Below are 115,343 nucleotides of genomic sequence, written 5' to 3'. Positions count from 1 at the left end.
TAACCTCCGGGGGGCGGCACATGCCGCCCCTGCACCACGCAGCTCCCCACACAATAACGAGAAGAGGTTGTGACTGTGCACACACCCAAACCGACAAGACAGATGGAAAAACAGCCCAATCAGCTGCTCTGGCATGGGGTTTTCCTGCTGATGCTGCTGGTTGCCGTATTCGGCATCTACAAGGCTGTCCAGTCAGTGGATTACACCTGGCGCTGGGAACGCATTCCCCAATACATCGCCTATCAGGCGGAGCAGAAGAATGTCGCCGAATTTGACGGCACCGTGATGGCGGGCACCAGCGAGGCCGAGAAGGGCAAGCTGTTCCTGCAAGACGATCTCGACCCCAATGTGCGGCAAGCCATCGCCAGCACCGGCGTACAAGTCGCCGAAGGGGATACCGTTTTTCGTGGCGATACCCTCGACACCCAACTAAGCTGGACCGCAGGCCCCATCGCATGGGGCGTCTGGGTCACCGTCAAGCTCTCGCTGGTAGCAGGCATCTTCGCCATCCTGCTCGGCACCCTGGCCGGGCTGGCGCGTCTCTCCCCCAATCCGGCCCTGCGCAATCTGGCGGTCACCTACGTTGAGCTTATCCGCGGCACGCCGCTGCTGGTGCAGATCTTCATCGTCTACTTCTTTATCGGCACCGTGCTGAACCTCGACCGCTTCACCGCCGGGGTCGCCGCGCTGGCCGTCTTTACCGGGGCCTATGTGGCGGAGATCGTCCGCGCCGGTATCAGCTCCATCCACAAGGGGCAGATGGAGGCTGGCCGCAGCCTGGGTATGACCTCCGCCCAGACCATGCGCTATGTCATTCTGCCGCAGGCGTTCAAGCGGGTACTGCCACCGCTGGCAGGCCAATTCATCAACCTGATCAAGGACTCCTCGCTGGTCTCGGTCATCTCCATCACCGACCTGACCAAGGCGGGTCGCGAGGTGGTGAGCTCCACCTTCAGTCCCTTCGAGGTGTGGTTTACCGTCGCCCTGCTCTATCTGGTGCTGACCGGCACCCTCTCCTTCCTGGTACGCCGTCTCGAGGTGAAATATGCGAAAAGCAACTGATCCCATCATCAAAGCGACCGGCGTAGAGAAGTTCTACGGTAGCGAAGTGCACGCCCTGAAAAATGTCAGCACCGAGGTGGCCGAAGGGGAAGTGGTGGTGATCGTCGGCCCCAGCGGCTCGGGCAAATCCACCTTCCTGCGCACCCTCAACCAGCTGGAGACCATCAACGACGGCAATATCGTGGTCGACGGCATCTGCCTGACCGAGCCGGGCGATGTCAACAAGCTGCGGGAAGAGGTAGGTATGGTGTTCCAGTCCTTCAACCTCTTTCCCCACCTGACGGTGCTGGATAATATCTGCCTCGCCCCTCAGAAGGTGCGTGGCCTGTCGCGCCGTGAGGCCGAAGACAGAGCCAAGGCGCTGCTGCTGAAAGTGGGGCTGTCGGTGAAAGCGGCCAGCTATCCCTCCCAACTCTCCGGCGGTCAGCAACAGCGGGTGGCCATCGCCCGGGCGCTCGCCATGCAGCCACGCATCATGCTGTTTGACGAGCCCACCAGTGCGCTCGACCCCGAGATGGTGGGGGAAGTGCTGGATGTGATGAAGGGGCTGGCTCGTGAGGGGATGACCATGGTGGTGGTGACCCACGAGATGGGCTTTGCCCGTGAGGTAGCGGATCGGGTGCTTTTTATGGAGAGTGGCGAACTGCTGGTGGATGAAAAACCGGCCGATTTCTTCGACAATCCCCCCTCCCCACGCCTGCGCCAGTTCCTGAGTCAGGTACTGTAGCCAACACGCTCTGCTGGATAAACGAAGAGGGACCGCAAGGTCCCTCTTCTTGTGCGTCACGCTGAGCAGGCTTAACCCAGCTGAACCCGAGTGCCCCTCTCATCGGCTCAGCGCGGGGACTTTCCCAGATAGCGCTCCACGATCACTTTCACTCCGTCACGTTTTTTGAGCTGATAGAGCTCCTTGTCAAACTGGTCGATAAAGGCCTGTTTGTAGGGGTACTCCCCCTTGCGGCTATAGCCGAGAAACCCCTGCTCCTTGCTGAGTACCGGCCCCTGTTTGAGCAGGGACATATCGGCCACTGCCAGCTGATCGGCCTTTATCATGTTGAGTAACTCATAGAGCAGGGAGAGGCGATCATTGATGGTGCAATCGACCCGGCCGCGGACAATCTTGAGCAGGTTCTCCCGATTGCTTTTCACCTCCTCCACGTCGATCTGCTTCTCTTTTACTGCCTGCCAAAAGGCATCGCCGCCGACGGCAAAACCGGCGTTCATGCCAAAGCGTAAACCATGATAGTCGAGCGGAAACCTGGCCTGCGGGGTATTGGCCGCCACACTGGCGCCGCACATCACCACCAGCTCTTCATCCAGCATCGGCTGGGAGTAGGGCCACATATAAGGGCGGGTGTCGGGCATGTAGTAGGGTGGAAAAATGGCGAAGGCAGTCCCCTGCTCCACCATGCTCAGACCGCGCCGCCACGGCATGGGCTTGAGCACCACCTCATAGTCAGGCATGGCAGAGGTCACCTCGCGGATAATGTCGGCATAGATCCCCCTGACCTCCTCCCCCTCCTGCCAGGAGTAGGGGGGATAGGCGGCATCCGCCAGGATCTCGACCCGGGTCTTGGCGTGCGCCATCATGCACAACCCCAGCAACAAGCAACACCAGACGCGCATAAGCCAGCACCTCCTGAAAAAGCCTGCATCAAGCATAGCCATCCGCTGCGCCTTCCTCTGCTGCCGCGCCATATTTCATGCCATCTCTTCGTCGGCAGAAAATGTTAATGAAATATTAAAACCATCCTTTATGCTGGAGAGCAATTGCTCTGAATGGATGGCCGCATATGAATGTGCAACTGCTTCTGCTCTACCTCTCCCCGGTTTTTCTGGCCTTTATCGGCTGGGAGATGCTCTACCTGCGCAAACATGGCGCTGCCTTTCCCACCGCCACCTACCAGTGGCGGGATCTGTTCGCCAACGCCGCACTGGCCCTGATGCACCAAGGGGGCGATGCGCTGGCGGCCATCGCCATTGCTTATCTGTATGACACCCTCTGGGGCTGGCGACTGTTCGATATCGAGCTGAATCTCTGGAGTGTGCTACTGCTGTTCCTGTTGCAGGACCTCTGTTACTGGCTGTTCCACTTCACCAGCCACCATGTTCGCTGGCTGTGGGCCTCCCACGTGGTGCACCACAGCTCGGAGCGGCTCAACCTCTCCACCGCCTTTCGCCAGAGCCTGATGTATCCCATCTCCGGCATGTGGTTGTTCTGGATCCCGATGATTGTCATCGGCTTCCCGCCCGAGGCGGTGGTCGCCACCGTGCTGCTGAGCCTCGGTTTCCAGTTCTTCGTCCACACCCAGGTGGTGGGCAAACTCGGCTGGCTGGAGTGGATCTTCAACACCCCCTCCCACCACAGGGTGCACCACGCCAGCAACGCCAAGTACATAGACCGCAACTTTGCCGGGGTGCTGATCATCTGGGATCGGCTGTTTGGCACCTTTGTCGAGGAAGACCCGGCCGAGCCATGCCGCTTCGGCATCACCAAGCCGATCCACAGCTTCAACCCCCTCACCCTCACCTTCCATGAGTGGCGCGACATGCTGCGTGACGCCCGTGGCCTGCCCTGGCGACAAAAACTCGCCGTGCTATTTGGCAAACCGGCCGGCCCCGCCAGTCGCTGAACCTTCGCCCCGAATAGCAACTCCCGGATAGCAAGCCCCTGATAACCAGTCCCTGATAACAAGAGAGCGCCACTGTGGCGCTTTCTTTTATGGTCAGTCATATCTTCGATATCAGAGATGGGCGAACGACCAGACGGCGGGGATCAGGCTCAGCAAGGTCACTCCGGCCAACAGCCGTTCGCGACCGCTCAGGCAAAGATCTGTGCCCAGCTGACGGCGGCTGTAGAGAAACAGCAGCAGACCCGGCCCGTAGAGCAGCAAGGAGAGCAGCAGATACTCCACCCCGGCAGCATAGAGCAGCCAGAAGCCGTAACCGCTCGACACCAGCGCCACCGCCCGCATCAGACCGCGGCCCTGCCCGCTCTCCCCCTTCTTGCTGAACGAAAGCTTGAGCAAGAACAGGCCGATCAGCAGGTAAGGCACCAGGATCATCGAGGTGGAGATAAGCAGCAGGCTGGTGTAGCCCTTGCCGAGCAGCCACACCAGCAGCAGGCAAGTCTGCACCGTCAGGCTGGTGAGCCAGAGCGATGCGATAGGCGTCCCGTTGCGGTTCTGGCGCCGGAAGATGGCGGGAAACGCACCGTGGCGGGCTGCGCTGAACGGTACCTCGGCCGAGAAGAGGGTCCAGCTCACGTAGGAGGCAAGCACCGAGACGATAAGGCCGACGCTGATGAGCAGCTTGCCCCATGAGCCGGTCATCTGGGCCATCAGCCCTGCCATGGAGGGGTTGGGCAGCGCCGCCAGCTCGGGTCGGCTCAATATTCCGAGCGCCAGCACCGAGATAAGCACATAGAGCAGCAGTGCCAACACGACCCCCAGTACGGTGGCCGTGCCCACATCCCGCCGTTTTCTGGCGCGGGCCGACAGCACTGCAGCCCCCTCGATGCCGGTGAAGACCCAGAGGGTGATCAGCATGGTGTTGCGCACCTGCTCGGAAACCGGCACCGCCAGGCTACTGCCCTGCTGATCCGCCGCGAAGGTGACCGGATCGAACCAGTAGCAGGCAAACAGAATAAACAGCAGCAGCGGCAGGCTCTTGGCCAGGGTCGCCACCAGATTGAATAGCGCCGCCTGCTGCACGCCGCGGGCCACCAGCAGGTGCACAGCCCAGAGGATGCAAGACTCGCCGACAAACGCCGCCAGGGTGTTGCCCTCACCAAACCAGATCTGCTCGGGGGTGTCGACAAAGCTGCCCAGCGCGGCAAAGGCGATCACCAGATAGCCCACCACGCCGATGGTGGCACAGAGCCAATAACCCCAGGCGGAGAAGAAGCCCACCAGATCGCCAAAACCGGCGCGGGCGTAGCTGTAGATACCGCCATCGAGATCCGGCCTGAGTCGCGACAGATAGAGAAAACTCATGGCGAGCGCCAGGATGCCCACACCCGTCACGCCCCAGCCGATCAGCACGGCGCGGGCGCCAGCCACCTCGGCCATATTCTGGGGCAGGCTGAAGATCCCCGCCCCCACCATGGAGCTGAACACCAGCGCGGTGAGAGACCAGAGCCCAATCTTGTTCTCTTTCATGGAAGCTCCTTAGCGCAACCGGCGGCTCAGCGCCTGAATATGCTCGGGGCCGATGCCGCAGCAGCCGCCAATGAGGCTCGCGCCGGCCGCGCGCCAGCGCTCGGCCCAGCCGAGATAATCCAGCGGCCCCAGATCGGCACGGATCTCGTCCAGCCCGTCGTTGGCGGTGGCCTCCTTGGGTTGCGGCGGGAAGGCGTTGGCATAGGCACCGAGCCGAATGTCGCTGCGACCCAGCGCCTGCAATCGGGCGCGAGCAACCTCGAGGGCCCCCTCGATCACCTCGGGCTGACAGCAGTTGAACAGGATGGCATCGATTCCAGCCGCCACCAGCGAGGTTACCGCATCGGCCACCCGCTCGCCGGAGCGCAGTCGCGGCTCGTTGCCCGGCGCCTCATCTTCCAGCGTGAAGGAGACCCATAACGGCTTGCCATCGTCAGGCAACAGCGCTTTCAGGGCCAGTGGCTCGGCAATCAGGCTCATGGTCTCGGCCAACCAGATATCCACATAAGGGGATAACGCCCGGATAAGCGGTGTCGCCAGCTCGCTCACCCGGTCCGCCTTGAACAGGTCGGCACGGTAGGAGCCAAAGAGCGGCGGCAGAGAGCCCGCCACCTGCACGGCGCCCTTCTGCGCGTCAGCCACCTCACGGGCCAGCTGACCAGCCAGCGCTGCCAGCCCCTCCCCTTCGGCAAAGAAACGCTCATCGCCGATATGAAACGGCACCAGCGCATAGCTGTTGGTGGTGATGACCCTGGCTCCGCTCGCCACATAGGCCTGATGCACGTCGCGCACCGTCTCTGGCGCCTCCATCAAGGCCAGCGCCGACCACTCCGGCTGACGAAACGGAGCTCCCCGCCGTGCCAGCTCGCGCCCCATACCCCCATCCAGCACCCACAATTCCCTGGTTTCCATCTGTCGTGTCTCTTTGTTTTATGCGTTGTTTATTTGCGTATTTATCTGTTTGTTTTGCTGATCTGTGGTTTCGCATGAATCGCTGCAGATCGTCCTGCTTCATCCTGGGAAGCCCTTTTATTATGTAGCCATAAAAACATATAGATACCTAGACGGCCAAAGCAAGATAAAACAAAGTGCCACGGGCGGCAATCAGTATCAGCAGAAATCAGCGTGCAAACGGCGAGGCAAACGCAGAAATGCAAGAGGCCACCCGAAGGTGGCCTCATCACTATCTTGATCCGCTGGCGACTTAACGCCCGGCCAGCACTCGCTTGATCTGCTTGACCCAGTCGGAGACCCGACCCTGCTGCGGCAGACCGCGCCAGATCTGCTCCCACTGGGCAGGGCTGAGCGGACGACCGAGGCGACGCTGCACGCCGGCATAGAGGTAATCATGGGCCGTGGTGGCAGCATGCTCGGAGGTGAGGAATTTGGAGACCGGATCGGTCAACCGCACATCCCGCATGCCGAGCAGCGGATAGTCATTGTGCACCGCCGCCAGCATGGTCTCGCGCATGGCGGACTCGATATAACCACGGGCAAACAGGGCGGTCACCGACTCCAGCGACCCCTGATCCGGGCCATGGTACTGCTCGTCAAAGACCGGGCTCGGCTCTGCCATGCCGCTTTGTACCACCGCATCGGGATCCGGTTGCGGCACGACCACGGCAGGCTTGGGGGCAACCGGCTTGGCTGCCACTGTGGCTTTGCGCGGCGCACTCTGACTACAGGCACCCAGTGCCAGGGCGAGCGCGACACAGGCCAGCGCACGGGAATGAGAATGCATCTTCATGACTCTTATGTCGCTCCTTTTACGATTCCTGAGCTGGCTTCTCGGCCACAGCCGGTTCGACCCGGGTAACCAGCAGCTGATCAATCTTGTAACTGTCGATATCGACCACTTCGAACTTGTAACCGGCGTATTTGACCGAGTCAGTGCGCTTGGGGATCTTGCGCAGCATATACATGATAAAGCCGGCGATGGTCTCGTAGTTCTGGTTCTCGGGGAACTCTTCGATATCGAAGGCGCGCATCACGTCGGAGATGGGGGTCACCCCGTCCACCAGCCAGGAGTTCTCGTCGCGCTGGACGATCTGCTCTTCCACCACGTGGGTGGCCCACTCGCCCATGACGGTACTCATCAGGTCATTCATGGTGACAATCCCCACCACCAGCGCGTACTCGTTCATCACCACTGCAAAGTCGCCACGATGATTCTTGAAGTACTCCATCGCCTCATAGAGGTTCAGGGTATCGGGGATGATGATGACGTTCTGCACCAGGTTGCCACCGATCAGGTCGATGCTCTGCCCGCCGATAACGCGGATCAGCAGCTCTTTGGCATCGACAAAGCCCTTGATGCTGTCGAGGTTGTGGTCACAGACCAGAAACTTGTTGTGGGGATGTTCGGCGATCTTCGCCTTGATGCTCTCTTCACTCTCTTGCAGGGTGAAGTAGATGAGGCTCTCGCGGGCCGTCATGGCAGAGGTGACACCAAGGGACTGCAACTCGAACACGTTCTCGATGAGCTGATGCTCCTCGCGCTGGATAACCCCCGCCTCGGCACCGGCATCCATCACCGCATAGATATCGTCGGAGGTGATCTCGTCGTTACGCACCGTGGAGACGCGCATCAGACGGAACAGGGAGTTGGCCAATCCGTTGAAGATCCACACCAGCGGCATCAGCACGGTGACGAAGAAGAGCATGGGGCGCACCACCACCACTGCAATCTGCTCGGGCATGGTCATAGCCAGACGCTTGGGCATCAGATCGGCGATCAGGATAAACATGCCGGTGACGAACACGAAGGAGGCACCGGAGCTGATCTCGCCAAGCCAGGGCCCTTGGTAGAACTGGGAGACAATCCCCTTGATGGCGGGGTTGAGGGCAGACTCACCCAGGATACCGCCCAGAATGGCGACGGTATTGAGGCCAATCTGCACCACGGTGAAAAAGTTGCCCGGTTGGGCCTGCAGGGCCAGCACCTTTTCGGCCTGGCGATTACCTTCATCCGCCATCACCTGCAATTTGATTTTGCGAGACGCGGCGAGAGAGATCTCGGAGAGGGAGAAGAACACACTGCCGCCAACCAGCAGCATTAAAAAGAACAAACTATCGGCAAAACTCATGATTAACCTATTGCTACACCCGCCTTAGCACAAGACGGCAAACTGGGCCCGGGAGACCGGACCGTGAGCCCATCCGGGACTCACACAGGGGGAGTATTCTATCAGAAAACAGCCAGTTGGGGGCTTTATCTTACTCCGACCAGTTATGCAACAAAAAAGGCGCTTCACGCGCCTTTTTATTCACTTCCGGTTAGCCCTTGCCCAGCAGGGTGCCCAGATCGTCCGCCTTGGTGTGGCGCACATCCTTGCCTTTCACGTAGTAGACGATGTACTCGCAGATGTGCTGGCAGCGATCGCCGACCCGCTCGATGGCTCGCGCCGCCCACAGGACGTTGAGCACCTGGGGGATAGTGCGGGGATCTTCCATCATGTAGGTCATCAGCTCGCGGATGATGGACTCGTACTCGCGGTCTACCTTGTCATCTTCCTTATAGACAGCCAGCGCCGCATCCAGATCCATGCGGGCGAAGGCGTCGAGCACATCGTGCAGCATCTTGATGGTACGACGGCCCATGTTCTCCAGCGACACCAGCGGCGGCTGCGGCTTGTTGGCGTTGTCGGTCAGCATGCGTGCGATCTTGTCGGCCACGTCGCCAATGCGCTCCAGATCGGTGATGGTCTTGATGATGGCCATCACCAGTCGCAGGTCGGAGGCTGTCGGCTGACGCTTGGCGATGATGCGGGTGCACTCCTCATCGATCGCCACTTCCATCGCGTTGACCTTGTGGTCGTTGGCCACGATTTTACGCGCCGCATCGAGATCCTGATCGTGGATCGCCGCAATGGCGTCGGTGAGCTGCTGCTCCACCAGACCGCCCATCACCAGCACCTGGTTGCGCACGCTCTCTAGCTCGGCATTGAACTGACCGGAGATGTGTTTATTGAGGTTCATATTGTCCATACAAATAATCCTTGATTGCTCCGATTATGCCTTAGCCGTTGAACCGACTGCCAATCTGTTTGCTGAGATTCATCCTCTCCTCTCCTTAGCCGTAACGACCGGTAATGTAATCTTCGGTCTTTTTCTTGGCTGGGGTGGTGAAAATGGTGTTGGTATCCGAGTACTCGATAAGCTCGCCCATATACATAAAGGCGGTCTGATCCGACACTCGCGCAGCCTGTTGCATGTTGTGGGTCACGATCACCACGGTGAACTGGCTCTTGAGCTCGTTGATCAGCTCCTCGATGGTGAGGGTGGAGATGGGGTCGAGCGCCGAGGTCGGTTCATCGAGCAGCAACACTTCCGGCTCGATGGCGATGGCACGGGCGATCACCAGACGCTGCTGCTGACCACCGGAGAGACCGAAGGCGTTGTCATGTAGACGATCCTTCACCTCGTCCCACAGGGCCGCACCGCGCAGGGAGCGCTCGGCCGCTTCATCCAGAGTGCGACGATCGTTGATCCCCTGCAGGCGCAGACCATAGACCACGTTCTCGTAGATGGACTTGGGAAACGGGTTCGGGCGCTGGAACACCATGCCCACCTGACGGCGCAGGGCAGAAACATCAACGCTCTTGTCATAGATGTTGTGGCCGTGCAGTTGGATTTCCCCCTCGATGCGGCAGATCTCCACCAGATCGTTCATCCGGTTGATGCAGCGCAGCAGGGTCGATTTGCCACAGCCTGACGGGCCGATAAAGGCGGTCACCTGCCCTTTGGGGATCTTCATGTTGACGTTGAACAGCGCCTGCTTGCTGCCGTAGTACAGGTTGAGATCCTTCACCTCCAGCGCGGTCTGCTCCGGGGTCAGGTTGAGCAGGTCCAGCGCGGTGTGCTGGGTAGACGTGGTCGTTACGTTGATCATCTGTTACCTCAAAATCTATCTGGAGTGGCCGGACTGCTGCCGGCGCCCCTCACGTATTGGTGCAGAGAGATGGCGGCTCGCGCTCGGCCGCCCCTCTGTTATCTCACTCTTGTATCACTCAAGCGGCGCCGGATTAATGCTCCAGCGACCGGAATTTCTCGCGCAAGTGGTTACGAATACCGATAGCGGTCAGGTTCAGACCCACGATCACCGTCACCAGCAGGAAGGAGGTGGCGTAGACCAGCGGGCGGGCCGCCTCGACGTTGGGGCTCTGGAAGCCGACGTCATAGATGTGGAAGCCCAGGTGCATGAACTTGCGCTCCACATGCAGATACGGGAAGTTGCCATCCATCGGCAGGGTCGGTGCCAGTTTCACCACCCCTACCAGCATCAGCGGCGCCACTTCACCGGCTGCACGGGCAATCGCCAGAATAAGGCCGGTCATGATGGCCGGGCTCGCCATCGGCAGCACGATGCGCCACAGGGTCTCGGCCTGGGTCGCGCCCAGTGCCAGCGAGCCCTGACGGATGGTGCTCGGGATCCGCGCCAACCCCTCTTCTGTGGAGACAATCACCACCGGCAGGGTCAGGATGGCCAGGGTCAGCGCCGACCAGATCACACCGGGTGAGCCAAAGGTCGGGCTCGGCAGCGCTTCCGGGTAGAACAGCTGGTCCAGCGAGCCACCGAGTGTGTAGACGAAGAAGCCCAGACCAAACACGCCGTAAACGATGGAGGGCACGCCCGCCAGGTTGATCACCGCAATGCGGATAAGCTTGGTCAGACTGTTCTTGCCCGCATACTCGTGCAGATAAACCGCGGCCACCACCCCCAGCGGGGTCACGATGATCGCCATCAGGATAACCATGAAGACGGTACCGAAGATGGCCGGGAACACCCCGCCCTCGGTGTTGGCTTCGCGAGGCTCACCGGAAACAAACTTGCCAATCTGATGGAACCAGTGACCCACCTTGGCCAGCAGGCTCATGTCGTTGGGCCATACCACGTCCAGTACCTTGGACATCGGCATGGTCACCAACTCGCCACGCATATCCTTGACGGTGATGGCGTCGCGATCGGCTTGGCTACGCAGGGAGAAGAGCTCTTTTTCCAGCACCTGATAACGCTCGTTGAGGGCCTGACGCTCACTGGCCAGCTCCACTTTGAGCTGATCGGTCAGCTCATTTTCGAGCTCTGCTTTACGTTCCTTGAGGCGCAGCTTCTCTAATTGGTAGTTGATGGCGCCAATGGGGCCTTTTTGCAACTCGTTGGCTTGTTCAGACAAACCGTTGCTTCGAGCCAGCATCCGCTTGAGCACTTTGTGCAAATCTTGCTCATGCACTACGCCATCTTCCTTGGCCTCTACCACATAGCCATAGAAGTTGCCGTTGGTAGTACGCTCTATCATTGCCATCTCGACAGGAAGAGCCTGAGACTTGATATCAGTCTCCAGAACCCAGCGAAAATCGAGGTCAACGAACTCGCGGTTGCCGGTCTTGACCAGATAACGGGTCAAAACCTCACGTTCTTCACCTTCCAATGGCAATCCTGCGGCTCGCAGGCGTTCAACCGGCACCAGCTCACTGTCATTGATTTCACCAACCAACACACTCTTGTTACCGCTGGCGTCTTCCAGTTGCCACTCATAGATAGGGTGGGGCCAGAAGTAGACCAGACCACGCCAGCCGATCAGCAACAACAGACCCAGTACCGCTACCAGGCTCAGGCTGACGGCACCGCCGGTCATCCAGATCCAGGGGGCCCCTGATTTAAACCACTTACCCATTGTCGATTCCTTGCCCGTTACATGGAGCTGTATTTTTCACGCAACCGCTGGCGGACAAACTCGGCCAGGGTGTTGAAGAAAAAGGTGAACACAAACAGTACGAAGGCCGCGAGGAACAGCACTCGATAGTGGGAGCTGCCCACTTCCGACTCCGGCATCTCCACCGCAATGTTGGCGGCGAGGGTACGCAACCCCTGGAACATGGAGAAGTCCATGATGGGGGTGTTACCAGTGGCCATCAGTACGATCATGGTCTCGCCCACGGCGCGGCCAAGGCCCATCATCACCGCAGAGAAGATGCCCGGGCTCGCGGTGAGGATTACCACCCGGCTCAGGGTCTGCCACGGGGTGGCCCCCAGCGCCAGCGAGCCCTGAGTCAGATGCTTGGGCACCGAGAAGACCGCATCTTCAGCAATAGAGAAGATGGTGGGGATGACCGCAAAGCCCATGGCGATACCGACCACCAGCGAGTTGCGCTGGTCAAATTTGATCCCCATTACATTGGTGAGCCAGCTACGGGTATCACCACCGAAAAACGCATTTTCGACGACAGGACTGAGAGTAAGAGCCATCCAGCCAATCAGAATAACGACAGGGATCAGCAAGACGGCTTGACTGCCCTCAGGCACACTTTGCTTGAGAGTGTCAGGCAACAGATGCCATAGCAGAGCTGCAAGCAGCATCCCCATCGGCAACATCACCAGCATCATAAAAATGCCCGGCAGGTAATCTTCCACAATGGGAGCAAGCCACAAACCAGCCAGGAAGCCGAGGATGACGGTTGGCAATGCCTCCATGATCTCGATGGTCGGTTTAACAAACTTGCGCATCCCCGGAGACATGAAGTAGGCGGTATAGATGGCACCGGCAATCCCGAGTGGTACAGCAAACAACAGCGCATAAAAAGCGGCTTTGAGAGTACCAAACGAAAGGGGTACCAGACTCAGCTTGGCTTCAAAGTCGTTGCTGGCGGAGGTGGATTGCCATACATACTGGGGCTCCGGATACCCTTCGTACCATACCTTTTGCCACAGGGCAGACCAGGTCACTTCGGGGTGATCATTCTCAACCGTAAACAACTTGAAGGTGTCGCCTTGCTGCATCAACAGTGCATTGTGGCGTGGAGAGATGGCCAGGGCAGAAAGTTCCCCCCCTTCTACTGTCTCGGTCAGCAGCTTGGTCTCGCCTGTGGCGTGGAAGAAGCTGATGATGCCGTCCTTGTCGGCACTGATGAAGCCTTTGCGAAAGTGCTCGGGAGTCAACAGATCCACAGCGCCATCACCCTTGAAATCACGGATCTGGGTGAACTGACGTTTGCCATCCTTTGCCACTTCAAACCACTGGGAGATGACGCCGTTGTCATTACCTACCAGCAACGAAGAAGCGCCTGCCAGCAGCTCGACCCGGGTCACGTTGGCGTTGGTGGCATTGATCTCCAGCACGTTGCGCAGGGAGATTTCGCTCAGGTTATGAATGTCATAGACGGAGAGACGATTTCCCTGACGTACAAAGAGGATCCGCAGATTGGGGGTCAGCAACATCTGATCCACATGACGCGGCAAAGAGGGAATCGTGTAGTTTTCACTGCTCCACTCAATCTCCCCGGAGATGAAGTTCTCCTCGCCGCTCATCACAGTCATCACGCCACGACCATCTTCGGTCACGGCAGCGGTCGCCATCTTGTCCTTGGTGGCTTCGAACACCATCCGTTGCAGCGCCTTCCCTTGCGGGTCGATCACCACAGGCTCTTCGCCGAAGGGATATTTCAAGCTGGGTTCAATCACCCGCACATCGTTGGGATAGGAGACCTTGAACGCAGGCTGGACAACCAGTGCCTTGCCATCGGCAAAGCCGTAGGCAATCAGCTTTTGGCCCGGCGCCGGCGTTGTGGCCGTGCTGATGTCGCCAGCAACCTGGGCTTGGCCCAGTGACTGGCCAACCTTGATCTTGTCATCTCCTTGTAGCGCGAAGAAGTTGACCTGACCTTTATCGCTGAAGCGATAGCCGATCTCGTTCTGCTCTTCCATGCCGAGCCAGGCTGTCTTCCCTGCGACGGGCAGGGTAAACGAGGTGGCCGGCTCCATGGAGGCGCCATTGAAGATGGGTTTCACCACATAGAGCAGATAAAAGAAGATTAGCAGCAGCGCCACCAGTACCAGGGCTCCGCCTGTGGTGACGCCATATTTGGCCAATTTATCCTTGATCCGGCGTTTTCTACTGCCCGCCATGACCAGGTTTAACGATTCCGATGACATGCAAGACCTCAATGTAAGCTAGGCTTCGCGGCATTATATGGCGGTTGCATGACAGTTTTGTTACATCGAGAGCGCTTTAACAGAGGTTGTTAGCGGAAAAATGAGAGGGGATCCTTTCGAAGGAGAGAGAGCATAATATATTGTTTATAAAGGAATATTTATGAGGGCAATCAGCAGGACAGCCTGCACTGCCCCCGAATAATTCAGAAAAGGGTATCGTTTGATTGTTGCAGCGCCAGTTTGGCCGCCTTTTTCTCGGCGCGGCGGCGCTTGAAGAAGGACGACAACTGAGCCGAGCAGGCATCGGCCAGCACGCCGCCGGTCAGCTCGACTCTATGATTGTGGCGCGGGTCCTGCAAGATCTCGAACACCGACCCCGCGGCACCGGTCTTGAGATCTCGGGCGCCGTAAACCACCCGCTTGACCCGGCTATGGATCAGCGCACCGGCACACATACAGCAGGGCTCCAGCGTCACATAAAGAGTGGTGTCGAGCAGGCGGTAGTTCGCCAGCTGCTTGCCCGCCGCCCGGATCGCCATCACCTCGGCATGGGCACAGGCATCGTGTTCGCTGATGGAGCGGTTCCACCCCTCTCCCACCACCTGACCATCCAGCACCAGTACGGCACCGACCGGGATCTCGCCAATCCCTTCGGCCCGGGCGGCCAATGCCATGGCATGGCACATCCACTGTTCGTCCTGCTCGGTCTGACTCGGTATTTCTGGGACCTCTGATGGTTTCACGCCCATCCCCTCTTTATATTGTTCAATTGTGCTGTTTACATTCCAGCTATCCATACCTGTCAGATGAATCCATAGATAGCAGGCATGATAGCTCGCGGTGACAGGGCGGCGATTATGCCAAATCTGCACGTCAGACCCAAGCCGCATCCCGACTGAGCAATAAAGAAGCAATCGGCATCTCTATGATAAAAAAGGAGTTGCACCCGTTTGGTCATGCTATTAGACTTCCTTCCCGTCAGCCGAGTCTGACTCCGTCGGTGTGTAGCGCAGCCAGGTAGCGCATCTGCATGGGGTGTAGAGGGTCGGAGGTTCGAATCCTCTCACACCGACCATTTTCCCCGAGAATAGCCCAGTCAAACGACTGGGCTATTTTTTTGCCTCCGATTTATCCTCCTGACGATGCCTACCTATCAAGCACAAAAAACACTCAGAACCACTTGAATCTTTTTGCCGAACTCATTAAGATGCGCAACTTTCCGCCGGTAGACAACACAGGGAGGTGGAAACACGAGTGAAGGGATCACTGTCCGGCTTGCGTGCAACACAGGACCAGGCATGAACCAAAACACCGATTTCGCACCCGCCATTACGCTTTATTCCGTTCCTCACGACACCCCTTGCCACACCGAAAGCGAAAATGAACAGGTCATCCAGCTGGATGTGATCGATCTTGCCGAACCGGATGATGACTATTGAGCCCGGCCAGATGGCCGCTCATCACCAGCACATCGTCTGTTCAACTCTCTCCGTTTCAGGCCCTTGGCGAGAAATCTGCAAAAAACGACAAACTGCTAATTCTATCAAGGATGGCAGTATTATTGACTGATGTATCTCCCCCTTTCCTCCCCGGCATTCCCCCCGACAACTGATACAAACCTACGTTATTGCGCTTCACTTTCCATCGTTGCAACCGCTGGTGCCAACAGAGCCTGCATCACCACGCCAAGTTTAAAACGCGCGTTCACCAATCAGGTCTAGCAATAGCAAAACATTCATTGCCACATTCAAACGCACTTTATACGGCTGTTTTGGCAAAGCCTGGAGTTAGGTCGGGATTTGTTTTTGCATTTGTAATTTTATTACGTAATAAGTTACAAAATGAGGGGCAGGGTAACGGCCCAAATTAGCCGTTGTCAGATGGGAAAAAGCAGGAGCATAACCATCTGCGTAGAGCTTTTATACCAACCCAATAAAGCAATAAAAAACATCAACTTAACCATATCCAAAAAACAGGTGTTTAAAAAAAACTGTTGACGTACTCAACAATATTTCGCACCTTATCAATCGTGTTACCCCGTTGCTGCGGGAACGTTTCAAGAACAGGGATTCGACTTTAGTCGTAGTTAGTAAGTTCAAAATGTAATTCTCAAAGGAGTGAAACTTATGTCGGCACCGGCTCAGACCCACTGCAGCGCCCGCCTTCGCATCCAGGGCGAGATGCTGCCCGAATACGCGCAAATTCTGACGCCGGACGCGGTGGCTCTGGTCTCCGAACTGGTGGAACGTTTTGCTCCCCAAAGAGGGGAATTGCTGAAACAACGTGTGGCACGCCAGGCCCGTATCGATGGCGGCGAGCTGCCGGACTTCCTGCCGGAAACCGCCCACATCCGTGAAGGTGACTGGACCATTCGCGGCATTCCCGCCGACTTGCAAGACCGCCGTGTGGAGATCACCGGCCCGGTCGAGCGCAAGATGGTGATCAACGCCCTCAACGCCAACGTCAAGGTGTTCATGGCGGATTTCGAGGATTCACTGGCTCCCGCCTGGAACAAGGTGATCGAGGGCCAAATCAACCTGCGCGATGCGGTCAACGAGACCATTTCTTACACCAGTCCGGAAGGGAAGGCTTATACCCTGAATGCCGATCCGGCCGTCCTTATCTGCCGGGTGCGTGGTCTGCATCTGCCGGAAAAACATGTCACCTTCGATGGCGAGCCCATCCCAGGCGGCCTGTTCGATTTTGCCCTCTACTTCCTGCACAACTATCAAGCGCTGCTGGCCAAAGGCTCTGGCCCCTATTTCTACGTGCCCAAGCTGCAGAGCCATCTGGAAGGGCGCTGGTGGAGCGAGGTATTCGCCTGGACCGAGGACAAGTTTGGTCTGCCCCGCGGCACCATCAAGGCCACCGTGCTGATTGAAACCCTGCCGGCCGTGTTCGAGATGGATGAGCTGCTCTATCAAATGAAGGATCACATCGTTGCGCTGAACTGCGGCCGCTGGGACTACATCTTCAGCTATATCAAAACCTTGAAGAACCATCCGGATCGGGTACTGCCTGATCGTCAGGTGGTGACCATGGACAAGCCGTTCCTCTCAGCCTACTCGCGGCTGCTGATCAAGACCTGCCACAAGCGGGGTGCGCTGGCGATGGGCGGTATGGCGGCCTTTATTCCGGCCAAGGATGCCGCCGTCAACGAGCAGGTCTTCGCCAAGGTCAAAGCGGACAAGGAGCGCGAAGCCAACAACGGCCACGATGGCACCTGGGTCGCCCACCCTGGCCTGGCCGATACCGCCATGGCGGTGTTCAATGCCACCATTGCGGCTGGTGCCAAGAACCAGATCGGCGTGCTGCGTGAGCAGGATGCCCCCATCACCGCCGCCGACCTGCTGGCACCCTGTGAGGGCGAGCGCACCGAGGCGGGGATGCGCACCAATATCCGGGTTGCCCTGCAATATCTGGAGGCCTGGATCAACGGCAACGGCTGCGTGCCCATCTACGGTCTGATGGAAGATGCCGCCACCGCCGAGATCTCCCGTACCTCCATCTGGCAGTGGATCCGCCACGGCAAGAGCCTGTCGAATGGCAAGGTGGTGACCAAAGAGCTGTTCCGCCAGATGCTGGCCGAGGAGCTGGAGGTGGTCAAAGCCGAGGTGGGCGCCGCACGCTGGCAAGCAGGACGCTTTGCCGAGGCGAGTGAACTGATGGAAGAGATCACCTGCGCCGACACCCTGATCGATTTTCTGACGCTGCCCGGTTACGAGCGGCTCTGAATCACGGGCCCCCAGCGGGGCTCGCCAATAACAAGTCAATGGAAACGTGAAATCAATGAAAGAGGGAACTGATATGGCACTGACCCGTGAGCAACAGATCCAGGCTATCGAGAAAGACTGGGCGGAAAACCCCCGCTGGAAAGGGATCAAGCGCGGCTACAGCGCCGAAGATGTGGTGAACCTGCGCGGCAGCTTGCAGCCGGTGCACACCCTGGCCCAGCGCGGTGCCGACAAGCTGTGGGGCCTGATCCACGGCGACGCCAAGAAAGGCTACGTCAACTGCCTCGGCGCCCTGACCGGTGGTCAGGCGGTGCAGCAGGCCAAGGCGGGGATCGAGGCGATCTACCTCTCCGGCTGGCAGGTGGCGGCGGATAACAACTTGTCCTCCACCATGTATCCGGATCAGTCCCTCTACCCGGCCAACTCTGTACCGTCCGTGGTGGAGCGCATCAACAACTCCTTCGCCCGTGCCGACCAGATCCAGTGGGCCAACAAGGTAGGACCGCAGGACGAGGGTTTTATCGACTACTTCCTGCCTATCGTGGCCGATGCGGAAGCCGGTTTCGGTGGCGTATTGAACGCCTTCGAACTGATGAAGGGAATGATTGAAGCGGGCGCCGCTGGCGTGCACTTCGAAGATCAGCTCGCTTCCGTCAAGAAGTGTGGCCATATGGGCGGCAAGGTGCTGGTACCGACTCAGGAAGCGGTGCAAAAGCTGGTTGCCGCCCGTCTGGCAGCCGATGTGTGCGGCACCACCACCCTGGTGATCGCCCGTACCGACGCCAACGCCGCTGACCTGCTGACCACCGACGCCGACCCGTACGATGCAGACTTCCTGACTGGCGAGCGCACTGCCGAAGGGTTCTACAAGGTGCGTGCCGGTATCGATCAGGCCATCGCTCGCGGTCTGGCTTACGCCCCCTACGCCGACATGGTGTGGTGTGAAACCGCCAAGCCGGATCTGGACGAAGCGCGTAAATTTGCCGAAGCAATCAAGGCCAAGTTCCCGGATCGCATCCTGGCCTACAACTGCTCCCCGAGCTTCAACTGGAAGAAGAATCTGGACGATGCCACCATCGCCCGCTTCCAGCAGGAGCTCTCCGATATGGGTTACAAGTACCAGTTCATCACCCTCGCGGGTATCCACAACATGTGGTTCCACATGTACGAGCTGGCCTACCAGTACGCCCGTGGCGAAGGGATGAAGCACTACGTCGAGATGGTGCAGGAGCCGGAATTTGCCGCCGCCAGCCGTGGCTACACCTTCGTGGCCCACCAGCAGGAGGTCGGTACCGGTTACTTCGACAAGGTGACCACCGTCATTCAGGGTGGCCAATCCTCGGTCACCGCGCTGACCGGCTCCACCGAAGAAGATCAGTTCCACTAATAAAAAAGCTGCCTTGAAATAGCAAAACCCCGGCCTGAAGCCGGGGTTTCTTTTTGAAAGACCCTTCTCCCGAAGGGAGAAGGAACAAAGCGATAGAACCTCTTCACGGTCTGTGACGAGAGGCCGTCAGCAAGGTGAAGAGCAGCACATGAGCCTTGCTCACGGCCTCACAGTAAGAACGTGGCCAGGTTCTCAGAGCTCGAGGATCTCTTTGACAAAGGGAATTGTCAGCTTGCGCTTGGCGCGAAATGAGGCGTTGTCGAGCTGATTGAGGGTGGTGAGCAGGGTGCGCATATCGCGGGAGAGTCGGTTGAGCAGGAAGCGGCCCACATCGATGGGCAGTTTGAAGCCCCGCAGCTCGGCACGCAGCTGCAGGGCACTGAGCTTGCCTTCGTCATCCAGCTCTTCGAGATGGAAACTCACCCCCCAGTCAAGGCGCGAGGCGAGATCCGGCAATTGCAGCCCCAGTTTGCGCGGCGCGCTGCAGCCAGTGACCACCAGCGTGCCCTCGCCCTTCTCCTGCCAGCGGTTGTAGAAATCGAACAGCGCCCGCTCCCACACGGCATTGCCGGCGATCGCCTCAAGGCTGTCGAGACAGACCAGCGGCAAGCTTTCGAGGGCGTCGAGCATGCTGGGATCGAGCTGTTCAAATTGATCGAGGGAGAGATAAGCGGCTGCGGCGTCGCGGGCATTGACCTCGGCACAGGTGGCGTGGAGCAGATGAGAGCGTCCGGATCCCTTGGCTCCCCAGAAATAGAGGAAAGGTGATCCCTGACCGATGGCCGCGTTTTTGAGGGCGGTGATCAGATGAGCATTGGTGCCGGGATAAAAACTGACGAAGGTTTCATCATCCGGTAGTTGTACGGCTAAAGACAGTTGGGCCGGTTGCTTCACTCGTTGGGCTTTGACTGTGACATTTGTGGCTAAGTGTATCATCGCAAAGGCAGATAGAGAACCGCCCGGGCAAGCCGGGCGGTCTACAAAAGCCTTATAAAATCAGGGCTGCGACCATTGGTAACGCAAACCGCTGCCATTATCGTCAACCTTGCGCAAACGACTCTCAAGCTGCAGCGCCCGTACCAGCTCGGCCTGATCTCCTTGCAGGGTGAAGTTGAAGGTAACCTGGTCCCCCTCCAGCTTGCCGATCGCCACCTTGCTGACGTTTGCCATCCCCTGCAGCATCTTCTGCACGGCAATCATGCTGTCCACTTCGGAGAGGCCATCTACCACCAGGGTCTGGCTGGTTGCCGGACCAGAAATGCGGGCACCGTAGTTTTTCACCAGCCAGGCCGCCAGGGTATCGGCAAACCCTTGCGCCACTTCGGCCTGAGAGCCGGTGCTATTGCCACGGGTCAGCTCGGCCACTTCACCGGCCGCTTTGGGGCCGTAGAGTCCCCAATCGATGCTCCACTGGTCACCTTCCGGTGTCAGCTTGCCCAACACCACCATCTCGGCGCCATAGCGCTGGCTTGCCTGCAAAATCGGGTCGGCAAAGCGTCCCCAGACGTCGGTGGCACTGACCGCCATGTTGTCATCGAGATCCATCAGCGGAATGCTGATGGGTAGCCCCAGCGTCTGGGCCTGCTCGCGCAAGGCTTGCGCCCAACCATCGCTGGATTGATCCGCCAGCAGGCGACGCTCCCCCTGATCCACCACCAGCCAGATGGCCATTTGGGGACGAGCCGGGCCAAGCAGGGCAAACTGGCTCTCGGAAACCAGGCTGTTGACCTTGTCACTCTTGAACTCGGCTTTCAGATACTTGACGGAGTCCTGATCCTGATAACCATAGCTTTTGACATAGTCGCCCGGGGCCGCCAGCGCCTTGACCACCACCGGCTGGGTGAGGATGTCACGCTTGCCGGTCACCTTGATCAGCACCTGACCCAGTGCCTGCCCCTGAGCGGCCACCATGTCACCACTGGTCGGGGCCTTGCCCTGATAGAGGTCGGTCACCTGAGCGGCCGAGGCCATGAATGACAAGCCGCAGCAGAGGGCGGTCACAACACTTTTGAACATGAACAGAGTCTCGAAATGGGAGAGTGTGCTTATGGTAGCGGCAAGGCGCATCCTGCGGCAAGGCTGGCACAAGCGGCCACAAACAGCAGAGCCGGCGATGCGCCGGCTCCGATCACCCCTTCCACATGGGAAGCGGGTCAAGGCATTAACTTATTTGGTACCGAAGATCTTGTCGCCTGCATCGCCCAGACCCGGCACGATGTAGCCTTTCTCGTTCAGCCCCTGGTCGACAGAAGCGCAATAGAGCTCTACGTCAGGGTGAGCGGCTTCCAGCGCCTTGATCCCTTCCGGCGCGGCAACCAGTACCAGCACCTTGATGGATTGGCAGCCTTTCTTCTTCAGCAGATCGATGGTGGCGATCATGGAACCACCGGTGGCCAGCATCGGATCGATGACCAGCGCCAGACGCTCTTCGATGTTGCTGACGATCTTTTCGAAATAGGGAACCGGTTGCAGGGTCTCTTCATCACGGTAGATACCGACCACGCTGACGCGGGCGCTCGGCATGTGCTCCAGCACGCCATCCATCATGCCAAGGCCGGCACGCAGGATAGGTACGACGGTTACCTTCTTGCCTTTGATCTGGTCAACTTCTACTGGCCCATTCCAGCCATCGATGATAACCTTCTCGGTTTCGAAGTCAGAGGTCGCTTCATAGGTCAACAAACTGCCCACTTCTTTGGCCAGTTCACGGAAACGCTTGGTGCTGATATCGCCTTCACGCATCAGACCGATCTTGTGTTTGACCAGGGGGTGTTTGACTTCAACGACTTTCATTATTATCTCCTCTAACCTGCCGCAAAAAAATCGCGGAATCATACAACAAAAGCCACCGCTTGTAGAGCATTTCCGCGCAAAAACGCGCAAACGATTTCCTTTCTGGTTTTTCACCGCCACTGTTAGAATACGCCCCGAATTTTACCCTCCACTTCTTTACATGACGGGGAATACTCGTGACTGACAAAACCTCACTGAGCTACAAGGATGCTGGCGTAGATATCGATGCCGGCAATGCACTGGTTGAACGTATCAAGGGCGTGTCAAAGCGCACTCGTCGTCCTGAAGTCCTTGGTGGTCTTGGCGGCTTTGGGGCCTTGTGTCAAATCCCTGCGGGCTACAAGGAGCCGGTACTGGTCTCCGGTACCGATGGTGTGGGCACCAAGCTGCGGCTGGCCATCGACCTGAAGAAGCACGACACCGTGGGCATCGATTTGGTGGCCATGTGCGTCAATGACCTGATCGTACAGGGCGCCGAGCCGCTGTTCTTCCTCGACTACTATGCAACCGGCAAGCTGGACGTGGACACCGCAGCCGCGGTAGTCACCGGGATCGGTGCCGGTTGCGAGCAATCAGGCTGTGCCCTGGTGGGCGGCGAGACCGCCGAGATGCCGGGTATGTATGAAGGGGAAGACTACGACATCGCCGGTTTCTGCGTCGGTGTGGTGGAGAAGAGCGAAATCATCGACGGCAGCAAGGTCGGTGAAGGGGATGCCCTGATCGCCCTGGCTGCCAGCGGCCCTCACTCCAACGGCTTCTCCCTGATCCGTAAAATTCTGGAAGTCTCCAAAGCCGACGTGCATCAGCCGCTGGGTGACACCACTCTGGCCAACGCCCTGCTGGAGCCGACCCGCATCTATGTGAAACCTGTGCTCAAGCTCATCAAGGAGTGCGAGATCCACGCCCTCTCCCACATCACCGGCGGTGGCTTCTGGGAGAACATCCCCCGTGTCCTGCCCGCCAACACCCAAGCGGTGATCGATGAGCAGAGCTGGCAGTGGCCGGCGGTGTTCAGCTGGCTGCAGCAGGCTGGCAACGTCACCCGTCACGAGATGTATCGCACCTTCAACTGCGGCGTCGGCATGATCATCGCCCTGCCCGCCAACCAGCTGGAGAAGGCGCTGACCCTGCTCAAGGCAGAAGGCGAGAACGCATGGCACATCGGTCATATCGCCAAGGCAGCAGACGGTGAGGAGCAGGTCGTCATTAAATGATGCGGATCCTCGTCCTAATCTCCGGCAGCGGCAGCAACCTGCAGGCGATCCTCGAGCACTGCGCCAGCGGCAAGATTGCCGGTGAAGTGGTCGGCGTCATCAGCAACAAGGCCGATGCCTATGGTCTGGTTCGCGCCAAAGAAGCGGGGGTGGCGACCTCTATTCTGGCCCAGCAGCAGTTTGCCAGCCGGGAGGAGTATGACGCCGCCCTGCTGGCGCTGATGGCAGACTATCAGCCGGATCTGGTGGTGCTGGCCGGGTTTATGCGGATATTGAGCGGCGATCTGGTGCGCTATTTCGCTGGCAGAATGCTCAATATCCACCCCTCCCTGCTGCCCAAGTATCAGGGCCTGCACACCCACCAGCGCGCCATAGATGCCGGTGACAGTGAACATGGCGCCAGCGTCCACTTCGTGACCGAAGAGCTGGACGGGGGCCCGGTGATCCTGCAGGCCCGCGTGCCCATCTTTGAAGGGGACACGGCGGAGGAGGTAGCGGCACGGGTACAGGCGCAGGAACACAGCATCTATCCGCTGGTGGTACGCTGGTTCTGCGAAGGCAGGCTGCAGATGGTGGACGGCGCCGTGCAACTGGATGGCGCCCTGCTGGGCCCCGCGGGTTACGCCTGCGAGTAAGCAGACGTCTTGTCGAAATGTGAAAAAGGAGGCCGATGGCCTCCTTTTTGTTTCCTGAATTTTCCCACCACAGGCACAGGCTTAAACCTGTTCACGACCTGCAGCGAGAAACCGTCAACAAGGTTACAAGCTGCCCAGGAACCGGAGCGTATGGACATACGTGAGCACTCTTTGCTGTATACATAAGCGAGCAGCACATGAGCCTTGATCACGGTTTCGTAGCCAGATCGTGGACAGGTTTAGACCGGATTGTCGATATCGATAAAGGTGACATCCAGCCCATGCACAGTCGCCAGCCACTCCCCCAGCGCCTTGACGCCGTAACGCTCGGTGGCGTGATGGCCCGCGGCGTAGAAGTGCATCCCCATCTCGCGAGCGGTGTGAATGGTCTGTTCAGAAGCCTCGCCAGAGATAAAGGCATCGATGCCCTGCTCCGCCGCCAGATTGATGTAGCTCTGACCGCCGCCGGTGCACCAGGCCACGGAACGAATTAGCTCTGGGCCGCTGTCGCCACAGTGGAGCGGCTCACGACCGAGACGCTCGGCAATCAGCTTGGCAAAATCGCTGCCGCTCATCGGCTCTTCCAGCTTGCCCACCATGGCGACGCTCTTGCTGTTCCACGGCTCCAGACCGCGACGCACCTTGATGTCGAGCAGCTTGGCGAGCTGGGCGTTGTTACCCACTTCGGGGTGGACATCCAGCGGCAAATGGTAGGCAAACAGGTTGATATCGTGGGTCAGCAGGGTCTTGAGCCGACGCTGCTTCATGCCGGTGATCTGGGCCGGTTCACCGCTCCAGAAGTAGCCGTGATGGACCAGAATGGCATCGGCCTCGGCAGCCACCGCCGCGTCGATAAGCGCCTGACTGGCGGTGACACCGGTCACTACCTTGCGAATACGCTCACGCCCCTCCACTTGCAAGCCGTTGGGGCAGTAATCCTTGATGGCGTGCGGTTCAAGCAGATGGTTCAGTACGGTTTCGAGTTTTCGATGAGAGATCATAGGGGTCCCTTATTAAGGCTCGGTCCCCTGCTTTACCAATAAAAACAGGGCCCAGGCTCAAAGCGCCAAGGGCCCCATGATAATCGAGCCGGGCCGTCAAGACCATGACAGCCCCCACACAGTGCGGTTTCCCACATGCCTCAGGCTGGCAGGTCGATCCCCGCCTCCCGCATCTGGGCAAGCTTGTAGCGCAGAGTGCGCGGGCTGATGCCGAGTCGGTCGGCCACCGCCTTGCGGCTGCCGTTACAATCTTGCAGGGTGTCGAGGATGATCTGGTGCTCCTGCTGCTTGAGCTCGCTGCCGAGGCGATCGCCACCATAGCTGCGCTCCACGCTGACAAACTCCATCTCCTGCTCGTCCAGCTCCTCCAGAATGAGGTGGTCACAATTAATGACCCCGTCGGGGCTGAGGATCAGGGCACGCTGTACCACGTTGTCCAGCTCCCGCACGTTGCCGGGCCAGGGGTGAGCCAGCAGCCGTTCCCGCGAGGCATCCGTCAACTGTGGTGTCGGCAGCCCCTGCTGACTGGCATGAAGTGCCAGCAGGTGCTCCGCCAGCGGCAGAATGTCGCCGGGCCGCTCACAGAGGGCAGACCAGCGCAGCGGAAAGACGTTGAGGCGATAGTAGAGATCTTCGCGGAACAGACCATCCTGCACCGCTTTTTTCAAATCCCGGTTGCTGGTAGCGATGACCCGCACATCCAGCGGGATCATCTTGCGACTGCCGAGCCGCTCCACCTCTTTCTCCTGCAACACCCGCAGCAATTTGGCTTGCAGCCCCTGATCCATCTCGGTGATCTCGTCAAGCAGCAGGGTGCCCCCCTGCGCCTGCTCGAACTTGCCCGGGCACCCCTGTACCGCACCGGTGAAAGCCCCCTTCTCGTAGCCAAACAGGGTCGCCTCCAGCATGTTTTCCGGAATGGCGGCGCAGTTGATGGCGACGAAAGGCTGCTCGGCGCGGCTGGAGTTGTCGTGAATGTAACGGGCCAGCACCTCTTTACCCGTCCCGCTCGGGCCGGTCACCATCACGGTCGCTTCGCTTCTGGCCACCCGGGTCGCCAGCTGGAACAGCTCGGCAGTTTTGGGATCCCCGTAGACCACGGCACGTTTTTCCACCTTCTGAGCAGGCACATAGCGGCTGACCTGATTGAGCAGCACCTCCGGCGAAAAGGGCTTGGCCAGATAGTCGATGGCCCCTTCGCGCATGGCGCGCACCGCGCCGTCGATATTGGCGTAGGCGGTCATCAGCAACACAGGTATCTGCGGATATTGCTGGCGGATGGTAGCCAGCAGGGTGAGGCCGTCCATTCCCCCCATCTGGATATCGGAGATCACCATGTCAAACGGCTGACGGGAGAGGGCCAGCAGAGCACGCTCGCCGCTGTCCGCTTCGCGGCACTCATAACCGCCGAGCAAAAGGGTATCCACCAGCGCTTCGCGCAGGCCATTGTCATCTTCTACAACCAGGATCCGGGCCTGAGTCATGCTACACCTCCCACGACAGCCAACCTGGCCGCATTGATATGGCTCCCTCTCGGCAGGCACAGCTCCTTAACAAGGCTCATGCTGCACCTCCAAGTTGCACCTGCTGCTGATGCAGGGGGAACGACAGAGTAAAACAGGTGCCTTCACCGGGAACCGAGGCCACACCGACCTCCCCCTGATGGGCACGCACGACGGATTGCACCACCGCCAGCCCGAGGCCAGTGCCTTGGGAGCGGGTGGTAAAGAAGGGTTCGAATACCTGACCAAGCAGGTGAGAAGGGATCCCCTTGCCATTGTCGATGACACGCATCTCCACCCGGACACCACTGCGCACCGCGCTGACCAAGAGTGACGTGGCCCCCGCCTGCTGGGCATTGGCGATCAGGTTGTTGATGGCGCCCGCCAGTGCGCTGCTGTTGGCCAGCAGGCAGAGATCGGGCTCCGGCGCCTCTATGTGCAGTTCGCAGCCCTGTTGCTGACAGAAAGCCTCGGCACCAGCCTGCACTTCAGCCAGCAAGCCCTGTACCGAGATGGGGGTGACCACCTGATTGTCGCCATTGCGGGCAAACAGCAGGATGTCGTTGATCTGCTTCTCCAGATCTTGGAGGCGGGCCATCAGCTTTTGCTGAAACTGGCTGCGGGACTCCGGCTTGAGGGTACGGTTGGCCAGGTTGGCGGCATAGAGCATGGCGGCGGAGAGCGGAGTGCGGATCTGGTGGGCGAGCGAAGCCGCCATATTGCCCAGCGCCGACAGCCGCTTCATGTGGTTGATGCGATCCTGAAGCTTGCGGGTTTCAGTGAGGTCATTGATAAAGACCAGCTGGCCGCTCTGATCCGGCAGCGGCTGGGTAGAAAGCTGGACCCGTCGTCCATCGCGCAGGGAGATCTCGTGGCCATCATCCTCACGTGGTTCAAAACAGCGGGCAATGATGCGGCGCCAGAGCTCTCCTTCCAACGGCTCCCCCAGCAGGGAGATGGCTGCCGGATTCGCGCGGGTGACCACCCCAGCCCCGTCAAGCAGCAACACCCCGGTGGGGAGCGCCTTGAAGATGGCATAGAGCTGGCTCACTTCGTGGGACTGGAGTGGCATGTCCTGCTGCTGGATCGTCATAAACCTGACCTCAAACTGGCTATTTGGTCAGGTCATTCAATTTCCATGCCACTAAAATATGTTAATTAAAACAATAGATTGCATGTTAACGTCAAGGCTTTGACCCTTAAACGTCCTTGCTCATCCCGTACTTTTTCATCTTCTCTACCAGGGTGGTACGGCGCATGCCGAGCAGATCGGCGGCGCGGGCCACCACCCCGTCCTGCGACTCCAGCGCCTGGCGGATCAGCTCCACTTCAAGGTCGGCCAGCATCTCCTTGAGATTGACCCCCTCCTCCGGCAGTTGCATGGTGCGGGCAGAGGCGAGGGGGTGATCCAGCTCCGGCGGCTCCTGGAACACCGCCGCCAGCGCATCCCGCTCATCCATCTCGGTCAGCCGCTCATCCCGCGGCTCGCTCGGCAACAGACGATAACGACTCGGCAGATCCGCCACATCGACGATCTGTTGCGGGTAGAGGATAAGCAGCCGCTCCAGCAGGTTGGAAAGCTCGCGCACATTGCCCGGCCAGGGGTACTGCATCAGCGACTCCAGCGCCCGCTGGGTCAGACGGATCACACTGTGGTGCTGCTCCGCGTGACGGTTGAGCAACTCCTGCAGCAGCAGCGGAATGTCATCGATGCGATCCCGCAGTGGCGGGGTCTCAATGGGGAAGACGTTGAGGCGGTAGTAGAGATCTTCACGAAAACCCTGACTGCGGATCAATGCCTCCAGATCCCGATGGGTCGCCGCAATGATGCGCACATCGGCCTGAATGGGCTTGCCGCCACCGACCCTGTCGAACAGCCGCTCCTGCAATACCCGCAGCAGTTTGACCTGCATCGGCATCGGCATGTCGCCAATCTCGTCGAGGAACAGAGTGCCCCCCTGCGCCAGCTCGAAACGACCGCGACGAGCTGCGATGGCGCCGGTAAAGGCTCCCTTCTCGTGACCGAACAGTTCGCTCTCAAGCAACTCGGCAGGAATGGCACCACAGTTGATAGGCACAAAGGGGCCACTACTGCGGGCCGAGAGTTCGTGAATGGCACGGGCCACCACTTCTTTGCCGGTTCCCGATTCACCAAGGATCAGCACGTTGGCATCGGTCTCGGCCACCTGGCTGATGAGGCGGCGAACCTCCTGGATCCCCTTCCCTTTGCCCACCAGCAAACGCAGCAACGTCTGCCCCTTGTCGTGGGTCTGTTGACGGGGATGGAGAGAGACAAAAGCCTGACAGAAGTGCAGGTGACGAGTCAGCGACTCATAGGTAAAGGGGGCCTGGGCAACACCGATAAAGTTGCTGTTGGGCAGTTCCGCCTCAACCAGCGAGATAAAGGGGGTACGAGGGAAAGCGGCAAGTAACTCGGGCAAGGTGCGACCTGCCAGTTCACCCACCAGCACCCCTTGCAGTGGGCCAGAAGATTCGATGGCGACATCCAGGTCCCCTTCTGCGACATCCTGCCACAGGATCCCCATAAACGTGAGCACGGTTCCCAACTGCTGGCGCCGCTGCGCATCGGCATCAACAATCAACACGCCCATCTCCACCATATCCATCCCTCGCGATATCCTGAACTAACTTATTGTTTTATTTAGTAATAAAACAGCTACTGACTGTCTTTTTGCAGGCACACAAAGTGCCAAAAAACCGACACATTGTCAAAAATTGTCGTATTCAGGCTAAGTGTATCGATAGAAACGGGAGATTAGATAAATTTTGCCGAGGAATTTTCTGCATTGGCGCCGCTAGCAAACGCCGCCAATGGCGGAAAGAAAACTGCCCTCGTCAGAGGGCAGCATGCAATACGGTCAGATGAACTCAGTGGCTGTGGTGGTGATGCGGCGCCGCATAACGACACGCGGGAAAACGACTACAGGCCAGGAAGAGTCGACCGGCGTGGGGGCCTTTTTTCGCCTCCCGCTCCACCAGCGGCGCATCGCAGCGGGGGCAATGCTGCACCTCGAGCTCCTCGTCCTCCTCTACATCGGCGAACAGTCCATCGACCAGCTCACCCTCACTCTGTGGTGTCTCCACCATCCCCTTGGCCCGGATGGCAGGTTCGTGGAGCGACGAGGGCGAGACAGCCTCGGCATGGGCAGTGCGGCCACGCATCCCGGCACCGACATCCACGCCGTCCAGCAGCAGAGGGTTGAACGTCGGCTCGCGGCGCGCCCCGTGCGGCAGATCGTCAATCAAGGGTTCGCTGGTTTTGAGCAGCAGCGGCAAGATCTGTTCGCGCAGCTCTTCCACCAGATAGCTGGCACTTGCCGGGATCTGCAGCAACGGCAGACCGGCACTGTCACAGGCGGTTTTCAGAAAGAGATCCCGCGCCTTGCGCTTCTGATGGCGGTGGGAGCTGTCATCGAGTTCGATGGCACAGATAAAGGAGAGATCAGAAGGGTGGCAAAGCAGATAGTCGAAATGCTTGGCGCTGATCTTGTTGAAGTACTGCTGCCATTTGCTTTTGCCGATCCCGGCCTGCGGCGTCAGCACATCGGCCACCCGCACCTTGGCAAAGACCCGGGCCTTGTCACCCACCGCCAGATCCAGCACCCCGAGGAAGGATCGCTCGGCGGGACTGAACAGGGTCTCCTGCACATCATAGGGCAGGCGCTTTTGCTGTCTGCCTCTGCTCCAGAAGATCGCCAGCACAAGCAGCGCCAGCAACAACAATCCCGATAGGACAAGGGTATTCATGAGAGCACGATCCAGTTCACGACACGAAAGGGGAATTACTTTACCACAGCCGCCACGGAGCAAGGCAGCAGACCCGTGTATAGAAAGTGAAAAGTCCCGTCTTTTTATCTATTTGTCAGCAGGCGGGGGTTCATATGACCAGTTCCAGCAGGCACAATAGGGATAGAGCAAGAAATCCCATTTCAAGGAGAAGAGCAGGATGCAAAAGCAATTGGTGGTCACCGTGATCGGTGCAGACAAACCCGGGATCGTCGAGAGTCTGGCAGCTGTCATCAGCCGCGAACAGGGCAACTGGCTGGGCAGCGCCATGAGCGAACTGGCGGGCCAGTTTGCCGGTATCCTCCATGTCTCTGTCCCCGATGAGCACTATCGCAGCCTGTGCGAAGCACTGGCCCTGCTACCGGGTCTGACCATCAGCTTTGCCGAAGGGACACCGACCACCGAGCCAGCCCATCAAGTCATGATGACAGTGACCGGCAACGACCGCCCCGGTATCGTCCACGAAGTTGCCAGCATCCTGCGCCAGCTCGAGATCAACGTGGCCGATCTCACCACTGGCTGTGAACCGGCGCCCCACTCCGGCGCCCCTCTCTTCTATGCCCATGCGCTGGTTGCACTGCCCGACGGGCTCGCGATGGATACGCTTATCACCGCGCTGGAATCCCTCTCCGACGATCTGGTGGTCGACATCGACGAAGCGTTCAGCGAGCAGTAACAATACTGTCATTTATTTGTCATATATTAACGCCATAACTGCCGCGCAGACGCGACCTGAAACAGAGGCACAAGATGAGCACCGACAAGCAGTATGAAGAGAAAGAGCTGAGCTGGCTCTCATTCAATGAACGGGTGTTGCAAGAGGCAATGGACAAGACGGTGCCCCTCATCGAGCGGGTTCGTTTTCTGGGGATCTTCTCCTCCAACCAGGATGAGTTCTTCAAGGTACGGGTATCGGACGTCAAGCGTCGCATCCTCATCAATGAAGTACATGGTGGCGACGATGAAGCGAAAGTGCTGCTGCGCGCCATCCAGCAAAAAGTGATGGCGCTCGGTGAGGCGTTCGACAACACCTACAAGGAGCTGTTGATTGCGCTGGCTCGCCACAACATCTTCCTGGTCAACGAGAACCAGCTCTCCGATGCCATTCAGAAGTGGCTGCGGGTCTTCTTCAAGGAGAAGGTGCTGCGTCACATCATCCCGATCCTGCTCAACAAAGAGGTCAATCCGGTCAAATTCCTCAAGGATGAGTACACCTATCTGGCCATCGAGATGAAGAAGAACGGTCAGGTGATCCAGTACGCCCTGGTGGAAGTGCCGACCGACGACCTGCCCCGCTTCTTCCAGCTGCCGCCGGAAGGGACCCGCCGCAAGAAGCAGATCATCATTCTGGATAACGTCATCCGCTTCTGCCTCGACGAGATCTTCAAGGGCTTCTTCGACTACGACGAGATTGCCGCCTATGCGGTGAAGCTGACCCGGGATGCCGAATATGATCTCTCCGACCAGCTGGACTTGAGCCTGGTGGACAAGATGAGTGACGGCTTGAAGCAGCGCCTCACCGCCATGCCGGTGCGTTTCGTCTACGAGCGGGAGATGCCCGCCGCCATGATAAGCTTCCTGAAACTCAAGCTGCAGATCAGCTCCTACGACGCCATCATGCCGGGTGGGCGTTACCACAACTTCAAGGATTTCATCGGCTTCCCCAACGTGGGCCGTGACTATCTCGAAAACCCCAAACTGCCGGCCCTCGATTGCCGCGATTTTGACGGCTTCGTCAACGCCTTCGATGCCATCACCAAGCAGGATATTCTGCTCTACTACCCGTATCACAAGTTCCACCACTTCACCGAGTTGGTGCGCCAGGCGGCGTTCGATCCGGCGGTGAGCGCCATTCGCATCAACATTTATCGGGTGGCCAAGAAGTCGCGGATCATCCACTCCCTCATCGATGCCGCCAACAACGGCAAGAAGGTGACCGTGGTGGTTGAGCTGCGTGCCCGCTTCGACGAAGCGGCCAACATCGACTGGGCCAACATCCTCACCGATGCCGGGGTCAAGGTGGTGTTCGGGGTACCGAGCCTCAAGATCCATTCCAAGCTATGCCTCATCACTCGCCACGAAAATGGCGAGCCGGTGCGCTATGCCCACATCGGTACCGGTAACTTCAACGAGAAGACCGCCAAGATCTACACCGACTTCTCGCTGCTGACCCGCAATCCGGATATCACCGCCGAAGTAGAGGGGGTGTTTGAATATATCGAGTACCCCTATCGGCGCTACAAATTCAACCACCTGCTGGTCTCCCCCATCAACAGCAGACGTCAGCTCTATCGTCTCATCGACAACGAGCTATCCAACGCCAAGGCGGGCCAGCCGAGCGGCATCATCCTCAAGATCAACAATCTGGTGGACCGGGATCTCATCAACCGGCTCTATGCCGCCGGTCAGGCGGGCGTGCCGATCCAGATGCTAATCCGTGGCATGTGCGCCCTGCGGCCGGGCGTACCGGGTTTGAGTGACAACATCAAGGTGATCAGCATCATCGACCGCTTCCTCGAGCACCCGCGGGTGATGGTGTTCCACAACAAGGGCAACCCCCAGCTCTATATCTCCAGCGCTGACTGGATGAGCCGCAATATTGACGGCCGGATCGAGGTGGGCACGCCCATCTATGACGAGCGGCTCAAGCAGCGCATCATGGATATTCTCGAGCTACAACTGAGTGATACCTGCAAGGCGCGGGTGATCGATGCCGACCAGAAAAACGAATATGTGAAGCGGGGCAATCGCCGAAAAATCCGCTCTCAGGTCGCGATTTACGACTATCTCAAACGTATCGAGTCAAACAATGGACAATAGCCTCTACGCCGCCGTGGATCTCGGCTCCAACAGTTTTCACATGGTGATCGCCCATCTGAGCGAAGGGCGTTTTCGCATCGTCGATCGCATCAAGGAGCGGGTGCGTCTGGCCGAGGGGATGGACGAGCAGAAGCGCATGAGCCCGGAGGCGATGGAACGCGGCCTCGCCTGTCTGTCACTCTTTGCCGAACGGCTCACCAATATCAAACCGGATCAAATTCGTATTGCCGGTACCTACACCCTGCGCCGCGCCAGTAACGCCCGTGAATTCGTCAGCGAAGCAGCCAAGGTACTCAACCACCCCATCGAGATCATCAGCGGCCAGGAAGAGGCGCGCCTCATCTATCAGGGGGTCGCCCATACCCAGCATATTGAAGGTCAGGTACTGGTGATCGACATTGGTGGCGGCAGCACTGAGCTCATCATAGGTGAGGGGTTTGAGCACAAGGCCCTCACCAGTCGCAAGATGGGCTGCGTCAGCTTTACCCAGAGCTTCTTTGGCAGCGGCAAGCTGAGCGACAAGCACTTCAGCAATGCGGTACTGGAAGCGCAGCACCAACTCGCCCCCATCGTCAATCAGTACCGCAAGCTGGGCTGGCAGAGCAGTCTTGGCAGCTCAGGTTCAATTCGCACCGTGCGCGACGTGCTGCAGGGTGAGGGGCTGACTGACGGCAGCATTACGCTGGAGGGGCTGGAACAGCTCAAAGCCCTGATGATCGAACGCAAGCGAGTCGATAACCTCAAACTGGTCGGGCTTACCGAGGAGCGTCAGGAGGTGTTTGCCGCTGCGGTCGCCATCCTGCTCGGGCTGTTTACCTCGCTGCCCATAGAGCGGCTCGACTACTCCGATGGTGCGCTGCGCGAAGGGTTGCTTTATGAATTCGAGGAACGCTTGCAGCACCACGATATTCGCGAGCGTACCGCGCAGGCGCTCGGCACCCACTACCGGATGGACCGCAAACAAGCAGCCCGGGTTGAGCAGAGCGTACTGACCCTGTTTGATGCCCTGCAAGAGCCCTGGCAGATGGAGATTGAGCCCTATCGCGCCATCCTCGGCTGGGCAGCGCGGCTGCACGAAATCGGCCTTGCCATCAACTACAGCGGCATTCATCGCCACTCAGCCTATATCCTGCAACACACCGACCTGCCTGGCTTCAACCAGGACGATCAGGCGCTGCTGGCTGCGCTGGTACGCTTTCAGCGCAAGGGGCTCAAGCTCTCCGAGCTGCCGCCCCTACCCAACCACGACATGCAGACGGTGCTGCGCTGCATCCGCATCCTGCGCCTCGCAGTCGCCGCTCACCACAAGCGTCAGGACAACCTGCTGCCTGAGTGGAAAGTCGCAGTGCAAGGGGATCAGCTGGTCGTGACCCTGCCGATCGACTGGTGCGAGGAGAACCGTCTCCTGATGCAGAATCTGGAGAAGGAACACCGCTACTGTCAGGAGCAGGGCTGGCCACTGTTGTTCCAGCTCGGCTAAACCGGAAAGATAAATAAAAAAGGCAGCCCACTGGCTGCCTTTTGCATCTCAATCTCCCGATTACTGCAACTCGGGCAACAACCACTTGGCCATCTCGAAGTAGATGATAAGGCCGGTGCCATCCACCAGTGTCGCGATGAATGGCGCAGAGACCACCGCCGGATCGATGCGGAAACGACGCAGCACCATGGGAATAATGGACGCGACCGTAGCACTCCAGAGCACGATAGCGATGATGGTAAAGGTCACCACCATGCCAATCTGGGGACCGACGCCGAGACTCCATGCCCGTACCCAGGCCGCCATGGCAATGGCACCCGAGATGAGCAAACCGGTGGAGAGCTCCTTTTTCAGCACGGTGCCGAGATTGCGCAGACTCACCTCCCCGACCGCCATGGCACGTACTATGGTGGTGGTGATCTGGGTGCCGCTGTTACCGCCAGTACCGATCAGGAGCGGAATAAAGAAGGCCAGCGCAATGGCCGCTTCCAACTGCTCCTCGAATGCCCGCAGCACGGTGCCAGTGTAAGCTTCCGCCACAAACAGGATGAGCAGCCAGCCCACCCGTTTGCGCCACAGCTGCCAGGGCGTCGCCTGCAAGTAAGGGGTATCGAGCGGTGATGAGCCCCCTTGCATCTCGGCATCCTCGGTAGATTCGAGCTCCAGAATATCCGCCGCATCATCGACGTGGAAAATACCGACCAGTCGCCCCTGATCCTCGACCGGCAATACCGACAGGTCGCGGTCGATCAGCAGGCGCGCAGCCAACTCCTGATCCGCACGGGCGTTGATCCGCACAGTCTCCCGATCCATCAGGGTCGCGACGTTGGCCAGCGGGTCAGCGATCAGCAAGGTCTTGAGGGAGAGGCTCCCTTGCAGACGACCATCCCCGTTGACCACATAGATATGGCGAAACAGCTGGGCATTATCCCAAGCATCGTGGATCAGCTGTTTAGCGTGACCGACCGTGTCCTCCTCCCGCACCGCCAGATATTCGTGGCGCATGTTGGCCCCCACCGACTCGGTGGGCCAATCCAGCAGGGAGTAATACATGGCCTGCGCCTGGGTCGGGAAGCGAGCCAGCAACATGGTGCGATCCTGACGACCCAGTTTGCGCAGGATGGCGACCATCTCACGGCGGGGAATAGCCTCCTGCAACACGCTGACGATGCTGCCATGGAGCCGCTGCAACAGGCGCCCGGCACTCTCGGCCGAGAGTGAACCAAGCAGTTCGGCCCCTTGCGGAATTGGCAGGGTATCAAAGATGCAGTTGAGCTCTTCCGGACGCAGGGTCAGCAGTTGATCGGCGCGCTGAACCGGATCCAGATTATGTTCCAGCCAACCCTGCAGGGCGGCCAGATCGAGCAGTTGGTGACGGTTAAGAATGGTATGTGTTTTCTTCATCACAGATATCCTCATGTGATTTCAGGCGAGCCTGAATGCCTCCGGAAATAACCGGATGCAACGACAAGAAAACAGCAATTTGATTGACGAGTAATAGGCAGGAAATGACGCCGTTCGGCGTGTCATCATCCCCACGTACCAGCTTTAGCACTGTATAACGTATCCGGCATGCCGGAAGCCACTTGGGTTTACACCTTAATCCGATGAAAACTGTCCTGATCTTGGGCGTCTCTGGACGTCGTGAGATCAGTGGCCTGTGTTTATACAGGAGCCTCGCCTAACGAGATGCTGCAAATAATTCGCACAACCCTCTGTTGTGCGGGCGGCATGATTATCCAATCCCGCAGGGAGGTCAACCCCGCAACCACCATTAAATTGGCAACGGCAACAGCTTGTTACAATTGGCAGGAGATGACACGGAACCAATTTTCATAGTCTGGACAAAAGAAAAGGCCCCAAAGGGGCCCTTCTTTAATTAGCGAATATAGTCAAATAGCGTCAGACGGCTTATTTTGCTGAAAGAGAGTTGTGAGGCACTCAATGCCGCATCCTCTTTTGACAGCGCGGAAATCACTTCATAGAGATCCGCTTCCGACACCTTGGCTCTCGCCTCGGCGTTGAGGGTACTCAATCCCTCATTGGAGCCCATAGCCTGCTCCAGACTGTTCATCCGGCCGCCCAACTCACCCAACCCATGATCAATATTCAGGCGGGCATTCTTCATATGAACGGTAGCATCGGCTATTTTCTGCTCGAAGGTCTCGGCAGAAATAGCCGGATCTCGCAGAGCCGTAATAAAGTCCGACATACCATTCAATATGTTGTCATTCTTCGGTGGATTAAGATCAAACTGCTGAGCCGCACCACCTGCAGGCAAATCAAGGGTCAACTCCAGACCATTAAAGGGGATCTTGGTGCCAGCAGTGTAGTTACCCGTTTGCAACGTATTGCCACCGGCATCCTTGATATCATAGGTATCAGGCGGACCTATGGTGGTTGATACGGTATAAGTGTTGCTGGGCAGTGCCGAGTTATAATTGGACTTATAGAAATTATCAAAGTTACCCTGATCGCCTATCCCGACCTTGATATTTGCGGTGGTTGCACTGGCGGTTCTTCTGGTCGCCACGATTTCAAACAGATCCTGCCCGGAATCATTGGCAGCGATTTGTACTGTGGGTGAGACCTGAATATTTCGCTGACCTGGATCACCCTGATAAATATATTTTCCGTTGACGTCTTTTATATATGGCTGGGTCTTGCTCTGATTGCCACCAAATATAAATTCACCCGATGAGTTTTTGCTATTCATCAGGTCGAACATCTGCTGCTGCAACCCTTCAAGCTCGCTGGCGATGGCCTTGCGATCATCCATGCTGATAGCGCCATTATTTGACTTCTGGATCAGGGTCTGGGCACTGAGCATCGCCGTATTAAGAGAATCCAATACTGTCTCTTCATGCCCCAGGCTGTTTTCCAGCAAGCTGCCATTGACACTGTACTGCTTGAACAGGTCAATCTCCTTGGTCAGTGCCATCTTCTGACTCATCCCTGCGGGATCTTCTCCAGCTGTCTGAAATTTATTGCCGGTTTGCAGTTGTTGATAGGCAGTATTCAACCGCTCGTTGGCACTGTTGAGGGAATATAAATTCCGGTCGTAGATCATGTTGGTGGTGATGCGCATGACGTTACCTCACGGAAGAGAGCAGTGTATCGAAAATGGTTTTGGCCGTGCTGACGATTTGCGCCGATGCCGCATAGGATTGCTGGAAGCGGATCAGATTGGCCGCCTCCTCCTCCAGATTGACCCCTGACACGCTTTCAAAGATGCCGGTGCTCTGGATAAGCTTGGACTCATTGGCCTTGAGCAGCGTTTTTGCCTGACTGGTATTGTTACCCACTTCCATCACCAACCCGGAATAGGCCTGATTGAAGGTCATCTTGTCGTTGGTCGTCCCGCCATTGGTGCTCTTGCGCACCAGATCCTTGTTTTGCAGCTCGGCCAGAACCAGGCCATTGCTGTTATCGGCAAAGCCATTGCTGTTGTAACTGAGCTTGAAGCTGTCACCGGCATCCACCGTGCCGGTGATGCTGAACTCGTAGCCGGGGGCCTGTTTCGGGTTGGCATAGACTGTGGCTCCGGCGGGGAAAGGGTTGACGATCGCAGACATCAGGTTTTGCCCCTTGCTGCTCGCGGGGGCCGTGCCAATCAAGGTAGTGCCATCGGCTTGAAACACCTGATAGTTACCACTGCCATCGATTTTGACCACCTGAGGCGCTGTCGGGCTCAGACTATTGGTACCAAAACCTGACCCCGCACCTGTATTGAATACGCCACCCAGTTTGATATCCGCCCCGCCGCCATTATTGGTGGTCTTTTCCGCTTTAAGCGGAGAGGCCAGGGCCAAATCTTCCGGTCGGGTGATCAGCTGACCCAGACCGGCGGCCGCACTTTTGGTGGGTTGCAGCAACAGTTTGTCACCCGCAGCCGGCGTGCCGGTGAGATCGATCGAGATCCCGTGTCCGGGCAGCTCAAAGGTCGCTGGCGGCATGGTCCCCGTGCTCACAGAGGTACGATTACCAGACTTGTCCAGCGAGAACACCTCATAACCGGTGGCGCTGCTAAAGCGCACTTCGTAATCAAACGGGGTCACTGATGTCCCCTTGCCCGGCACAAAGCTGACATTCGCCCCGACCGTCCCGGTGTTATTGCCGTAGGGTAAGCCCTTGCTGGTAGGCAGGGTGAAAATATCGCCGCCAATCTCGTTATCCAGATCCATCCCGAGGCGGTTCTGCTGGTTCATCGCATCCGCCATCGCCACGGCCAGCTGCCCCAGTTCGCGCTTGGTAGGCTCAAGGTCGGTACGCGCCTTGAACAGCCCCCCCATGGCGCCACCAAACGTATCGTGGTCGATGGTTGCCTGATTATCCCCCAGAGTCAGTTGCAGCTCCTGATCCCGGGAGTCAGGATCTCCTGCAATCACCTTGAACTGGGCGACGCCCCCATCGAGGATCAGCGAATGGCCGGTGCTCATATTGACCAGCATGCTGCCGTTGGGTTGGGCTACGGTGCGAATATCCATCTTTTCCGACAGCTGACGGATCGCCTCATCCCGCTGATCAAACAGCATCAGGTTCTCTTCGGGTGACCCCTGGGTGCGGATGATGGCCTGATTAAGATCATTGATGCTGGTGAGCAGGCTGTTGACCTGCTTGGTTTCATCTTCAATGCGGGTGTTGAGGGTATCGCTCTGCTTGTCGAGCTGCGCCGAGAGGGTATGAAAACGGTTGACCATGCCACTCAACTCCGTCATCACCACCTTGCGCCCACCGATCTCGGCAGGCGATTCATTGGCTGAGTGAAATGACTTGAAGTAGGAGGTAATGGTCGCCCCCACGCTGTTGCTGGTATCCCCAAGCAAGCTGTCAACGCCAGCCAGCTGTTCATAATGGGTCAGGGAGGCATGATAGGCAGAGGTATCACGGCGCACCTCCCCCTGCATATAGTCGTTGATCACCCGCTCGGTCTTGATGTCACCGGTCCCCAGACCGATGGTATTGGTATACACCAGCGTACGCTCACGCACATAGCCCTGGCTATTGACGTTCACTATGTTGTTACTGGTGGTCTGCAGCAAGCGTTGCTGTGCCAGCACGCCCGATGAACCAATCCCAAGCAGGTCGCTTGCCATACGTTACAGCTCCATCTCGTTATATTGGGCAATGGCATCACTGCGCAATACCTGTTTCAATTTTCTGGCGTAGTGCGGGTCGGTGGCATACCCCGCCTGTTGCAGCGCCTCGAAGTAGCGATCAGGACTATCCACCTTCGCAAGGGCTCCCTTGTAGCGAGAGCCGGAAGTGAGGAAGTCCACATAGTCGTTGAAGCTCTCTTCAAACGACTCATAAGAGCGAAATGCCGCTTTCTGGCGGGAGGCGACGCCTTGCTCATACTCGAGCGTGCTGACCACCGCCTTTGGCCCTTCCCAGCGCGGATCGGCCTTGATGCCAAACAGGTTATGGGTCACCTGCCCCTCTCCATCCTTGATCACCCGCTTGCCCCAACCGCTCTCCAGCGCCGCCTGAGCGACCAGTACCGCCGGGCTTAACCCCAGCTTGTCGGCCGCTTTCTTGGCCAGCGGCATCAGGCGATTGACGAACTCTTCCGGCGTATCGAACTCCTTGCTCCCACTACCGGTGGCACTGCCCTCTTCGCTGGTCATGCGTCCCATGGGCGGAATGCTGCGGTGCGGTCGACGGGGCATAGTGAGTGCGTGACTCTCCTTTGCCCCCTCGGTCATCTCTTTTTCAGCAAAATCTTTGCCAACTTTTGATGCCGAGATCAAATCATCTGCAGCGGCCGTGGGTGGCTGATAGGGTTTGTAGGTCCGTTCGGTGCGCTGCGGCATCTTGAGCACCCGTCCATCCTGATGGGTAAAGGTCTCGGGAGAGAGCTGCTTGGCCACCATGTCAGCCAATCCCAGCCCGCCCTTGCTGGTCATGTCGGCAACCCGCTGCTCATCCAGCATCCCTTCATAGAACTGGGTATAGCTGCTGTTCATCGGGTTGTCCTGAGTCAACACCCCGTTGGCCTGACGCATGCTCTGAAACAGCATCTGGGTAAAGATTGACTCGAACTGGCGCGACGCACTCTTGAGCGCTTCGGCCTGTCCCTCTTTGCTTTGGCTCATCTGGCGCAGACGATCCAGGTTCTTGATGTCCTGTACCATCCCGAGATTCATGCCGCTGTTGCTGTCAAACTCCGCCATTTTGCTTACCTCATTGCCACCCGTGGCAACCACTTGCCGCTTGTTACAATATGACCAGTTGCCCCTCGATGGCGCCTGCCTGCTGCAGCGCCTCAAGGATGGCCATCAAATCACCGGGGGCGACCCCGACCTGATTGACCGCTCGGACCAGATCGTCCAGGGTCGCACCGGTATCAAACTTGAACATCCGCCCCGGCTCCTGCTGGACATTGATGGTCGAGTTGTTGGTCACCGTCGTCTCTCCTCCCGCCAACGGGTTGGGCTGGGAGACCTGCTGGTTTTCGGCGATGGTCACCGTCAACCCGCCGTGGCTGATAGCCGCCGGTTTGAGCTTGACCTGACTGCCGATCACTATGGTTCCGGTGCGGGAGTTAACGATGATCTTGGCCGCCTCGTTGGCCGGTTCCACCTCCAGATTCTCGATGGTGGCGAGATAGGAGACGCGTTGACCCGGATCCCGCGGGGCATAGACCTTGACCGAAGTGGCATCGAGCGCCTGAGCGGTATTGGGCCCCACCAGATCGTTGACCACATCGGCCAGACGGCGCGCCGTAGTAAAGTCGGGGCGGTTAAGGTTGAAGGTGATAGTGTCACCCTGACTGAAGGAGTTGGGCACCTCCCGCTCCACGGTCGCACCGTTGGCAATCCGCCCGACAGTCGGGGTATTGATCACTACCTTGGAACCATCAGCCCCCTCGGCCCCCAGACCACCGACCACCAGACTGCCCTGGGCGACCGCATAAACCCGCCCATCGAGCCCTTTCAGGAAGCTTTGCAGCAGAGTGCCGCCCCGCAGGCTCTTGGCCTCGCCGATGGCAGAGACCGTCACGTCGATGGTCTGGCCCGGCTTGGAGAAGGGGGGCAGGTCGGCATGGATCGCCACCGGCGCCACATCCTTGATCTTGGGCTTGATGTTATCCGGCACCTTGATGCCAAAATTGTTGAGCATGGTACGGAAGGTCTGCTCGGTGAAGGCGTTGTTCTTCTCGCCAGTGCCGGGCAACCCCACCACCAGACCGTAACCAATCAGCTGGTTGTTACGCACCCCTTCAACCGAGCTGATGTCCTTGATCCGGGCCGCATTGGCTACACCCAAGGGCAGCAGACAGCAAAGCAGAGTGACAAGACGGAGTGACTTCATAACATCTCCTAGAGCGGCCACCAGGGACCATTGAAAAAGCTGGTAAGCCACCCTTGCTCCTGGCTATTGGCCAGATCGCCGGTACCACCGTAGTAAATGCGGGCATTGGCCACTTTCTGGGACGAAACGCTGTTATCAGATGTCACATCCTCCGGGCGAATAAGGCCGGTGATCCGGATATATTCATTGCCATTGTTGAGCATGATCCACTTCTCACCACGCACCACCAGATTGCCGTTGGGCAGCACCTTGGCCACGCTGACCGAAATATTGCCCTGCAGGCTGTTGCTCTGATCCGCCTTGGCCTGGCCCTTGAACGCGCTGTCTTGAGCAATGGAGGCTGAGAGATCATAGGGGCTGGCGGTCACGGGCACGCCACCCAACTTGACCGGGTCCAGATTGAACTTGTTATTCTTGCCACTCTGAGTATTGGCCTTTTTCGAGGCGGAGGTCGACTCCGACAACTCGATGGTAATGATGTCGCCTACCTTGTGTGCCTTGATATCCGAATAGATGCCATTGACCTGATCCGGCTGGAAAATCGCCCCTGTCGGTCGCACCGACACCGGCTCCGACTCCCCGTAGACGGGGGAAAACTCGGGATCATCAGGCTTGGGCGTATTGGGAGTGCTGCTACACCCTCCCAGCACCAGCAATCCCAGCATCCATACGGCTTTCATCATGCACCTCCTAATTAGGTACGCTGGATCAGGAAGGACATCATGCCGTCCACGGCGGAGAGCACCTTGGAGTTCATCTCGTAGACCCGCTGAGCCTGAATGAGGTTCACCAGCTCTTCGGTCACGTTGACGTTGGAAGTCTCCAGCATCCCCTGCTTGATCACCCCCAAGCCATCGGCACCGGCAGTCCCCTGCGCGGCAGCACCGCTGGACTGGGTCTCGACGAACATGTTCTCCCCCATCGGCTGCAAGCCGCTTGCGTTGACGAAGTCGGAGATATTGATCTGACCGACCACCTGAGAAGCGCCATCCCCCTTGAGCTGCACCGAGACCTGGCCATCTTCACCCACCGTAACGCTCTGGGCGTTTTCCGGGATCTGGATTTCCGGTTGCAGCGGGTAACCATTACCCGGGGTCACTATGGTCCCTTCATCGTTGAGGGTGAACTGACCGTTGCGGGTATAGGCAGCACTGCCATCCGGCAGCTGAATTTCAAAGTAGCCACGACCACTGATCATCAAATCGAGCGAGTTGTCGGTGGTTTGCACATTGCCCTGGCTGTGGTTTTTCTGGGTCGCCACCACCTTGGCACCCGCCCCCAGCATCAAGCCGGAGGGGAGCTCGGTATCGGCAGAAGAGCGGCCACCTGGCTGGTTGATGTTTTGATACAGCAGATCTTCAAAGATGGCCCGTGACTTTTTGAAGCCCACGGTGCTGGCGTTCGCCAGGTTGTTCGAGGTGACCGAAATATTGGTCTGCTGTGCATCCAACCCGGTCTTGCTGATCCAGAGTGCAGGATTCATAGTGTAACTCCTTGATTAGCTGATTCGCAGCAGTTGGGTTTGAGCTTCATCATTCTCTTCGGCCGTCTTCATGATTTTGACCTGGGTTTCGAACTGACGTTGCAGCCGGATCAGGTTGGTCATCTCATCCACCACATTGACGTTGCTCCCCTCAAGGGAGCCGGCAATCAGGCCAACGTTGGCAGAGGCGGGTTCATTCTGACCATCTTTGCGGCGAAACAGACCATCTTGGCCCTTCTCCACCGCATCGGCGGCCGGGTTGACCAGCTTGATCCGCTGAAAATCTTCCGGCAAGTTGGCGGCAGCCCCCTCAGGACGACCGCTGATGGTGCCATCCCGATTGATCTCGAGTTTTTCCATCGGCATAGGCAACACGATTGGCTGACCACCGTCATCCACCACATTCAGTCCGGTCGAGGTCTGCAAGTTGCCGGTCGCATTGACCTGCAAATTCCCCATGCGGGTATAGGCCTCACCGCCCTTGGGATCCTGCACGGCAATCCAGCCCGGACCATCCACAGCCACGTCCAGATCCCGTCCGGTGGTCATCAGCATGCCATGCTGCAAGTTCTGCCCCGGGCGCTCAGCCATGGCAAAGACCCGGCTTGGCAAGCCCTCTCCGAACGCCTGCATGCTTCTCGCCTGCTCAAAATCGGACTTGAAGCCGGTGGTATTGGCATTGGCGAGGTTGTTGCCGCGAACAGCCAGGCTGTTCATGGTCTCTTTGGCCCCGGACATGGCGATATAAAGCAGGTGATCCATGGAATTCTCCGTCAAACAGATGACTCTGACAGGAGAAATGCAATTAGAGTGCCAACAGCAGAAATATGGGGGGGGTAAGGAGGATGGGAATGCGACAGAAACAGAGAGGGGGCCAAGCCCCCTCTCATTATCGTTTATTGCGCGATTAACGGATCTGCAGGATGGTCTGCTGTAGCGAGCTGTTGACCTCCAGAGAACGGGAGTTGGCCTGGAAGTTACGTTGAGCAGTGATCAGGTCCACAAGCTCGGAGGTCAAATCCACGTTGGACTGCTCCAGGGAGGATGATTTGATGGTGCCAAATGTCCCTGAGTTTGGCGTCCCCGGCAAGGCATCGCCAGAGAGCAGAGACTGACGCCAGGAGGTATCGCCAACTTGAGTCAATCCTTGCGAGTTGGCAAACTTGGCCATTGCCACCATGGCCACCTTGATGGTGGTTGCGTTACTGTAAGTCGCGGACACGATGCCGTCAGGAGTGATCTCCACCTTGGTCAACCGTCCGACAGTGGAACCATCCTGAGTCAACTTGTTGACTTCAAACGGTGAAGCATACTGGGTCACCGTTCCGAAGTTGATATCCACCTGCTGAGTGGGATCTGCACCATTGGTGATAATGCCAGCGCCTGTCGGGGGCGCGGCTCCCAATTGCTCTGTCTTGATGGTCGCCGGTGTAGTCGGGGTAATCATCTTGCCATCAGCCCCGAAGGTAACTCTTGCGCCAGCAGGCGCCTGACTCAAACCAGTCGCCATAGTGGGTGTGACACCACCGACAATATCAATAGGCTTATCACCTTGGTAGAGGTACATACGCCAAGCAGTAGGATTGGCGGGTTTGGTCAGATCTGCCGGGTCAGCCTCTTTGACAAAATATTGCGTGATGGTATGCGGCTCACCCAGTGAGTCATAAATCACCACAGAAGTTGAAGAGGAATATGTTTTCGAATCTTTGGGGTCAAAAGTAGAGGCATCACCCACCGCATTACCTGCGGGCAGGGGCGCCGCTGTCGATGGCAGGTTGAAACTGGCGTCAATCTTGGTTGTCTTGATTGGTTCACCGGCCTTGTCAGGTATCTGAATCGGCTTGGTCGCATTGATACTTACCGCCTTAGGCGTGCCATCGGCGTTGATTTCATAACCTTGCAGGTAATGCCCCTGATTATTGACCATGTAGCTGTTTTCATTGAGCTTGAAGGCACCGGCACGGGTGTAGGTGCGATCCAGGTTGGTCAGACCGTCAGAGGTCACAAAGAAGCCGTTACCCTGAATAGCCAGATCCAGTGCGTTATTGGTAAATTGCAGCGCCCCCTGGTGGAACTGCTGAGCAACTGCACCTGTCGCTACACCGTTACCGACCTGGGTCTTGGCATTGACAAAGATGGAGTTGGCGTAGACATCCGCAAACTCGGCACGGGACTCTTTAAAGCCCATGGTGTTAACGTTGGCAATGTTGTTGGCGGTGACGTTCAAGTCTTTTTGTGCCGCGTTGACACCGCTCAAGGCATTGTTAAATGACATATCCAGCTCCTTAGATCGATGCTGTCGACGTGGTTTTTGACGGTGTAACCGTCTGGTTTGAATTAGTTCCTGAAATTTGCAAGATGCTACTCAACAGCGTGCTACCCAAGCCTTTCACGTTAAGCATTGTCGGATTGCTCGCATTGCCCAGCGCCACACTATCCACCTTGCCGTAAGCATAAGCAGCAATACTTTCGGATTTGCCATCCAGAGTACCGCTTGCCTTAATCACATATTTACCTGACTTGACCCGCTTTCCATCTTTGTCTGTGCCATCCCAGGCAACTTCAACGTTGCCTCGCTGCTCCCCTTCGAGAGAGAATTCCTTGATAACCTGGCCTTTTTCATCTTCGATGGTGACCTTGACGCTCGAATATTTATTCGTCGTTCCCACAGCCACAACACCGGGGAGAGAGCCCTCCTTATCCAGATAGCCGGTATTGCTCTGCAACAGCACATTTTGTCCCACCAATGCGGAGGCTTGCAGTGCCTGACTGGAGATCATCTGGTCATTAAGCTTACCCATCTGAGTGGACAAACTGCTGATCCCCTCAGATGTCGACATGGATGCCATCTGGGAGAGCATCTGGGCGTTATCAACAGGCTTGAAAGGATCCTGATACGACAGCTGCATGGTCAGCAGCTTTAGAAAGGAAGCCTGATCCAGCTCTTTCTTGGGCGTCGTGGTGGTGCCTGTCGTCTGGGTCGTGGTACGGCTTATACCGTTAGCACTGTTGGTTGTATCGACCATGCTGCATCCCTCCTATCAGGATTTGCCAAGCTGGAGCGTCTGCTGCAGCATTTTCTTGGCCGAATCAGCAACCTGTACGTTGGTCTGGTAGCTGCGCGAGGCGTTGATCATGTCGGCCATCTCTTCAACCATGTTGACGTTTGGCTTGAAGATAAAACCGTCTTTGTCCGCCATCGGGTGGTTGGGGTTGTGCTCCTTGAGCAGTGGCGCCTTGCTCTCGACAATCCCTTTCACCTCAACCCCGACCGAGCCCTGCTTGTCAGACATCGCCTGATCTAGCTGGGCGGCAAAGACTGGCCGTCTGGCGTGGTAAGTATTTTCCACACTGGAGCTGACGCTGTCCGCGTTGGCCATGTTGCTGGCAACCGTGTTGAGGCGCACTGACTGTGCACTCATAGCCGAGCCTGCTATGTCAAAGACCTTGAACAAACTCATCACTGCTCTCCTTTCAGGGCCTTGAGCAGGCCACTGATCTTGCTATTCATAAATTCAAGGGAGGTTTGATACTCGAGGCTATTACGCAGAAATTCGCTGCGCTCCTGCTGCACATCGACTGTATTGCCGTCACCGGTATCCGGCTGCAACGGGTTTCGATATTGCACAGTACCCGGAGCGTCCATATTCAAGGCAAAGTGCTTTTCGCTGGTCGTTGCCAAACCAAAACCCTGATGCGACTGAGCCTCCTGCAATGCCTGAGCAAAATTGATATCCCTGGCTTTGAAGCCTGGGGTATCTGCGTTGGCAATATTGCTGGAAAGCACCTCAGCACGCTTGGCGCGAACGCTTATGGTGTGTTGATGCACACCGAATGCCTTGTCAAATGAAAGAGCCATAGCACACCTCCTGCTTGGTATATTTTGTTTGCAAGAGGTGTGCCATAAGCAAATCTCTCAGTTCGATGGTTTGGGTATGAGCACATTTCAGACCGAAAACGGCAGGAGCATCTCACGCATTGAGTCACACGGCATCATTTGGCCACCTTAAGGCTTCAACCACTTTTGCAGTGGCGAGATATGGTAGGTAAATAGAAAGACTGAGCTGTAGATAAAGAAAGAGGGAAGCTCGCTGCTTCCCTCTTTGTATGAACTGGCTATATCCGGTAAAACCCCGAATATCAAGGCGATCAGGCCTATTTGACCTTGTAGACAATCCCCGGATTGCAGCGGATCATCTCAAACCGATCGGTCAACCCAGCCAGTGACTCCGACGCTCCCAGCATCAGATATCCACCGGGGTTGAGACTGGCAGCAAACTGGTTGAGGATCTTCGACTTCACTTCCGGCGCAAAATAGATGAGCACGTTACGGCAAAAGATAATGTCAAACTTGCCGAGCAGACTATAACTCTCCAGCAAGTTGAGTGGCCGGAAGGTGGTCAATTTTCTGACTCGCTCGGCAACCCGCATCTTGTTGTCACCGTAAGGCTCAAAAAACATCTTCTTGCGCTCCGGTGACAAACCGCGCGCCAGAGCAAGGCTATCGTAAACGCCTTCCTTACACTGATTGAGCATGGTCGTCGAAATATCCGTCCCGACAATCTGCACGCCACCAGGCAAGGTACCCGGCTTTTTCATCTGCTGTTCCAGTGCCGTCATGGCAATGGAATAGGGTTCCTGACCTGACGAGGATGCAGCCGACCAGATCTTGATGGGGCGGCCACTTTTCCCCAACTCGGGGAAAATCTTGTCGGTAAGAAGCTGAAACGGATAGGTATCACGAAACCAGAGGGTCTCGTTGGTCGTCATGGCATCCACCACGGCCATTTTCAGGTCACGCTCTCGCACACTCATTGCACGGGTAACCAGATCAGACAGACTCTCGATGCCAAACTGAGCCATCAAAGGTGAAAGACGGCTCTTCACCAGATACTGTTTGTTATCCCCCAGCACAATTCCGCTCTGTACCGCCAGAAAGTTGCTGAACTGTTTGTATAAGTCGTCCGAAAGTGTCTTCATGCAGCTGTTCTTCTTTATTAGAGTGCGTTTTGTACGGCCTTGGCCAATTCATCAGGCTGGAACTTGGCGATAAAATTGTTCGCACCAACTTTCTGCACCATTGCCTGGTTGAATACTCCACTGAGCGAGGTATGCAGAATAACATGCAAATCCTTGAGATTGGGATTATTCCGGATCTCGGCAGTGAAGGTATAACCATCCATTTCCGGCATTTCGATATCCGAAATAACCAGCGCAACCTGATCCTTGATAGGACCATTTTTGGTCATTTCCAGCAGCATGTTCAATGCTTCGCGACCATCTTTTGCCAACACGCACTCGACGCCGATGGCCTCAAGCGCACGTTGTACCTGTTTGCGTGCTACTGAGGAGTCATCCGCAACAAGAACAGGACGCCCCAGAGTCGGGTGGTCGACACTGGCCTGAACCAACTCCTCACTAACATCCGTTGCAACCGGCGAAATTTCGTTCAATATCCGCTCAACATCAAGAATTTCGACCAACTCGCCGTCGACTTCAGTCACGGCAGTCATGTAGTTGATGCGACCCGCACCTTTAGGCGGAGGCAGGATGGATTCCCAGTTCATATTGATGATGCGCTCGACCGAATGCACCAGAAAACCCTGAATAGAGCGGTTGTACTCGGAGATGATAATGAAGCATTTGCTCAGATCATCAATCGGGCGTTTGCCAACCGCCATGCTGAGGTCGATGACCGAGATAGTCTGGCCACGAATATGTGCGACCCCGCGGATGCAGGAGTTCAGTTTGGGCATCACGGTCAAGGGGGGACACTGCAACACTTCACGCACTTTGAATACGTTGATGCCAAATCTTTGACGTCCATTGAGACGAAACAACAACAACTCCAGCCGGTTTTGCCCCACTAGCTGGGTACGTTGGTTGACCGAGTCCAGGATACTGGCCATAAACACTCCCTAAAAACGCTTGGCATTAATCATGCATGCGTGATGGATTGCGTCAGACTATCGATGTGACAACGAACAGATTCTGAAGCAATCATAGTTAAATATGGTGATATGCGTGAACAACTTATCGACCAACGAGCGAAAATGATTAACCGACTTTTACTCATCAGCCTCTTTTTTGGCAGCATATCTTCCAGCTACGCCTCGGACGTCACTACTTATCTGCAAGAAAAGGCACAAGAGTTCGTTTACAGCCAGCTGGATATTCCGTTGGATGCCAGAGCCGAGGTCACCTCTGCCACGCTGGATGAACGGCTCCCACTGACCCGCTGCGAAGATCTGCTCACTATCAGCTTACCAGCAAAAATGGAAATTCGCCGTAATACAACAGTTTACCTTAAATGTGAGGAAGAGAGGCCCTGGGACGTCTATCTCCCGGTGCGGGTCAGCATTCAAAAACCCTATGTCACTGTGACCAACCCCATCGCCAAGGGGGACCTGCTGAGTGAAAGCCAGCTGGTGTTGGCCTACCAGGATCAGACCCTCATCCGCGGCGACTACCTGACAGACACGGCACCTCTTGTCGGAGTACGCAGCAAGCGGGAGCTAAAACCTGGGCAACCCATCCGTTTGAGCCAGGTTTGTGTCGTGTGCAAAGGGGATCAGGTCACCCTGACGGCAGAAAATAGCAACTTCCAGATCAAAACCATGGCCCGAGCCTTGCAAGATGGCAGCTTCGGAGAGATCATCAAACTCGTCAATATTCGCTCCGGCAAAACCGTTGAGGGTAAAGTCAGTGCAGTAGGTGCCGTATCGGTCACTTTTTAAATCCGGATCCTTGACAACTTTTTTCTAAAGTTTTGATCTGCCGCACCGATAAACAGGTAAGCAAACCTTAAAGCAGACGAAGGTAACTAAAATGGCCATCAACAATATCAACAACTTGGCGAATAATCGGTTGCAAAATACCGCTAATAGCCAGGGGACAGGCAGCAAGTCAGTCACCTCATCGCCCGAAAACAAAGCGGCTACTGTCAAGCTGGACTCCGTCTCCTTGACCAGTGAGGCGCAACAATTGCAAAAGATGCAACAAAACCTCAATACCGCCTCGACCGGCAATGAGAGCAAGGTCGAACGGCTGAAAAAAGCCGTCGCGAGTGGCGAATATCAGGTTAACAGCGACACTGTGGCCAAGAAGATGTTCAGTTTCGAGGCCAATCTGGACAAAGTTCTGGGATGATGGATTTACCTTCGTTACTGCACACCCAAGATGATTACCTCAGCCAGATGCAAGGCATTCTGGAAGAGGAGTTCAGCTTGCTCGAACAGCATCAGGCACTGGCCCTGCCCGCACTGACCGAGCGCAAACAGCAGTTGCTTGCTGCGATAGAAACCCTGGACAAGGCTCTGGCAGAGATGCCGGAACTGGCACTGCAGCTGGCAGCCTATCCCGACGAGATGGCACAGCTTCGTGCAAAACTGGATGCCTGCCAGGCACAAAATGATATCAACGGTCGCTTGCTTGAATTGAGCATCGTATCAAACCGTCGTCTGGCAACCTTTCTGAGTCAGCTGCGCGATCGCAACAGCCTCACCTATGACGCCAAGGGCAACACTCGCTCTGGCACCCGCTCCTACGGTATCAAGGCCTGACATCTCTTATCAGGCCTTGCATTTTTGCTCTCCGTTTTAAAGCACCAGTCGCAACAACTCTCGCCCGTCCTCACACGCATTAACGCACAGTACCCCGTCCTCATAGCTCCCGTAACTGGCAGGCAACTCGCCGCGCGGGAAACAGATCGACCCCGGGTTCATCAATACCCGCTCCCCCTGCCATTCCAGCACCGGCACATGGGTGTGACCGCTCAGGAACAGACTGCCCACAGGCAGCTGTACCTCGTCCGGGCGATAAAGATGGCCATGGCTGACAAACCAGCGCCGCTCATCGATCAGCAACTGGTTGTAGGGGGCTGTGATGGGAAAGCGCAACAGCATCTGATCCACTTCGGAATCGCAATTGCCCCGCACAGCGATGATCTGTGGCGCCAGCTCGTTGAGCCGATCGGCCACCGCAGCCGGGTTATACCCTTCCGGCAGAGGATTGCGCGGGCCATGGTTGAGCAGATCGCCGAGCAGCAGATAGTGATCCGGCTGCCAGGGCTCAAGTTGGGTCAGCACCCGCTCCAGCGCAATGATGCTGCCGTGGATGTCGGAAATGATGGCAAGTTTCATGAAATGCTCCTCACTGCGGGCTGAAATAGAGATCCTTGGTGGCAATCGTCCCTTTCAAATTCTGGCTGGGCAGTCCCCGCAGGGTGGGATCGACCAGTCTCATCTGATTGTAATGATACACGGGGAGGATCGGCGCCTCCTCAAGCAGCAACTGTTCGGCATGCCGGTAGAGTTCAACCCGGCTCGCACTGTCCAGCGTATTGGCCGCCTGCTCCAGCAGCAGATCAAAGTCGGGATTGCAGTAGCCGCTCTCGTTGCGCAGATCCTGACAACGGAAGCTGCCCAGCATGGCAGACGGCTCCACGTAATCGCCAAACAGGAAGCTTCTGGCCACCTGGAAATCACCGCTATCCTTGGCCACCTGATAGGCACCCCACTCCAGACTGTTGAGGGTGACCTGTACCCCCAGCTTCTGCCACATGGCGGCAATGGCCATCGCCATCTGCTTGTGGGTTTCTGCGCTGTTGTAGGTAATGCTCAGCTTGAGTGGATTGGCACTGTTATACCCGGCCGCTGACAACAACGCTGCCGCTTTGGCCTGGCGGGTTGGCATATCTTCAAGCGCCACAGGCAATATCACCCGGGGGTAACCCGGCATCTCCGGCAACAGCGACCATGCGGCCTGTTCATCCTGCCCGCTCACCGATCCAATGAGCAACTGTCGATCAACCGCCATGGAGAGCGCCTGACGCACCCGCACATCCTGCAGTTCGGGGCGCTTCAGATTGAACGCATAGAGATAGCTGCCAAACAGCGGCAAGCCCCAGAGCCGCTCCGGAGATTCGCGCTTCATCTTCTGGTAATAGCCGAGGGAGACCTTGTTGGTAAGCTGGATTTCACCAGCCTCATAACGAAGCCGTTCGGCATGTTGCGAGGTGATCGGCAGGTAGGTGACCCGTCCGATACGGGTGTGAAGGTCATCCCAGTAGTGGATATTGCGCTCGGCTTCTATCCGCTCATTAGGCGTCCAGCTTGCCAACCGATAAGCACCATTGCTCACCAGCTTGCCGGGCTCGGTCCACTGCTTGCCAAATTTAGCTATCGCCTTCTGATTGACCGGCACAAAGGGGCGTTGACTGATGAGCTGCAGGAAATAAGGAGCCGGCCGCTCCAGGGTGATTTTCAAAATCTGATCGCTTTGCGCTTCAATGCCCAGATTGCCGAGCTCCAGCGCACCGGCATAGATGGATTGCGCATTGTTGATCCCCGTGGCCAGCAGCAATCCGGCAGAAGGAGAGTTGATGGCCGGATCGAGCAGACGGCGCCAGGCATAGACAAAATCAGCGGCCACCAGCGGCTCGCCATTAGACCACTTCAGTTGAGGGCGTAGGAAAAATCGCCACTCCAGCCCATCTTCACTCACCTCCCAGCGCTGGGCCTGAGCGGGGACGATATGCCCCTGCCCATCTTCGCTGACCAGCCCTTCAAACAGATCGACCAGCACGGCCTCCCCCGGAAAACCGGAGCGCACCAGCGCCGGATCCAGCGACTCCGGCTCGGCACCGTTGCCCTTTACCAGGGTTTGCCGATCGGCAAGCAAAGGCTGCTGCTCTACGGTGGTGGCATGGGCCAGGGGCCCAGCCAGCACGGCAAGCAATAGCGGGGAGAGCCAGCGTTGCGCCAGCTTGGGGAAGAAACCATACCTCATGACAAAACCTCGAATAACACCACTGCAGGAGGGGAAGGCCGACGGCGCGCCTGATGAATGCCTGATACCGCTCTTGTTATCCCCGAAAACGCCCCGTATTGTATCGGGCTTGCCCGGGAGATGGAGTCTTTCGGGTTAATTTTTTCAGGAGTTTTTATGGGTTATGAGTGGCTGGCCCTCGCGTCGGCCAGTTTATGGGCAATTGCAGCGCTAATTTCGGTCAAACCGGCCCGTCATCTCGGCGCATTTGCCTACAGCCGCTGGCGCATGTTTCTGGTCAGCCTGATGCTCGGCACCATGAGTCTGCTCACCGGTGGCTGGCAAACCCTCACCGCAAGCGCCCTGCCCCTGCTCGCCATCTCGGGGCTAGTCGGCATCTTCGTGGGCGATACGGCACTGTTTGCCTGCATGAACCGGCTGGGGCCAAGGCGCAGTGCCCTGCTCTTCTCCTGCCATGCGCTGTTTTCCGCTCTGCTTGGGCTCTGGCTATTTAACGAACAGCTGACTGGCTGGCGACTGCTGGGGGCCATGCTGGTCTTTGCCGGCGTAATGCTGGCGATCCTGTTTGGCAGACGCAGTAGCAGCAACGAGTGGGAGCAGATCCGTGGCAATCTGGCGCTGGGAATTGGCCTTGGCCTGACGGCGGCACTGTGTCAGAGCGTGGGAGCCATCATCGCCAAGCCAGTGATGATGAGTGGTGAGGTGGATGCGGTGAGTGCATCGGGTATCCGGATGGGCAGTGCCCTGCTGGCCCATTGTGTCCTTCGGCTGGGACGTTTGCCGCTGGCCATGCCGCTAAAACCGGTCAATGGCCATATCCTCGCCATGATTGCCACCAACGGTTTTCTGGCGATGGGCCTGGGGATGACGCTGATCCTGATGGCGCTGCGGCAGGGCGAGGTGGGCATGGTGGCCATTCTCTCCTCTACCACGCCGGTACTGCTGCTGCCGCTGTTGTGGTGGCACTCGGGGGAGCGGCCATCCATTGCCGCCTGGGCGGGTGCACTGATTGCCACCCTGGGCACGGCGCTGGTGCTGGGTTTCAGCACTCACTGACACCCGGCACCATCCCAGATCAGAACAGGGCAATCTCCTCAGCGGTCAGCTCGCGGTATTCACCAGGGGCCAGCTCTTCGTCCAGCGTCAGGCCACCCACCCGCTCGCGATGCAAGCCAACGACCTTGTTGCCGATGGAGGCAAACATCCGCTTGACCTGATGGTACTTGCCTTCGTGAATGGTCAGGCGCGCCTCGCACTCGCCGAGAATTTCCAGCTGGGCAGGACGGGTTTTATCGGTCTCGTTACGCAGGTAGACCCCTTCGGCGAACAGCGCGATCGCATCCGGGCTAACCGGATCGGCCAGCCAGACGTGATAGGTCTTGGCACACTCGTGACGTGGTGAGGTGATGCGGTGAGACCACTGACCGTCATCGGTCACCAGCACCAGACCCGTGGTATCGAGGTCGAGGCGACCCACTACGTGCAGCTTGCCCATCGCCGGTTCATCCATCAGGAAGAAGACAGTCGGGTGATCCGGATCCTCGTTGGAGCAGACGTAACCTTCCGGCTTGTGCAGCATGAAATAGCGGTTGCGCTGCTCCAGCGTCAGCAGCACGCCGTCAAACTCGATCTGGCTCTGCTCATTGATATGAAAGGCGGGCTGCTTGACCACAATGCCATCCACCATGACCTCACCCTGACGGATCAGTTTGCCTGCCAGCGAGCGGGTCAAATCGGAACAATCGCACAGAAATTTATCAAGCCGCATTCATAACCTCGGAGTCCAACAAGTAAAGGGGCGTCATTATATCGGGCGGGGGCGACAACGCCACTGTTAAGGGGTTGCCAATTATGACGAACTGGTCATCCGATGTTACACTTCTCCGGTGTGACCCATCCGAACGATACTCATAATAATAAGAGTCAGGAAGCCCTCATGAAATCTCAAGCATCCTATCCCGTCATTCCCGTCAACCAGCTGAAACCCGGCATGTACGTCATTGCTATCGCCAGCCAGACAGGTGGGATGGAGATCGCCCAGATGGGCTTGGTGACCAGCGTGGCGCAAATTGCCAATCTGGTGCGTCAGGGGGTGCTCACGGTACGCATCGATCTGGCCCGCAGCAAGCTGGGCAGTGCCGAGAGTGACGCCGTTACCTTCCCCGATCTCAATGCCAACAGCGCCCAGGTAGGGCGCCGGGCCAGTGCCAACGGCGAAGGACGGGAGCTTAAAATCCGACGCCTCTATCATGAAGCGCGCGAGCTGCAAGGCAAGTTCATTCGCCACCTCAAAGCGGGTGAGCCCATCGACATCACCCCGCTGGCCGAAGTTGCCGAAGAGATGGTGGACACCATGTTCACCCACGGCGATGCCATGCTCTGTCTGGCCCGTATTCGCGCCAAGGATGCCTACCTGATGGAACACTCCATGAACGTGGCCATTCTGCTGGCCAACTTCGGCCGCTATCTGGGACTTGAGCGCAGCGTGCTCAAGGAGCTGACCCTAGGTGGCCTGCTGCACGACGTGGGCAAGATCATGACCCCGGACGAGGTGCTCCACAAACCGGGCAAACTGACCGATGAGGAGTTCGCCATCATGCGTCAGCATGTGGTGCACAGTTACGAGATCCTCAGCAATACCCCTGGCATCACCCCCACCATGCTGGAAGTGGCCGCCAACCACCACGAGCGGCTCGATGGCTCCGGCTACCCGCAGCGACTCAAGGGAGAGCAGCTCTCTCTCTATACCCGGATGAGCGGCATCGTCGATGTCTATGATGCCATCACTGCAGATCGGGTCTACAAAGCGGGTATGCAGCCGACCCAGGCCTTCCGCATTCTGCTCAAGGGGATCAATCAGCACTTCGATGGTGAACTGGTTACCAAGTTCATCAAGTGCATGGGAGTCTATCCGGTGGGAACCCTAGTACAGCTCTCAAACCAGCGCCTAGCTATCGTGATGCAGCGCAACGAGCAGCAGCCTCTCAAGCCGGTGGTCAAGGTGATCTATCACGCCACCCAGCGTCACTACCTCGACGTACAGTGGCTGGATCTGGCCAAGTCAGGGGTGCAGGAGAGCATCGAAAACACGGTCGACCCCAAAGAGTTTGGCATCAACCTCGCCAACTTCTTCTAAATCTCTCACCTCAGATATTCATGATTGGCGCTGGCTGTCGAGCCAGTGCCGGATCAGAAACTCCTCATCCAGCGGCGAGAGATCAAAACGCAGGCTGGCCTCTTCAATGGCAGAGATATCGTGCTGGTGGTGCTCACTGAGCCAAAGCACCGCACGACGCAAATCTTCACCATGGGGGAGTAGCAGATGGTCGCTCATGGGATACCTCCGGTAGACTGCAAGGCGGCCCGCGAATGTAGCCACCTCTTTCCAGTCTAGTCGCTCAATCCCCATCACCTGCGCTTCTTCACCCTCCCCCTCTCAATCACGGCAATCAGCTTGTCACCGGGATCAGCGACCGAAGGCGCGCTGCCAATCCTGATCAAACTTCGCCAATGCCGCATCCACCGCAGGCACATTCAGCAACTGCTCCGCCACATCGAGCGGCAAGGTGATGGATTGGCAACCGGCCAGCAGGCAGTCGAGCGCCTGACGGGGAGTGCGGAATGACGCCGCCAGCACTTTGCTGTTCGGTGCGTGCAGCGCAAGCAGCTGTTGCAACTCCTGCACGGTGGCGATGCCATCACCACCTTGGGCATCCAGCCGGTTAACGTAGGGCGCGACATATTCCGCCCCCGCCACCGCCGCCAGCCAACCCTGCAGCGGGGTATAGACAGCGGTGCCCAAAGTCGGCACACCGTTGGCGGTCAGGCTCTTGATGGCAGCCAGCCCCTCTGCGCACACCGGGATCTTGATCACCAGATCCGGGTCCAGTTCACGCAGGGCGAATGCCTCGCGCACCATCTCGGTTTCGGTTTTGGCCATCACCTGGGCAAACAGGCGCGCCTTGGGCCCCAGCACGTCGCGCAGGGCGGGCAGCAGCTCACAGAGCGGCAATCCCCCGGCGGCGGTAATGGAAGGATTGGTGGTGACACCGGCCAACGGCAGGATCCGTGACCAGCGACGCACTGCCGCCACATCGGCGGTATCGAGATACAGCTCCATCTCTAACTCCTTAACGGGATGTTCAATCTGTCACCATTTTAGCCAGATAACATCCGCAATTTAGTTGATCAAAATCAAATCAACTTTCGAACGAAAGCAAATAGAATGTAAATACAAAAGGAGGCGGTATGATTTTCGACCTGCAACGATATTCAACTCACGATGGCCCCGGCATTCGCACCCTGGTGTTTCTCAAGGGGTGCTCGCTGGCCTGTCTGTGGTGTCAAAACCCGGAAAGCCGCTCTCCCAAGCCGGACATACTACTCGACCGGCGCCAGTGCATCGAGGGATGCCAGCTCTGCAGCCAGGCTTGTCCGGCAATCTTGCGTGACAGCGAGGGCATCCAGCTCAGCCGCTCTGCCCTCAAGGCCGACGATATGGAACGGCTGCGCGGCCTCTGCCCCAGCGAAGCGCTGCAGGTGTGCGGCCGCGATGAAACCCTGGACACCCTGATGGACACCATCTTGCGGGATCGTCCCTTCTTCGAGCGCAGCGGCGGTGGCGTCACCCTCTCCGGCGGCGAGCCGTTTATGCAGCCCGAATTTGCTGCCAACCTGCTGGCCCGCTGCAAGGCCGAAGGGCTGCACACCGCAGTCGAGAGCTGCCTCCATGTGCCCTGGCACCAGATTGAGCCAAGCCTCCCCTCACTGGATCTGCTGCTGGCAGATCTCAAACACGTGGATAAAGAACGATTCTTCCTCTGGACCCGCGGCAAGGTGGAGCTACCCATCGCGAACCTCAAACGCCTCGCCGAGCACGGCGTGCCGATGCAGATCCGGGTGCCGCTCATTCCCGGCTTCAATGCCGACCGCGCATCGATCAGCGCCATCACCGACACCGCCGCCAGCCTCGGCACGGTGCAGGAGATCCACTTCCTCCCCTACCACACCTTAGGCGTGGGCAAATATGCCCTGCTGGATCTGCTCTATCAGGCGCCGGACACACCGCTCGACGATCCCGATTTACTCCACTTTGCCCATGCATACGCCCAACGTCAGGGGCTGACCCCTGTGACCAGAGGATAAGATCATGACCCAGCTCGACCTCAATACCCTCAGCCCGCGGATCCGCGCCCACAAAGAGAGCCTGATCCACATCGTTCAGCCACCGGTCTGCACCGAGCGTGCCCGCCACTACACAGAGGCCTATCAGGCTCATCTCGCCCGGCCGCTGCCGGTGCGCCGCGCTCTGGCGTTGGCCCATCACCTCAAGGAGCGCACCATCTGGATCAAGCACGACGAGCTGATCGTCGGCAATCAGGCCAGTCAGGTACGGGCGGCCCCGCTCTTTCCCGAATACACCGTGAGCTGGATTGAGAAGGAGATCGACGAGCTGGCAGACCGTCCCGGCGCCGGTTTTGCAGTCAGCGAAACCGACAAGGCGATCATCCACGCCTTCACCCCCTTCTGGCGCGGCCAGACGGTGCAGGATCGCTGCTTCGGCCTCTTTACCGACGAGCAGAAAGCGCTGCTGGAGAGCGGCATCATCAAGGCCGAGGGCAACATGACCTCGGGGGATGCCCACCTCGCGGTCAACTATGAGCAGCTGCTCACTCTGGGTCTCGATGGCTTCAAGGCCAAGGTGGCCGAGCGGCGCAGTCGGCTGGATTTGGCGGATTGGGCCGATCTGCAGCGCGAGCAGTTCCTGCACGCCGTCGCCATCACTCTGGATGCGGTCAGCACTCATATCTCGCGCTACGCCGCACTTGCCCATGATATGGCAGCACAAGAATCTCGCCCCGAGCGCCGAAACGAGCTTGAGACCATAGCGCTCAACTGCGCCCACATCGCCCACCAGTCCCCCGAGACCTTCTGGCAGGCGCTGCAGCTCTGCTACTTTATCCAGCTCATCCTGCAGATCGAATCCAACGGTCACTCGGTGTCGTTTGGCCGGATGGATCAGTACCTCTACCCCTGGTATCGCCGCGAAGTAGAGCTGTCGGAATCCCTGTCACGCCCCCGCGCCATCGAGCTGCTGCAAGGGTGCTGGCTCAAGTTGCTGGAGGTGAACAAGATCCGCTCCGGCACCCACTCCAAGGCCTCCGCCGGCAGCCCGCTCTATCAAAACATCACCATCGGCGGCCAGAACTGGCGGGATGGTGCAGCCCATGACGCGGTCAATGGCCTCTCCTACGCGATTCTGGAGTCCTGCGGCCAGCTGAGATCCACCCAGCCCAACCTCTCGGTGCGCTACCATGCCGGGATGAGCGAGGATTTCCTCGACGCCTGCATTCAGGTGATCCGCTGCGGCTTTGGCATGCCCGCCTTCAACAACGACGAGGTGGTGATCCCCGAGTTCATCAAGCTCGGGGTGAGCGTGGAGGATGCCCACCACTACGCCGCCATCGGTTGCATCGAGACCGCCGTGCCCGGCAAGTGGGGCTACCGCTGCACCGGCATGAGCTTTATCAACTTCGCCCGCATCCTGCTGGCGGCACTGGATGGCGGCCGCGATGCCACCACCGACAAGGTATTCCTGCCCCAGCCTCAGTCGCTGCGAGACGGGAGCTTTGGCAACTTTGACGAGGTGATGGCCCGCTGGGATGAGCAGGTGCGCTACTTCACCCGCAAATCCATCGAGATCGACTGCGTGGTCGACAGCGTGCTGGAGGCTCAAGCCCATGACATCCTCTGCAGCACTCTGGTGGATGACTGCATAGAGCGCGGCAAGACCATCAAGGAGGGGGGCGCCGTCTATGACTGGGTCTCAGGTCTGCAGGTGGGGATCGCCAACCTTGGTAACAGCCTGGCGGCCCTGAAGAAACTGGTGTTCGAGCAGGGCGTGGTGGAGCAGCAAGAGCTGGCTGCCGCCCTGGAGCAAGACTTTACCGGGCTGGCAGGGGAGCAATTGCGCCAGCGCCTCACCAATGCAGCCCCCAAATATGGCAACGATCTGGACGAGGTAGACATGCTGCTGGTACAGGCCTACCGGAGCTACATCGACGAGCTCAAGGGACTGCACAACACCCGCTTCGGCCGCGGCCCCATCGGCGGTACCTACTATGCCGGCACCTCCTCCATCTCCGCCAACGTGCCCTTCGGTGCCGCCACCATGGCCACCCCGGATGGTCGCCATGCCCGCACGCCGCTGGCGGAAGGGGCCAGCCCCTCGTCGGGTTCGGATCGTCTCGGCCCGACGGCGGTGTTCAACTCCATCGGCAAGCTGCCCACGGCGGCCATCCTCGGCGGGGTGCTACTCAACCAGAAGCTGAGTCCGGCGAGCCTTGAGAACGAGCGGGACAAGGCCAAGCTGATGAGCCTGCTGCGCACCTTCTTCGAGGTGCACAAGGGGTGGCACGTGCAGTACAACATCGTCTCGCGGGAAACCCTGCTGGCGGCCAAGGCCCATCCCGATCAGTACCGGGATCTGGTAGTGCGGGTGGCGGGCTATTCGGCCTTCTTCACCGCCTTATCCCCGGATGCGCAAGATGATATCATCGCCCGCACCGAGCACAGTCTCTGACGGGGCGCTCCCCATGGCGCCTGAGACGTCATATGATTGGCAAGCCACCCTCGGGTGGCTTGCCGCTATCCACCACCTTGCATGTGAGCGCACCATGAATCCACGCCACCAACTGATCCTCACTCTGGTCCATCAGGCTCGCAAGATGAGCGTGAGTGAACTCTCCCGACACACAGGCGTGTCTGAGGTGACGGTGCGCAACGACCTCACCGCGCTGGAGAAACAGGGGCTGCTCAGACGGGTACACGGCTCGGCCATGGCGCTGGAGACCGATGATCCGGATGCCCGGATGAACATCAACTACCTGCTCAAGGAGCGCCTCGCCGAGCGTGCCGCCCAGCTGGTAGAGGATGGCGAGACGGTCTTTATCGAAGGGGGCAGCGCCAACGCCATGCTGGCGCGCCATCTGGCCCTGCACAAACGGGTCACCATCATCACCATCAGCAGCTATATCGCCCATCTGCTCAAAGACACCAAGGCTCAAGTGGTGCTGCTCGGCGGGCTGTTCCAGCATCAGAGCGAGAGCGTGGTGGGGCCGCTCACGCGCCTCTGCATCGAGCAGGTGCACTTCTCCAAGGCCTTTATCGGGGTCGACGGTTTTCATCCCGAGATGGGTTTCACCGGCCGCGACATGATGCGGGCCGATGTGGTCAACAGTGTGCTGGCCAAGGGGATGACCAATGTGGTGATCACCGACAGCAGCAAATTTGGCGCCATCCACCCGAGCCAGCTTGGCGCGCCGGGCCAGATCAACGTGCTGGTTACCGACGATGCCCTGCCCACCCCTATGCGGGCAGCCATCGCGGCCAAGGGGATCACCCTGCACTGCGTTGCGGCCTAGGCCACCCGCTAATTCACGCTATTTCATTGACCTGACAGGATAAAATTTCCATGATGAGCCAGTCCCCATCGGGACTGACATCACCAGTGTGTGATCTGCAGGAAGCAGATTTTCAGGAGAGCAAGGACATGCCATCGACCATCACCGCCGGGGAGCGCCGACTCTCCCCAATCATTCGCGCCACCGCCATCACCCTGGCCCTGTGCTGGAGCCCGTTTGGCTGGAGTGCCACGCTGCCCGCTGACTTGAAGTGGGAGAGCAACAACCAGGATCCTCTCTATGCCGATCCGGCCGCCAAGCGCGGCGGCACCTTTCGCACCTTTATGACCAGCTTCCCCCTGACCCTGCGCAAATATGGCCCCGACTCCAACGGCGGCTTTGCCGGTTACGTGCGGGAAACCAACCTGCCACTGCTGAGCACTCATCCCGTTACCGGCAACCCAATGCCGATGCTGGCAAACGAGTGGGCCTTCGGCGCCGACAACAAGACCCTCTATTTTCGCATCAATCCCAAAGCACGCTGGTCAGACGGCCAGCCGGTCACCGCCGATGACTGGCTCTTTACCCTCAAGATGATGCGCAGCAAAGAGATCAACGACCCCTGGTACAACAACTACTACAGCACCCAGATAGCAGACATAACCAAGTTTGATGATCACACTCTGGCCATCACCAGCGGCACCGAAAAGAGCCGCCAGGATCTGCTCGAGTCACTGCCCATCAGCCCGGAGCCGAGCCACGCCATCAAGCTCACTGCCAACTGGGTTAAGGAGTACAACTGGAAGGTGTTGCCGGTCACCGGCCCCTATCAGATCGATCAGGTGAAAAAGGGTAAATCGGTCACCTTCAAGCGGATTGAAAACTGGTGGGGGGATGACGAGCGCTACTTCCAGCATCGCTTCAATCCTGCGCGGATCGAGATCAAGGTGCTCAGGGATCTGAACATCGCCTGGCAGCACTTCCTGCGCGGCGATCTCGACACCTTCCCGCTGGTGATGCCTAACTGGTGGCACGACAAGACCAAAACCGCCGAGTTCGAGAAGGGGTATATCGCGCGCACCTGGTTCTACAACCAGACTCCGCAATCGCCGATGGGGCTCTATCTCAACACCGCCGATCCGCAGCTGAATAATCTCGATGTGCGGCTCGGGATCCAGCATGCCCTCAACCTCGACAAGATGCTCACCACCCTGCTGCGGGGGGATTACCAGCGACTCAACAGTTATGGCTCAGGTCAGGGTGAGTTTACCAACAGCGAGATCAAGGCCCGTCCGTTCGATCCCAAACTAGCACGGGAATACTTTGCCAAGGCAGGCTTTAACAAAGTGGGGCCACAGGGGATTTTGCAAAACGACAAGGGGCAGTCACTGACGCTCGCTATCACCTACACCACCGCAGAGCACGCCCAGCGGCTCACGCTGTTGCGGGAAGAGGCCAAGAAGGCGGGGCTTAATCTGGAGCTAAACCTGATGGATGCCTCGGCCGGTTTCAAATCGATGCTGGAGAAAAAGCACCAGAGCGCCTGGATGGCCTGGGCGGGTAGCCGCTATCCCGCCTATTGGGAGTTCTTCCACAAGGTCAACGCTAACAAACCCCAGACCAACAACATCATGAACATCGATGACGACGCCATCACAGCGCTGGTGGAGCAGTATGACAAGGAGTTCGACTTTGCCAAAAAGGCGGCCCTGTCACGGCAGATCCAGCAGCGGCTCTATGAGCTGGCGAGCTTCGTCCCTGCCTATCAGGTGCCCTATACCCGGGAAGGGGCATGGCGCTGGATCAAACTGCCAAAAGTACCAGCAACCCCCAAGAGCGAGCAGCTCTACTGGCCCCTTGGTGGCGACAACAGCGGTTACAGCTATGGCGGTCTGCTGTGGATCGATGAAGAGCTAAAAACCGAGACCAGGGCAGCCATCAAGAGCGGCAAAACCTTCCCGGCCGAGCCCATCATCGACACCACCTATCGCCAGCCCTGATAGCGACAACTCATTTGGCAAACAGACCTAAAACAAAGACCCCGCCAGATGGCGGGGTCTTTGTTGGCAACCGGTGTTGCGAATCGAGCAGTGATCAGCCGCGTTTGGCCTGCTTCTCGGCAATGGCGTCAGCCACGTCAGCCGGCTCCAGTACGATGCCTTCCTGATCCGGAGTCGGGAACACGGCAACACACAGCTCGTCCTGCTCCATACCGTCAACCCAGCGCTCCAGCCACACCTTGAGGGTGATGGACTGCGGCTTGCAATCGGCCCACTCGCCTTCAGCCCACGCCTTGGCGTACTCCGGGTGCGGCCATACCGGGATGCAATCCTCATCGTCGGTGGTCAGCATCATGACGCCATGCTCGTCAGTCAGGACGAACAGCTCTTCATGCTCGACCAGCTTGCTGATGAAGTGATCGTAACGGTAGTCAGCGTTCAGTTGCAGCGCGGCATTGCGCTCGGTGTCGCTCAATTCATAGCTCATTGGCCAAGTCTCTCTCTCGATAAAGGGCGCCATGTTCACATCTTGTCGTCAGCTTGTCCAGCTTGCAGCCCCTTGGCACCGGATGGGGAGGACAATGACGCAAATAAGGATAGAGCAGCCTCCTCGATAACGAGACCGCCAGCTATCATATTGCCCCTTTTACAACGCAGGGGTGATCAGCTCCACATCAGGCTGCTCGCTCAGCTTTTGCCGCAGCCAGTAGGCGGACTCCACTTCGACAAAGCAGAGCAGATCCTGGCCATTGGCCGCCATCGCCATCAGCTGCTCAAAACGCAGCTGTTGTTGCTGCTCCCAGGCAGCAGCAAGTTTGGCCCCGTGGGCCTCATCCACCACTTCGCGACGCAGCTCGAACAGGTTATCGGTGATCGGGCTGTTGATCTTGGCGGCGGTGTGCCAGTACATCAGCAGGTTATCCATCATCTCGCTGTCGTAGTTGGCCAGTGCATCCAGCTCGGGTGTATCACCGCTGTCGCTGGCGGCAAAATCACACCAGCCCGCATCGAGTGACGCCAGCTCATGAGCCCCATTGGCATGCTTGCGTAACAGTGCAATGTCGGCCCCCTTGCGTGCAGGCAACCATACCTCGCCCTGATGGGCATCCAGCAGGGACGTCAACGAAGCAGCGGGGTAAACCGGAAAGCGGGTACAAAGTGAATGCAGCAGGGATACCAGAGTGATCTTGACCATGAGCGATACCTTGAACAGGGCGAACAGCCACCAATAGACCGTCCGATATAAAGAAGTGCCCTATCCTACCACGTTTGGTCCGACTCGGCCCTTGACGAAGCTGTCAGCCAACCATCTGATTACGCCGAAAAAAACAGCATTTGAAACACGGCCCCCAGCCAAAGATCAATAATTTGAGCCAGCGCCCACTAAAGTGGATCCGGGGATGCTAGTTTGCATACATCTTTAGCGTAAGGAGTAAATCCATGATTGGGATCGACCAGGTTTCTAACGAATTCGTGAACGATTTGAAAATACTGGCATGCTTTGATCCGGCCAACATGAGCTTGGGGATTAAATTACGCAGCGATATGTCTGAAGAGTTGTGCCAGGCGGCAGCCCGTCTGCATCAACAGGGGCTCATCAGCGCAGAAGATGGCGGCTATCTCACCCCGTTTGGCATGACCATGGTTGAACACCTGCAACATCTGTTGGTCGCACTCAAACCGCTTTGACCGGCTGTGGTGCCCAGAGCGAAAAGTTGAGTAGCTCCCAGCGCTCCCCTTGGTGAAGATGACAGGCAAACAGCAAAGGACCTTCGGGTCCTTTTACTTTGCCATCCACCAGCCACTCCCCCTCCCTTTCAGGTACCAGTCGCGCATTTACCTCATCGGGTTGCAGCGCAGCACCTATTCGGACCTGGACAAACTGCTGGCAGATCACCTGCGCTTCCATCGCGGATTGAACCGGTACAGGCGCATCGGACGTCGGAGTCAAGGTGGCAGCAAGCAGGAGCGATAGCAGCATGATTCAGCACATGGGAGTCAGTAGCAGAAGCCATATAAACAAAAAGCCGTGGCACCAGAGGTACCACGGCTTTCTTAAATTCTGTAAGAATTACAGAGCGGTTACGTTCTCAGCCTGCGGGCCTTTCTGACCTTGGGTCACAGAGAACTGTACGCGCTGACCTTCAGCCAGGGTACGGAAACCGTTACCTTGAATGGCGCTGAAGTGAACGAAAACGTCCGGGCCGTTTTCTTGCTGGATGAAGCCAAAACCTTTGGTTTCGTTGAAAAACTTAACGGTACCGGTGATCATGTTAGACATATCTTTTAAACCTGTATTCAAAATAATTACTTATGCTTTTCAGCGGGTAAAGCTCAAAAAACGGGATTAACTTATGAACAACAGGACAAGATGTGAAACATCGTATTCATTGACATAACTATCGCCCTTTCAAGCTGGTTTGGATTATACGTGGCTTTGTAGATTACGCAAACAAATTTGTGCCCTGCCAACGGCAGGGCACAAACCGTTATAAGGTGGCCGCTTCCAACGCTTCGACCAGCGCTCTGAGAAAACGAGCCGCCTCCCCGCCAGTACAGGCTCTGTGGTCAAATGTCATCGACAGCGGCAATGCTCTGACGGGACGCGCTTCACCATGGATGAACACCACTTTTTCGAACAGTTTGCCTGCCCCTATGATGGCCACCTGCGGCGGCGTCACGATGGGGCTGGCATAGCGGCCTGCGATGGCGCCGAAGTTGGTGAGCGTAATGGTCGCCCCCTGCAACATCTCGCGCGGCACGGCGCGCGCCTTCACATCGGCGATCATCCGATCCAGCCCCTGCCGGATATCCGCCCCCTCCCGCTCGGCCACGTTCTCCATCACCGGCACATAAAGGCCATGCTTTGAATCCACCGCGATGGCTACATTGACCTCTTTGAACAGACGCCGTGACAGGGTGTCGCCATCAAACCAGGCGTTCATCGAGGGCTCGGCGCGGCACGCCACGCCAATGGCCTTGATAAGGCGCACCGTCACATCCTCATCAGGCCGCCAGTGACGCAAATCCACCTCGTCGGTGATGCTGACCGGCACCACAGTCTGATGAGAGAGCTCCATCGCCTTGGCCATGGCCCGCCGCGACCCTTTGAGGAATTCGTTGCCACTGCACTGCTGTGACTCGAATGCCTGCTGTACATCCAGCTCGGTCACCATGCCGCCGCTGCCACTCCCCTTGATCCGGTCGATATCCAGACCCAATTTTTGTGCCAGCAGGCGCACGACAGGCATGGCTTGCACCAGCGATCCCCCCGGGGCAATGGCCCCCACCACGAAGTGATCCTCGATATGTTGCTGATGGGCGCTCACCTTGCCCACCACGGTGCCATCATCTTCGCCCCCCTCGAACTCCACCAGCGGCGCACCGATATGGAGGATATCCCCCTCGGCGCCGCAGAGACGGGCAATCACCCCGGCTACCGGAGAGGGTACATCCACCAGCGCCTTGGCCGTTTCCACCGACAAGAGCACCTGATCGACCGCAACGGTATCACCGGCACTCACCTTCCACTCGACAATCTCGGCTTCGGCCAACCCTTCACCCAGATCCGGTAATTTGAAAAATTTCATAGCCACTGGTTCTCCATCAGCTGGTGAGCGGCATCGGCGATATCCTGCTCGGTGATGAGGTAATACGCTTCGTTGCGATAGTAGGGAACAGCTGCATCCACCCCGGTCAACCGTTTGGGTGGCGCCTTGAGGCTGGGAAGTGCCTGCTCGGTCACCCGCGCCACAATCTCGGCCCCGACCCCGAAGCTGCCACACGCCTCGTGTACCACCAGCAACCGGCCGGTCTTGCGCACCGAGGTGAGGATGGTCTCCATATCCAGCGGCTTGATGGTGGCCAGATCCAGCACCTCGCACTGGATATCCTGCTCGGCCAGCAGGTTCGCCGCCCGCATCACCTCCTGAATGCAGGCTCCCCAGGCCACTACCGTGATATCCCGGCCCGGGCGCAGGGTAAAGCAGACATCCAGCGGCAGGCCGACACCGTCATCCACCACCTCGGATTTCATCGAGCGATAGATGCGGTCCGGTTCGAAAAACATCACGGGATCCGGATCGCGGATGGCCGAGAGCAGCAGGCCATAGGCGCGTCTCGGGCTGGAGGGGATCACAACCCGCAGCCCCGGAATATGGGCAAACAGCGCCTCGACACTCTCGCTGTGGTGTTCAGGCGAATGAATGCCCGCGCCATACGGGGAGCGATAGACGAGAGGACAGGAGAGGCGGCCACGGGTGCGGTTTCGCATCCGCGCCGCCTGACAGATGATCTGCTCCATCCCGGGGAAGATGAAACCCTGAAACTGGAACTCCGCCACCGGCTTGAGCCCCTGGGTCGCCATGCCGACCGCCACCCCGGCGATCAATCCCTCGGCCAGCGGCGTGTCGATCACCCGCTTGAAACCGAACTTGTCGCGCAGCCCCACGGTGGCGCGAAACACCCCGCCGTTGACCCCCACATCCTCGCCCAGCACCACCACATCCGGGTCGTGCTCCATCTCGTAGTGAAGGGCCATGTTGACCGCTTCCAGCAAACTGATCTCACTCATGGCCCACCTCCTGCTTCATCCCCTTGGCAATCACTCGCTCGCGCTGGGGCAAGAGTTCGGCGGGCAGGCTGGCGTAGTGATAATCGAGCATCGCCTCCGGCGGCTGGGGCGCCATCGCCTCATAACGGGCAACCGCCTGCTCTACCTCTCGGGTAGCCTCCGCCAGCAGGCTCTGCTCCTGCTCTTCATCCCACCAGCCTTTGCTATGCATAAACTGGCGCAGCCGCTTGACCGGCTCTTTCGCCCAGGCGGCCTCGACCTCGGCCCCATCTCGATAGCGAGTGGCATCGTCGGCCGTGGTGTGATCGCCGAGGCGATAACTGACCGCTTCTATCAGGGTCGGCCCCTTGCCGCTGCGGGCCCGCTCGACGGCACTGCGGGCGGCATCGTAGACCGCCACCACATCGTTGCCATCCACCTGCAGGCTGCGCACCCCTGCACCAATCCCCTTTTGGGCCAGCGTTGGGGCGCTCGATTGCAGCTTGCGCGGCACCGAGATGGCCCACTGGTTGTTGTTGACGATGATCACCATCGGCAGGTGCCAGACACCGGCGCAGTTGAGCCCCTCCAGAAAATCCCCCTTGGAGGTGCCGCCGTCGCCGATGGTGACCACGGCAACCCGCGGTTGATTACGCAGTTTGAAAGCCGAGGCAATACCGCAGGCGTGGGTGATCTGGGTGGCGATGGGAACGCAGATGGGGAGATCTTCAGAGGGAGTCCCATCGGGTTTGAGAAAATAACTGCCCCGCTCGTCACCGCCCCAATATTGCAGGTTCTTCTCCATCGGCACGCCCCGCACATAGAGGGTGGGCATGTCCCGATAGTAGGGAACGTAGACATCCTGCGGCTGCATGGCGAGACCGATGCCAATCCCCACGGCTTCTGCGCCGAGATGGGAGGGAAAAGTACCGAGTTTGCCGGTTCGTTGCAGCGCAATCGCTTTTTTGTCATAGCTGCGCACCATCACCATATTGCGGTAGAAGGTGTGCAGTATCGCCTTGTCCAGCCAGGTCGGTAAGGTGGCGACCGGGCACCCTTCCGCATCGAGGTAACGAAGGAAAGGGATGTCGACATGGGTCATAACTGGCTCCTTGCCGTTGTGAGCGTCACCGATGCTGGTGACACCTAGATGTAAATACCTTGTTAAATAAAAAGCAAAGAGATTTACTCAGGTAAGACCAGTAGAAACTTCTTTAAAGTAGCGAAGGAGCTGAATTTTCGGCGATGAGTGGCAATGTATGCCGTAAATGGTGCAACTTTGCAGCACTGAACGCAGGATGCCAAATGTGAAAAAGGGGAGCCTGGCTCCCCCTTCTGTTACTCAAGTCAGCGGTTACTCCAACCAACAGTTACGCCAGCCACTGTTGCAGCTGGCGGGCCATGCCAACTGGCAGCAGGTGAGCACGGTTCAACAAGCGGCTGCGCCAGGGCTCGGCCTGCAAGGTGGGGCAAATTTGCATCTCCCGTCCCCGGTCAGTCACGCGCACCAACCTGTCGATAAGAGTCTCCAGCGGCGGATGCGTCGGCCAGTGGGGATACAGCTCGACAGTTGTGATATCGGCCAACTCGCACACCCGCGCCTCTTCCTCATCTCCCTTCCCAGCAACCATTGGCCAGGGGTGAAGCACCTGCAGCCAACCCGGCCTTGCCGCCTCCAGCAACTGACCCAGCGTCGGCTGCGCAAAGTGGGGATCCCCTGCGGCTTTGAGCAGATGGCGCGCCCCAGCCAACACCACCACGCCGCGGGCGGGAAGTGCAAAAAGATAGTCGGCCAGCGCCTGATCCCGCCCCCTGTTGTGCTGCTGCCATCGCTCCGGGCTCATCTCCTGCCACTCGAACGAGGGCTCGCAGAGATGCACCCGCAGCCGCATATGTGCAGGGCGCGCCAGATTGCTCTGGCGCAGAGCGGAAAAGAGAGCCGGAAACTCGGGGGCCATCCAAGCGGGAAAGGCACAGGAGTCGAGCCAGACCGGATAGAGCCGCGCCAGCGTCAGCGGCTCCCCTTGCCAGCGCACCTCACCCGCCAGCCAGGCATCGAGCAAGCCTTGATGGCGGCGGTTGCCGCACTCCAGCACCAGATCGGTCATGATTCCCCAGAGCGCCGGATCACACAGCCAGGCGTGCTGGCGCCGGATAAAATCCGGGTGCCAGTGCGGCTCCCCCAGCCCCACCAGCTTGCCCGCCTGCAAGGCTTCTCGGATGGCGGCAACCGGGGTCATGCATCCCCTTCCTGCCGGATGTGCGGTTGTTGCCCGACCCCATCGACCCGCTCACAAATAAAAGCGCCGATCTTCGCCAACCAGTCGGGATGCACCATCTCCTGATGCAGGCAGGGGAAGCGCTCATAGCGGATTTCACCTTTTGTCAGCGGCTCCCAGCCACGTCCATCCAGCCAGGGCTGGCGGGAAGCTGACGCCTCGATAAAGATCACCTCCCCGTGGTAGCAGTAGTCGACCGGCTGACGGATCAGCCGGTTGTTGTGGCCCACCAGCTCAATCATGGCGCTCACCACCTGCTCGTCGAGCATGGCCAGCGCACTCCCCTCCGCTCCCAGCCTGGCCACCACGTCGCCCCGAGTAAGGGAATCGAGCGCCTCGTCCGCAACCGCAATCCCCCCCATCCGCAGCAGCGCATCGAGCATCCGCTGCTCGTCGGGCAACGGCTGGGTCTGCCACTGCTGACAGGGGTAGGCATCGAGCAGCAGCACCATGGCCACCTCCTGTCCCTGCTCTTGCAACATGGCGGCCATCCGGTGCACCAGCATGCCCCCGAGCGACCAGCCGAGCAGCCAGTAGGGCCCCTCGCTCTGCTGACGACGCAGCTCAGTCACATAGTCGAGGGCCAGCTCGTCAAAGCTGGCGGGCAGCGGTGCATCCGGCTGGCAGAGCGCCCGTGCCTGCAGGGCATAGACGGCCATGTCGGTCGGCAGATGGGGCACCAATGGCGCATAACACCAGCCGAGCCCGCCGGCGGGATGGACGCAAAAGAGGGTGGGGCCCGATGTACCCGCCTGCGCACCGGACGCTCGCAGGGGCAACAGCATGGGCATTGCCTCCCGTTCGCCGCCAAGACGGCGCGCCAGCTGGGCAGGGCTCGGCGCTTCGAACAGGCTGGCCAGAGTGAGCGCCTGTCCGGTCGACTCTTCAATGCGCACCACCAGCTGCGCCGCCAGCAGGGAGTGACCACCGAGGGCAAAGAAGTTATCGTCGGCGCCGACCCGCGCCAGCCCCAGTATCTCGGCGAAGAGGCGACAGAGCCGCTCCTCCAGCAGGGTTTTCGGCAGCGCCTGACCCACCGCCAACGCCATATCGGGCAGCGGCAACCCCTTGCGATCCAGCTTGCCATTGGGGGTAAGCGGCAGCTCGGCCAAGTTTACCAAGAGCCCCGGCACCATGTAGTCAGGCAAGGAAGCGCCAAGGGTGGGTACCAGCTCGGCCAGCGTCAGATCTCTGCTATCTGCGGCTACCACATAGGCCACCAGACGGCGATCGCCGGGGGCAAATTCGGGGGCCAGCACCACCGCCTGCACCACCCGGGGGTGGCGCAGCAGCACCTGCTCGATCTCCTCCAGCTCGATGCGCTGGCCACGGATCTTCACCTGAAAATCGAGGCGCCCCAGATACTCGATGGCGCCATCCTCGCGCCAGGCAGCCAGATCGCCGCTGCGATAGAGCCGTCCCGTCCCGAAGGGATTGGCAATAAAGCGCTCGGCAGTGAGCTCGGGCTGACCAAAGTAGCCATCCGCCACCTGTACGCCGCCAATCCAGAGCTCCCCCGCTACACCGGGCGGCACAGGCTGCAACCAGGGGTCGAGAATGTGGATGCAGGTATTCCAGACCGGATAGCCGATGGGCACGCTGGTCACCGCCTCGTCTGCCCGGCAGGGATACCAGGTGACATCCACCGCCGCCTCGGTCGGGCCATAGAGGTTGTGCAGGGGGGCTGAGAATGTCCCATACCAGCGCTGCACCAGATCCGCGGACAGCGCCTCGCCGGAGCAGAATACCTGGCGCAGGGCGCGGCAACGCGCAGGCTCGGCCTGAGTGACAAAGATCTGCAGCATGGAGGGGACAAAGTGCAAGGTGGTGATCCCGGCCTGCTCAATCAGCTCGGCAAGGTAGGCGGGATCCTTGTGGCCACCCGGTTTGGCGAGCACCAGCCGCGCCCCGGTCATAAAGGGCCAGAAAAACTCCCAGATGGAGACATCGAAACCGGCCGGGGTCTTTTGCAGCACCCGATCCGCCGGGCCGATGGGATACATGTGCTGCATCCAGAGCAGCCGGTTGACGATGGCACCGTGGCTCACCACCACTCCTTTGGGCCGACCGGTCGAGCCGGAGGTGTAGATGATGTAGGCCGCATCTTCCGGTTTGGGGGCTGGCAGATCACAAGGTTCTGTCGCCACCACTTCTATCGTCGCCAGCTGCTCTGCCACACCGGGGGCATCGAGGCAGACAAGTGGCGCGACCACATCGAGCGGCATCCGCAAGGTGCGACTGGTCAGCACCAGCGCAGGATCGCTGCTGGCGAGAATGTAGCCGATCCGCTCCGCCGGATAGTCCGGGTCAACGGGCACATAAACGGCACCCACCGCCATGATGGCCTGCTGGGCGAGGATAAGCTCGGGAGAGCGCGGGATCACCACCGCCACCCGACAACCGGGGCCCACGCCCCTCCCCGCCAGATAGCTGGCCAGCTGGCGGGTGCGCTGGCGCAACTCGGCCACACTCCAGCTCTCGGCGCCACACCCCAGCGCGATGGCGCTCTGATCTGCCGCCGCCAGCCCTTCGGCCAGCAGTGCGCTCAGGGTGGTAGTCGGCAACAGATGGTCGGTCTGGTTCCAGCGCGCCAGCTCAGCCTGCTCGCAGGGCAGCAACAGCGGCAAACGCACCGCCAGGGCCTCGTCATCCGCCTCACTCCAGGCGGCCAGATAGGCCAGCAGTCGGGCCAGATGACGTTCGCTCTCCTGATGGCTGAAGCGCCCCTGATGTGCTTCGAGGGTCAGGGTCATCGCGCCCGCCTCCTCGGCAAAGTAGAAGGCGCACTCCTCCACCGGCCCCGCCGCCAGCACCTGCACCTCGCCACGAACCTGGTTGTGCCCTTCACCAACGCTGAGGGTTCGGGCAAAGGGCATCAAATTGACCTGAGGGCCAAACAGCGGCTGACCCGGCTGGCGCTGTTGCAACCACTCCTGACGGCAGCCCTGATGACGGCGCAGGGCGGCAAATTGCCGCTCAACCTGTGCCAGCAACTCCCCTACCCGGCTGGTGCCGCTCAGCTCAATGCGCAGGGGCACCACATTGACCTTCATGCAGGGGGTATCGGCCGCCGCTGAGCCCAGCCGCCCCATCAGCGGAATACCCAGCACCACCTCGCCAGCGCCGCTCATTCGCTGCACATAGCTGGCCACTGCCGCCAGCAGCAAGCTGTAGGGGTGACAGGCCGAGCGACTCGCCCGTGCCACCAATGCCTGCCACTGGCGGCCTGCCAGCCGCTGTTCGAAACGATAAGTGGGACCTGGCCCTTGCGCCGGACGTCGGGAGATTGACGCGGGGTTCTCCACCCCGGCCAGCTGCTGCACGAAGAAATCGCGATCCCGCGCGGCGCGAGGCGAATCCTGATAGGCCGCCTCCTCGGCCAACAACTCATGCTGAGTCGCATAACGGCAGGGGGCAGGCTGTTCGCCCGCACAAAGCGCCTCATACCAGCTCACCACCCGCTGGCAGAGCAAACTCAGGCCAAAGCCGTCGATGGCGATATGGTGCACGGCGATAAACCAGGCCCACCGCCCCTCGCCCAGGCGATAGAGGGTGGTGGCAAACAGCGCCCCCCCGGCCAGATTGAAGGGGACGGCCAACTGCGCACGCATCTCGGCCTGCGCAGCGGCGAGCGGGTCGGCTTCGCTGCGCAGATCCCGCTCTGCCAGCTGCCAGCAAGCCGGGTTGGCCACCATCTGCGGGCCATCGGCAGTAGACACAAAGGCGTAGTGCAGACCGGGGATCTCGTCGATGGTCTGACGCACCGCTCGGGTGAAGTGATGGGGAGCCAGCGCCCCCTCCAGCAGCCAGTACTCGCCGGTATTGCATGCGGGGCTCTGCGGGTATTTTTGCTGGGCAAACCAGATGCCCGCCTGAGCTGTGGTAAGCGACCAGCGCGGCTGCTCCCCACGCAGGTGGGTGGCGCGCATCGCCATTGTCTGTTCCATGGGAATGTCCTTGCGCAAACATCAAGCGGGCAGTGAGTTGCTCCTGCCCGCATGGCTGAAAAGCGAGGAGGCCAGGCCTCCTCCATAAAGTAGAGTGTCACGCCTGCCAGATCGGCAGCGCGCGGGCTAGACCCCCAGAGTGGCACCGCCATCGACCACCAGATCCTGCAGGGTGATATGGCTGGCCGCATCGGAGGCGAGAAACAGCACGCAGGCAGCCACCTCATCGGGGGTCCCAAGTTTGCCAAGGGGGATCCCCAGCTTGAACTGCCCGGGCAGACCCGCGATGGTACGCAGCTCCCCTTTGCGCAGCTCCGCCTCCCCCTCCTGCCACATGCCGTACAGCATCGGGGTGCGAGTTGAGCCCGGCGACACCAGATTGCAGCGCACGCCGTAGGGGGCAAGCTCCAACCCAGCAGTTCGGGTCAGGCTGGTCAGCGCCGCCTTGGAGGCGCCATAGATGCCCATACCCACTCGCGGCACCCGACCGGCATTGGAGGAGACATTGACGATGGCGCCCCTGCGCCGTCCCTGAAACCAGGGGGTCAGGGCCCGCATCAGGTAGAAGGGGGCGAAGGTGTTGATGGCGAAGGTGCGCTGCAAGAGGGCGTCATCCACCTCACCGATCCTGCCGGTCGCCAGTACGCCGGCGACATTGACCAGCACATCGGGCCCCAGCCCCTCGTCCAGCAGCTGTTCGCAGCAGCGGGTCACAGCCTCGCTGTCGCTCACATCGATCACCACCCCCTTCACGTTGCCGGGCAGTGCCTCGGCCAGTTGCAGATCGAACGCCACCACGCTGGCCCCCGCCCCGGCAAAGGTGCGCGCCACCGCATGGCCAATTCCCTGCGCCGCGCCGGTCACCCAGACGGTTCTGCCTTGCCACTCGCTCATGGGGTGCACTCCGGTTCGCTGACGTGATCTTCGTTGACCTGATAAGCCGTGGCCTGACTGACATTGGGTTGACGGGAGAGGAGCGCCCACCAGTGAGCCAGGGTCGGGTTACGGGCCAGCTCGGCCAGCTCCACCACCAGCCCCTGCTGACGCCACTCTTCCACCAGCCCCATCACCGCCAGCGAATCGAGACCGTAGTCGAGCAGGTTGTCATCCTCGGTGGGCTGCTCCTGCTGCATCTCGGCGGGCAGCCGCGCCAACACCAGATCACACAGTGACTCGCGAGTCAGAGGGCGTTTGCTGGCCGCCATCACCTCGGCCACGGTAATCACCCGACCGGCATTGCGGCTGACGTAGGAGAGCGCCAGCAGGTGATCCTCGCGGGAGAAGTCGGCGATGGCATCTGCCACCAGGAAGGGACGGATATCGCGCATAAAAGCATCGACCGCCGTCTGCATCACCCCGATATGACCGTAGATGCCGCAGATCACCAGCTGATCCCGCCCCCATCCGGCCATCAGCTCGGCCAGCGGTGAGCGGCAAAAAGCGCTGTAGCGCCACTTGGTCAGCACCGTATCCTGCGGCTCGGGGGCCAGCGCCGAAACAATCGGCTGACGCTCCGGCGCCCGGGTCAATCCGGGCCCCCACATGTCGTTGAGCAGCGCCCGATCGGCCTGACTCTGCTCAGCGGGCTGGGCGGTATAGACCACCGGCATGCCAAGAGCTCGCGCCTGACGGATCAGGGTGGCGATATGGTCGATGACCTGATTGATCAGCGGATTGTCGGGCCCGTAGAAGTCGACGAAATAGTGCTGCATATCGTGGACCAGCAAGGCGGCGCGGCCCGGTTCGAAGGGCCAGTTCACCCGCTCGGTAGGCAGCTCCTCGGCGGTAGGCAGCGGATAGGCGGCGAGGGATTGAATGGTCATGCACACTCCTTGGCGAGCTGCTCGCGCAGCCTCTGTTTGTCTATCTTGCCGACCGGGGTGTGGGGCAGTTGCTCCACCAGCACCAGGCGATCGGGCAGTTTGTAATCGGCCACACCCTGCTCGCGCAGGAAACGGCGCAAGCGGGGCAAATTGAGGGGCTCGCGGCACATCAGAAAGGCGCAGCTGCGCTCCCCGAGCATGGGATCAGGCATGGCGACCAGTGCCGCCTGCCGCACCTCCGGGTGGGTCAGCAACAGCTCTTCAATCTCGAGGGCGTCGATCTTCTCCCCACCCCGGTTGATCTGATCCTTGTTGCGCCCCACTACCATCAGATGACCGCCGGGCAAGCGGCAGACCAGATCGCCGGTGCAGTAGAAACCGTCCCGATCAAAAGCCCGCTGATTGTGGGCATCAGCCTTGAAGTAGCCGCGAAAGGTGTAGGGGCCACGCGTCCAGAGCTCGCCGCACTCGCCATCTGGCAAGGGGCGTCCGTCGCTGCCCCGCACCTCGACCTCGTCGCCCGGGCTCATCGGGCGACCCTGGGTATTGACGATGTGCCACTGGTCATCCTCGATGCGGGTGTAGTTGACCAGCCCCTCGGCCATGCCAAACACCTGCTGCAAGCGGCAACCAAGGCGGCTCGCTACCGCATCGGCATGAGCTGGGCTGAGGCGCGCACCGCCCACCTGCACACACTCCAGAGAGGTCTGCGGATAGTGGCTGGCCGCCTCCAGCCAGAGCGCCAGAGCCGGTGGCACCAGCGCCGCCCAGTTGACCTGATGGCGTTGCACCAGCGGCAGACAGGTTGCGGCGGAAGGATCCTTTGCCAGCACCACGCAGCCACCGGCATAAAACACCCCGAGTGCCCCGGGGGAACTCAGGGGAAAGTTGTGGGGCGCTGGCAGGGCGCAGAGATAGATCACCCGCTCATCCCAACCGCACACCGCTACGCTCTGGCGCACGCTGTAGCCATAGTCATCGTGGGTACGGGGGATCAGTTTGGGGGTGCCGGTGCTGCCGCCGGAGAGCTGGAAAAAAGCGACTTGATCGGCCGGGGTAGGAGTTGGCGCGATAGCCGTCAGCGGCGAACCATCAGCACGGGCTATCGGGTCAGGCTGACACCATGCAAATCCTGACTGAAGATCGGAGCCTTCAGCCTGCTCGAACAGCAGTGTCTGGCAGGAAGGAGATACCAGCTCATCAAGGGCCACGAGGCTCCCCGCTTCACCGGCAAAGCCGGGATGGGAGGGGCTGAGTACCAGCAAGGCGGGCTCAATCTGGCGGGCAAAGGCCACCAGCTCGCGCCGCTGATGACTGTAGAGGGCATGCACCGCCACCACGCCGCAGCGGATCAGGGCAAACCAGCAGATATAGAACTCGGCGCAGTTGGGCAACTGCACCAGCGCGGTATCGCCATGGCCCAGCCCGCGCGCGGCCAGCCGCGCCGCCAGCGCATCGACCTCACGCTTTAACTGGCCATAACTGAGGGTTCGCTCGCCGCAGATCAGGGCCGTGCGCTCGGGATAACGTTCGGCAGAGTCATCGAGCAGGGCGGTGAGCGCTTGCCCGCGCCACCACCCTTGTGCCCGGTAGTGGGCTGCCAGCTCGGCGGGCCAGGGGGTAAAGGGCACCAGCGGCTTCATGCGGTTACCTCCGGCTCCCGGCTTTCGAGGCCAAACGCCCGCAGCATGGTGCCGAGCTTGGCGGCGGTCTCCTGCCACTCCGCTTCCGGCGAAGAGCCCACCACCACCCCGGCGCCGGCATAGAGCCGCAGTTGCCTGCCGGCCAGCACGCCACAGCGGATGGTAACCACCCACTCGCCATTGCCGTCGGCATCCATCCAGCCGACGGCGCCGCAGTAGAAGCGGCGATCGTACCCCTCAAGCCGGGAGATGGCCTGACGCGCAGCCGAGAGCGGCGTGCCGCATACCGCCGGTGTCGGGTGCAGCGCCAACGCCAGTGCCAGCACGGGAGAGGGTTCATGGAGCCGCCCGGCGATACGGGTCGAGAGGTGCCACATGGTAGGAGTGGCGATCACCTGCGGCTCCGGGGGAACATCCAGCTCGCGGCAGAAGGGAGAGAGGGCCGCAGCGACTGCATCGGCCACCAGCGCATGTTCATAGCGATCCTTCTGGGCCCCCAGCAGTTCGGCACTAGCTGCCTGTTGATCGGAAAACGTGTGGCGCGGACGGGAGCCCGCCAGTGGATTGCTTACCACCGCCATCTCGCTGCGCGATACCAGCAGCTCGGGGCTGGCGCCAAGCAGGGTCTCTCCCTCAGGCAGCGGGATCTGGAACACATAGGCGCCCGGATTCTGGGCCAGCAGAGAGCCAAAGGCGTGTGCGGGGGAGGTCTGCTCTGCGCTCTGCACATCAATGGCGCGCGACAACACCACTTTCTCTAGTTGCCCCTCGCTGAACTGCTGCAACGCTGCCCGCACCGCCCCCTGATAGTGGGCGGAGCCGGTCACTTCGCTCACCTCGCCATGGAGCTGGCAACAGCGGGCGGGTAACAACGCATCTCGTTTGACCCACTGCGATTGCGCCGGGATCACCAGATGCCAGGGGGATTGGGTATCAAACGGAATGGCGCCGATGGCGATGGGATTGGCCATCCCCTGTTGACGCAACTGACGCAGATGAGCGAGCAGCTTCTCCGGTGGGATGCCGGTAAAACTGTCGTGGATACCGGAAGCGACCAGAACCCTGTCACCGCTGGCAAAACAGCACACTTTATCCAGCCCGACCGCTGTGGCGGGCCACTCTCCTTCCAGTGCATGGTCACACATGACGGTGCTACTCCTTGGAATGAATCACTGCCTGACACGACTTAAAGTGAGTCATTTGACTCACCAGATGTCAGGGTGAACGGCATCCTAACAAGGAGCGAAAAAACGATCAATACAAATGAGAATCAATTTCATTAACTTCTTTTTAGTCAAAAGCAGGTGACGAACGAAACTGAACTTCGCCGATAAAAAAGAGTTGCGATCGGAGCAAATTCAACTTGATAATGATAACGCTTATCATTTGTATATTATGGAAGATGTAAATAATGAAATCCTCAACCTCCAGTTTTATTGCTCCCAGCCTGCTGGCCACCACCATCGTCACTCTGCTGACCCAGCAAGCGATCGCCGCCAGCAACGCCCCTCAAGCCGATGAGGTGATCACCGTCACCACCACGGCGCACAATACCCGCTCGGCACCGGCCTCTATCTCTGTCATCACGGCCGAACAGATCGCCGCCGCGCCGGTCAATGACCTTGCCGACCTGCTGCGCCACGAAGTGGGCATTCAGGCTGAAGCTGACACCAATGGCCGCAGCGATATCGGCATTCGCGGCATGTCCGGCAAATACACCCTGGTACTGGTCGATGGCAAACGCCTCTCCTCCTCCAATGCCCTGTGGCGCGGCGGCAACTTCGACAACACTCCCGTGCCCCTTGGCATGATCCAGCGGGTCGAGGTGATCCGTGGCCCCATGTCGGCACTTTACGGCTCCGATGCCATCGGTGGTGTCATCAACATCATCACCAAGCAGCTGGGCAAAACCTGGCAAGGGGCGGCCGATGCCGACTTCAAAGCCATCGAGGGCAAGGATGGCGGCGATCAGCACAGAACCAACCTGGGCTTTACCGGCCCGCTGACCGACAACCTGCTGATCCGGATGAACGGCGAGGTGTATGATCGTCAAGCCTGGACCCCCACCGAAGCTGCTGACGGCATCCCCCTTATCGAAGCCAAACAGACCCGTAACTTTGCCTCCACCCTGAGCTGGCTGGTGGATGAGCAGCAACGCTTCGAGTTTGACTATCTCTACAACCAGGATGAGCGGCCTCTCGATATCTTCCGCAAGACCGGCAACAAGGTTCACAGCCGCCAGCAGCAGAATGATCGCAACCTGTTTGGCCTGACTCACAAGGGGAACTGGAGCTGGGGTGACACCACCGTCATGGCCAACTACGAGACCTCCCAGATCGACGACTTCAACACCAGCTACTCGGCCCCGCAGCAGCGGGAGCTAGAAGAGAACACCCTGACCCTCAAGGGCTATACCAACCTGGCGCTGGCCAACCACTACCTGACCCTGGGTGGTGAATATCTGGACCGGGAGCTGGTGGATGCGGTGAGCTACAAGGATATCGGCGGTAAAGAGAGTCACTCTCAGGAGGCGCTGTTCGCTCAGGACGAAATTGGCCTGACCGACAGCCTGACCTTCACGCTGGGCGGCCGTTACGATCACCACGAGATCTACGGCAGCCACTTCACCCCGCGCGGCTATCTGGTCTATGAGATGAACGATGTGGTGACAGTGAAAGGCGGTGTCAGCCAGGCCTTCAAGGCACCGGCGCCGCACCAGTACTCCAACGGTTACAGCATCGAGAGCTGCGGCGGCAGCTGCCGCATCTATGGCAGCGACAAGGTCAAGCCGGAAACCAGCACCAACTACGAGCTGGGTGTCATCGCAGGAGAAGGGATCTGGGAGACCAGCGCCACCCTCTTCTACTCCGACATCGACGACATGCTCACCTTCAAGCAGTTGCCGAACTCCACTGACCGCACCTGGTACAACCTGGAGAAAGCCACCACCAAGGGGCTGGAGCTGACCGGCAAACTCGATCTGACCGACGATATCAACCTTGGCGCCAACTACACCAACCTCAAGGCTGAAGGCGATCAGGGTCAGGCACTGCCCGAGCGGCCGGAGCACAAGGCCAATGCCAAGATCACCTGGCAGGCCACCGAGCGGGTAAATGCCTTTGTCGGCACCACCTACACCGGCACCCAGTTTGCCGAGCAGACCGTCAACAAGGTTGTCGTACTGCACAAGCTGCCCAGCTATCAGACCTTCGATCTCGGCACCGGCTTCAAGGTCACCGAGAACTTTGACCTGCGACTGGGGATCAACAACCTGACCGACGTGCGCCTGCAAGAGAAAGACACCGTCTTCCAGAACATCGAACCGGGTCGCAGCTACTACGTCAGCGGCTCAGCCCGCTTCTAAGGTAGCCAAGGCCGATATAACAGAGCGCGGGCCCATGCCCGCGCTCTGTTAACCAAGAGAATAAGGGGAAGATCCCCACTGGACAGCAAAGAGCATGCAGATTTCCATTTGTCATCAGGATCGCTCATGTTCACCTCACTTCTGAATGCTTCACCCCTTGCCACCCTGCCCACCCCTGACGAGATGTTAAAGGCCAGACCCTGTCCGGCACGGCTCGCTCGCCAGATCGCACGCAGCCGCCAGCAAGCCCGCCATATTCTGCAGGGAGAGGATGATCGCCTGCTGCTGGTGATCGGCCCCTGCTCCATTCACGATCCGGCAGCCGCCCGCGACTATGGTGGCCGGCTGGCTGAACTACAGGGCCAATACGGGGAGCAGCTGCAACTGGTGATGCGTACCTATTTCGAAAAGCCGCGCACGACGCTCGGCTGGAAAGGATTTATCTTCGATCCCGACCTCGATGGCAGCGATCGGCTGGAAAAGGGCCTATCGCTGGCCCGGGAGTTACTTCTGGCCCTTGGACAGGGAGGGCTCGCCTGTGCCACCGAATTTCTCGATCTCACCAGCATGCTCTATCTGGGGGATCTCATCAGCTGGGGTGCCATCGGTGCCCGCACCACTGAATCCCAGCTCCACCGTCAGCTGGCCTCGGCCCTTCCCTGCCCCATCGGTTTTAAAAACGGTACCGACGGCAATATCCGGATCGCGGTAGAGGCGATCCTCGCCAGCCGGGCAGCCCACCTCTATACCCAGCCTTCCGGTGATGGCCAGCTGGCACTGGTGCGCAGCCATGGCAACCCCGACTGCCACCTGATCCTGCGAGGTGGCCGCCAGCCCAACTATCAGAGCAATCATGTGACAGAGGCTGGCGAGCTGCTGCGCCAGCATCATCTGTCACCCCGGCTGATGATCGATTGCAGCCACGGCAACAGCCAGAAGCAGCATGCCCGCCAGCTGCTGGTTGCCCGTGACATTGCCGACCAGCTGGGTGCTGGTAGCCATGCCATCGCCGCCATCATGGTGGAAAGTTTTATCTGCGAAGGGCGTCAGGATATCGGCAGCAAACCGCTGCGCTACGGCCAGTCGATCACCGATAGCTGTATCGGCTGGGAACAGACAAGGCGGCTGCTCGATATGGTGGCAGAAGGGGTGGAGGCACGCCGCCAGCAGCGGATCGCCCTGGCGGGATAAATGGCGGATTAGAGAGATAACTCAGAAAACAGTGTGGCCCCGATGGGGCCACACTGTTGTTCACTGTTTGACGCACGTCAGGCGACTGACTCACGCTCCACCAGCTGGGCTTCAAACTTGAGCGCCAGGCCGTCTACCGGCTTGTGATCGAGCAGGCGCAGCGCCAGTTCAGCAGCGCGGCTGCCCATCTCCTCGATGGGGTAGCGCACTGTGGTGAGCTTGGGATAGATGTAGCGGGCGTAGGGGATATCGTCGAACCCCACCACCGACACCTGCTGCGGGATCTTGTAACCCCGCTCCAGCAGGCAAGAGATCGCCCCCGCCACCATGCCGTCGTTGAAACCGAGCACGGCCGTGAACTCGACACCACGGGCCAGCAGTTCACTCATCGCCACATAGCCGCCATTTTCGTCGGCAAAGGCGCGGCTGACGAGTGCAGGATCAAAGGCGATCCCGGCTCTGGCCAGAGTCTGGGTGTAACCGGCCATCCGCTGCTGACCATCGACAAACTCTTCATCATCGGAGGTGATAAAGGCGATGTTGCGATGCCCGGCATCCAGCAAGTACTGGCACGCGGTGGTGATCCCCGCCTGGTTATCGAGCCAGACGCAGCGATCCTCAAAGCCCGGTACCTGACGGTTGATGAAAACGATGGGGGTTGAGCCAGCCGCCAGCTCGCTCAGCTCCTCGTCCGGAAGCGCCTTGCTGTGGAGGATCAGCGCATCGCACTGGCGCTGCAGCAGCGCCTGAATGGCGTGACGCTCGCGCGCGATATCATGGTTGCCAGACATGACGATGGTGAACTTGTTGGCCTGATCGACCATGGTTTCGATGCCACGCATCATCTGGGCAAAGAAGGGGCCGCCGCAGAGGTCGCCCACCAGCACGCCAATGCAGTTGGAACGCTTGCTGACCAGTGCCTGGGCAAAACTGTTGGGTCGAAAATTCAGTTCCTTCATGGCCGCCAGTACGGCCTCACGCTTTTCCGGTGCTACCTGTGCCGTGTTGTTGATAACCCGCGACACGGTGGAGATAGACACATTTGCCAGCTGAGAAACGTCTTTAATCGTTGCCACTATCCATTCCTTTATTGTGGGGGAACCTGTCGATGCCGACGCCCGAGTATACCCTGCGGCCTGATGCAATTCCCGGAGCCAGGTCACCAGGCATGTTTCCTTTGGTAACAAAACCTTACCCGATGATACCCGGCAGCAGGGAAATTTGAAAACAGGGGCCGGCTTGCGGCCCCCGACTCAATAGGCGTGATTGAGCTCCCGCTCTGACATGAAGCGCAGCGGCTGCTGCAGCTTGTGCTGATAAATGAGATCGAACGACAAGACGTTTTGCACGTAGTTGCGGGTCTCCTTGTAGGGGATGCTCTCGACCCACACGTCCATCGGCTTGTTGTCACTCTGCTCTCGCCAGCGTTTTACCCGTCCTGGCCCGGCGTTGTAGGCGGCCGCCGCCAGGATCCGGTTGCCATCATAGACATCCAGCAAGCGCTTGAGATAGGCGCTCCCCAGACGAATATTCATCGTCGGATCAAACAGTTGCTGCTCGTTGCGATAGGGCACCCCCAGCTTGCCGGCAGTCTCTTTGGCAGTAGCAGGCATCAGTTGCATCAGACCGCGCGCCCCCACCGGCGACTGGGCCAGCGGATAGAGGGCACTCTCCTGACGGGAAATGGCATAGAGCAAACTGGTGTTCATGGTGCGCTCTTGCGCCATCTGGGAGAAGGTGCGTTTGAGCGGCAGCGGGAAGCGCAGGTCGAGGGCATCCCACGCCTCGGCGCGAATGCTGGCGAGAATGGCCAGCTCGTGCCAGCCCTGATTGAGGGCGATATGGCCAAACTCGATGCGCTGGGCCACCGGATTGCGATCCATGTTGTGGATCCACTCCGAGCGGGCCGCCGCAATCTCGTTCATCGAGAGCAATTCGCGCACCCGCAACAGGAAGGGCCAGCGCTGGCTGGCCGTGCGCCAGTCCGGTACATGCTTGACGCTCTGGTTCTTGATGCGATAGGGCACGCCGGTGCGCTGGGCGGCCATAAAGCCGTAGAAACCGCGCAGGTTGGCGGTCTCCAGATAGAGATCCCGCGCCGGTTTTTGCTGCCCCTGTACTTCAAGAGAGCGCGCCATCCAGTAGCGCCAGCGATCCTCTTTCTGACGGGCCATCGGCATCATCTTCACCCAGCCGGAGAGGCCACGCCAATCCTGCTCCCAGATGGCCAGTCGTGCCCGCAGCTCGGTGATGTCGGGATCCGCCATCTTTTTCACCGTGCTGTCGACCCAGCTGCGCTGGGCTATGGAGCGATCCAGCAGCAGGCGGCGGGCAATGGCACGCTCTACCGGTTTCACCTCGGCCTGGGTCAGGCCGAAACGGCTGCGAAACAGCGCAAGCTGGCGCAGCACCGACTCCGGCTCCTGATTGGCATAGCGGGTCAAACCGAGGGAGAGCAGCTTGCGGGAATAAGGATTGCTGCTGAAATAGGCCGGGTTCATCGCCTTGGCAGGCTGCTCGAACAGGGTCACCATCTGATCGCCATAGCTTTGCAAGCCGCTACCCAGGGTCGCGCCAAGGTGGCGGATCAGGTTGGGGTTTTCCGCCTCGAACGCCAGCGCCATCCGCTGCCAGATCTTCTCCTGAGTTCGCTGACCGGATGCCTGCCACAGCTGAAATAGTGGGGAGCAGGCATCGGGGCGCGATTGACCGCTCATCCAGATCTTGCCCGCCCCCTGCAACGCCTCTTTCGGCTTGCCGGTGTAATAGAGCGCCTGATAGTGCATGCAGAGCAGGTCGGTGGAGCTCGGCTTGGCCGGATAGAAGCGCAGGAACTGCGACCACTGCTGGCTCTGGGCCAGATAGGTCAGATAACTGCGCTCCAGCCGGTTGGACTGGGGGGTATCCCCATGCTGGCGGATAAAGCGGGTCACATCGTTGTAATCGGCCGCCCCCGGACGAAAGGCGAGCTGATAGTAATCGAGGTAAGGGAGCAGGGGGTAATGGGTCAAACGGGCACGAATTTGCTGGAAACGGACCTGATCATTGGCCCGTACGGCGTCATACGCCTGACGGTAGAGCGTCTGGTCGGCAGTCTGCGCCATCAAGGTCGGCACGAACAGCGCCGACAAAACAATTCCCCATACAGCTTTCACTGAACATCTCCATTGAGGGCAATACACCGCCCGGTGGCGGTGGGTCTACTGCCTCTCATTCTACCCGTTGCCGGGCAGCGCTACAGCGGGGAGCAGGGACTATTTTTCTGCCTCGCTCAGCTGCATTTCACGCAGTTGTTCCGGTCTGGTCAGCCGCTGTACATATTTCTCCAGATAGGGCACCGGCAGCGGCTTGGAGGCGAGATAGCCCTGATAGAAACTACACCCCTGCGCCTTGAGAAACTCCAGTTGCTGACGGGACTCCACTCCTTCCGCCGTGACGTTAAAGCCCATATGGCGCGCCATGGCGATCACCGCCTCGACGATGGCCATGTTGTCGCCATCTTTCGGGATGTCCTGAATGAAGGAGCGGTCGATCTTGAGCTCATCGGCAGGCAGCCGCTTGAGGTAGCTCAGGGATGAGTAACCGGCGCCAAAATCGTCGATGGCAAAGCTGATGCCGAGCTCCTTGAGCTCGGTCATCTTGCTGATGGTGTCCTCGGCATGGCCCAGCACCACGGACTCGGTGATCTCCAGATTGAGGCAGGCCGGATCCATGCCGGTTTGCGCCAACACATCGTGGATCCGCTCGACAAAATCGGTGGCATGGAACTGCTTGGCACTGACGTTGACCGAGATCTGCGGAATGTGGATGCCGTTCTCCTCCCACAGCACATACTGGGCGCACGCCTCGTGCAGCACCCAGTTGCCGATATCGACAATCAGGTCCGTCTCCTCGGCGATGGGAATAAACTCGGCCGGTGAGACCATCGAGCGACCGGCCGGCTGCCAGCGAATGAGCGCCTCGACACCGATGATATCGCCGCCATCGACCATATGCTGGGGCTGATAGTAGAGGGTCAGCTCTTGCTGGCTGAGGGCGTTACGCAATTCGTTGTGAATGAGCAGACGGCGATCCGCCTGCTGCTGCATCGAGGCATCGAAGAAGCGACGGGTCTTGCGGCCAGCGGACTTGGCCTGATACATGGCGGTATCCGCCTGCTTGAGCAGATCATCGACCCCCTGCTCCCGATCCGGAAACAGGGTAATGCCAACGCTGGCGCCAATGTGCAGCACCTGCCCCACATAGGTATAAGGAGCGGCAATCTCGGTGATAAGCCGTTCGGCAATGATATCGGCCTGCATCTCCGCCTGGGGCGGGCTGGCCGAGAGCGATGGCAACAGCAGCACAAACTCGTCACCGCCGAGGCGGGCCAGGCAATCTCCTTGCCGCACCAACCGTTTGAGACGGGCGGCGACCTCCTTGAGCAGCCAGTCACCGGTGGCATGGCCGAGGGAGTCGTTGATGGTCTTGAAGTGGTCGAGATCGATAAAGAGCAGCGCACCAATCAAGCCATCGCGGGTCGCCTCGTTGAAGGTCTGCACCAGAGTCTCGTGGAGCTGACGGCGATTGGGCAATCCGGTCAGCTCGTCGTAATAGGCGAGATCCTGAATGCGTCGCTCGGCCGCCTTGCGCTCGGAGATATCCTCGAAGCAGATGACAAAGTGGCTGATCACCCCTTTCTCATCCTGCACCGGTGTCACTATCTCCCACTGGGGATAGGTGTGACCATCGACATGGCGACGCTGGGTCTCCCCCTGCCAGCGGCTGAGGGTATTGAGCTCGTAACCGAGTCCCCCCAGATTTGGCCAGAGATCCTCTTCCAGATGCAGACCCAGCACCGACTGGCTGTCAAAGCCGGTGATCTGGCTGAAGGCGTTGTTGACCCGCAGGATCTTGAACCCCGGATCCGTGATGATGATCCCTTCGTGGGTCTCGAATGCAACAGCAGAGAGGCGCATCTGGGCATCTGATTGCAATCGCTCCAGCTCTGCCACCATCCGTACCGAAAAGGTATTGAGCACCGAGGTGAGGTTGCTGGTATCTGCCGGAGCCGAATAGAGCAACGCCAGATGGCCCAGAAGTTGGCCTCTGGCATCAAACAGCGGCTGACCATAATAAGTCTGCCCGGCCGCCAGCCAGGGTTGATACTCCTGCGACTCGTCGATCACCTCGAAACAGATGGCCCCTTGCTTGTAGAGCTCCTGACAGGGGGCTCCCGCCAGCGGATAGTCCTTCTGCGCCAGCCCGTCGGCGGCCAGCACTTTGACCCGGTCGGCACCGCACAACTCCCCCACCCAGACCGCATCCACCTTGAGGATATGGGCCAGCTGGCTGACCAAGGTATTGAAGAAATCGAGCCCGGTGCGGGCAGAGAGCGCCTGCGCCAACTGGGTGAGCAGGGTGGTTTGCAGCAACGGCAAAGAGAGATTGAGGGAGGATACCGCACTGTTGGCGGTATCAAGAGGGGCCAGCCAGCCACAGCAGATCTGCTGGGTGGGCACAAACTGGCCGCTCCAGAGCACATGGTTGAGCTGCCCCTGATCATCTTTCAGATGACCGATGAACTGTTCAGGCAGATGTGATTCATGAAGCCGGACGAGAAAGTCGGCAAAGCCTGCCTCATCTTCCGGTAACAGGCGAGCAGCCCAGGGATGATTGCCCTCCCCTTGCCACTGCTGGTAGGCCCCCTGATCAGAGAGACTCCACTGATCATGTTGCCGATCGAAAAACCACATGACTTGCGTGGCCTGCTGCTTCATTTACCACTCCAACACAACAACCAACCACGTTTGATGTCCAATCAGGCATAGCAACGCCCCCTGCATCCGCTCATCAGATCAGAGGTTGCGAGGGAAGAGTACAAACATGCGATATCAAGCAGTGGAAACCGGACATGAGGTCGACACGAAGTGCTGCCAAGAAGGGACAGAAACGATCCTATTCCCGTCATACTGCCTGCCAGTTTCATGGAGCTCAAGCTGTTTTTGGCACGAAACCGGAAAAGATCACAATTTATAAGTTGCTGAATAGCTAAGGGAAGGTTATGTGACATGGATCACATTTCAATCTTTACCAATGAGTAATCTGAAGGTGAAGACACAAGCAAGACGACCCGAAGGGGGCCAATATGAAAATCGAAATTACCAGCAAAATCATCGACATCACCCCGGCTATCCGCGAGCGCATCGAATCCCGTTTTGAAAAGCTCGAACGTCTTCAGGTGCCTCTCATCACACCCCATGTGATTGTTTCCAAAGAGCGTCTGATGTTCACTGTCGAAGCCAGTGCTGGCATCCCCAACGGCAAACTGTTTGCCCAGGCAGAGCATGAGGATCTCTACGCCGCCATCAACGAACTGGGGCAAAAACTGGAGCGCCAACTCAACCGTCACACCGAAAAGCCGATTGCCCGTCGTGCCAATGCCGCGCTCAAAGAGCAGCCGCAACCGGATGAAGCTGACGCTTGATTGCATGCCGCAAGGCTAAAAATTCCAAAGGGCATAAAGGCGGGGTCACCCGCCTTTTTGTTGCCTGTGATTTGCCGACAAACATCGCGTTACACCAGTGAACAGGCGCCATCAACTGAGCCAGTGCAACCGGGTATCCACCCCCTCTTGCAAACGATCGAGGATCGGCAGCAATACCAGCGGGTCCTCCTGGCGTGGCATATCGGCCAGCTTTCCTTGCAACCGCTCCCGCGCAAGCGGTGACAGGTTGTCGTAGACAGCCTCATCCATCAGCGGCTTTTTGACCGCCAGCGGCGGTGTTTGCAGCGCCAGCCAGAGCCGCACATCCACCATGCTTCCCCCTTGCTGCAACCGCTCATTGATGGCACTGCAGTCACTCCCCGCCCCTTCAGCCACCAGCACCTCTGCCGGTCTCAGCGCAAAGTGCAGACGCCAGTCACGGCTCTGGGGAGTGGCCGCCGGTTTGGCATCAAACCAAGGCTGTTCCTCCACCGCATCGGTCAGCAGGGCCAGATGCAACCGGAAATCAGCCCGATCCCCATGCTGCAGGTCACGGTTGAGGCGCTGCCCCAACTGGCCCTCATCAACGAGCAGGTGATTACGGATTGAACTGGGCAGCATGAGATAACTCTCGAAAATGGCGATTTCACTGGTTATCGGCCACAAATCCAATTCTTTTAATGGAAAAATCCTGCTTGGGGGTTCACAAAACCGGAAGATCTGTTAGTATGCGCCTCGCACTTGTGGAGGGGTTCCCGAGCGGCCAAAGGGATCAGACTGTAAATCTGACGGCTCTGCCTTCGAAGGTTCGAATCCTTCTCCCTCCACCATTTCAAGTGCGACAAGTTGAAAGCAATACCCCGTGGAGGGGTTCCCGAGCGGCCAAAGGGATCAGACTGTAAATCTGACGGCTCTGCCTTCGAAGGTTCGAATCCTTCTCCCTCCACCATCATTCAGAAAGCCCGGCCTAGCGCCGGGTTTTCGCATTTCTGGTCTGCCCAATCCGTTATTCCTCTGCCCTCCAGCCCCTTATCGCTGTTTGCCTGCAGCCGATCGCGCAATAAAAAACGGGAGGTCTGCGCCTCCCGTTTACGTTCATATCAGCCCTGTTACGGGATGAAGCGTTACAGAGTAAAGCGATAGAAGATATCGACCGCCTGAGCCACCCCGCTCATCGCCTGCAGATAGAGCCGTGGCAATACCTCGTAGCGCAGCTTGAACTCGGCGATGGGGCTGAAGACCCCGACCCCGTACTGGAACTGCAGGCCCGGCAGCAGATATGCAGACAGCGTCACCTGGGTGTTGTCGCCACTGCCCGCGGTATCGAGAGAGACATCGCTCATCCCCAGCGACTCGCCGATGCTCGACACCACGCCGTTGGCCTGACTCACAGCACCGGCTACCAGCAGGCCGTTGAAACCGCCATCCTCACCGCCGGTCTGCAACCCTTTGCCGCGCAGCAGATAGGAGAGCTGTTCCGACTGCGCCATCTGCGGCTCGGAGTAGACAGTGATCTCCGGCTTGCTGGCAGGGCCTGTCACCCGCACCCCGACCGTCACCTGACCCTCGATGGTATCGGGATCCCGGTTGGCTTCGATGTTGAGGAAGGGCCGATCCAGCGGACCGGAGAAGAGGATCCGCCCCTCCTTGATGATGAGGTTCTGACCATATGCCTTGAAGCGGCCGTTGGTCAGCACCAGCTGGCCGTTGCCTGCCAGCGGTTTCTCGGGGTCCTGACGGATATTGAGACCGCCGGAGACATCGGTCTTCAGCCCCATGGCATCGAGCTTCACATCGTTGCCAAGGCGGATCGCCACCTTCATCGCCAGCGGCAGGCTGGCCTGCTTGGGAGCCGGGGGCAGATCGTCATAGACCACAGTCACATCGTCGGAGACCGCCACCGCCGAATCCGGCAGGCTCTTGACCAGAATGCGCGCCCAGGGAATATCCACCTGACCGGTAATGCGGGTCTCCTCCCCCAGCGACACCGCGATATCGGGCGAGACTCTTACCCGGCCCATGCCCGGATATTGCGCCTCCAGATCCTTGCCCTGAATAGTGAGGCTGCCGCTGACCGGCATCTTGGCCCAGCTGAGCCAGCCGCCCAGTGCCAGCGGCCCCTTGCCAACCAGCATGGAACCATCCAGCTCGGCACGGTTGCCTTCAATCTTGAGGCGGGTCACCAGCTTGGTCAGGGTCACCATGTCGGAGTGGGTCTGCACTTCACCGTCACGCAGGTTGAGCTGGCCAAACAGCAGGGGCGCCGCCAGGGTGCCGTCGAAGCGGGCATCGGCGGAGATGATCCCTTGCAGGGAGCGCACCTCAGGGATGAGCGGCGCGAAGGTATTGAGCTTGAGATCGTCAAACTTGAGCTGACCGCCGAGCAGACCGCGACCGGCAGGCTCCCTGATCAGCAAATCGGTATCGATATTGCCGATCTGCTTGGAGGCAAAATCGAGGCGAATGGCCGCCTGCTGCCGCTCGAAATCCAGGGCCAGAGCCAGCTGCTGATAATCAGTCTTGAGACCATCTGCCACAAAAGTGCCCGGCGTGGTGCGCACCACCGCATGCAGGGTCGGCTGATTGCCACGCCAGCTAGCGCGGCCATCGGCGGAGAGCATCGCCTGCCAGCGGAAATTGTCCGGCAACCAGGGGCGCAGCCGCTTGAGATCAAACTCGCTCAGGGCAAACTCCAGAGTCCCCTGCGCAGCGGAGACCTGACTCCCCTTGACGCAGAGGCTGGCCCCCTGGGAACCGAGGCAGAGATCCCCCATCGCCAGCCGCTGACGCGGCAGATCGAGATCCAGTGCCCAGGGGGAGTTCAAGTCCCAACGGCGCAGCGGGGTTTTCAGCTGCAACTCGGAAAGCGCCCCGCGCCAGTGATCCCCCCGCACGCCGCCCCCCAGTTTGAGGTTGGCCGCAACAGGGTCACCCTTCATGGTCAGGGTCAACAGGTGCTGATTGAGGTCGCCGCTGAGGTTCAGGGCAAGCTGGCTGAGCTTGGTTTCGCCCTGTTTCAACTGCGCCACCAACAACGCGAGCTCACCGGCCGGTTTGGCGCCGATCACCGCATTGCCCTTGAGGCTAACACCCTTCAGGTCGGTACCGGCATAGTAGAGCCGCTCGGAGGCGAGATCCGCATCGATTTTTGGCGTCTGCTGATTGCCACTGACCTTCACCTGCCCCTTGATATCCCCTTTCAGGCCGGGATAGATTCCCCCCAGCTGGGGAGCCTGCAGGTTGGCATCGAGCTTCCACTGGGCGCTGCTGATACTGCCCTTGGCCTGCAACTGGTTGGGGCCACTTTGCAGCGAGAGCGCCGGGATCAGCCACTCCATCTTGTCGTTGCCGCTAAGCTCCCCCTTGAGGGCCAGCGGGTACTGGTTGAGTTTGCCATCCACCTTGAGCTTGGGCAGTTTCAGCTCCCAGTGGCCCGCTTCGTTCATCACGAAACGGCTCTCCAGCTCACCGGCCAGCGTCCCTTTCAGCTCGGGCAGCAGCTCGGCCGGATTGATCCCCTTGAACAGGGTGGTCCCCTGCCACTCGATCCCCTTGTTCCAGGCGAGCTTGCCATCGAGCTTCAGCTCCCCCTTGAGGGCATTGAGCAGCAAAGCGATCTTGCTGAGCCGCTCCAGATCCCCCTTCCCGTCCAGCGCAAGCTTGAAGGGGGGAACATCGGTCCCCTTGCCGGAGGTATTGAGGGCAAATTGATAGCCGGAGAGCTTGCCCTTGGCAGTCAGGCACCCTTTATCCAGCCGATAGCTCGGCTCATCTTTGGCAGGCTTGTGCAACGGCCAGCCTAGGCTCTTCCAGTCGAGGGCCAAATCAAAAGGGAGATCCGGGTCGAGCGAGGCCAGCGAGCCCTTGAGATTGGCGGCGATCGGCCCCTTGGCCGACAACGTCAACCCCAGTTTGCCGACCGAACCGCTCAGCGCCAGCGTGGCCTGTTCCCCTTGCAGCTCGCCATCCAGCAGCCCCTTGCGGACCTTGGCATCCAGCGTCACCGCCAGCGGGTAGTCATCACTTAGCTGGATGTGTCCCTTGAGCGCCAGATCGGCCATGGTGTGGCGCAGCGAAAGCTCGCGCACTTCGATACGATCGTCGGCGGCAGTGGCCGACAGCAGCAGCTTGTCGAGCCCTTCAATCATCTCGCCCTGCTTATATTGCACCCGGGTCGCGCTGACCCCTTCCAGCTGGATGGGGAAAGGAAGATGAATGGCGGGCAGGAGAATGGGGGCTGCCTTTGCCGTGTTCGCAACTGGCGTCCCTTTGCCCTGTTTGACGGTCTTGGCGCTGGCCTTGTCGGTACGAGCAACCGCAGTCACGGCTTGCTTCTCGTTAGCGGCCGGCTGCTTGGCAGATTTGGCTGCGCTGGCGGGCGCCGCGTCATCCAGCGTCACCTTCAAGTTATCGAGCACCGGGCCGCGTACAATCAGCCCCTTGTGATTGAGGGTGGCGCCGATATCGAGGGACCCCAGGGTCACAGCAACACCGGGTACCGCCAGATCGAGGTCAGCTACCTTGAGGCTGTCGACCTGAATTTTGAGGGGGAGCGGATGCCAGACAAAAGGCTCCGACGGCTCTTCCGGTGCAGGCTCCGAGTCGGCTACCTTCACCACCGGATGAGTCACTTCAAGCGATTTGATCCAGAGTTTGCCCTGCAGCAACTTGCCAAGATCCCAGTCGAGCACGGCGCGATCCACCGTGACATCCACCAGCTCATCCTGCCAGCCGGCCCCTTCCAGGGTCCAGCCATAGCCAAGCTGACCGGCCACCAGCTCCCCCTTTAGGGAGGGCAGCGCCCCCTTGGCCTGTTGCCACAACCACTTGTTGCCCTGATGGGTAAAGCCCAGCAGGCTGACGCCGATGAGCAGCAGGAACACCAGCCCCATCAGCCAGAGAAAAATACGTTTTAGCCAGATCACAATGCAGACCCCCGCGCAAGATACAGCCGCAGCGGCCAAAGAAAAAAGCGTTTAGACAACATCATAATTCAGGCCCCAATGCGAAATGCAGCCGCAAGGGCTTGTCCTCCTCCGATACCCCGACCGCCAGATCCAGTCTGACCTGACCGATGGGGGTGACCCAGCGCACACCGACGCCGGTACCAATCTTCCAGGGCTCGCTGTAATCGGTGGTGGAGGTGCCGCCATCCACAAACATGGCCCCCAGCCACTTCTCGCTGAAGCGATAGTTGTATTCCAGACTGGCCACGCTGGTGTAGCGGCCACCGGTCAGTTTGCCATCCGGCCCGGTGGGGGAGATGCTCTCGTAACCAAAGCCGCGCACCGTCTGATCGCCACCGGTAAAGAAGCGCAAGGAAGGCGGCACCAGCGAGAAGCTGTCACCTATGATGGCCCCCTGCTCGGCCCGCATCAGGAATCTGTGGTTATCGCCGAGGGTTCGCAGCCACTTGCTGCGCCCCCACACCCGCATAAAGCTGATGTCGGAACCCCATCTGGGATCGGAGAACTCCAGCGTCAGCTGCTGGCGATCCCCCCAATCGGGCACCAGAGTGCCGCGCACCCGCAGTCGGGACCAGGAGACCCCGGGGATCAGCAGCAAGCTGTTCCCCTCGTCGGCGCCCTGGGTATAGATCTCGTTCTCCAGCCGGATAAAGACGTCCCGATCCCAGCTCTCCGGCCGCCGCGTCCAGCGGTGCACACCGATGGTAGTGAGATCGGAGCGGGTATCGTTGTTATCCTTGTACTGGTAGCCGGTCTGGATGGAGTAGTAGTCCCGCAGCGGGTTACCCACCGGGATCTGGTAGTCGAAGCTGAGCTCGGCCTCCGGCGCCGACACCTTGGCGGTGGCAAACAGACGGTGGCCGTAGCGGTTGACCCAGGGCTTCTCCCAGGTGGCACTCATCCGCGGCCCCACGTCGGTGGCGTAACCGATACCGGTCTCGATTTCGTGATCGACCCGGTTATCCAGCGTCACCGCGATGGGAACCCGATAGTTGCTCGCCTCGCTCAATACCGGCTTGATATCGACCTGACGGAACAGCTTGGTGGAGGAGACATCCTGCGACATTTCGGCCAGCCGGATGGCGAGATAGGGGTCACCGCTCTTGATGTTGATAAGCGGGCGAATAAGGTGAAGCGCCTCGGGTGTCGCGTCGTAGCGGATCTCGCCAAAACGGTAGCGATGGCCCGATTCGAACAGAATAAAGATCTCTGCCGTCCCCTTGTCCGGGAACACCTTGACCTGACTCTTGCTCAGCTTGGCATCAAAGTAACCGCGGGCCAGCCCGAGGCTGCCCAGATCCGCCTTGATGGATTCATATTTGGCGTGGTTGAGTGGCTCCCCCTCTTTGAGGGGCAACTTGTCCAGCAGGGCGCTGTAGAGCTCGTCGCTGCCCGCATCCCCCTCCAGCAGAATATCGAGGCGGGAGACGATGACCGGCTCCCCCTTGTCCACCTCAATCACCACTTTGGACGGAGTCTTCTTGTCGCGGCTCAGGGTGATTTTCGGCTGGTAGTAGCCATAAACCTGCAGCGCCTTTTGCACGCTCTCGGTAATTTTTGCGCGGGCCGGGCGGTATTGCCGCTCCTGATAGACTGGCAGGGCATTGAGGTAGGCTTCAACGTTATCCTTGTTCTCCCCTTTCAACCCCTTGACCTGATAGGTGAGCTTGGCGGCAAACGCGGGCGAAGCCAGCAGCGACAGCAACAGGCCCACCCCCAGTACCCGCAGGCCGCGGCGAAACGCAGGGCCGGACAGTGAACGCCCTGCCAGCAGGGATGAAATGCATCCTGTCAAAGGTCAATATTCCTGAATCTGTGGTGAAGGAAACCAGCGCCCTTTCGGGCCAACCCCGAATGCGGCGCAGCACGCCATGCAGTGCATGGCCGTGACACGATAATGCGCGCCAGAAAAATGGCGAACCTTATCCTAACATAGGCATCGGCCAGCGACAGCGCGGTGCCATTGGCAAATTCGCCATATCTTTTAAGAGGTTGACCACAAATCACACATTTTGGTGACGATGACGCCGCCCGCTTTCCCGATGGAAGCGAATTGACCTGCCCTGAACAAGGCTCACCCCACCATCAGGCACCATTTGTCACCTCTCCTCCTCTCTTTACCACCAGAAACCCACCACGACAGAGTTTGTCGGCATCGCCCCACCCTCACCGTTTAACAGGCCCGGCACACCCTAAAGCCCACCGTAGCGGGTGATTAAGAATTGCTCGTTCAGCGCAATCGAATTATCCCGCTGCCTTTGCAAGCGCCCCTCCCTCACACTTGAACCATCAACTGAAGGAGACACATCATGCATGCACGTAGCGAACAGATGGCTGACTATATTGCCGATCGTCTCGAGTTCATCACCTTTCTCGCCTGTTGCAGTGCCCTGCTGGCCCTGCTGACCGGCATGAGTGGCCAACAGGCACTGGCCTTTACCGCCCTGAACCTGCCGTTTGGCCTCGGCATTTTGCTGGCGATGGCGATGCTGGCCCCCCTGCCCGCCCACTGGCGGCTGCCGGGGATCACCTTGCTGCTGGCAGGTTGCGCTCTGATGACCCTGCAACTGGGGGGGGAGTGGCTCAATCCGCTGGCCATCTGGAGCCTCTACGCCCTGCTCGGGCTGGAGATCATCTGGCAAGCGCGCCCCCGCGCCGTGCTGGCCACCCGCGCTCGCCAATAACAGGGCTGACGATCGCCGGTAAATGGAGGGCTGTGATGGCTGACGCCGGTGGCAAATTGGGGTACTCTTGCGCCCCGATTTGCTACCACCCTTGGCGTTAACAACCTTCGCCATCACTCCCAGGAGCGCCCCGATGAAAAAAGCCTGTGCCCAGCACATTCTGGTCAAGACCGAAAAACAGTGTCTGGAGATCAAGGAGAAGATCGAGAAGGGAGCCGACTTCGGCCAGATGGCCAAGCGCTTCTCCACCTGCGCCTCCTCAAAACGCAGCGGCGATCTGGGGGAGTTCAATAAAGGGGATATGGTCAAGCCCTTTGACGATGCCGTCTTCAAGGGCGAACTGCTCAAGGTGCTGGGGCCGGTGCGCACCAAGTTCGGCTTCCATCTGATCAAAGTGCTCTATCGCAACTAAGTCACCTCAACTGACCATTTTCTCGGTGAAGCTCCCGTCAGGCGGGCTTCACCTCCCTCTGCATTCCCCTCGCAAAACTGACCAAAACCACGCCAAACTCTCATCAATTTACTAACGTTATCAGGCAATTAAGTTTATCCTTCTCGGCATTGTCCACATTCGACGATGGATCCCGTGCTATGCCCCGCTCTTGCTTGTGGCCCCTGCTGGCCTGGTTACTCCCGCTCGCTGGCGCCCTCGGCAGCCGCCTTCATCTCTGGCCCTGGTGGATCGGTTTTGCGATCTGTCTCATCGGAGCCCTTGTCTCCCTGATCTTGCTGGTACGCCTGCCGTGGAGCCGCAACCGCTATGCCAGCGGCCTTGGCGCCTTGCCACTGCTGCTACCGCTGACCTTTGTGGCACAGGCGCTGCGCATGCCGCTGATCAACGATGTGAGCACAGATCCCTACAATCCCCCCCAACTGCGCTGGGCGGCAGAGCTCAGAACGGCGCAGGGTCTGCCAATAAAAAGCGCACCGCTGAAAGCAGTTGAGGCAAAACCCGGTCCTCTCTTTACCAGGGCCTCTCCTGCCGAAGTGGTGATTGAAGCCAACGAACTGATGCAGGAGCTGGGCTGGCAGGTACGACCCAGCCCCGACGGTCTGGATGCGGTGGTTACCACCGGCTGGTTCGGCTTTCAGGATGATGTGGCGCTGCGGGTCTTTGCCGGCCCCAAAGAGACTCGCATCGATATGCGATCAGCCTCCCGTCAGGGACAAAGCGATCTGGGCACCAACCGGGAGCGGATCGAGGATTTCCTGACCCGCCTGAACGAGCGGTTGGGCCAAGCCTACAAACCTAATTTGAAACCGTAAGAGTGAAACAACAAGAAGGTAACTGATGCGCGTTGAGGTCAAACCCGACCGGGAATATGCCTGGTTTATCCGCCCCTTTTTCTGGCTGCAAAAGCGCAACTATGGTCAGGTGCTTATTCCGGGCAAATGCTGGGGCCGCTCGCCGCGTCTCTTTGCCGCCGTCGCCACCCTCTACGGCGTCATCAACCGCAAGCGCTCCCCCATCGACCCCGTGCTGCGCTCGCTGGTGACGGTGCGGGTCTCCCAGCTCAACTGGTGTCGTTTTTGCGTCGACATCAACGCCATGACCCTGGTAAAGAGAGCCGGCTCCAGCGAGAAGGTGGAGGCGCTGGCCAACTGGCGCGAAAGCCCCTTGTTTGACGAGCGGGAAAAAGCGGTGCTCGACTACACCGAAGCGATGACTGGCCTCGATGGAGTCAGCGATGAGCAGGCGGCCCGCCTCAAACCCTGGTTCGATGACGACGCCATGGTGGAACTGACCGGCCTTATCGCCTTCCAGAACATGTCAGCCAAGTTCAACGCCGCCCTCGATATCGCGCCGCAGGGCTTCTGTCAGCTGCCGGTGCAGCCGGAACGCCCCGCACAGCCAGACAGCAAGGACGCCTGATGAACCGGACCCGCCTGCTGCTTGCACTGGTGATGGGGAGCCTTATCGGCACCTTTTTTGCCCTCGATCTCGGTCGTTACCTCACTCTGGACGCCTTGCAGGCCCAGCAGGCGGCAGTGGCGCAATGGGTCGACAGCCACTTTGTCTCGGCCAGCCTGCTGTTCGTGCTTATCTATGTGCTGAGCACCGCTCTCTCCCTGCCCGGTGCCAGCCTGCTCACCCTGGGTGGCAGCGCTGTGTTCGGCGTCGCCTGGGGGCTGCTGCTGGTCTCCTTTGCCAGCACCATAGGCGCAACCCTGGCCTTTCTCAGCGCCCGTTTTCTGCTGCGCGACTGGGTCACCGCCCGCTTTGGCGACAAGCTGGCCACCTTTCAGTCCGGCATGGCGAAGGAGGGGGCCTTCTATCTGCTGAGCCTGCGCCTCATCCCCATCTTCCCCTTCTTTCTGGTCAATCTGCTGATGGGGCTCACCCCCATCAGAGTCAGCACCTACTACTGGGTCAGCCAGCTTGGCATGCTGCCCGGCACCTTCGTCTATGTACTGGCGGGCAGCGAGCTTGGCCAGTTAACCAGCACCGGCAATATCCTCTCCCCCGGCCTGATGGTCGCGTTGACCCTGCTGGGGCTGATGCCCTGGCTGGTCAAGAAATTGACCGCACACCTCGCCCAACGGCGCCTGCTCGCCCCTTACCGTAAACCCGCTCGCTATGACTACAACCTGCTGGTGATCGGTGCCGGTGCAGGTGGGTTGGTCACCAGCTATATCGCGGCAGCAGTGAAGGCCAAGGTGGCGCTCATCGAGAAGCACAAGATGGGGGGCGATTGCCTCAACAGCGGCTGCGTCCCCTCCAAGGCATTGATCCGAAGCGCCCGCTTTGCCGCAGAGCAGCGTAAAGCCGACGAGCTGGGCTTTAGCCCAAGCCACTCCCGCGCCGATTTTGCCGCCGTGATGGAGCGGGTGGCTGAAGTTATCAAGGAGGTCGAGCCACACGACTCCATCGAACGCTATCAGGGGCTTGGAGTGGAATGCATCGAAGGGGAGGCGCGGCTGGTCTCTCCCTGGGAGGTGGAGGTGAACGGCCAGCGCCTTGCCAGCCGCCATATCGTTATCGCCACTGGCGCTCGGCCGCTGGTGCCCAAGCTGCCGGGGCTGGATCAGGTGCCTTACCTCACCTCGGATAGCCTCTGGCAGCTGCGCACCCCGCCGCGCCGCCTGCTGGTGCTGGGCGGCGGCCCCATCGGCTGCGAGCTGGCCCAGAGCTTCGCCCTGCTCGGCATTCCCGTGACCTTGGTGGAACTCTCGGAGCAACTGCTGCCCCGCGAAGAGAGAGAGGTAGCCGACGCCCTTGCCGGGCAAATGAGCCGAGATGGTGTGCAGCTACTCACCGGCTGGCGCGCCGAACGAGCCGACTATCTGCCCGCAGCCAAGGGGGATCTCCCCATCCGGCTGCAACTGCGCCGGGGCGATGAGACACAAGTGGTGGAAGGGGATCAACTGCTGCTGGCACTGGGTCGGGTCGCCAACGTCAGCGGCTTCGGGCTCGAAGCGTTGGGGGTCGAGCTGGCCCCCCGCGGCACCCTAGCGGTCGATGGCTTCCTTGCCACCAACTTCCCCAGCATACTGGCAGTGGGAGACGTAGCGGGCCCTTACCAGTTCACCCACTTCGCCGCCCATCAGGCCTGGTATGCGGCGGTCAATGCCCTGTTTGGCCAGTTCAAGCGCTTTCGGGCCGACTATCGGGTCATTCCGGCGGCCACCTACACCACGCCGGAGATTGCCCGGGTCGGCCTCAATCGCAAGGAGGCCGAAGCGCAGAGGATCCCCTTCGAGGCGACCCGCTTCGAGCTGGCCGAGCTGGACAGAGCCATCGCCGATGGGGAGCGCCACGGTTTTGTCGAGGTGCTGACCGTGCCGGGCAAGGATACTATCCTTGGCGCCACCATAGTGGGCACTCACGCCGGTGAGCGGATCGCCGAGTTCGTGCTCGCCATGCGTCACCGCCTCGGCCTTGGCAAGATCCTCGGCACCATTCACGCCTATCCCACCCTGATGGAGGGGAACAAATATGTGGCGGGTGAATGGAAAAGGGCCCACCAGCCCACCCGGGTACTGGCGTTGCTGGCCCGTTATCACCGCTGGCGCCGTGGCGCCTGACAACCAGAGAAACGTTTATGCTCAAGCCATTCTCACAACTCAACTCACAGCTCAAACAGCGGCTAAATGTCCTGCTGTGCGCCCTGCCACTGCTGGCCAGCGGCTCGCTGTTGGCGGCCAATCCAGACGGCAACTGGCAACAGACCCTTGAGGAGGCGAAGGGACAGACCGTCTACTTCAACGCCTGGGGCGGCAGCCCGGAGATCAACGCCTATCTGGTGTGGGCCGGGCAGGAGCTGGCGCGCGACTATCAGGTCAAGCTGGTGCAGGTGAAGGTGGATGATATCGCCCAGAGCGTCAGTCAACTGCTGGCCAACAAGCTGGCAGGCAAGCAAGCTGGCGGGCCCATCGATCTGCTCTGGGTCAACGGCGAGAACTTCAAGGTGCTCAAGGAGCAGGGGCTGCTCGGCGCTCCCTTTACCTCCGAGCTGCCCAACATGGCGCTGGTAGACAGCACCCTGCCGGTGAGTGAGGACTTCACCCTGCCGGTGGAAGGGCTGGAAGCCCCCTGGGGCATCGGCCAGCTCAATCTGATGGTCGACACCGAAGAGGTCGCCAGCCAGCCCACCTCGGCATCAGCCCTGCTGGCGTGGGCCAAGGCTCATCCCGGCCGCTTCACCTATCCCAAGCCGCCCCAGTTCCATGGCTCCAGTTTTCTCAAGCAGATCCTGCTGGAATTGACGCCAGACCCCGCCCCCCTCTATCGGGAGGCGACTGAGAGCAACTTTGCCAAGCTCACCGCCCCGCTCTGGGCCTGGCTCGATGAGCTGCATCCGGCGCTCTGGCGCAAGGGCAAACTGTTCCCCACCAGCGCCGCTGAGACCCGCCAGCTGCTCGATGATGGCGAACTGGCCATGGCTATCAGCTTCAATCCAAAGGAGGCGCAAAGCGCCGCCCAGATTGGCGCCCTGCCCCCCAGTGTGGAGGCGATTGCCATGGAGAAAGGGGCGCTCACCAACAGCCATTTTCTCGCCATCCCCTTCAACGCCAGTGCCCGTGCGGGAGCTAAAGTGGTGGCCAACTTTCTGTTAAGTCCGGCGGCGCAGGCGCGCAAGGCCAATCCGGCATTCTGGGGTGATCCCAGCGTGCTGCGGGCCGATGCCCTGCCTGACTCCGCCAAAGGGCAACCGACACTGCGCTTCAAAGCGGTAGCCGAGCCTCACCCCAGCTGGCAGCTCAAACTGGAAGCGGCCTGGGCCGAGCGTTACGGTCACTGATGAGTGCCGCTGGTCACCCGCTTTCCCGCTCCCGACCGTGGCGCCGGTTGACACGCCCCCCCAGTATGAGTATGGGGATGGCGGTCATTTATCTGGTGCTCTTCGTCATCCCATTGCTGGCGGGGCTGTGGCAACTGCTGGCGGAAGGGATGGCCGCCTCTCATCTCGCCTTGCTGCTGGCCCAGCCTGGCCTGTGGCACTCAGCAGCGCTGAGTCTGTGGATTGGCGCCGCCTCGACCCTTGGCAGCCTGCTGATGACCGCCCTGCTGCTGGCCCACAGCGACAGCCGGGCTTTCGGTCTGCTCCGCCGCCTGCTCTCGCCCATGCTGGCAATGCCCCACGTCGCCTTTGCCATCGGTTTTGCTTTTTTGCTCGCCCCCTCCGGCTGGCTGCTACGGCTCGTCTCGCCAGCTCTGACCGGGTTTGAACTGCCTCCCGACTGGCAAACCATTCGCGACCCTCTAGGGCTTGGGCTGATTGCACTGCTCGTTTTCAAGGAGACCCCCTTTTTGCTGCTGATGGCGATGGCCGCGCAGCAACCCATCCTGCTGGCACGCCAGCAGTGGCTGGGGGCGAGCCTCGGTTTCAGCGCGCCCCAGATCTGGTGGCGCCTGCTGCTGCCAGCGCTCTGGCCTGCCCTGCGCCTGCCCATCTATGCGGTGGCGGCCTATGGGGTGGCGGTGGTGGATCTCGCCCAGCTGCTCGGGCCCGATGCCCCCGCTCCGCTGGCGGTGCGGTTGTGGCTCTGGTATCAGGATCCGGATCTGCTCTGGCGCGGCGCCACCGCCAGCGGCGCCCTGCTGCTGCTCGCCATCACGGCGCTGCTGATCGCCATGCTCAGATTACTGGAGTGGCTTCATCAAGAGGTGGGCAAAGGCTGCTGGCTCGATGGCAAACGGGCGGCGCCCCACTCCTTTGCCAACCGGCTCGCAGCAGGCTCTGCACTCACTCTGATCACCCTTAATCTGGCGGTGCTGGCGGCCCTGCTGCTCTGGTCACTGGCGCGCCGTTGGCCCTTTCCCGCCCTCTGGCCCAGCCAGTGGAGCAGTCACTACTGGCTGGATCTGCTGCCAACCCTGCTGCCACTGCTGGTAACCAGCGCACTGCTGGCACTGGTGAGCGGCTTGTTGGCACTGATGATGGCGGTGTGCAGTCTGGAGGCACAAGCCGGCCGCCGCCCCTGGCCACTCTGGCTTATCTGCCTGCCGCTGTTGCTGCCGCAGGCAAGCCTGCTGTTTGGCATCCGGCTCGGGCTGGACTGGCTTGCTCATGACTCGATAAGCAGCGGCATTGGCTGGGGCTGGGTGCTCTGGAGCCAGCTGTTGTTTGTCTTTCCATATGTCTACCTCTGCCTGCACGGCCCCTATCGCCAGTTCGATCCGCGGATCACCCAGAGCGCCCTGCTGCTGGGGGCTACGCTATGGCGAGCCTGGTGGCAGATCAAAGCGCCGCTACTGGCGCGCCCGCTGCTGTTTGCCTTCAGCGTCGGGGCGGCGGTGAGTTTGGCCCAATATCTGCCGACCCTGCTGTTTGGCGCTGGCAGAGTGGTCACCATCACCACCGAAGCGGTGGCCATCGGCAGCGGCCTCAACCGGCGGCTGGCGGGGCTCTACGGCTTGCTGCAACTGCTGTTGCCACTCGTTATCTATCTGCTGGCACTCTGGCTGCCGGCGCGGCTCAATCCGGCGCTCAAGGGGGGCGGCTCACGATGAACTCTGATGATGGAAACAGCCATATGCTGAGCACCACGCCTCTTCGACTTTACCTTGATGAAAATCCGCTGCTTTCACTCCCTGCCCTGCAAGTGGCCCCCGGCGAGGTGCTGACCCTGATGGGACCAAGCGGCTGCGGTAAAAGCTCCCTGCTGGCAGGGCTGGCCGGGGTACTACCGGGCGCACTGACGGGGAGCGGCCCGATCCGGCTGGAGGGGGAGGTAAGGCTCGGCGAGCGGCCACTCAACACCTTGCCTGCGCAAGCACGGCGCATCGGCATGCTGTTTCAGGATGACCTGCTGTTCGACCATCTGACGGTGGCGGAGAACCTGATGTTCGGCATGCCTGCGATCATCAAGGGAAAACGTGCGCGGCGGGAAAAGGCGTTGGCCGCATTGGCGCAGGTCGCGCTGGCGGATCAGGCTGACAAGCTGCCGCAACTGCTATCGGGGGGTCAGCGGGCGCGGGTCAGCCTGCTGCGGGCACTGTTGGCCGAACCCGACGCCCTGCTGCTGGACGAGCCCTTCTCCCGCCTCGACAAGCCACTGCGGGCCGCCTTTCGCGAGCTGGTATTCGCGCAGATCAAGGCGCTGACCATCCCCGCCATCCTGGTGACCCACGATGCGGAAGACGCGCCGGGCACCATACTCCACCTCACCGAATCCTGTTTTTGACCGAGGAGTTCACCTTGTTTGATCGCCATCTGATCCCCGTGATCCGCAGCCCCCTCACACAGCTCGCCAAGCCGCTCTGCCGTGCCGGGATCAGTGCCAACCAGATAAGCCTCACCGGCTTTGCCATCGGCATGCTGGCGCTGCCGCTGCTGGCCTTTGGCTGCTATCCGTGGGCGCTCGCGGCCATCCTGCTCAACCGGCTGCTGGACGGGCTTGATGGCGCTGTGGCGCGGGAAACCGGCATCACCGACTGCGGCGGCTTTCTCGACATCACGCTGGATTTTATCTTCTACGCCGCCGTGGTGCTGGGCTTTGCCCTCGCCGCCCCTGCCAATGCGCTGCCCGCCGCCACCCTGCTGTTTGCCTTTATGGGCACCGGCTCGAGCTTTCTGGCATTTGCCATCATGGCGGGCAAGCGGGGGATCGACAATCCGGTCTACCACCACAAATCCCTCTACTATCTGGGCGGCCTCACCGAGGGGAGCGAGACCATCGCCCTCTTTGTGCTGATGTGCTTGTGGCCCGCCGCCTTCGCCCCGCTCGCCTACGGCTTTGCCCTGCTCTGCGCCATCACCACCCTGACCCGACTCTGGAGCGGCTACCACACCCTGCGTCCCCCCCAGCCCTAAACAGCACAGCCCTCACCGGAGGGCTAATCCATCGCACGATGAATTGGCGGCAAACAAGGCGCACGGAACACTTGCACGGGGATGACAATGTTTTACCATTGCGACACTTTTATCAGTCTCTTTGAGAACCCTATGCGTCGCCTTGCCTCTCTTCTCACTCTGTCATTATTCCCCCTGCTCGGTGGCTGCAGCAGCGCCCCCGCGTCAAAACCCGTGGTCGTCCCCCAACCCAAGAGCGCCTTTATCAATCAGGCGCCATCGAGCAAACCCGTTTATACACAAGGGGTTAGCAAGGGGGACTTCGCCAATCGCCCCAACGTGGACAGGTTCGTCCAGAAAATGGTCGAGAAGCACGGTTTTGACAACGCCCAGCTGCATCAGGTGCTGGCACAGGCAGAGCGTTACGACTGGATCATCCGCCTGATGGATGCCCAGGCGCCGACCACCGCCAAGCCCACCGGCCCGACCGGTGCCTGGAACCGCTATCGCGCCAAGTTCATCACCCCCGACAACGTACAGAACGGCGTCAACTTCTGGCGTGAATACGCAAGCGAGCTGAACCGGGCGGAGCAGATCTACGGGGTGCCGCCGGAGATCATCGTCGGCATTATCGGGGTCGAGACCCGCTGGGGCCGGGTGATGGGCAAGACCCGCATTCTGGATGCACTGGCCACGCTGGCGTTTGATTACCCGCGCCGTGCCGAGTTCTTCACGAGCGAATTGGAAGCCTTCCTGGTGATGACCCGCGACGAGGGGATGGATCCCACCGAACCCAAGGGCTCCTATGCGGGCGCCATGGGCTACGGCCAGTTTATGCCCTCCAGCTTCCAGCGCTATGCGGTGGACTTTGACGGCAACGGCCACACCAACCTGTGGGATCCGGTGGATGCTATCGGCAGCGTCGCCAACTACTTCAAGGCCCACGGCTGGGAGAAAGGTCAACCGGTCGCGGTGCGCGGTCAGGGCCAACTGCCCGGCTATGAGCATGGCTTCCAGACCCGCTACCCCATCGCCACCCTGCGCCGCGCAGGGCTGACGCCAACCAGCAGCCTGGGCAACCACAGCGAAGCGAGCCTGCTACGCCTCGATGTCGGCACCGGCTACCAATACTGGTACGGCCTGCCCAACTTCTACACAATCACCCGTTACAACCACAGCACCCACTACGCCATGGCGGTGTGGCAGCTGGGGCTGGCGGTGAAGGCAGCGCGCTGACAGACCGCGAGCAGCAGATAAAAAAAGGAGCCTTAACGGCTCCTTTTTATACCAATTACTTTATTTATTCACGGTAGATTGACCCGAAATCAGACCCCGGCCTTGGCCAGTGCCGCGGAGACGATCTGCTGGGCCTCTTGCTGGATGAGGTCGAGGTGCGCGTCGCCCTTGAAGCTCTCCATATAGATCTTGTAGATGGACTCGGTGCCGGAGGGGCGCGCCGCGAACCAGCCGTTCTCGGTCACCACCTTGAGACCGCCGATGGCAGCATCGTTGCCCGGCGCCTTGGTCAGCTTGGCGATGATGGGCTCACCGGCCAGGGTGGAGGCTTCTACCAGAGCAGGATCCAGCTTGGAGAGCACCGCTTTCTGGGCGCTGTTGGCCGGGGCGTCAATACGGCGATAGCTGGAGCGGCCGAACTTGGTTTCCAGTGCATCGTAGTGGGCTTGCGGATCCTTGCCGGTGACCGCCAGAATTTCCGCCGCCAGCAGCGCCAGAATGAAGCCATCCTTATCGGTGGTCCAGACGGTGCCATCTTTGCGCAGGAAGGAGGCGCCCGCGCTCTCCTCGCCACCAAAGCCGAACTCCCCGCTGTAGAGGCCATCCACGAACCACTTGAAGCCGACCGGCACCTCTTTCAGGGTACGGCCAATCTCGCCGGCCACCCGGTCGATCATGGAGGAAGAGACCAGCGTCTTGCCGACGGCTGCATCGGCAGACCAGCCGGTGCGATGGGTAAACAGATACTGGATTGCCACCGCCAGATAGTGGTTCGGGTTCATCAGGCCGGACTTGGTAACGATGCCGTGACGGTCGTAGTCAGGGTCGTTGCCAAGGGCGATGTCGAACTTGTCCTTGAGAGCGATCAGGCTGGCCATGGCGAACGGGCTGGAGCAGTCCATCCGGATCTTGCCATCTTTATCTAGGGTCATGAAGGAGAAGGTCGGGTCGACCTTGTAGTTCACCACCTCGATATTCAGGCCATAGGTCTTGGCGATGACGTCCCAGTAGGCAACGCCGGAGCCACCCAGCGGATCGACACCGATCTTGATGCCCGCGTTCTTGATGGCATCCATATCCAGCACGTTCTTCAGATCATCCACATAGGGGGTGACATAGTCGTGCAGGGCCACGAACGGGCTCTTGAGCGCCTCGGCGAACGGCATCCGTTTCACGCCGGCCAGACCCGCTTCCAGAATGGCGTTGGCGCGGTCCTCCACCCACTTGGTGATCTCCCCTTCGGCAGGGCCACCGTGGGGCGGGTTGTACTTGAAGCCACCATCCTCCGGCGGGTTGTGGGACGGGGTGATCACCACGCCGTCAGCACGAGCAGCAGGATTGCCAGCATTGTGGCGCAGGATGGCGTGAGAGATGACCGGGGTCGGGGTAAAGCCGAGGCCAGCCTGAATGCGGGTTTCAACGCCGTTGGCGGCCAGCACTTCGACGGCGCTGGCAAAGGCGGATTCGGACAGGGCGTGAGTATCCATGCCGACAAACAGCGGGCCAGTGATACCGGCCTGCTGGCGATACTCCACCAAGGCCTGAGTCACCGCCAGAATATGGGATTCGGTAAAGGCACTGTGCAGGGCGCTGCCGCGGTGGCCGGAGGTACCGAAGGCAACTCGCTGCTCGGGGCGGCTCATGTCCGGCTTGTTGAGGTAGTAGGCGCTGACCAGACGGGGGATGTTGGTCAGGTCGCTTAAACGGGCCGGTTGACCGGCGTGGGAATGCTGAGCCATGGCGTTTTCCTTGCGTAATGGCGGCCTTGCCGGGCAAGGCCTGAGTCTTGAAGAATCGTTAAATGGCGCCACACACCTGTGCGATCACCTCTTCGCCATAGCCCATGCTGACCATCAGCTGGGCCACCATATTCTGCTTGCGGCTGGTGTTGGTGTTGGTGATCACCCAGAACGGGGTCTTCGGTACCGGCTTGGGCTTGGTGGTGCTGCCACTGGCACGCAGAGCCTCGGGATCCTGCGAGAAATAGACGCGCTTGCGCCCCTTGATTTCGGTGGCTTGGGTAAACCCGACCGGATCGTCCCGGTAGAGGGTACTGAGCACCTGCATGAAGCGGTTGATGGACTTCTCTTCCCTTTGCAGCTCACCGGAATCGAGCAGGGCTTGCAGCCCTTGTTGGGTGGCTACCGCACTGGGCTGCGCGACGGTAACGGGCTCGGCAACCGGCACACGTTGGTGAGCAGGCTGTTCCAGCAGACGGCGCAGGATATCGGAGGCACTCTCACCGATGTGCCGGGTCTGGCTGGCGATATAGAAGTAGAGATCGTCATCAAGCTCGATGGTTTTCATAGGGATGCGCTGGACTCGTCGAAATTCGGATGCGGCGATTATACATAGGCAAACCCGACAGCCCAAGCAAGGGGCTGGCAGATGTACATGAATCTCATCGAGAATACGGCATAATAGCGGGCCAAGTGTGTGATCAGCCGCACTGATAGCCAATCCGGACGGGATTTTTTAGAAAAAAAACCACATAAAATCCCAATCCATTGGACGAAATCCTTTTCTTTCCAGTGCGTTAAATAAAACAGCGATACGCCCCCACGACCGACAAGGTGTCATTTTGCAACAAAACAGCATATTGAACTTCAAGGAGCAGGGTCAGGGCCCGGCCATCATTCTGATCCACGGGCTGTTCGGCAGCCTCGATAACCTGGGCCTGCTGGCCCGCGCCCTCGTCGAGCACTATCGGGTCATCAGCGTCGATCTGCGCAACCACGGTGCCTCCTTTCATAGCAGCGAGATGAGCTATCCGGCCCAGGCAGCCGATATCCTGACCCTGATGGATCGGCTGAATATTGCCGAAGCGACCCTGATTGGCCACTCGATGGGGGGCAAGGTGGCGATGCAGGTCGCCAAGCTGGCGCCAGAGCGGGTGACCAAGCTGGTGGTGGCCGACATGGCGCCGGTCGCCTATCCCCACTCCCGCCACCAGAATGTCTTTGCCGGACTCAACGCCACACTACGCACGCCGCCGCAAAGCCGCAGTGAAGCGGAAGCCATGCTGGCGCAGCATATCGAGATCGCCGGGGTACGCCAGTTCCTGCTCAAATCCTTCGCCAAAGGTGAATATGGCTGGGGTTGGCGCTTCAATGTGCCCGCCCTTGAGCAAAACTACGCCAACATCATGGGCTGGCCAGAGGATGAGCATCGCTTCGAGGGGCCAGTGCTCTTTATCAAAGGGGGGGATTCTGACTATATGCAGCCCCAATACAGCGAGACGGCACTGGCCCAATTCCCGGCGGCAAAGGTGCGTGTCATCACGGGTACCGGCCACTGGTTGCATGCGGAAAAACCGGCTCTGTTCAACAAATTGGTTGTGGATTTCCTGTCGACAGGCGGTTAACAGTTTCAAATCCTTTGTGATATAGTGCGCCCGTCATAAGGAGTGTGCGCAATCCATGCTAAGTGAACATATCGACCTGATCGAAAGTTTGGGCCTCAAGTTATTCTTTGTGGCCATTTTCATATTGATTGGCCTGGCCATTCAGGACGTGCTCAAGCGCGGCAACGTGCCCCGTTTCGGTCGTTTTATCGTCTGGTTGGTACTGTTTCTGGGTTGTGCGGGTTTTGTCGCCAAGGGGCTGATCGAACTGGGCTGGGAAGGCTCAGGACTCGGCTAACTTATTTTCATCTGTGATGTATGGCCAAACAGCAAACTGATCGAACAACACTGGATCTGTTCGCAAATGAGAAGCGCCCCGGCAGGCCAAAGACCAATCCACTCCCCCGCGAGACCCAGCTCAAGATCAACAAGCGTAACCAGCTTAAGCGCGATCGGGAAAATGGGCTGAAGCGGGTAGAGTTAAAGGTGGAGGCCGAGTTGCTGGAGCGCCTGAACCAACTTGCGTTACAACAGAACATCAGCCGAGCCGAGCTGATCCAATCTATCCTGAAACAACAGATTGAGTCCGCCTTTGCGGTGGACATTGCAGTCTGAGCGTTGAGCATTAACACCAAATACGGGTAACTAAACACTATGGCAAGTGTAGGTCTGTTTTTTGGCAGCGATACCGGTAACACCGAAGCTGTCGCCAAGATGATCCAGAAAGAACTGGGCAAACAACTGATTGAAGTCCGTGACATTGCCAAGAGCAGCAAGGCCGACATCGAGAGCTTTGATCTGCTGATGTTCGGCATCCCGACTTGGTACTACGGCGAAGCCCAGGCCGACTGGGACGACTTCTTCCCCGATCTGGGCGAAATCGACTTCACCAACAAGCTGGTCGCCATCTTCGGTTGCGGTGATCAGGAAGACTATTCCGAGTACTTCCTCGACGCCATGGGCACCCTGCGTGACATCGTCGAAGCCAAAGGCGCCATCATCATCGGTCACTGGCCGACTGCCGGCTACGAGTTCGAAGCCTCCAAGGCGCTGGTTGATGACAAGCACTTTGTCGGTCTGGGTATTGATGAAGATCGCCAGCCGGAGCTGACCGCCGAGCGCGTCAAGGGCTGGTGCAAGCAACTGCACGAAGAGATGTGCCTGGGCGAGCTGGAGTAATCCGCTTCCCCTCATATCTCTGACAACAAGGGCCCCGACGGGGCCCTTGTTGTATCTGCTTGTTGCGATGCCTGCCTTTATTCTTCCCTGTTATTCACCTCTGTGCTCCGGTTTGGCTCGCACATAGAGGGTGCGCTTGACCTGCGCAACCAGTTCGCCGCTTTTGTCCTGTACCGTGACCTCGAATTCTGGGAAGTGCTTGTTGCCACCTTCGGTCGCCGCCACGATTTCGGCCAGCTTGCCCTCGGTCAGGTTAAACTCGGCCACCAGCTTGCCCTTGCCCGGCTTGATGTAGTTGATACTGCCCGCCTTGTCCCAGACGTAGTAGCGATTCTTGAAGTAGCCCATCAGCATCAGCGGATAGATGGGGTCCGTCATGGCAAACATGCTGCCGCCAAACTGGGTGCGGTTGGCGTTCTTGTTCCACCAGCGGGATTTCAGGGTAACCCGGCAGTAGCGAAAGTCATCGCTCAGGGTCTCTATCTTGATACCGGCGCCCCAGAAAGGGGGCCAGGCGTTGAGTGCGCGGCGCACCCAGGCCGCATTGTCAAAAAGCCAATCCATGGATCTCATCCGACCAGAATATGAAAGTTACATCTTATCAACATCTGCCATGCCAGCAAGTCGGACGACACGATTGATTATTTCAATCCAACCGGCCATTTATGGCTAAACCCCTTGAATTGCTGGGTTTATTTTTAGGGAGGCTACGACCTATAATGACAGGCCAAGCGAGTTCAAGGTTGCCATTCCTGCGGCAGTCCATCAGAATAACCCCACCTTCGAGAATGCGAATAAGTAGAATATGGCAGACAACAACCAAGCGTTAAAAAAGGCCGGGCTCAAGATCACCTTGCCCCGGGTCAAAATCCTGGAAATCCTGCAACAGCCGGACTGCCAGCACACCAGCGCCGAAGATCTCTATAAACGACTGATCGACCTGGGTGAAGAGATTGGTCTCGCTACCGTCTATCGCGTTCTCAACCAGTTTGATGATGCCGGTATCGTTACCCGTCACCACTTCGAAGGTGGCAAGTCGGTATTCGAGCTGGCCACTCAGGAGCACCACGACCACCTGGTTTGCCTCGACTGCGGCAAGGTGATCGAGTTCTCCGACGAAGTTATCGAACAGCGCCAGCGCGAGATCGCCAAGAAATTCAATATCCGTCTCACCAACCACAGCCTCTACCTCTACGGTCACTGTGCTACCGGTGAGTGCAAGCACGACGAATAAGTCGCCCGCGACTTGCAGATAACGGACAATAAAAAAGCCAGCGTCAGCTGGCTTTTTTATTGTCCGGCGCAAGCCGCTGGCAGCACACAGGGCAGGGTTTCCCCTGCCCTACTGAGTTAGCCTTCTACCTTGCCCCAGGAGTCGCGCAGGGCAACGGTGCGGTTGAACACCAGATGCTCCGGGCTGGAGAGCTTGTTGTCGGCGCAGAAGTAACCTTCACGCTCGAACTGGTAAGCTTGCTCCGGCTTGGCGTTTTTGAGCGACGCCTCGACACGGGCACCCTCGATGATCACCAGGGATTCCGGATTCAGGGCGGCTTCGAAGTCATCCTCGGCGCCCGGGTTCGGTACCTTGAACAGACGGTCGTAGAGACGCACTTCCGCTGGCAGGGAGTGAGTGGCGCTGACCCAGTGGATCACCCCTTTCACTTTGCGGCCATCGGCCGGATCCTTGCCCAGAGTCTCGGGATCGTAGGAGCAGTAGATGCAGGTGACCTTGCCATCGGCATCTTTCTCGATGCGCTCGGCCTTGATCACATAGGCATTGCGCAGACGCACTTCCTTGCCCAGCACCAGACGCTTGAACTGCTTGTTCGCCTCTTCTTTGAAGTCCGCTTCGTCGATGAAGATTTCACGGGTAAAGTTCAGCTCGCGGGTACCCATCTCGGCATTGCTCGGGTGGGCCGGGGCAGTCAGCACTTCGTCGGCAGCCAGGTTCTCGATAACCACTTTGACCGGATGCAGCACGGCCATGGCGCGCGGCGCATGCTCGTTGAGGTCTTCACGGATGCAGGCTTCCAGCATGCTCATCTCGACGATATTGTCCTGCTTGGTGACGCCGATGCGCTTGCAGAACTCGCGGATGGAAGCCGGGGTGTAACCACGACGACGCAGACCGGAGACGGTCAGCATGCGCGGGTCATCCCAACCATCAACGTGCTTCTCGGTCACCAGCAGGTTCAGCTTGCGCTTGGACATGACGGTGTATTCGAGGTTCAGACGAGAGAACTCGTACTGACGGGGGTGGCAGTCGATGGTGATGTTGTCCAGCACCCAGTCGTACAGACGACGGTTGTCCTGGAACTCCAGGGTACAGATGGAGTGGGTGATCCCTTCCAGCGCGTCCGAGATGCAGTGGGTGAAGTCATACATCGGGTAGATGCACCACTTGTCGCCGGTCTGGTGGTGGTGGGCAAACTTGATACGGTAGATAACCGGATCACGCATCACCATGAAGGGGGATGCCATGTCGATCTTGGCGCGCAGGCAGGCGGTGCCTTCGGCGAACTCGCCGTTCTTCATCTTGGCAAACAGCGCCAGGTTCTCTTCCACGCTGCGATCGCGGAACGGGCTGTTCTTGCCAGCTTCAGTCAGGGTGCCACGGTACTCGCGCATCTGCTCGGGCGTCAGCTCGTCCACATAGGCCAGACCCTTTTCAATCAGCTCGATGGCGTAGCCGTGCAGCTTGTCGAAATAGTCGGAGGAGTAGCAGATCTCGCCGTTCCACTGGAAGCCGAGCCACTGTACATCCTGCTTGATGGACTCTACGTACTCGATATCTTCCTTCACCGGGTTGGTGTCATCGAAACGCAGGTTGCACTGGCCCTGATAGTCGCGGGCGATGCCGAAGTTCAGGCAGATGGATTTGGCGTGGCCGATATGGAGATAACCGTTCGGCTCGGGCGGAAAACGGGTATGCACGCTGCTGTGCTTACCGCTGGCCAGATCTTCATCAATGATCTGACGAATAAAGTTAGTTGGGCTGTTCGCCTGACTCATGGCTCACCTCAAAAAAGCGTCACTGGCGGAAGTTGTGCCGGCTGGCACCCTCATCCCCCCGCCGTCAAGCCGGGTATGATCCCTTATTACGGGCGCTGTCTCAACCTGAATTTGGCACTTCCGGGCCATTTCCCGACCATTGCACCGCTAAAAACAGCGTGGCTTGGCACATTGCACACCAAATGCATAAAAAAGCCCCGCACTGGGCGGGGCTGAAAGTGATGAAAAACACAAAACAGACAATTACACACAACAAAGGCTCACACGCACAGTCAACCTTTCCCAAACTCGATGCGCCATCGCCCTTGGGAAAGGCGGGTCTTGCGACCCACCTGATGTTAACGGTTGACTGCTATCAGTTCAGTTCGGTGACGCGGCTGGTGCGCTTGCCATCGAAGCTGGTGGTACGCAGGTAAACCTTGCCATTCACGCTCGGCTTGGCCGCGGCGTCATAGGCAGTCCAGGTCTTACCGTCCAGGCTGTACTGGATAGGCAGACCCGGCAGATCCACGTTCGCTTCCAGCACACCGTTCACTACCTTGGCACCCGGTACGGAGAGGCGGTATTCAACACCGGCCTGATCCAGTTTCGGCAGCACGCGCTGACCCAGTACGTTGGCAAACTGGTTCCACTCTTTGTTGAGGGTGGCCTTGTTGACGAACTTGGTCTCGCCGGAGAACTCGCGGTTCTTCACGTAATCCAGCTCGAAGCCACCTTTGTGCCAGGCACGCTCGGCCACAGAGAAGATACGCGGGTAGACCATGTACTCGTACTGAGCATCGGTACGCACGGTTTCACTCCACTGCTGACCGGAGATCCCCTTGAACTTGACCGGATCCTGGTCACCCTTGGCCACGAAGGCGTTGCCGTCCCGGTCAACCGAGGTCTCGGCGTTTTGCGGCAGGTTTTCCGGGGCGAAGGCAAACACCTTGCGGGTGTCGTTGAAACGGGTTGCCCAGTAGTAGCCTCGCTCGGCCGGGTGTACTTCGTTCGGGAAGTCGAAGTAGAGGTAATCCGGGTTGGACAGCACTACTTGGTAACCCTTGTGGGCCCACTTCATCGCTTCGTTGAAGCCACCCCAGTAGAGGGTTTCCCAGAAGTTGACACGGGTGTTGTCGGTGGCGAAATCCTTGGCACCGCTGGCGTACTTCAGACCATCTTCCCACGCCTGCAGGGTAGAGAAGCCGCGATCTTTGACCATCTGGCCCACTTCCTTGGCGAAGTAAACCGGCAGCTCGCCCACTTCCTTGATCTTGCCTTCGTCGATCATCTTCTGGCACATCGGAGACTTGCCAAACGGCTTGTCCTGCTTGCTGGAGTCGACGTTGCCTTTCCAGGCGACTAGCTCTTCTTTCTTGGTGACGGCCGGATCCTGATAGCCACCGCCCTGCATGATGTTCTTCGCCTCATCACCACCGTAGTGCCATGCGGTCAGCGGCTGACCGGCGGCCTGGTGCATCTGGGCAACTTCATCCATTACCTTGGCTACGAAGGTGGCAGCACCCGGCTGGCAAGGGTTGATGAAGGACATCTTGTCGTAGAACTGGACGGAGGTGACGTTGGAGGTGTCAGCCGGATCAGTCAGACGGAACTGGTTGGCTTCCGCTTCTTTGCCTTCCGCCATCAGACGCTTGTAGCGCGCTTCCATGGAGATCACGGCAGCACGAGCGTGGGCCGGCATGTTGATCTCGGGGATCACGGTCACACCGCGGGCCTTGGCATAACGCACCAGATCCACGTAGTCAGACTTGCTGTAGAAACCGGAACCCTGGTTGTCGCTGGTCGGGCCGGAACCCAGTTGCGGCATCAGGCACTTGGTTTCGGACTCGTCGTGGCAACGCTGGCTACCGACCTGAGTCAGCTCCGGCAGACCCGGGATCTCCAGACGCCAGCCTTCATCGTTGGTCA

General features: G+C 59.2%; 101 protein-coding genes, 3 tRNA genes and 1 riboswitch (2 of these 105 cut by a window edge). Of the genes, 43 read left to right on the top strand and 61 right to left on the bottom strand.

All coding sequences use genetic code 11. From position 1 onward, the window contains the following. The 3 genes from LRL22_RS01515 to LRL22_RS01505 form a co-directional block, all read left to right on the top strand. Window positions 1-3, top strand: partial view of a transporter substrate-binding domain-containing protein gene (locus tag LRL22_RS01515; RefSeq protein WP_005334079.1) — the 3' end only. It extends 798 nt beyond the left edge of the window; 3 of the gene's 801 nt are visible here — the last part of the coding sequence; its start codon lies off the left edge, out of view; the stop codon is at window positions 1-3. A gap of 99 nt (window positions 4-102) precedes the next feature. Then, on the top strand, window positions 103-1,062 hold the full coding sequence (locus tag LRL22_RS01510) for an amino acid ABC transporter permease (protein WP_041235028.1): 960 nt from the start codon (window positions 103-105) through the stop codon (window positions 1,060-1,062). Then, a complete protein-coding gene (locus tag LRL22_RS01505) occupies window positions 1,046-1,789 on the top strand; it encodes an amino acid ABC transporter ATP-binding protein (protein ID WP_158113263.1) in 744 nt (247 codons plus the stop codon). Before LRL22_RS01510 ends, LRL22_RS01505 begins: the two co-directional genes overlap by 17 nt. Window positions 1,790-1,896: 107 nt before the next feature. Here the strand turns inward: LRL22_RS01505 and LRL22_RS01500 are convergent, their stop codons facing one another. Continuing rightward, window positions 1,897-2,688, bottom strand: a complete 792-nt coding sequence (locus LRL22_RS01500; RefSeq protein WP_005334089.1) for a substrate-binding periplasmic protein — start codon at window positions 2,686-2,688, stop codon at window positions 1,897-1,899. Between the two features lie 167 nt (window positions 2,689-2,855). Here LRL22_RS01500 and LRL22_RS01495 point away from each other — a divergent pair, with 167 nt between their 5' ends. Further along, entirely contained in the window at window positions 2,856-3,695 is an 840-nt protein-coding gene (locus LRL22_RS01495) for a sterol desaturase family protein (protein ID WP_270904543.1), read from the top strand. 111 nt (window positions 3,696-3,806) lie between these two features. Here LRL22_RS01495 and LRL22_RS01490 read toward each other — a convergent pair whose 3' ends face one another. The 9 genes from LRL22_RS01490 to tadA form a co-directional block, all read right to left on the bottom strand. Next, window positions 3,807-5,222 (bottom strand): basic amino acid/polyamine antiporter, encoded by a 1,416-nt coding sequence (locus LRL22_RS01490; protein WP_270904542.1) that lies wholly within the window; start codon window positions 5,220-5,222, stop codon window positions 3,807-3,809. A gap of 9 nt (window positions 5,223-5,231) precedes the next feature. Next, a complete protein-coding gene (locus tag LRL22_RS01485) occupies window positions 5,232-6,134 on the bottom strand; it encodes a homocysteine S-methyltransferase family protein (protein ID WP_270904541.1) in 903 nt (300 codons plus the stop codon). 292 nt (window positions 6,135-6,426) lie between these two features. Beyond that, the gene (locus tag LRL22_RS01480) at window positions 6,427-6,969 is read right to left on the bottom strand and encodes a hypothetical protein (protein ID WP_236768606.1); all 543 of its coding nucleotides are present in this window, start codon (window positions 6,967-6,969) and stop codon (window positions 6,427-6,429) included. A 19-nt stretch (window positions 6,970-6,988) separates the two neighbouring features. Further along, the gene (locus LRL22_RS01475) at window positions 6,989-8,308 is read right to left on the bottom strand and encodes a hemolysin family protein (protein ID WP_270904540.1); all 1,320 of its coding nucleotides are present in this window, start codon (window positions 8,306-8,308) and stop codon (window positions 6,989-6,991) included. 190 nt (window positions 8,309-8,498) lie between these two features. Continuing rightward, window positions 8,499-9,209, bottom strand: a complete 711-nt coding sequence (gene phoU, locus LRL22_RS01470) for a phosphate signaling complex protein PhoU (protein WP_005334097.1) — start codon at window positions 9,207-9,209, stop codon at window positions 8,499-8,501. A gap of 85 nt (window positions 9,210-9,294) precedes the next feature. Further along, window positions 9,295-10,113, bottom strand: coding sequence for a phosphate ABC transporter ATP-binding protein PstB (pstB, locus tag LRL22_RS01465; protein WP_005334102.1), 819 nt, complete (start codon window positions 10,111-10,113; stop codon window positions 9,295-9,297). Window positions 10,114-10,246: 133 nt separating this feature from the next. Then, window positions 10,247-11,896, bottom strand: coding sequence for a phosphate ABC transporter permease PstA (pstA, locus tag LRL22_RS01460; RefSeq protein ID WP_270904539.1), 1,650 nt, complete (start codon window positions 11,894-11,896; stop codon window positions 10,247-10,249). A 17-nt stretch (window positions 11,897-11,913) separates the two neighbouring features. Further along, on the bottom strand, window positions 11,914-14,151 hold the full coding sequence (locus LRL22_RS01455) for an ABC transporter permease subunit (RefSeq protein ID WP_069527165.1): 2,238 nt from the start codon (window positions 14,149-14,151) through the stop codon (window positions 11,914-11,916). A 203-nt stretch (window positions 14,152-14,354) separates the two neighbouring features. After that, on the bottom strand, window positions 14,355-14,900 hold the full coding sequence (gene tadA, locus LRL22_RS01450; protein WP_425292785.1) for a tRNA adenosine(34) deaminase TadA: 546 nt from the start codon (window positions 14,898-14,900) through the stop codon (window positions 14,355-14,357). 249 nt (window positions 14,901-15,149) lie between these two features. Between tadA and LRL22_RS01445 the strand changes: the two genes are divergently transcribed. The 4 genes from LRL22_RS01445 (at window position 15,150) to aceA (ending at window position 19,272) form a co-directional block, all read left to right on the top strand. After that, window positions 15,150-15,226 (top strand) — tRNA-Pro (locus tag LRL22_RS01445). A gap of 223 nt (window positions 15,227-15,449) precedes the next feature. Beyond that, window positions 15,450-15,590: a hypothetical protein gene (locus tag LRL22_RS01440; protein WP_005334106.1), complete on the top strand. Its 141-nt coding sequence runs from the start codon at window positions 15,450-15,452 to the stop codon at window positions 15,588-15,590. A 687-nt stretch (window positions 15,591-16,277) separates the two neighbouring features. Further along, window positions 16,278-17,885 (top strand): malate synthase A, encoded by a 1,608-nt coding sequence (gene aceB, locus LRL22_RS01435; protein WP_270904537.1) that lies wholly within the window; start codon window positions 16,278-16,280, stop codon window positions 17,883-17,885. Window positions 17,886-17,958: 73 nt separating this feature from the next. Further along, the gene (aceA, locus tag LRL22_RS01430) at window positions 17,959-19,272 is read left to right on the top strand and encodes an isocitrate lyase (RefSeq protein ID WP_005344572.1); all 1,314 of its coding nucleotides are present in this window, start codon (window positions 17,959-17,961) and stop codon (window positions 19,270-19,272) included. 192 nt (window positions 19,273-19,464) lie between these two features. Here aceA and hda read toward each other — a convergent pair whose 3' ends face one another. The 3 genes from hda to upp all read right to left on the bottom strand — a co-directional run bounded on the left by hda (window position 19,465) and on the right by upp (window position 22,065). Then, complete coding sequence (gene hda, locus LRL22_RS01425) at window positions 19,465-20,166, bottom strand: DnaA inactivator Hda (RefSeq protein WP_021231044.1); 702 nt, start codon at window positions 20,164-20,166, stop codon at window positions 19,465-19,467. Window positions 20,167-20,268: 102 nt separating this feature from the next. After that, window positions 20,269-21,288 (bottom strand): DUF2066 domain-containing protein, encoded by a 1,020-nt coding sequence (locus tag LRL22_RS01420; RefSeq protein ID WP_270904536.1) that lies wholly within the window; start codon window positions 21,286-21,288, stop codon window positions 20,269-20,271. 150 nt (window positions 21,289-21,438) lie between these two features. After that, window positions 21,439-22,065 carry a uracil phosphoribosyltransferase gene (gene upp / locus LRL22_RS01415; protein ID WP_005334115.1) on the bottom strand — a complete coding sequence of 209 codons (627 nt, stop codon included), beginning with the start codon at window positions 22,063-22,065 and terminating at the stop codon, window positions 21,439-21,441. Between the two features lie 176 nt (window positions 22,066-22,241). Between upp and purM the strand changes: the two genes are divergently transcribed. Then, entirely contained in the window at window positions 22,242-23,279 is a 1,038-nt protein-coding gene (purM, locus tag LRL22_RS01410) for a phosphoribosylformylglycinamidine cyclo-ligase (protein WP_021231046.1), read from the top strand. Continuing rightward, complete coding sequence (gene purN / locus LRL22_RS01405; protein ID WP_270904535.1) at window positions 23,276-23,914, top strand: phosphoribosylglycinamide formyltransferase; 639 nt, start codon at window positions 23,276-23,278, stop codon at window positions 23,912-23,914. The genes purM and purN overlap by 4 nt, the downstream gene beginning before the upstream one ends. 239 nt (window positions 23,915-24,153) lie before the next feature. Here the strand turns inward: purN and LRL22_RS01400 are convergent, their stop codons facing one another. From LRL22_RS01400 to LRL22_RS01380, 5 genes are all read right to left on the bottom strand, one after another. Next, entirely contained in the window at window positions 24,154-24,915 is a 762-nt protein-coding gene (locus LRL22_RS01400; RefSeq protein WP_058056054.1) for a Nif3-like dinuclear metal center hexameric protein, read from the bottom strand. Window positions 24,916-25,055: 140 nt separating this feature from the next. Next, window positions 25,056-26,399 (bottom strand): sigma-54-dependent transcriptional regulator, encoded by a 1,344-nt coding sequence (locus tag LRL22_RS01395; RefSeq protein WP_270904534.1) that lies wholly within the window; start codon window positions 26,397-26,399, stop codon window positions 25,056-25,058. 76 nt (window positions 26,400-26,475) lie between these two features. Continuing rightward, complete coding sequence (locus LRL22_RS01390) at window positions 26,476-27,510, bottom strand: sensor histidine kinase (protein ID WP_216954098.1); 1,035 nt, start codon at window positions 27,508-27,510, stop codon at window positions 26,476-26,478. A gap of 106 nt (window positions 27,511-27,616) precedes the next feature. After that, complete coding sequence (locus LRL22_RS01385) at window positions 27,617-29,038, bottom strand: sigma-54 dependent transcriptional regulator (RefSeq protein WP_216954401.1); 1,422 nt, start codon at window positions 29,036-29,038, stop codon at window positions 27,617-27,619. Window positions 29,039-29,306: 268 nt separating this feature from the next. Continuing rightward, window positions 29,307-30,185, bottom strand: coding sequence for a DUF2726 domain-containing protein (locus LRL22_RS01380; RefSeq protein ID WP_270904533.1), 879 nt, complete (start codon window positions 30,183-30,185; stop codon window positions 29,307-29,309). 199 nt (window positions 30,186-30,384) lie between these two features. Here LRL22_RS01380 and LRL22_RS01375 point away from each other — a divergent pair, with 199 nt between their 5' ends. The 3 genes from LRL22_RS01375 (at window position 30,385) to ppx (ending at window position 34,524) form a co-directional block, all read left to right on the top strand. Then, window positions 30,385-30,900 (top strand): glycine cleavage system protein R, encoded by a 516-nt coding sequence (locus LRL22_RS01375; RefSeq protein ID WP_005350673.1) that lies wholly within the window; start codon window positions 30,385-30,387, stop codon window positions 30,898-30,900. Between the two features lie 74 nt (window positions 30,901-30,974). Further along, window positions 30,975-33,044, top strand: coding sequence for a polyphosphate kinase 1 (gene ppk1, locus LRL22_RS01370; RefSeq protein WP_270904532.1), 2,070 nt, complete (start codon window positions 30,975-30,977; stop codon window positions 33,042-33,044). Continuing rightward, window positions 33,034-34,524, top strand: a complete 1,491-nt coding sequence (gene ppx, locus LRL22_RS01365) for an exopolyphosphatase (protein ID WP_270904531.1) — start codon at window positions 33,034-33,036, stop codon at window positions 34,522-34,524. The genes ppk1 and ppx overlap by 11 nt, the downstream gene beginning before the upstream one ends. A gap of 60 nt (window positions 34,525-34,584) precedes the next feature. Here ppx and mgtE read toward each other — a convergent pair whose 3' ends face one another. From mgtE to LRL22_RS01295, 14 genes are all read right to left on the bottom strand, one after another. Further along, window positions 34,585-35,928, bottom strand: coding sequence for a magnesium transporter (gene mgtE, locus LRL22_RS01360; protein ID WP_005359519.1), 1,344 nt, complete (start codon window positions 35,926-35,928; stop codon window positions 34,585-34,587). Window positions 35,929-36,050: 122 nt separating this feature from the next. Next, window positions 36,051-36,220: riboswitch (M-box (ykoK) riboswitch) on the bottom strand. A gap of 183 nt (window positions 36,221-36,403) precedes the next feature. Then, a complete protein-coding gene (gene flgL, locus LRL22_RS01355; RefSeq protein WP_076492068.1) occupies window positions 36,404-37,612 on the bottom strand; it encodes a flagellar hook-associated protein FlgL in 1,209 nt (402 codons plus the stop codon). Window positions 37,613-37,616: 4 nt separating this feature from the next. Continuing rightward, entirely contained in the window at window positions 37,617-39,620 is a 2,004-nt protein-coding gene (flgK, locus tag LRL22_RS01350) for a flagellar hook-associated protein FlgK (RefSeq protein WP_270904530.1), read from the bottom strand. A 3-nt stretch (window positions 39,621-39,623) separates the two neighbouring features. Further along, window positions 39,624-40,697 carry a flagellar assembly peptidoglycan hydrolase FlgJ gene (gene flgJ / locus LRL22_RS01345; protein ID WP_270904529.1) on the bottom strand — a complete coding sequence of 358 codons (1,074 nt, stop codon included), beginning with the start codon at window positions 40,695-40,697 and terminating at the stop codon, window positions 39,624-39,626. Window positions 40,698-40,740: 43 nt separating this feature from the next. After that, window positions 40,741-41,838, bottom strand: coding sequence for a flagellar basal body P-ring protein FlgI (locus LRL22_RS01340; RefSeq protein WP_158113252.1), 1,098 nt, complete (start codon window positions 41,836-41,838; stop codon window positions 40,741-40,743). A gap of 8 nt (window positions 41,839-41,846) precedes the next feature. After that, complete coding sequence (flgH, locus tag LRL22_RS01335) at window positions 41,847-42,518, bottom strand: flagellar basal body L-ring protein FlgH (protein ID WP_005350662.1); 672 nt, start codon at window positions 42,516-42,518, stop codon at window positions 41,847-41,849. 14 nt (window positions 42,519-42,532) lie between these two features. Next, entirely contained in the window at window positions 42,533-43,321 is a 789-nt protein-coding gene (flgG, locus tag LRL22_RS01330; RefSeq protein WP_005334158.1) for a flagellar basal-body rod protein FlgG, read from the bottom strand. 15 nt (window positions 43,322-43,336) lie between these two features. Beyond that, entirely contained in the window at window positions 43,337-44,083 is a 747-nt protein-coding gene (gene flgF, locus LRL22_RS01325; RefSeq protein ID WP_005334159.1) for a flagellar basal-body rod protein FlgF, read from the bottom strand. A 145-nt stretch (window positions 44,084-44,228) separates the two neighbouring features. Beyond that, the gene (gene flgE / locus LRL22_RS01320) at window positions 44,229-45,596 is read right to left on the bottom strand and encodes a flagellar hook protein FlgE (protein WP_019446134.1); all 1,368 of its coding nucleotides are present in this window, start codon (window positions 45,594-45,596) and stop codon (window positions 44,229-44,231) included. 10 nt (window positions 45,597-45,606) lie between these two features. Beyond that, the gene (locus tag LRL22_RS01315) at window positions 45,607-46,347 is read right to left on the bottom strand and encodes a flagellar hook assembly protein FlgD (RefSeq protein ID WP_019446133.1); all 741 of its coding nucleotides are present in this window, start codon (window positions 46,345-46,347) and stop codon (window positions 45,607-45,609) included. Window positions 46,348-46,362: 15 nt separating this feature from the next. After that, window positions 46,363-46,782, bottom strand: a complete 420-nt coding sequence (flgC, locus tag LRL22_RS01310) for a flagellar basal body rod protein FlgC (protein WP_270904528.1) — start codon at window positions 46,780-46,782, stop codon at window positions 46,363-46,365. Beyond that, window positions 46,782-47,180: a flagellar basal body rod protein FlgB gene (flgB, locus tag LRL22_RS01305; protein WP_005334169.1), complete on the bottom strand. Its 399-nt coding sequence runs from the start codon at window positions 47,178-47,180 to the stop codon at window positions 46,782-46,784. Before flgB ends, flgC begins: the two co-directional genes overlap by 1 nt. Before the next feature lie 296 nt (window positions 47,181-47,476). Next, a complete protein-coding gene (locus tag LRL22_RS01300; protein ID WP_005350656.1) occupies window positions 47,477-48,301 on the bottom strand; it encodes a CheR family methyltransferase in 825 nt (274 codons plus the stop codon). A 17-nt stretch (window positions 48,302-48,318) separates the two neighbouring features. Then, on the bottom strand, window positions 48,319-49,230 hold the full coding sequence (locus tag LRL22_RS01295; RefSeq protein WP_005334174.1) for a chemotaxis protein CheV: 912 nt from the start codon (window positions 49,228-49,230) through the stop codon (window positions 48,319-48,321). A 144-nt stretch (window positions 49,231-49,374) separates the two neighbouring features. On the opposite strand from LRL22_RS01295, the gene flgA reads away from it, so the two are divergent. From flgA to LRL22_RS01280, 3 genes are all read left to right on the top strand, one after another. Next, complete coding sequence (flgA, locus tag LRL22_RS01290; protein WP_005334175.1) at window positions 49,375-50,058, top strand: flagellar basal body P-ring formation chaperone FlgA; 684 nt, start codon at window positions 49,375-49,377, stop codon at window positions 50,056-50,058. A 91-nt stretch (window positions 50,059-50,149) separates the two neighbouring features. Further along, complete coding sequence (gene flgM / locus LRL22_RS01285; protein ID WP_270904527.1) at window positions 50,150-50,470, top strand: flagellar biosynthesis anti-sigma factor FlgM; 321 nt, start codon at window positions 50,150-50,152, stop codon at window positions 50,468-50,470. After that, window positions 50,467-50,883 (top strand): flagella synthesis protein FlgN, encoded by a 417-nt coding sequence (locus LRL22_RS01280; protein WP_162895324.1) that lies wholly within the window; start codon window positions 50,467-50,469, stop codon window positions 50,881-50,883. The genes flgM and LRL22_RS01280 overlap by 4 nt, the downstream gene beginning before the upstream one ends. 36 nt (window positions 50,884-50,919) lie before the next feature. Here LRL22_RS01280 and yfcE read toward each other — a convergent pair whose 3' ends face one another. Continuing rightward, window positions 50,920-51,462: a phosphodiesterase gene (gene yfcE, locus LRL22_RS01275; RefSeq protein ID WP_236325430.1), complete on the bottom strand. Its 543-nt coding sequence runs from the start codon at window positions 51,460-51,462 to the stop codon at window positions 50,920-50,922. A 10-nt stretch (window positions 51,463-51,472) separates the two neighbouring features. Beyond that, window positions 51,473-53,110 carry a peptide ABC transporter substrate-binding protein gene (locus tag LRL22_RS01270; RefSeq protein ID WP_270904526.1) on the bottom strand — a complete coding sequence of 546 codons (1,638 nt, stop codon included), beginning with the start codon at window positions 53,108-53,110 and terminating at the stop codon, window positions 51,473-51,475. A gap of 156 nt (window positions 53,111-53,266) precedes the next feature. On the opposite strand from LRL22_RS01270, the gene LRL22_RS01265 reads away from it, so the two are divergent. Beyond that, window positions 53,267-54,166 (top strand): DMT family transporter, encoded by a 900-nt coding sequence (locus tag LRL22_RS01265; protein WP_270904525.1) that lies wholly within the window; start codon window positions 53,267-53,269, stop codon window positions 54,164-54,166. A gap of 19 nt (window positions 54,167-54,185) precedes the next feature. On the opposite strand, the gene rsuA is transcribed toward LRL22_RS01265, so the two are convergent. Then, the gene (gene rsuA / locus LRL22_RS01260; RefSeq protein ID WP_021231067.1) at window positions 54,186-54,878 is read right to left on the bottom strand and encodes a 16S rRNA pseudouridine(516) synthase RsuA; all 693 of its coding nucleotides are present in this window, start codon (window positions 54,876-54,878) and stop codon (window positions 54,186-54,188) included. A gap of 168 nt (window positions 54,879-55,046) precedes the next feature. Here rsuA and LRL22_RS01255 point away from each other — a divergent pair, with 168 nt between their 5' ends. Next, window positions 55,047-56,246, top strand: coding sequence for an HD-GYP domain-containing protein (locus LRL22_RS01255; RefSeq protein ID WP_270904524.1), 1,200 nt, complete (start codon window positions 55,047-55,049; stop codon window positions 56,244-56,246). Between the two features lie 18 nt (window positions 56,247-56,264). Here LRL22_RS01255 and LRL22_RS01250 read toward each other — a convergent pair whose 3' ends face one another. Both LRL22_RS01250 and fsa read right to left on the bottom strand, forming a co-directional pair. Next, complete coding sequence (locus tag LRL22_RS01250) at window positions 56,265-56,444, bottom strand: hypothetical protein (RefSeq protein WP_005359499.1); 180 nt, start codon at window positions 56,442-56,444, stop codon at window positions 56,265-56,267. A 132-nt stretch (window positions 56,445-56,576) separates the two neighbouring features. Continuing rightward, window positions 56,577-57,230: a fructose-6-phosphate aldolase gene (fsa, locus tag LRL22_RS01245; protein ID WP_042080204.1), complete on the bottom strand. Its 654-nt coding sequence runs from the start codon at window positions 57,228-57,230 to the stop codon at window positions 56,577-56,579. A 128-nt stretch (window positions 57,231-57,358) separates the two neighbouring features. Here fsa and LRL22_RS01240 point away from each other — a divergent pair, with 128 nt between their 5' ends. The 4 genes from LRL22_RS01240 (at window position 57,359) to LRL22_RS01225 (ending at window position 63,512) form a co-directional block, all read left to right on the top strand. Beyond that, window positions 57,359-58,255, top strand: coding sequence for a glycyl-radical enzyme activating protein (locus tag LRL22_RS01240; RefSeq protein ID WP_270904523.1), 897 nt, complete (start codon window positions 57,359-57,361; stop codon window positions 58,253-58,255). A 4-nt stretch (window positions 58,256-58,259) separates the two neighbouring features. Next, window positions 58,260-60,692, top strand: a complete 2,433-nt coding sequence (locus LRL22_RS01235; protein WP_270904522.1) for a formate C-acetyltransferase/glycerol dehydratase family glycyl radical enzyme — start codon at window positions 58,260-58,262, stop codon at window positions 60,690-60,692. Window positions 60,693-60,786: 94 nt separating this feature from the next. Beyond that, a complete protein-coding gene (locus LRL22_RS01230; protein ID WP_270904521.1) occupies window positions 60,787-61,533 on the top strand; it encodes a DeoR/GlpR family DNA-binding transcription regulator in 747 nt (248 codons plus the stop codon). Between the two features lie 128 nt (window positions 61,534-61,661). Continuing rightward, window positions 61,662-63,512: an extracellular solute-binding protein gene (locus LRL22_RS01225; RefSeq protein ID WP_201951542.1), complete on the top strand. Its 1,851-nt coding sequence runs from the start codon at window positions 61,662-61,664 to the stop codon at window positions 63,510-63,512. Between the two features lie 94 nt (window positions 63,513-63,606). Here the strand turns inward: LRL22_RS01225 and LRL22_RS01220 are convergent, their stop codons facing one another. Together LRL22_RS01220 and LRL22_RS01215 are read right to left on the bottom strand one after the other, a co-directional pair. Next, entirely contained in the window at window positions 63,607-63,999 is a 393-nt protein-coding gene (locus tag LRL22_RS01220; protein WP_005334204.1) for a DUF2750 domain-containing protein, read from the bottom strand. A gap of 159 nt (window positions 64,000-64,158) precedes the next feature. Beyond that, window positions 64,159-64,707, bottom strand: coding sequence for a hypothetical protein (locus tag LRL22_RS01215; RefSeq protein WP_201951546.1), 549 nt, complete (start codon window positions 64,705-64,707; stop codon window positions 64,159-64,161). A 245-nt stretch (window positions 64,708-64,952) separates the two neighbouring features. Here LRL22_RS01215 and LRL22_RS01210 point away from each other — a divergent pair, with 245 nt between their 5' ends. Beyond that, a complete protein-coding gene (locus tag LRL22_RS01210; protein ID WP_005334209.1) occupies window positions 64,953-65,201 on the top strand; it encodes a TIGR02647 family protein in 249 nt (82 codons plus the stop codon). Here LRL22_RS01210 and LRL22_RS01205 read toward each other — a convergent pair. The 11 genes from LRL22_RS01205 to LRL22_RS01155 all read right to left on the bottom strand — a co-directional run bounded on the left by LRL22_RS01205 (window position 65,188) and on the right by LRL22_RS01155 (window position 78,901). Then, the gene (locus LRL22_RS01205; protein ID WP_021231075.1) at window positions 65,188-65,493 is read right to left on the bottom strand and encodes a hypothetical protein; all 306 of its coding nucleotides are present in this window, start codon (window positions 65,491-65,493) and stop codon (window positions 65,188-65,190) included. The two genes, LRL22_RS01210 and LRL22_RS01205, sit on opposite strands and share 14 nt — an antisense overlap. 90 nt (window positions 65,494-65,583) lie before the next feature. Further along, window positions 65,584-65,793 (bottom strand): cold-shock protein, encoded by a 210-nt coding sequence (locus LRL22_RS01200; RefSeq protein WP_005302803.1) that lies wholly within the window; start codon window positions 65,791-65,793, stop codon window positions 65,584-65,586. A 208-nt stretch (window positions 65,794-66,001) separates the two neighbouring features. Next, complete coding sequence (locus LRL22_RS01195) at window positions 66,002-67,102, bottom strand: dihydrolipoamide acetyltransferase family protein (protein WP_270904520.1); 1,101 nt, start codon at window positions 67,100-67,102, stop codon at window positions 66,002-66,004. Continuing rightward, a complete protein-coding gene (locus LRL22_RS01190) occupies window positions 67,099-68,085 on the bottom strand; it encodes an alpha-ketoacid dehydrogenase subunit beta (RefSeq protein WP_021231077.1) in 987 nt (328 codons plus the stop codon). The genes LRL22_RS01195 and LRL22_RS01190 overlap by 4 nt, the downstream gene beginning before the upstream one ends. Further along, window positions 68,078-69,166 (bottom strand): pyruvate dehydrogenase (acetyl-transferring) E1 component subunit alpha, encoded by a 1,089-nt coding sequence (gene pdhA, locus LRL22_RS01185; RefSeq protein ID WP_064338306.1) that lies wholly within the window; start codon window positions 69,164-69,166, stop codon window positions 68,078-68,080. Before pdhA ends, LRL22_RS01190 begins: the two co-directional genes overlap by 8 nt. 268 nt (window positions 69,167-69,434) lie before the next feature. Continuing rightward, window positions 69,435-70,304 (bottom strand): hypothetical protein, encoded by an 870-nt coding sequence (locus LRL22_RS01180; protein WP_270904519.1) that lies wholly within the window; start codon window positions 70,302-70,304, stop codon window positions 69,435-69,437. After that, complete coding sequence (locus tag LRL22_RS01175) at window positions 70,301-74,290, bottom strand: amino acid adenylation domain-containing protein (protein ID WP_270904518.1); 3,990 nt, start codon at window positions 74,288-74,290, stop codon at window positions 70,301-70,303. Before LRL22_RS01175 ends, LRL22_RS01180 begins: the two co-directional genes overlap by 4 nt. A 126-nt stretch (window positions 74,291-74,416) precedes the next feature. After that, on the bottom strand, window positions 74,417-75,184 hold the full coding sequence (dhbA, locus tag LRL22_RS01170; protein WP_270904517.1) for a 2,3-dihydro-2,3-dihydroxybenzoate dehydrogenase: 768 nt from the start codon (window positions 75,182-75,184) through the stop codon (window positions 74,417-74,419). After that, window positions 75,181-76,113, bottom strand: a complete 933-nt coding sequence (locus tag LRL22_RS01165; RefSeq protein WP_270904516.1) for an isochorismatase family protein — start codon at window positions 76,111-76,113, stop codon at window positions 75,181-75,183. The genes dhbA and LRL22_RS01165 overlap by 4 nt, the downstream gene beginning before the upstream one ends. Beyond that, window positions 76,110-77,756, bottom strand: a complete 1,647-nt coding sequence (locus LRL22_RS01160; protein ID WP_270904515.1) for a (2,3-dihydroxybenzoyl)adenylate synthase — start codon at window positions 77,754-77,756, stop codon at window positions 76,110-76,112. Before LRL22_RS01160 ends, LRL22_RS01165 begins: the two co-directional genes overlap by 4 nt. Next, entirely contained in the window at window positions 77,753-78,901 is a 1,149-nt protein-coding gene (locus tag LRL22_RS01155; protein ID WP_270904514.1) for an isochorismate synthase, read from the bottom strand. Before LRL22_RS01155 ends, LRL22_RS01160 begins: the two co-directional genes overlap by 4 nt. A 266-nt stretch (window positions 78,902-79,167) precedes the next feature. Here LRL22_RS01155 and LRL22_RS01150 point away from each other — a divergent pair, with 266 nt between their 5' ends. Together LRL22_RS01150 and LRL22_RS01145 are read left to right on the top strand one after the other, a co-directional pair. Continuing rightward, complete coding sequence (locus LRL22_RS01150; protein WP_270904513.1) at window positions 79,168-81,120, top strand: TonB-dependent receptor domain-containing protein; 1,953 nt, start codon at window positions 79,168-79,170, stop codon at window positions 81,118-81,120. A gap of 126 nt (window positions 81,121-81,246) precedes the next feature. Further along, window positions 81,247-82,311: a 3-deoxy-7-phosphoheptulonate synthase gene (locus LRL22_RS01145; protein ID WP_270904512.1), complete on the top strand. Its 1,065-nt coding sequence runs from the start codon at window positions 81,247-81,249 to the stop codon at window positions 82,309-82,311. A 77-nt stretch (window positions 82,312-82,388) separates the two neighbouring features. On the opposite strand, the gene LRL22_RS01140 is transcribed toward LRL22_RS01145, so the two are convergent. The 3 genes from LRL22_RS01140 to LRL22_RS01130 form a co-directional block, all read right to left on the bottom strand. Continuing rightward, window positions 82,389-83,387 carry a LacI family DNA-binding transcriptional regulator gene (locus LRL22_RS01140; RefSeq protein WP_201990420.1) on the bottom strand — a complete coding sequence of 333 codons (999 nt, stop codon included), beginning with the start codon at window positions 83,385-83,387 and terminating at the stop codon, window positions 82,389-82,391. Window positions 83,388-83,564: 177 nt separating this feature from the next. Further along, entirely contained in the window at window positions 83,565-85,466 is a 1,902-nt protein-coding gene (locus LRL22_RS01135; RefSeq protein ID WP_270904511.1) for a transglycosylase SLT domain-containing protein, read from the bottom strand. Between the two features lie 99 nt (window positions 85,467-85,565). Further along, window positions 85,566-88,070 (bottom strand): putative bifunctional diguanylate cyclase/phosphodiesterase, encoded by a 2,505-nt coding sequence (locus LRL22_RS01130; protein ID WP_270904510.1) that lies wholly within the window; start codon window positions 88,068-88,070, stop codon window positions 85,566-85,568. A gap of 368 nt (window positions 88,071-88,438) precedes the next feature. Between LRL22_RS01130 and hpf the strand changes: the two genes are divergently transcribed. Next, window positions 88,439-88,777: a ribosome hibernation-promoting factor, HPF/YfiA family gene (hpf, locus tag LRL22_RS01125; protein ID WP_005334257.1), complete on the top strand. Its 339-nt coding sequence runs from the start codon at window positions 88,439-88,441 to the stop codon at window positions 88,775-88,777. Between the two features lie 111 nt (window positions 88,778-88,888). Here hpf and LRL22_RS01120 read toward each other — a convergent pair whose 3' ends face one another. Then, the gene (locus LRL22_RS01120) at window positions 88,889-89,398 is read right to left on the bottom strand and encodes a VC2046/SO_2500 family protein (protein ID WP_270904509.1); all 510 of its coding nucleotides are present in this window, start codon (window positions 89,396-89,398) and stop codon (window positions 88,889-88,891) included. A 124-nt stretch (window positions 89,399-89,522) separates the two neighbouring features. On the opposite strand from LRL22_RS01120, the gene LRL22_RS01115 reads away from it, so the two are divergent. Further along, window positions 89,523-89,607: transfer RNA gene (locus LRL22_RS01115), tRNA-Tyr, on the top strand. Between the two features lie 34 nt (window positions 89,608-89,641). Continuing rightward, window positions 89,642-89,726, top strand: a tRNA-Tyr gene (locus LRL22_RS01110). A gap of 175 nt (window positions 89,727-89,901) precedes the next feature. Here LRL22_RS01110 and tamB read toward each other — a convergent pair. Next, window positions 89,902-93,702, bottom strand: coding sequence for an autotransporter assembly complex protein TamB (gene tamB / locus LRL22_RS01105; protein ID WP_270904508.1), 3,801 nt, complete (start codon window positions 93,700-93,702; stop codon window positions 89,902-89,904). 61 nt (window positions 93,703-93,763) lie between these two features. Further along, window positions 93,764-95,539, bottom strand: coding sequence for an autotransporter assembly complex protein TamA (gene tamA, locus LRL22_RS01100; RefSeq protein WP_005334265.1), 1,776 nt, complete (start codon window positions 95,537-95,539; stop codon window positions 93,764-93,766). A gap of 514 nt (window positions 95,540-96,053) precedes the next feature. Here tamA and LRL22_RS01095 point away from each other — a divergent pair. The 10 genes from LRL22_RS01095 to mltB all read left to right on the top strand — a co-directional run bounded on the left by LRL22_RS01095 (window position 96,054) and on the right by mltB (window position 105,901). Next, window positions 96,054-96,428 carry a hypothetical protein gene (locus LRL22_RS01095; RefSeq protein ID WP_033136756.1) on the top strand — a complete coding sequence of 125 codons (375 nt, stop codon included), beginning with the start codon at window positions 96,054-96,056 and terminating at the stop codon, window positions 96,426-96,428. Between the two features lie 133 nt (window positions 96,429-96,561). Beyond that, window positions 96,562-96,840 (top strand): peptidylprolyl isomerase, encoded by a 279-nt coding sequence (locus LRL22_RS01090; RefSeq protein ID WP_033136755.1) that lies wholly within the window; start codon window positions 96,562-96,564, stop codon window positions 96,838-96,840. Between the two features lie 179 nt (window positions 96,841-97,019). After that, window positions 97,020-97,694 (top strand): DUF1499 domain-containing protein, encoded by a 675-nt coding sequence (locus LRL22_RS01085; RefSeq protein WP_270904507.1) that lies wholly within the window; start codon window positions 97,020-97,022, stop codon window positions 97,692-97,694. 25 nt (window positions 97,695-97,719) lie between these two features. Next, window positions 97,720-98,301, top strand: coding sequence for a carboxymuconolactone decarboxylase family protein (locus LRL22_RS01080; RefSeq protein WP_021231092.1), 582 nt, complete (start codon window positions 97,720-97,722; stop codon window positions 98,299-98,301). Beyond that, on the top strand, window positions 98,301-100,454 hold the full coding sequence (locus LRL22_RS01075; protein WP_270904506.1) for an FAD-dependent oxidoreductase: 2,154 nt from the start codon (window positions 98,301-98,303) through the stop codon (window positions 100,452-100,454). The genes LRL22_RS01080 and LRL22_RS01075 overlap by 1 nt, the downstream gene beginning before the upstream one ends. A gap of 17 nt (window positions 100,455-100,471) precedes the next feature. After that, a complete protein-coding gene (locus LRL22_RS01070; RefSeq protein WP_270904505.1) occupies window positions 100,472-101,671 on the top strand; it encodes an ABC transporter substrate-binding protein in 1,200 nt (399 codons plus the stop codon). Beyond that, window positions 101,671-103,383 (top strand): ABC transporter permease, encoded by a 1,713-nt coding sequence (locus LRL22_RS01065; protein WP_425292784.1) that lies wholly within the window; start codon window positions 101,671-101,673, stop codon window positions 103,381-103,383. Before LRL22_RS01070 ends, LRL22_RS01065 begins: the two co-directional genes overlap by 1 nt. Before the next feature lie 23 nt (window positions 103,384-103,406). Next, the gene (locus LRL22_RS01060; protein ID WP_270904503.1) at window positions 103,407-104,057 is read left to right on the top strand and encodes an ATP-binding cassette domain-containing protein; all 651 of its coding nucleotides are present in this window, start codon (window positions 103,407-103,409) and stop codon (window positions 104,055-104,057) included. Between the two features lie 14 nt (window positions 104,058-104,071). Beyond that, complete coding sequence (locus tag LRL22_RS01055) at window positions 104,072-104,686, top strand: CDP-alcohol phosphatidyltransferase family protein (RefSeq protein ID WP_259586522.1); 615 nt, start codon at window positions 104,072-104,074, stop codon at window positions 104,684-104,686. Between the two features lie 132 nt (window positions 104,687-104,818). Beyond that, entirely contained in the window at window positions 104,819-105,901 is a 1,083-nt protein-coding gene (gene mltB / locus LRL22_RS01050) for a lytic murein transglycosylase B (RefSeq protein WP_270904502.1), read from the top strand. 89 nt (window positions 105,902-105,990) lie between these two features. Here mltB and pgm read toward each other — a convergent pair whose 3' ends face one another. Together pgm and seqA are read right to left on the bottom strand one after the other, a co-directional pair. Beyond that, entirely contained in the window at window positions 105,991-107,640 is a 1,650-nt protein-coding gene (gene pgm / locus LRL22_RS01045; protein WP_270904501.1) for a phosphoglucomutase (alpha-D-glucose-1,6-bisphosphate-dependent), read from the bottom strand. 58 nt (window positions 107,641-107,698) lie between these two features. Further along, a complete protein-coding gene (gene seqA, locus LRL22_RS01040) occupies window positions 107,699-108,208 on the bottom strand; it encodes a replication initiation negative regulator SeqA (RefSeq protein ID WP_270904500.1) in 510 nt (169 codons plus the stop codon). A 274-nt stretch (window positions 108,209-108,482) separates the two neighbouring features. Here seqA and LRL22_RS01035 point away from each other — a divergent pair, with 274 nt between their 5' ends. The 4 genes from LRL22_RS01035 to fldA are packed head-to-tail and all read left to right on the top strand — an operon-like array spanning window position 108,483 to window position 110,423. Continuing rightward, window positions 108,483-109,265 (top strand): alpha/beta fold hydrolase, encoded by a 783-nt coding sequence (locus LRL22_RS01035; protein ID WP_270904499.1) that lies wholly within the window; start codon window positions 108,483-108,485, stop codon window positions 109,263-109,265. Window positions 109,266-109,320: 55 nt separating this feature from the next. After that, the gene (locus LRL22_RS01030; protein WP_005334296.1) at window positions 109,321-109,542 is read left to right on the top strand and encodes a DUF2788 domain-containing protein; all 222 of its coding nucleotides are present in this window, start codon (window positions 109,321-109,323) and stop codon (window positions 109,540-109,542) included. A 20-nt stretch (window positions 109,543-109,562) separates the two neighbouring features. After that, window positions 109,563-109,859, top strand: a complete 297-nt coding sequence (gene ybfE / locus LRL22_RS01025; protein WP_005334297.1) for a LexA regulated protein — start codon at window positions 109,563-109,565, stop codon at window positions 109,857-109,859. Between the two features lie 39 nt (window positions 109,860-109,898). Then, a complete protein-coding gene (gene fldA / locus LRL22_RS01020; RefSeq protein WP_270904498.1) occupies window positions 109,899-110,423 on the top strand; it encodes a flavodoxin FldA in 525 nt (174 codons plus the stop codon). Window positions 110,424-110,513: 90 nt separating this feature from the next. Here fldA and LRL22_RS01015 read toward each other — a convergent pair whose 3' ends face one another. After that, the gene (locus LRL22_RS01015; RefSeq protein WP_005334300.1) at window positions 110,514-110,987 is read right to left on the bottom strand and encodes a DUF4442 domain-containing protein; all 474 of its coding nucleotides are present in this window, start codon (window positions 110,985-110,987) and stop codon (window positions 110,514-110,516) included. Window positions 110,988-111,228: 241 nt separating this feature from the next. On the opposite strand from LRL22_RS01015, the gene fur reads away from it, so the two are divergent. Continuing rightward, window positions 111,229-111,657 carry a ferric iron uptake transcriptional regulator gene (gene fur / locus LRL22_RS01010; protein WP_005334301.1) on the top strand — a complete coding sequence of 143 codons (429 nt, stop codon included), beginning with the start codon at window positions 111,229-111,231 and terminating at the stop codon, window positions 111,655-111,657. 116 nt (window positions 111,658-111,773) lie between these two features. Here fur and glnS read toward each other — a convergent pair whose 3' ends face one another. Next, complete coding sequence (gene glnS / locus LRL22_RS01005) at window positions 111,774-113,435, bottom strand: glutamine--tRNA ligase (protein ID WP_005334302.1); 1,662 nt, start codon at window positions 113,433-113,435, stop codon at window positions 111,774-111,776. A 355-nt stretch (window positions 113,436-113,790) separates the two neighbouring features. Further along, window positions 113,791-115,343 carry the 3' portion of a beta-N-acetylhexosaminidase gene (locus tag LRL22_RS01000; protein ID WP_111899658.1) on the bottom strand. It continues 1,111 nt past the right edge of the window, so 1,553 of the gene's 2,664 nt are visible here — the last part of the coding sequence; the start codon falls outside the window, past its right edge — the gene reads right to left on this strand; its stop codon occupies window positions 113,791-113,793.

This window comes from Aeromonas sp. PI_26, from assembly GCF_027854445.1.
Taxonomy (GTDB): domain Bacteria; phylum Pseudomonadota; class Gammaproteobacteria; order Enterobacterales; family Aeromonadaceae; genus Aeromonas; species Aeromonas veronii.
Note: the sequence above shows the minus strand (reverse complement) of the source record. Positions and strands in the feature narration are given on the sequence as shown.

Coding starts and splice junctions, on each gene's coding strand:
- LRL22_RS01510 (WP_041235028.1), top strand. CDS start 103: ATGGAAAAACAGCCCAATCAGCTGCTCTGGCATGGGGTTTTCCTGCTG.
- LRL22_RS01505 (WP_158113263.1), top strand. CDS start 1,046: ATGCGAAAAGCAACTGATCCCATCATCAAAGCGACCGGCGTAGAGAAG.
- LRL22_RS01500 (WP_005334089.1), bottom strand. CDS start 2,688: ATGCGCGTCTGGTGTTGCTTGTTGCTGGGGTTGTGCATGATGGCGCAC.
- LRL22_RS01495 (WP_270904543.1), top strand. CDS start 2,856: ATGAATGTGCAACTGCTTCTGCTCTACCTCTCCCCGGTTTTTCTGGCC.
- LRL22_RS01490 (WP_270904542.1), bottom strand. CDS start 5,222: ATGAAAGAGAACAAGATTGGGCTCTGGTCTCTCACCGCGCTGGTGTTC.
- LRL22_RS01485 (WP_270904541.1), bottom strand. CDS start 6,134: ATGGAAACCAGGGAATTGTGGGTGCTGGATGGGGGTATGGGGCGCGAG.
- LRL22_RS01480 (WP_236768606.1), bottom strand. CDS start 6,969: ATGAAGATGCATTCTCATTCCCGTGCGCTGGCCTGTGTCGCGCTCGCC.
- LRL22_RS01475 (WP_270904540.1), bottom strand. CDS start 8,308: ATGAGTTTTGCCGATAGTTTGTTCTTTTTAATGCTGCTGGTTGGCGGC.
- phoU (WP_005334097.1), bottom strand. CDS start 9,209: ATGGACAATATGAACCTCAATAAACACATCTCCGGTCAGTTCAATGCC.
- pstB (WP_005334102.1), bottom strand. CDS start 10,113: ATGATCAACGTAACGACCACGTCTACCCAGCACACCGCGCTGGACCTG.
- pstA (WP_270904539.1), bottom strand. CDS start 11,896: ATGGGTAAGTGGTTTAAATCAGGGGCCCCCTGGATCTGGATGACCGGC.
- LRL22_RS01455 (WP_069527165.1), bottom strand. CDS start 14,151: ATGTCATCGGAATCGTTAAACCTGGTCATGGCGGGCAGTAGAAAACGC.
- tadA (WP_425292785.1), bottom strand. CDS start 14,900: ATGGGCGTGAAACCATCAGAGGTCCCAGAAATACCGAGTCAGACCGAG.
- LRL22_RS01440 (WP_005334106.1), top strand. CDS start 15,450: ATGAACCAAAACACCGATTTCGCACCCGCCATTACGCTTTATTCCGTT.
- aceB (WP_270904537.1), top strand. CDS start 16,278: ATGTCGGCACCGGCTCAGACCCACTGCAGCGCCCGCCTTCGCATCCAG.
- aceA (WP_005344572.1), top strand. CDS start 17,959: ATGGCACTGACCCGTGAGCAACAGATCCAGGCTATCGAGAAAGACTGG.
- LRL22_RS01420 (WP_270904536.1), bottom strand. CDS start 21,288: ATGTTCAAAAGTGTTGTGACCGCCCTCTGCTGCGGCTTGTCATTCATG.
- upp (WP_005334115.1), bottom strand. CDS start 22,065: ATGAAAGTCGTTGAAGTCAAACACCCCCTGGTCAAACACAAGATCGGT.
- purN (WP_270904535.1), top strand. CDS start 23,276: ATGATGCGGATCCTCGTCCTAATCTCCGGCAGCGGCAGCAACCTGCAG.
- LRL22_RS01400 (WP_058056054.1), bottom strand. CDS start 24,915: ATGATCTCTCATCGAAAACTCGAAACCGTACTGAACCATCTGCTTGAA.
- LRL22_RS01395 (WP_270904534.1), bottom strand. CDS start 26,399: ATGACTCAGGCCCGGATCCTGGTTGTAGAAGATGACAATGGCCTGCGC.
- LRL22_RS01390 (WP_216954098.1), bottom strand. CDS start 27,510: ATGACGATCCAGCAGCAGGACATGCCACTCCAGTCCCACGAAGTGAGC.
- LRL22_RS01385 (WP_216954401.1), bottom strand. CDS start 29,038: ATGGTGGAGATGGGCGTGTTGATTGTTGATGCCGATGCGCAGCGGCGC.
- LRL22_RS01380 (WP_270904533.1), bottom strand. CDS start 30,185: ATGAATACCCTTGTCCTATCGGGATTGTTGTTGCTGGCGCTGCTTGTG.
- LRL22_RS01375 (WP_005350673.1), top strand. CDS start 30,385: ATGCAAAAGCAATTGGTGGTCACCGTGATCGGTGCAGACAAACCCGGG.
- ppk1 (WP_270904532.1), top strand. CDS start 30,975: ATGAGCACCGACAAGCAGTATGAAGAGAAAGAGCTGAGCTGGCTCTCA.
- ppx (WP_270904531.1), top strand. CDS start 33,034: ATGGACAATAGCCTCTACGCCGCCGTGGATCTCGGCTCCAACAGTTTT.
- mgtE (WP_005359519.1), bottom strand. CDS start 35,928: ATGAAGAAAACACATACCATTCTTAACCGTCACCAACTGCTCGATCTG.
- flgL (WP_076492068.1), bottom strand. CDS start 37,612: ATGCGCATCACCACCAACATGATCTACGACCGGAATTTATATTCCCTC.
- flgK (WP_270904530.1), bottom strand. CDS start 39,620: ATGGCAAGCGACCTGCTTGGGATTGGTTCATCGGGCGTGCTGGCACAG.
- flgJ (WP_270904529.1), bottom strand. CDS start 40,697: ATGGCGGAGTTTGACAGCAACAGCGGCATGAATCTCGGGATGGTACAG.
- LRL22_RS01340 (WP_158113252.1), bottom strand. CDS start 41,838: ATGAAGTCACTCCGTCTTGTCACTCTGCTTTGCTGTCTGCTGCCCTTG.
- flgH (WP_005350662.1), bottom strand. CDS start 42,518: ATGAAAGCCGTATGGATGCTGGGATTGCTGGTGCTGGGAGGGTGTAGC.
- flgG (WP_005334158.1), bottom strand. CDS start 43,321: ATGAATCCTGCACTCTGGATCAGCAAGACCGGGTTGGATGCACAGCAG.
- flgF (WP_005334159.1), bottom strand. CDS start 44,083: ATGGATCACCTGCTTTATATCGCCATGTCCGGGGCCAAAGAGACCATG.
- flgE (WP_019446134.1), bottom strand. CDS start 45,596: ATGTCATTTAACAATGCCTTGAGCGGTGTCAACGCGGCACAAAAAGAC.
- LRL22_RS01315 (WP_019446133.1), bottom strand. CDS start 46,347: ATGGTCGATACAACCAACAGTGCTAACGGTATAAGCCGTACCACGACC.
- flgC (WP_270904528.1), bottom strand. CDS start 46,782: ATGAGTTTGTTCAAGGTCTTTGACATAGCAGGCTCGGCTATGAGTGCA.
- flgB (WP_005334169.1), bottom strand. CDS start 47,180: ATGGCTCTTTCATTTGACAAGGCATTCGGTGTGCATCAACACACCATA.
- LRL22_RS01300 (WP_005350656.1), bottom strand. CDS start 48,301: ATGAAGACACTTTCGGACGACTTATACAAACAGTTCAGCAACTTTCTG.
- LRL22_RS01295 (WP_005334174.1), bottom strand. CDS start 49,230: ATGGCCAGTATCCTGGACTCGGTCAACCAACGTACCCAGCTAGTGGGG.
- flgA (WP_005334175.1), top strand. CDS start 49,375: ATGATTAACCGACTTTTACTCATCAGCCTCTTTTTTGGCAGCATATCT.
- flgM (WP_270904527.1), top strand. CDS start 50,150: ATGGCCATCAACAATATCAACAACTTGGCGAATAATCGGTTGCAAAAT.
- LRL22_RS01280 (WP_162895324.1), top strand. CDS start 50,467: ATGATGGATTTACCTTCGTTACTGCACACCCAAGATGATTACCTCAGC.
- yfcE (WP_236325430.1), bottom strand. CDS start 51,462: ATGAAACTTGCCATCATTTCCGACATCCACGGCAGCATCATTGCGCTG.
- LRL22_RS01270 (WP_270904526.1), bottom strand. CDS start 53,110: ATGAGGTATGGTTTCTTCCCCAAGCTGGCGCAACGCTGGCTCTCCCCG.
- LRL22_RS01265 (WP_270904525.1), top strand. CDS start 53,267: ATGGGTTATGAGTGGCTGGCCCTCGCGTCGGCCAGTTTATGGGCAATT.
- rsuA (WP_021231067.1), bottom strand. CDS start 54,878: ATGCGGCTTGATAAATTTCTGTGCGATTGTTCCGATTTGACCCGCTCG.
- LRL22_RS01255 (WP_270904524.1), top strand. CDS start 55,047: ATGAAATCTCAAGCATCCTATCCCGTCATTCCCGTCAACCAGCTGAAA.
- LRL22_RS01250 (WP_005359499.1), bottom strand. CDS start 56,444: ATGAGCGACCATCTGCTACTCCCCCATGGTGAAGATTTGCGTCGTGCG.
- fsa (WP_042080204.1), bottom strand. CDS start 57,230: ATGGAGCTGTATCTCGATACCGCCGATGTGGCGGCAGTGCGTCGCTGG.
- LRL22_RS01240 (WP_270904523.1), top strand. CDS start 57,359: ATGATTTTCGACCTGCAACGATATTCAACTCACGATGGCCCCGGCATT.
- LRL22_RS01235 (WP_270904522.1), top strand. CDS start 58,260: ATGACCCAGCTCGACCTCAATACCCTCAGCCCGCGGATCCGCGCCCAC.
- LRL22_RS01230 (WP_270904521.1), top strand. CDS start 60,787: ATGAATCCACGCCACCAACTGATCCTCACTCTGGTCCATCAGGCTCGC.
- LRL22_RS01225 (WP_201951542.1), top strand. CDS start 61,662: ATGCCATCGACCATCACCGCCGGGGAGCGCCGACTCTCCCCAATCATT.
- LRL22_RS01220 (WP_005334204.1), bottom strand. CDS start 63,999: ATGAGCTATGAATTGAGCGACACCGAGCGCAATGCCGCGCTGCAACTG.
- LRL22_RS01215 (WP_201951546.1), bottom strand. CDS start 64,707: ATGGTCAAGATCACTCTGGTATCCCTGCTGCATTCACTTTGTACCCGC.
- LRL22_RS01210 (WP_005334209.1), top strand. CDS start 64,953: ATGATTGGGATCGACCAGGTTTCTAACGAATTCGTGAACGATTTGAAA.
- LRL22_RS01205 (WP_021231075.1), bottom strand. CDS start 65,493: ATGCTGCTATCGCTCCTGCTTGCTGCCACCTTGACTCCGACGTCCGAT.
- LRL22_RS01200 (WP_005302803.1), bottom strand. CDS start 65,793: ATGTCTAACATGATCACCGGTACCGTTAAGTTTTTCAACGAAACCAAA.
- LRL22_RS01195 (WP_270904520.1), bottom strand. CDS start 67,102: ATGAAATTTTTCAAATTACCGGATCTGGGTGAAGGGTTGGCCGAAGCC.
- LRL22_RS01190 (WP_021231077.1), bottom strand. CDS start 68,085: ATGAGTGAGATCAGTTTGCTGGAAGCGGTCAACATGGCCCTTCACTAC.
- pdhA (WP_064338306.1), bottom strand. CDS start 69,166: ATGACCCATGTCGACATCCCTTTCCTTCGTTACCTCGATGCGGAAGGG.
- LRL22_RS01180 (WP_270904519.1), bottom strand. CDS start 70,304: ATGACCCCGGTTGCCGCCATCCGAGAAGCCTTGCAGGCGGGCAAGCTG.
- LRL22_RS01175 (WP_270904518.1), bottom strand. CDS start 74,290: ATGGAACAGACAATGGCGATGCGCGCCACCCACCTGCGTGGGGAGCAG.
- dhbA (WP_270904517.1), bottom strand. CDS start 75,184: ATGAGCGAGTGGCAAGGCAGAACCGTCTGGGTGACCGGCGCGGCGCAG.
- LRL22_RS01165 (WP_270904516.1), bottom strand. CDS start 76,113: ATGACCATTCAATCCCTCGCCGCCTATCCGCTGCCTACCGCCGAGGAG.
- LRL22_RS01160 (WP_270904515.1), bottom strand. CDS start 77,756: ATGAAGCCGCTGGTGCCCTTTACCCCCTGGCCCGCCGAGCTGGCAGCC.
- LRL22_RS01155 (WP_270904514.1), bottom strand. CDS start 78,901: ATGTGTGACCATGCACTGGAAGGAGAGTGGCCCGCCACAGCGGTCGGG.
- LRL22_RS01150 (WP_270904513.1), top strand. CDS start 79,168: ATGAAATCCTCAACCTCCAGTTTTATTGCTCCCAGCCTGCTGGCCACC.
- LRL22_RS01145 (WP_270904512.1), top strand. CDS start 81,247: ATGTTCACCTCACTTCTGAATGCTTCACCCCTTGCCACCCTGCCCACC.
- LRL22_RS01130 (WP_270904510.1), bottom strand. CDS start 88,070: ATGAAGCAGCAGGCCACGCAAGTCATGTGGTTTTTCGATCGGCAACAT.
- hpf (WP_005334257.1), top strand. CDS start 88,439: ATGAAAATCGAAATTACCAGCAAAATCATCGACATCACCCCGGCTATC.
- LRL22_RS01120 (WP_270904509.1), bottom strand. CDS start 89,398: ATGCTGCCCAGTTCAATCCGTAATCACCTGCTCGTTGATGAGGGCCAG.
- LRL22_RS01095 (WP_033136756.1), top strand. CDS start 96,054: ATGCATGCACGTAGCGAACAGATGGCTGACTATATTGCCGATCGTCTC.
- LRL22_RS01090 (WP_033136755.1), top strand. CDS start 96,562: ATGAAAAAAGCCTGTGCCCAGCACATTCTGGTCAAGACCGAAAAACAG.
- LRL22_RS01085 (WP_270904507.1), top strand. CDS start 97,020: ATGCCCCGCTCTTGCTTGTGGCCCCTGCTGGCCTGGTTACTCCCGCTC.
- LRL22_RS01080 (WP_021231092.1), top strand. CDS start 97,720: ATGCGCGTTGAGGTCAAACCCGACCGGGAATATGCCTGGTTTATCCGC.
- LRL22_RS01075 (WP_270904506.1), top strand. CDS start 98,301: ATGAACCGGACCCGCCTGCTGCTTGCACTGGTGATGGGGAGCCTTATC.
- LRL22_RS01070 (WP_270904505.1), top strand. CDS start 100,472: ATGCTCAAGCCATTCTCACAACTCAACTCACAGCTCAAACAGCGGCTA.
- LRL22_RS01065 (WP_425292784.1), top strand. CDS start 101,671: ATGAGTGCCGCTGGTCACCCGCTTTCCCGCTCCCGACCGTGGCGCCGG.
- LRL22_RS01060 (WP_270904503.1), top strand. CDS start 103,407: ATGCTGAGCACCACGCCTCTTCGACTTTACCTTGATGAAAATCCGCTG.
- mltB (WP_270904502.1), top strand. CDS start 104,819: ATGCGTCGCCTTGCCTCTCTTCTCACTCTGTCATTATTCCCCCTGCTC.
- pgm (WP_270904501.1), bottom strand. CDS start 107,640: ATGGCTCAGCATTCCCACGCCGGTCAACCGGCCCGTTTAAGCGACCTG.
- seqA (WP_270904500.1), bottom strand. CDS start 108,208: ATGAAAACCATCGAGCTTGATGACGATCTCTACTTCTATATCGCCAGC.
- LRL22_RS01030 (WP_005334296.1), top strand. CDS start 109,321: ATGCTAAGTGAACATATCGACCTGATCGAAAGTTTGGGCCTCAAGTTA.
- ybfE (WP_005334297.1), top strand. CDS start 109,563: ATGGCCAAACAGCAAACTGATCGAACAACACTGGATCTGTTCGCAAAT.
- fldA (WP_270904498.1), top strand. CDS start 109,899: ATGGCAAGTGTAGGTCTGTTTTTTGGCAGCGATACCGGTAACACCGAA.
- LRL22_RS01015 (WP_005334300.1), bottom strand. CDS start 110,987: ATGGATTGGCTTTTTGACAATGCGGCCTGGGTGCGCCGCGCACTCAAC.
- fur (WP_005334301.1), top strand. CDS start 111,229: ATGGCAGACAACAACCAAGCGTTAAAAAAGGCCGGGCTCAAGATCACC.
- glnS (WP_005334302.1), bottom strand. CDS start 113,435: ATGAGTCAGGCGAACAGCCCAACTAACTTTATTCGTCAGATCATTGAT.